This window comes from Aminobacter sp. SR38 (genome assembly GCF_014843375.1).
GTDB lineage: Bacteria > Pseudomonadota > Alphaproteobacteria > Rhizobiales > Rhizobiaceae > Aminobacter > Aminobacter ciceronei.
On record NZ_CP062112.1, the window covers coordinates 2,703,012 to 2,807,500 of the forward strand.

The 104,489-nt window shown below is 64.2% G+C and carries 91 protein-coding genes, 1 tRNA gene, 2 rRNA genes and 4 pseudogenes (2 of these 98 cut by a window edge); 67 read left to right on the top strand and 31 right to left on the bottom strand.

Annotated features, from left to right (window positions below):
* Positions 1 to 745 carry the 5' portion of a DNA alkylation repair protein gene (locus IG197_RS13240; RefSeq protein WP_067955330.1) on the bottom strand. It extends 362 nt beyond the left edge of the window, so 745 of the gene's 1,107 nt are visible here — the first part of the coding sequence; its start codon is at positions 743 to 745; the stop codon falls past the left edge of the window.
* Between the two features lie 238 nt (positions 746 to 983).
* On the opposite strand from IG197_RS13240, the gene IG197_RS13245 reads away from it, so the two are divergent.
* Positions 984 to 1,373: an SRPBCC domain-containing protein gene (locus IG197_RS13245; protein WP_067955332.1), complete on the top strand. Its 390-nt coding sequence runs from the start codon at positions 984 to 986 to the stop codon at positions 1,371 to 1,373.
* 21 nt (positions 1,374 to 1,394) lie between these two features.
* On the opposite strand, the gene IG197_RS13250 is transcribed toward IG197_RS13245, so the two are convergent.
* The 4 genes from IG197_RS13250 to IG197_RS13265 all read right to left on the bottom strand — a co-directional run bounded on the left by IG197_RS13250 (position 1,395) and on the right by IG197_RS13265 (position 3,456).
* Positions 1,395 to 1,751, bottom strand: coding sequence for a DUF1801 domain-containing protein (locus tag IG197_RS13250; RefSeq protein ID WP_192319379.1), 357 nt, complete (start codon positions 1,749 to 1,751; stop codon positions 1,395 to 1,397).
* Entirely contained in the window at positions 1,741 to 2,151 is a 411-nt protein-coding gene (locus IG197_RS13255; RefSeq protein ID WP_192319381.1) for a VOC family protein, read from the bottom strand. Before IG197_RS13255 ends, IG197_RS13250 begins: the two co-directional genes overlap by 11 nt.
* A 289-nt stretch (positions 2,152 to 2,440) precedes the next feature.
* Positions 2,441 to 3,235 (bottom strand): class II glutamine amidotransferase, encoded by a 795-nt coding sequence (locus tag IG197_RS13260; protein WP_067955337.1) that lies wholly within the window; start codon positions 3,233 to 3,235, stop codon positions 2,441 to 2,443.
* Positions 3,236 to 3,240: 5 nt separating this feature from the next.
* Positions 3,241 to 3,456 (bottom strand): DUF6356 family protein, encoded by a 216-nt coding sequence (locus IG197_RS13265; protein WP_067965826.1) that lies wholly within the window; start codon positions 3,454 to 3,456, stop codon positions 3,241 to 3,243.
* A gap of 102 nt (positions 3,457 to 3,558) precedes the next feature.
* On the opposite strand from IG197_RS13265, the gene IG197_RS13270 reads away from it, so the two are divergent.
* The 4 genes from IG197_RS13270 (at position 3,559) to IG197_RS13285 (ending at position 6,085) form a co-directional block, all read left to right on the top strand.
* Positions 3,559 to 4,029: an Lrp/AsnC family transcriptional regulator gene (locus tag IG197_RS13270; protein ID WP_192319383.1), complete on the top strand. Its 471-nt coding sequence runs from the start codon at positions 3,559 to 3,561 to the stop codon at positions 4,027 to 4,029.
* A 55-nt stretch (positions 4,030 to 4,084) separates the two neighbouring features.
* Entirely contained in the window at positions 4,085 to 4,558 is a 474-nt protein-coding gene (dut, locus tag IG197_RS13275) for a dUTP diphosphatase (protein ID WP_192319385.1), read from the top strand.
* Positions 4,555 to 5,211 (top strand): HAD family phosphatase, encoded by a 657-nt coding sequence (locus IG197_RS13280; RefSeq protein ID WP_192319387.1) that lies wholly within the window; start codon positions 4,555 to 4,557, stop codon positions 5,209 to 5,211. Before dut ends, IG197_RS13280 begins: the two co-directional genes overlap by 4 nt.
* 67 nt (positions 5,212 to 5,278) lie before the next feature.
* Entirely contained in the window at positions 5,279 to 6,085 is an 807-nt protein-coding gene (locus IG197_RS13285) for an isocitrate lyase/phosphoenolpyruvate mutase family protein (protein WP_192319389.1), read from the top strand.
* Between the two features lie 16 nt (positions 6,086 to 6,101).
* Here IG197_RS13285 and IG197_RS13290 read toward each other — a convergent pair whose 3' ends face one another.
* Entirely contained in the window at positions 6,102 to 6,824 is a 723-nt protein-coding gene (locus IG197_RS13290; protein WP_192319391.1) for a sulfate transporter family protein, read from the bottom strand.
* Between the two features lie 169 nt (positions 6,825 to 6,993).
* On the opposite strand from IG197_RS13290, the gene IG197_RS13295 reads away from it, so the two are divergent.
* On the top strand, positions 6,994 to 8,001 hold the full coding sequence (locus IG197_RS13295; protein ID WP_192319393.1) for an adenosine kinase: 1,008 nt from the start codon (positions 6,994 to 6,996) through the stop codon (positions 7,999 to 8,001).
* Positions 8,002 to 8,686: 685 nt separating this feature from the next.
* Here the strand turns inward: IG197_RS13295 and IG197_RS13300 are convergent.
* Positions 8,687 to 10,975, bottom strand: coding sequence for an NADP-dependent malic enzyme (locus IG197_RS13300; protein WP_192319395.1), 2,289 nt, complete (start codon positions 10,973 to 10,975; stop codon positions 8,687 to 8,689).
* Positions 10,976 to 11,191: 216 nt separating this feature from the next.
* On the opposite strand from IG197_RS13300, the gene mutS reads away from it, so the two are divergent.
* From mutS to IG197_RS13320, 4 genes are all read left to right on the top strand, one after another.
* Positions 11,192 to 13,840 (top strand): DNA mismatch repair protein MutS, encoded by a 2,649-nt coding sequence (mutS, locus tag IG197_RS13305; protein WP_246765391.1) that lies wholly within the window; start codon positions 11,192 to 11,194, stop codon positions 13,838 to 13,840.
* A gap of 24 nt (positions 13,841 to 13,864) precedes the next feature.
* Complete coding sequence (locus IG197_RS13310) at positions 13,865 to 14,263, top strand: VOC family protein (protein ID WP_192319399.1); 399 nt, start codon at positions 13,865 to 13,867, stop codon at positions 14,261 to 14,263.
* Positions 14,264 to 14,337: 74 nt separating this feature from the next.
* The gene (locus IG197_RS13315; RefSeq protein ID WP_192319401.1) at positions 14,338 to 14,655 is read left to right on the top strand and encodes a hypothetical protein; all 318 of its coding nucleotides are present in this window, start codon (positions 14,338 to 14,340) and stop codon (positions 14,653 to 14,655) included.
* Between the two features lie 89 nt (positions 14,656 to 14,744).
* Positions 14,745 to 14,954, top strand: coding sequence for a hypothetical protein (locus IG197_RS13320; protein WP_192319403.1), 210 nt, complete (start codon positions 14,745 to 14,747; stop codon positions 14,952 to 14,954).
* 65 nt (positions 14,955 to 15,019) lie between these two features.
* Here the strand turns inward: IG197_RS13320 and IG197_RS13325 are convergent, their stop codons facing one another.
* Together IG197_RS13325 and IG197_RS13330 are read right to left on the bottom strand one after the other, a co-directional pair.
* Positions 15,020 to 15,361: a hypothetical protein gene (locus tag IG197_RS13325; RefSeq protein ID WP_192319404.1), complete on the bottom strand. Its 342-nt coding sequence runs from the start codon at positions 15,359 to 15,361 to the stop codon at positions 15,020 to 15,022.
* Between the two features lie 45 nt (positions 15,362 to 15,406).
* Entirely contained in the window at positions 15,407 to 16,198 is a 792-nt protein-coding gene (locus IG197_RS13330) for an MFS transporter (RefSeq protein WP_192319406.1), read from the bottom strand.
* A 395-nt stretch (positions 16,199 to 16,593) separates the two neighbouring features.
* On the opposite strand from IG197_RS13330, the gene IG197_RS13335 reads away from it, so the two are divergent.
* The 3 genes from IG197_RS13335 (at position 16,594) to IG197_RS13345 (ending at position 19,227) form a co-directional block, all read left to right on the top strand.
* Positions 16,594 to 17,259 carry an AraC family transcriptional regulator gene (locus tag IG197_RS13335; protein ID WP_192319408.1) on the top strand — a complete coding sequence of 222 codons (666 nt, stop codon included), beginning with the start codon at positions 16,594 to 16,596 and terminating at the stop codon, positions 17,257 to 17,259.
* Positions 17,260 to 17,393: 134 nt separating this feature from the next.
* Entirely contained in the window at positions 17,394 to 18,518 is a 1,125-nt protein-coding gene (locus IG197_RS13340; RefSeq protein ID WP_192319410.1) for an epoxide hydrolase family protein, read from the top strand.
* 112 nt (positions 18,519 to 18,630) lie between these two features.
* Complete coding sequence (locus IG197_RS13345) at positions 18,631 to 19,227, top strand: dihydrofolate reductase family protein (protein ID WP_192319412.1); 597 nt, start codon at positions 18,631 to 18,633, stop codon at positions 19,225 to 19,227.
* Between the two features lie 13 nt (positions 19,228 to 19,240).
* On the opposite strand, the gene IG197_RS13350 is transcribed toward IG197_RS13345, so the two are convergent.
* The gene (locus IG197_RS13350) at positions 19,241 to 20,263 is read right to left on the bottom strand and encodes an AraC family transcriptional regulator (RefSeq protein ID WP_246765392.1); all 1,023 of its coding nucleotides are present in this window, start codon (positions 20,261 to 20,263) and stop codon (positions 19,241 to 19,243) included.
* Positions 20,264 to 20,413: 150 nt separating this feature from the next.
* Between IG197_RS13350 and IG197_RS13355 the strand changes: the two genes are divergently transcribed.
* Positions 20,414 to 21,472: an alpha/beta fold hydrolase gene (locus IG197_RS13355; RefSeq protein ID WP_246765373.1), complete on the top strand. Its 1,059-nt coding sequence runs from the start codon at positions 20,414 to 20,416 to the stop codon at positions 21,470 to 21,472.
* A 30-nt stretch (positions 21,473 to 21,502) separates the two neighbouring features.
* On the opposite strand, the gene IG197_RS13360 is transcribed toward IG197_RS13355, so the two are convergent.
* Entirely contained in the window at positions 21,503 to 22,144 is a 642-nt protein-coding gene (locus tag IG197_RS13360) for a TetR/AcrR family transcriptional regulator (protein ID WP_192319416.1), read from the bottom strand.
* Between the two features lie 110 nt (positions 22,145 to 22,254).
* Between IG197_RS13360 and IG197_RS13365 the strand changes: the two genes are divergently transcribed.
* On the top strand, positions 22,255 to 22,803 hold the full coding sequence (locus IG197_RS13365; RefSeq protein WP_246765374.1) for a GFA family protein: 549 nt from the start codon (positions 22,255 to 22,257) through the stop codon (positions 22,801 to 22,803).
* Positions 22,787 to 23,089: a hypothetical protein gene (locus tag IG197_RS13370; protein ID WP_192319418.1), complete on the top strand. Its 303-nt coding sequence runs from the start codon at positions 22,787 to 22,789 to the stop codon at positions 23,087 to 23,089. The genes IG197_RS13365 and IG197_RS13370 overlap by 17 nt, the downstream gene beginning before the upstream one ends.
* Positions 23,090 to 23,101: 12 nt before the next feature.
* Here the strand turns inward: IG197_RS13370 and IG197_RS13375 are convergent, their stop codons facing one another.
* Both IG197_RS13375 and IG197_RS13380 read right to left on the bottom strand, forming a co-directional pair.
* Positions 23,102 to 23,617: a Clp protease N-terminal domain-containing protein gene (locus tag IG197_RS13375; RefSeq protein ID WP_192319420.1), complete on the bottom strand. Its 516-nt coding sequence runs from the start codon at positions 23,615 to 23,617 to the stop codon at positions 23,102 to 23,104.
* A gap of 9 nt (positions 23,618 to 23,626) precedes the next feature.
* The gene (locus IG197_RS13380; RefSeq protein WP_192319421.1) at positions 23,627 to 23,845 is read right to left on the bottom strand and encodes a helix-turn-helix domain-containing protein; all 219 of its coding nucleotides are present in this window, start codon (positions 23,843 to 23,845) and stop codon (positions 23,627 to 23,629) included.
* 218 nt (positions 23,846 to 24,063) lie between these two features.
* On the opposite strand from IG197_RS13380, the gene IG197_RS13385 reads away from it, so the two are divergent.
* Positions 24,064 to 26,523: an EAL domain-containing protein gene (locus IG197_RS13385; protein WP_371746541.1), complete on the top strand. Its 2,460-nt coding sequence runs from the start codon at positions 24,064 to 24,066 to the stop codon at positions 26,521 to 26,523.
* 72 nt (positions 26,524 to 26,595) lie between these two features.
* On the top strand, positions 26,596 to 26,901 hold the full coding sequence (locus IG197_RS13390) for a hypothetical protein (protein ID WP_246765375.1): 306 nt from the start codon (positions 26,596 to 26,598) through the stop codon (positions 26,899 to 26,901).
* Between the two features lie 19 nt (positions 26,902 to 26,920).
* Here IG197_RS13390 and IG197_RS13395 read toward each other — a convergent pair whose 3' ends face one another.
* Positions 26,921 to 27,766, bottom strand: coding sequence for an aldo/keto reductase (locus tag IG197_RS13395; RefSeq protein ID WP_192319423.1), 846 nt, complete (start codon positions 27,764 to 27,766; stop codon positions 26,921 to 26,923).
* Between the two features lie 517 nt (positions 27,767 to 28,283).
* Between IG197_RS13395 and IG197_RS13400 the strand changes: the two genes are divergently transcribed.
* On the top strand, positions 28,284 to 30,434 hold the full coding sequence (locus IG197_RS13400; protein ID WP_192319425.1) for a TonB-dependent receptor domain-containing protein: 2,151 nt from the start codon (positions 28,284 to 28,286) through the stop codon (positions 30,432 to 30,434).
* Positions 30,435 to 30,637: 203 nt separating this feature from the next.
* Here the strand turns inward: IG197_RS13400 and IG197_RS13405 are convergent, their stop codons facing one another.
* Complete coding sequence (locus tag IG197_RS13405) at positions 30,638 to 33,130, bottom strand: heavy metal translocating P-type ATPase (protein ID WP_192319427.1); 2,493 nt, start codon at positions 33,128 to 33,130, stop codon at positions 30,638 to 30,640.
* A 137-nt stretch (positions 33,131 to 33,267) separates the two neighbouring features.
* Between IG197_RS13405 and IG197_RS13410 the strand changes: the two genes are divergently transcribed.
* The 9 genes from IG197_RS13410 to IG197_RS13450 all read left to right on the top strand — a co-directional run bounded on the left by IG197_RS13410 (position 33,268) and on the right by IG197_RS13450 (position 43,882).
* The gene (locus IG197_RS13410; RefSeq protein WP_192319429.1) at positions 33,268 to 34,335 is read left to right on the top strand and encodes a glycosyltransferase family 10 domain-containing protein; all 1,068 of its coding nucleotides are present in this window, start codon (positions 33,268 to 33,270) and stop codon (positions 34,333 to 34,335) included.
* An 82-nt stretch (positions 34,336 to 34,417) separates the two neighbouring features.
* Positions 34,418 to 37,213, top strand: coding sequence for a [protein-PII] uridylyltransferase (locus IG197_RS13415; RefSeq protein ID WP_192319431.1), 2,796 nt, complete (start codon positions 34,418 to 34,420; stop codon positions 37,211 to 37,213).
* 46 nt (positions 37,214 to 37,259) lie between these two features.
* Positions 37,260 to 38,858, top strand: a complete 1,599-nt coding sequence (murJ, locus tag IG197_RS13420) for a murein biosynthesis integral membrane protein MurJ (protein WP_192319433.1) — start codon at positions 37,260 to 37,262, stop codon at positions 38,856 to 38,858.
* A gap of 131 nt (positions 38,859 to 38,989) precedes the next feature.
* Positions 38,990 to 39,535, top strand: a complete 546-nt coding sequence (locus IG197_RS13425; RefSeq protein ID WP_192319435.1) for a dTDP-4-dehydrorhamnose 3,5-epimerase family protein — start codon at positions 38,990 to 38,992, stop codon at positions 39,533 to 39,535.
* Positions 39,528 to 40,451, top strand: coding sequence for a Gfo/Idh/MocA family protein (locus tag IG197_RS13430; RefSeq protein ID WP_192319437.1), 924 nt, complete (start codon positions 39,528 to 39,530; stop codon positions 40,449 to 40,451). Before IG197_RS13425 ends, IG197_RS13430 begins: the two co-directional genes overlap by 8 nt.
* Complete coding sequence (locus IG197_RS13435) at positions 40,448 to 41,308, top strand: glycosyltransferase family A protein (protein WP_192319438.1); 861 nt, start codon at positions 40,448 to 40,450, stop codon at positions 41,306 to 41,308. The genes IG197_RS13430 and IG197_RS13435 overlap by 4 nt, the downstream gene beginning before the upstream one ends.
* A gap of 98 nt (positions 41,309 to 41,406) precedes the next feature.
* Positions 41,407 to 42,474: a tryptophan--tRNA ligase gene (trpS, locus tag IG197_RS13440; protein ID WP_192319440.1), complete on the top strand. Its 1,068-nt coding sequence runs from the start codon at positions 41,407 to 41,409 to the stop codon at positions 42,472 to 42,474.
* A gap of 173 nt (positions 42,475 to 42,647) precedes the next feature.
* Positions 42,648 to 43,139 carry a universal stress protein gene (locus IG197_RS13445; protein ID WP_192319442.1) on the top strand — a complete coding sequence of 164 codons (492 nt, stop codon included), beginning with the start codon at positions 42,648 to 42,650 and terminating at the stop codon, positions 43,137 to 43,139.
* A 167-nt stretch (positions 43,140 to 43,306) separates the two neighbouring features.
* Positions 43,307 to 43,882, top strand: coding sequence for a NifU family protein (locus IG197_RS13450; RefSeq protein ID WP_067955404.1), 576 nt, complete (start codon positions 43,307 to 43,309; stop codon positions 43,880 to 43,882).
* A gap of 114 nt (positions 43,883 to 43,996) precedes the next feature.
* On the opposite strand, the gene IG197_RS13455 is transcribed toward IG197_RS13450, so the two are convergent.
* Positions 43,997 to 44,617 carry a L,D-transpeptidase gene (locus IG197_RS13455; RefSeq protein ID WP_192319444.1) on the bottom strand — a complete coding sequence of 207 codons (621 nt, stop codon included), beginning with the start codon at positions 44,615 to 44,617 and terminating at the stop codon, positions 43,997 to 43,999.
* A gap of 296 nt (positions 44,618 to 44,913) precedes the next feature.
* Here IG197_RS13455 and IG197_RS13460 point away from each other — a divergent pair, with 296 nt between their 5' ends.
* Positions 44,914 to 45,414 carry an MmcB family DNA repair protein gene (locus IG197_RS13460; RefSeq protein WP_192319446.1) on the top strand — a complete coding sequence of 167 codons (501 nt, stop codon included), beginning with the start codon at positions 44,914 to 44,916 and terminating at the stop codon, positions 45,412 to 45,414.
* A 79-nt stretch (positions 45,415 to 45,493) separates the two neighbouring features.
* Here the strand turns inward: IG197_RS13460 and IG197_RS13465 are convergent, their stop codons facing one another.
* The 3 genes from IG197_RS13465 to hrpB form a co-directional block, all read right to left on the bottom strand.
* Entirely contained in the window at positions 45,494 to 46,054 is a 561-nt protein-coding gene (locus IG197_RS13465) for an ActR/PrrA/RegA family redox response regulator transcription factor (RefSeq protein WP_067955409.1), read from the bottom strand.
* A 163-nt stretch (positions 46,055 to 46,217) separates the two neighbouring features.
* Complete coding sequence (locus tag IG197_RS13470; protein WP_192319448.1) at positions 46,218 to 47,543, bottom strand: ActS/PrrB/RegB family redox-sensitive histidine kinase; 1,326 nt, start codon at positions 47,541 to 47,543, stop codon at positions 46,218 to 46,220.
* Between the two features lie 178 nt (positions 47,544 to 47,721).
* Positions 47,722 to 50,184 (bottom strand): ATP-dependent helicase HrpB, encoded by a 2,463-nt coding sequence (gene hrpB / locus IG197_RS13475; RefSeq protein ID WP_192319450.1) that lies wholly within the window; start codon positions 50,182 to 50,184, stop codon positions 47,722 to 47,724.
* A 236-nt stretch (positions 50,185 to 50,420) separates the two neighbouring features.
* On the opposite strand from hrpB, the gene IG197_RS13480 reads away from it, so the two are divergent.
* Positions 50,421 to 51,128: a hypothetical protein gene (locus tag IG197_RS13480; RefSeq protein ID WP_192319452.1), complete on the top strand. Its 708-nt coding sequence runs from the start codon at positions 50,421 to 50,423 to the stop codon at positions 51,126 to 51,128.
* Between the two features lie 98 nt (positions 51,129 to 51,226).
* On the opposite strand, the gene IG197_RS13485 is transcribed toward IG197_RS13480, so the two are convergent.
* Positions 51,227 to 52,390, bottom strand: coding sequence for a Gfo/Idh/MocA family protein (locus IG197_RS13485; RefSeq protein ID WP_192319454.1), 1,164 nt, complete (start codon positions 52,388 to 52,390; stop codon positions 51,227 to 51,229).
* A 144-nt stretch (positions 52,391 to 52,534) separates the two neighbouring features.
* Here IG197_RS13485 and IG197_RS13490 point away from each other — a divergent pair, with 144 nt between their 5' ends.
* Positions 52,535 to 53,413 (top strand): MurR/RpiR family transcriptional regulator, encoded by an 879-nt coding sequence (locus IG197_RS13490; protein ID WP_192319456.1) that lies wholly within the window; start codon positions 52,535 to 52,537, stop codon positions 53,411 to 53,413.
* Positions 53,414 to 53,554: 141 nt separating this feature from the next.
* On the top strand, positions 53,555 to 55,396 hold the full coding sequence (gene ilvD / locus IG197_RS13495) for a dihydroxy-acid dehydratase (protein WP_192319457.1): 1,842 nt from the start codon (positions 53,555 to 53,557) through the stop codon (positions 55,394 to 55,396).
* A gap of 86 nt (positions 55,397 to 55,482) precedes the next feature.
* On the opposite strand, the gene IG197_RS13500 is transcribed toward ilvD, so the two are convergent.
* The gene (locus tag IG197_RS13500) at positions 55,483 to 56,406 is read right to left on the bottom strand and encodes a MerR family transcriptional regulator (protein WP_192319459.1); all 924 of its coding nucleotides are present in this window, start codon (positions 56,404 to 56,406) and stop codon (positions 55,483 to 55,485) included.
* Positions 56,407 to 56,677: 271 nt separating this feature from the next.
* Between IG197_RS13500 and IG197_RS13505 the strand changes: the two genes are divergently transcribed.
* Complete coding sequence (locus IG197_RS13505) at positions 56,678 to 58,066, top strand: pyridoxal-phosphate dependent enzyme (RefSeq protein WP_154385859.1); 1,389 nt, start codon at positions 56,678 to 56,680, stop codon at positions 58,064 to 58,066.
* Positions 58,063 to 59,229, top strand: a complete 1,167-nt coding sequence (locus IG197_RS13510; protein ID WP_067955427.1) for a cystathionine gamma-synthase — start codon at positions 58,063 to 58,065, stop codon at positions 59,227 to 59,229. The genes IG197_RS13505 and IG197_RS13510 overlap by 4 nt, the downstream gene beginning before the upstream one ends.
* Before the next feature lie 99 nt (positions 59,230 to 59,328).
* Here the strand turns inward: IG197_RS13510 and IG197_RS13515 are convergent, their stop codons facing one another.
* The gene (locus tag IG197_RS13515; protein ID WP_067955430.1) at positions 59,329 to 59,817 is read right to left on the bottom strand and encodes a MarR family winged helix-turn-helix transcriptional regulator; all 489 of its coding nucleotides are present in this window, start codon (positions 59,815 to 59,817) and stop codon (positions 59,329 to 59,331) included.
* 88 nt (positions 59,818 to 59,905) lie between these two features.
* Between IG197_RS13515 and IG197_RS13520 the strand changes: the two genes are divergently transcribed.
* Positions 59,906 to 60,787 (top strand): EamA family transporter, encoded by an 882-nt coding sequence (locus IG197_RS13520; protein ID WP_210346913.1) that lies wholly within the window; start codon positions 59,906 to 59,908, stop codon positions 60,785 to 60,787.
* 274 nt (positions 60,788 to 61,061) lie between these two features.
* On the opposite strand, the gene IG197_RS13525 is transcribed toward IG197_RS13520, so the two are convergent.
* The gene (locus IG197_RS13525) at positions 61,062 to 61,994 is read right to left on the bottom strand and encodes a LysR family transcriptional regulator (RefSeq protein ID WP_067955433.1); all 933 of its coding nucleotides are present in this window, start codon (positions 61,992 to 61,994) and stop codon (positions 61,062 to 61,064) included.
* A 119-nt stretch (positions 61,995 to 62,113) separates the two neighbouring features.
* Here IG197_RS13525 and IG197_RS13530 point away from each other — a divergent pair, with 119 nt between their 5' ends.
* The 4 genes from IG197_RS13530 to IG197_RS13545 are packed head-to-tail and all read left to right on the top strand — an operon-like array spanning position 62,114 to position 65,808.
* Complete coding sequence (locus IG197_RS13530; protein ID WP_184770175.1) at positions 62,114 to 63,112, top strand: dipeptidase; 999 nt, start codon at positions 62,114 to 62,116, stop codon at positions 63,110 to 63,112.
* Positions 63,113 to 63,142: 30 nt separating this feature from the next.
* Positions 63,143 to 64,105, top strand: a complete 963-nt coding sequence (locus IG197_RS13535; protein WP_246341065.1) for an ABC transporter substrate-binding protein — start codon at positions 63,143 to 63,145, stop codon at positions 64,103 to 64,105.
* 17 nt (positions 64,106 to 64,122) lie between these two features.
* A complete protein-coding gene (locus IG197_RS13540; RefSeq protein ID WP_192319741.1) occupies positions 64,123 to 64,902 on the top strand; it encodes an ABC transporter ATP-binding protein in 780 nt (259 codons plus the stop codon).
* A gap of 3 nt (positions 64,903 to 64,905) precedes the next feature.
* A complete protein-coding gene (locus tag IG197_RS13545) occupies positions 64,906 to 65,808 on the top strand; it encodes an ABC transporter permease (protein WP_192319463.1) in 903 nt (300 codons plus the stop codon).
* A 27-nt stretch (positions 65,809 to 65,835) separates the two neighbouring features.
* On the opposite strand, the pseudogene IG197_RS13550 reads toward IG197_RS13545, so the two are convergent.
* Together IG197_RS13550 and IG197_RS13555 are read right to left on the bottom strand one after the other, a co-directional pair.
* Positions 65,836 to 66,330: pseudogene (locus IG197_RS13550) on the bottom strand (ABC transporter permease subunit); the annotation flags it as partial.
* A gap of 173 nt (positions 66,331 to 66,503) precedes the next feature.
* Positions 66,504 to 66,749: a DUF982 domain-containing protein gene (locus IG197_RS13555; protein ID WP_067955441.1), complete on the bottom strand. Its 246-nt coding sequence runs from the start codon at positions 66,747 to 66,749 to the stop codon at positions 66,504 to 66,506.
* A 179-nt stretch (positions 66,750 to 66,928) separates the two neighbouring features.
* On the opposite strand from IG197_RS13555, the gene IG197_RS13560 reads away from it, so the two are divergent.
* The 3 genes from IG197_RS13560 to IG197_RS13570 are packed head-to-tail and all read left to right on the top strand — an operon-like array spanning position 66,929 to position 72,204.
* The gene (locus tag IG197_RS13560; RefSeq protein ID WP_192319465.1) at positions 66,929 to 68,053 is read left to right on the top strand and encodes an efflux RND transporter periplasmic adaptor subunit; all 1,125 of its coding nucleotides are present in this window, start codon (positions 66,929 to 66,931) and stop codon (positions 68,051 to 68,053) included.
* Positions 68,050 to 69,117 (top strand): efflux RND transporter periplasmic adaptor subunit, encoded by a 1,068-nt coding sequence (locus IG197_RS13565; RefSeq protein ID WP_192319467.1) that lies wholly within the window; start codon positions 68,050 to 68,052, stop codon positions 69,115 to 69,117. Before IG197_RS13560 ends, IG197_RS13565 begins: the two co-directional genes overlap by 4 nt.
* Positions 69,118 to 72,204: an efflux RND transporter permease subunit gene (locus IG197_RS13570; protein WP_192319469.1), complete on the top strand. Its 3,087-nt coding sequence runs from the start codon at positions 69,118 to 69,120 to the stop codon at positions 72,202 to 72,204.
* Positions 72,205 to 72,225: 21 nt separating this feature from the next.
* On the opposite strand, the gene pcaD is transcribed toward IG197_RS13570, so the two are convergent.
* Entirely contained in the window at positions 72,226 to 73,023 is a 798-nt protein-coding gene (pcaD, locus tag IG197_RS13575) for a 3-oxoadipate enol-lactonase (protein ID WP_192319471.1), read from the bottom strand.
* A 166-nt stretch (positions 73,024 to 73,189) separates the two neighbouring features.
* On the opposite strand from pcaD, the gene IG197_RS13580 reads away from it, so the two are divergent.
* Positions 73,190 to 73,942 carry an SDR family NAD(P)-dependent oxidoreductase gene (locus tag IG197_RS13580; RefSeq protein WP_067955447.1) on the top strand — a complete coding sequence of 251 codons (753 nt, stop codon included), beginning with the start codon at positions 73,190 to 73,192 and terminating at the stop codon, positions 73,940 to 73,942.
* 129 nt (positions 73,943 to 74,071) lie between these two features.
* Positions 74,072 to 75,441, top strand: a protein-coding gene (locus IG197_RS13585) for an IS1182 family transposase (protein WP_185910139.1) whose coding sequence is annotated in 2 segments (ribosomal slippage) — positions 74,072 to 74,744 and positions 74,744 to 75,441 — 1,371 coding nt in all. Because the reading frame shifts where the segments join, the coding sequence is not laid out codon by codon here.
* Positions 75,442 to 75,604: 163 nt separating this feature from the next.
* Here IG197_RS13585 and IG197_RS13590 read toward each other — a convergent pair.
* Positions 75,605 to 76,975: an aspartate aminotransferase family protein gene (locus tag IG197_RS13590; protein ID WP_192319473.1), complete on the bottom strand. Its 1,371-nt coding sequence runs from the start codon at positions 76,973 to 76,975 to the stop codon at positions 75,605 to 75,607.
* Between the two features lie 268 nt (positions 76,976 to 77,243).
* Between IG197_RS13590 and IG197_RS13595 the strand changes: the two genes are divergently transcribed.
* From IG197_RS13595 to IG197_RS13605, 3 genes are all read left to right on the top strand, one after another.
* Complete coding sequence (locus tag IG197_RS13595) at positions 77,244 to 77,930, top strand: GntR family transcriptional regulator (protein ID WP_067955451.1); 687 nt, start codon at positions 77,244 to 77,246, stop codon at positions 77,928 to 77,930.
* Positions 77,931 to 77,932: 2 nt separating this feature from the next.
* Positions 77,933 to 79,054: an NAD(P)/FAD-dependent oxidoreductase gene (locus tag IG197_RS13600; protein WP_192319475.1), complete on the top strand. Its 1,122-nt coding sequence runs from the start codon at positions 77,933 to 77,935 to the stop codon at positions 79,052 to 79,054.
* Between the two features lie 83 nt (positions 79,055 to 79,137).
* Positions 79,138 to 80,571: an NAD-dependent succinate-semialdehyde dehydrogenase gene (locus tag IG197_RS13605; protein WP_192319477.1), complete on the top strand. Its 1,434-nt coding sequence runs from the start codon at positions 79,138 to 79,140 to the stop codon at positions 80,569 to 80,571.
* 44 nt (positions 80,572 to 80,615) lie between these two features.
* On the opposite strand, the gene IG197_RS13610 is transcribed toward IG197_RS13605, so the two are convergent.
* On the bottom strand, positions 80,616 to 81,080 hold the full coding sequence (locus IG197_RS13610; RefSeq protein WP_067955455.1) for an Lrp/AsnC family transcriptional regulator: 465 nt from the start codon (positions 81,078 to 81,080) through the stop codon (positions 80,616 to 80,618).
* Between the two features lie 130 nt (positions 81,081 to 81,210).
* Here IG197_RS13610 and alr point away from each other — a divergent pair, with 130 nt between their 5' ends.
* The 20 genes and pseudogenes from alr to IG197_RS13710 all read left to right on the top strand — a co-directional run bounded on the left by alr (position 81,211) and on the right by IG197_RS13710 (position 101,541).
* The gene (alr, locus tag IG197_RS13615; protein WP_192319478.1) at positions 81,211 to 82,344 is read left to right on the top strand and encodes an alanine racemase; all 1,134 of its coding nucleotides are present in this window, start codon (positions 81,211 to 81,213) and stop codon (positions 82,342 to 82,344) included.
* Positions 82,345 to 82,359: 15 nt separating this feature from the next.
* Positions 82,360 to 83,611, top strand: a pseudogene (locus IG197_RS13620) (D-amino acid dehydrogenase).
* A gap of 348 nt (positions 83,612 to 83,959) precedes the next feature.
* On the top strand, positions 83,960 to 84,700 hold the full coding sequence (locus IG197_RS13625) for a FadR/GntR family transcriptional regulator (RefSeq protein WP_192319743.1): 741 nt from the start codon (positions 83,960 to 83,962) through the stop codon (positions 84,698 to 84,700).
* Entirely contained in the window at positions 84,697 to 85,878 is a 1,182-nt protein-coding gene (locus tag IG197_RS13630) for a PLP-dependent transferase (RefSeq protein ID WP_192319480.1), read from the top strand. Before IG197_RS13625 ends, IG197_RS13630 begins: the two co-directional genes overlap by 4 nt.
* A gap of 30 nt (positions 85,879 to 85,908) precedes the next feature.
* Positions 85,909 to 87,186: a sugar ABC transporter substrate-binding protein gene (locus tag IG197_RS13635; protein WP_067955461.1), complete on the top strand. Its 1,278-nt coding sequence runs from the start codon at positions 85,909 to 85,911 to the stop codon at positions 87,184 to 87,186.
* A 205-nt stretch (positions 87,187 to 87,391) separates the two neighbouring features.
* Entirely contained in the window at positions 87,392 to 88,294 is a 903-nt protein-coding gene (locus IG197_RS13640; protein WP_192319745.1) for a carbohydrate ABC transporter permease, read from the top strand.
* Positions 88,294 to 89,142, top strand: a complete 849-nt coding sequence (locus tag IG197_RS13645) for a carbohydrate ABC transporter permease (protein WP_192319747.1) — start codon at positions 88,294 to 88,296, stop codon at positions 89,140 to 89,142. Before IG197_RS13640 ends, IG197_RS13645 begins: the two co-directional genes overlap by 1 nt.
* Before the next feature lie 4 nt (positions 89,143 to 89,146).
* Positions 89,147 to 90,217, top strand: a complete 1,071-nt coding sequence (locus IG197_RS13650) for an ABC transporter ATP-binding protein (RefSeq protein ID WP_154387176.1) — start codon at positions 89,147 to 89,149, stop codon at positions 90,215 to 90,217.
* A 1,163-nt stretch (positions 90,218 to 91,380) separates the two neighbouring features.
* Positions 91,381 to 93,276: a methyl-accepting chemotaxis protein gene (locus IG197_RS13655; protein WP_210346914.1), complete on the top strand. Its 1,896-nt coding sequence runs from the start codon at positions 91,381 to 91,383 to the stop codon at positions 93,274 to 93,276.
* A gap of 7 nt (positions 93,277 to 93,283) precedes the next feature.
* Positions 93,284 to 93,586, top strand: coding sequence for an STAS domain-containing protein (locus IG197_RS13660; protein ID WP_192319482.1), 303 nt, complete (start codon positions 93,284 to 93,286; stop codon positions 93,584 to 93,586).
* Positions 93,583 to 93,948 carry a response regulator gene (locus tag IG197_RS13665; RefSeq protein ID WP_182576065.1) on the top strand — a complete coding sequence of 122 codons (366 nt, stop codon included), beginning with the start codon at positions 93,583 to 93,585 and terminating at the stop codon, positions 93,946 to 93,948. The genes IG197_RS13660 and IG197_RS13665 overlap by 4 nt, the downstream gene beginning before the upstream one ends.
* A 25-nt stretch (positions 93,949 to 93,973) precedes the next feature.
* Positions 93,974 to 96,148, top strand: a pseudogene (locus IG197_RS13670) (chemotaxis protein CheA).
* Between the two features lie 4 nt (positions 96,149 to 96,152).
* Positions 96,153 to 96,617, top strand: a complete 465-nt coding sequence (locus IG197_RS13675) for a chemotaxis protein CheW (protein ID WP_154387179.1) — start codon at positions 96,153 to 96,155, stop codon at positions 96,615 to 96,617.
* A complete protein-coding gene (locus IG197_RS13680; RefSeq protein WP_192319484.1) occupies positions 96,614 to 97,510 on the top strand; it encodes a protein-glutamate O-methyltransferase CheR in 897 nt (298 codons plus the stop codon). The genes IG197_RS13675 and IG197_RS13680 overlap by 4 nt, the downstream gene beginning before the upstream one ends.
* Positions 97,507 to 98,575 (top strand): annotated as a pseudogene (locus IG197_RS13685) (chemotaxis response regulator protein-glutamate methylesterase). Before IG197_RS13680 ends, IG197_RS13685 begins: the two are co-directional and overlap by 4 nt.
* The gene (locus IG197_RS13690; RefSeq protein ID WP_067955473.1) at positions 98,553 to 98,942 is read left to right on the top strand and encodes a response regulator; all 390 of its coding nucleotides are present in this window, start codon (positions 98,553 to 98,555) and stop codon (positions 98,940 to 98,942) included. Before IG197_RS13685 ends, IG197_RS13690 begins: the two are co-directional and overlap by 23 nt.
* Before the next feature lie 26 nt (positions 98,943 to 98,968).
* Positions 98,969 to 99,475 carry a chemotaxis protein CheD gene (locus IG197_RS13695; RefSeq protein ID WP_067965849.1) on the top strand — a complete coding sequence of 169 codons (507 nt, stop codon included), beginning with the start codon at positions 98,969 to 98,971 and terminating at the stop codon, positions 99,473 to 99,475.
* 61 nt (positions 99,476 to 99,536) lie between these two features.
* Positions 99,537 to 99,878 (top strand): hypothetical protein, encoded by a 342-nt coding sequence (locus tag IG197_RS13700; RefSeq protein WP_192319486.1) that lies wholly within the window; start codon positions 99,537 to 99,539, stop codon positions 99,876 to 99,878.
* 108 nt (positions 99,879 to 99,986) lie between these two features.
* Positions 99,987 to 100,802: a glycosyltransferase family 32 protein gene (locus IG197_RS13705; protein ID WP_192319488.1), complete on the top strand. Its 816-nt coding sequence runs from the start codon at positions 99,987 to 99,989 to the stop codon at positions 100,800 to 100,802.
* A 10-nt stretch (positions 100,803 to 100,812) separates the two neighbouring features.
* Positions 100,813 to 101,541: a phytanoyl-CoA dioxygenase family protein gene (locus tag IG197_RS13710; RefSeq protein ID WP_192319490.1), complete on the top strand. Its 729-nt coding sequence runs from the start codon at positions 100,813 to 100,815 to the stop codon at positions 101,539 to 101,541.
* A 419-nt stretch (positions 101,542 to 101,960) separates the two neighbouring features.
* Here IG197_RS13710 and IG197_RS13715 read toward each other — a convergent pair.
* The 3 genes from IG197_RS13715 to IG197_RS13725 all read right to left on the bottom strand — a co-directional run.
* A tRNA-Met gene (locus tag IG197_RS13715) sits at positions 101,961 to 102,036 on the bottom strand.
* A gap of 168 nt (positions 102,037 to 102,204) precedes the next feature.
* A 5S ribosomal RNA gene (gene rrf, locus IG197_RS13720) occupies positions 102,205 to 102,319 on the bottom strand.
* A 98-nt stretch (positions 102,320 to 102,417) separates the two neighbouring features.
* Positions 102,418 to 104,489 (bottom strand): 23S ribosomal RNA (locus tag IG197_RS13725) (it continues 728 nt past the right edge of the window).

The window sequence follows — 104,489 nt, forward strand, 5'->3', positions numbered from 1 at the left end:
GTGCGCGGGGATCGCCCTTCTTGATCATCGTCCGCAGCGCGTGCTTGACGATCCAGGCAGTGTTCCTGTCGTCCATGTCCCATGCCGAGATGCGGTCGATCACCCGGTCGGGATGGTCCTTGGAAATGTCGTTGAGGTGGTTGGCTACGGATTTGCGCACATAGAGGCTGGGATCGCTGCGCAGCGTCTCGAGGATGGGTGCCGTCGGCGACGGATCCTTGATCAGCTGCTTGAGCTGGAACGACCACGGTAGCCGCGGGCGCGATCCCTCGCTGGCCAGGCGGCGCACATGCTCGTTGTCGTCGAGTGCCCAGCGGCGCATCACCTTCAGCGTGCCATCGAAATCCATGGCCAGGAAATGCCGGATGGCGAATTCGGCCGAACCAAAGCGGGTGAAATAGTGCAGTGCCTGCATCGACAGGTCGACATGGCCCTTGCCGTAAAGCGCGACATATTCCGACAGAACGATCGAGGCGAAGCTGTGCTGGATGCGCGGCGCCAGCTCGTAAAGCACATCGACGCCACGCTCGAAGCTGCCCGGCAGGGCGCCGTGCAGGCTGGTCGCGGTCTGTCGCAGCCGCTGCATGATGCCGAGATCGTCGAGATTGGCGGTCGCCAACGCCATGAACTTTTCCGCATCGAAAGCAGCCGAGATGGACGCCGTCTCGGTGGCAATGTGGCGAAGGCGGTCGCGATCGAAGATTTCCTTGAGTGCCGGGGCGGCTAGCGTCTGGTCTTCCGTCATCTGTTTCCGTCCTGCATGGCGCCCCCGCGCCGGCCCTTGGGCGTCCATTCGGACGAAGGGCTCGTTGCGCAGATACGAATCGGACTTCGAAACTACAATCCCTCTCCTGCCAAGGCACTGTCAGGAGACACTCGACGGCGGCACTTTCGTCTTCGCAAACCGCCGTTGACGTTACTGCCGGACGGGCGGAAAATATTCTCAACGCGCGGGACACATCGCGCCTTTGCAGGAGGTCGACATGACCATCCACCAGGAAGTGCATCTCAAGGGCTCACCCAGAAACATCTATGAACTGCTGCTCGATTCCGCCCGCTTTCAGGCGATGACGGGTGGCCGGGCGGCCCATATCTCGCCCCATGAGGGCGGCGAAGTCTCGATGTTCGGCGGCGATATCGAGGCGCGCAATGTCGAACTGGTGCCCAACCGCCGCATCGTCCAGGCTTGGCGCTCCCGCGTCTGGCCCGAAGGCACCTATTCGATCGTGCGCTTCGAACTGCAGGCCGACGGCACCGGCACGAGACTGACCTTCGACCAGGCCGGTTACCCACGCTCGGCGCATGCAGCGCTCGATGAAGGCTGGGCGAAGATGTACTGGGAGCCGATGAACCGCGCCCTGACGCATCATTGACGGCGGCGCGGCTAACGCCTTTCAGGCGTCTGCGGTCTGGCGCGCCAGCACGACATAGTGAGTGACATGCCGGTCGTCGATGTCCGACACCGAGAAGAGCTTGATGTGGCGTCGCAGTTTGCCATGCCCCAGAAGCACGCCGTGCGTGTCCGGCAAAGCCGCACCTTGGCTGAGTTCCAGCGTAACATGACCGGCATATGAGAAGACGCCGCAAAACGGCGTACGCGCCGAAAACAGGATGCCGCCGTATTTGACCTCCTCGGAGATGGACGGACCGGCCTGCAGCACGATCTCGCGCAGCCGCGACACAATAGCGAAGTGATCTGCCCGCTGATCCTGCAGCTCGTCCAGGAAGGCTAGAACGCGATCACAGGTCATGGTCAATCCGTGGCGCATAGAACTGCCTGAACTCGTGGGATGGTTCGCGGTTGGAGTAGATGTAGAGCGTGATGCCGTTGGGGTCCTGGATCGCAAAACCGCGATCGCCCCAGGGATGGTCCTCGATCGGCATGACAGGCACCAGCCCCACGGCCGTCATTGCGCGATGCTCGCCATCGACGTCGTCGACGCAGAGATTGTAAGTCAGGCCCGCCGTGTCGCATGTGGGTTGTTCTCCCTGCGGCTCCATGAATTGCAGCGAAAGCCCTGTCTCAAATTCAAGGCTGACGAACCAGCCGCAATCGAACACCGCTCGCGCGCCAAAATGCCTGATGTAGAAGTCGCGTGTCTCGACGACGCGTTTGGTCGTGATGCAGGGAGATGCAGTTGTCGGGCGCATTGTGCAAGCTCGCTGTGAGTTGACTGGCGAGATCTGCTGTCTTCGAGGCTTCGCCAAACGCGGCGGTAACAAGCCAAGGCTCGCAGCAGAAATCCCTTCGGATGTCCCTGGAAAATACACATCGGCCCGCTTCGATCTTGAACAAATCGGACAGCGGCCGGTCAAACTGAGACGGGGGACAGGCGCGCAGACATAGGGCAAAGCGCAAGTGCCGACGCATTGGTCTGGACACGTCTGCGCGTAGGCGTCGATCGCGTTCAGCCTAAACGTCGCCTGCAGGCCGCCGGTTTCAGCCGGCCAGTGCGAGTTGCGCCAATGCCGGCTGGAACGGGCGGACGGTCATTTCATCAGGCGTCATGGCGACGAAACTCGACGGCGGCACCGCCTGCCAGCTCTGTCCTTCGCGGTCGAAGGGTTCGGAGACGATGCAGCGACCGGTTTCGCCGTCGCGCGTGTAGAGCGTCGGCGCATGTCCGTCGGTGGCAAAGCGCACGGCAAACAGGCTTGTGCCGTCACTGAAAGCGGCAGTCAGCTTCAGCTGCGGATCAATGCCGGCGCCATGTGCGGCAGCAACCACACGGCCGGTGGCACGGGTGACCGCGCCCTGTGGATCAGCGTCGAGCCCCTCTTCCAGCATCAGCATGAAAAACAGCTCGGAATCGGTCGTGCCCTGGCGCTGCTCGTAGAGATCGTCGTTGATGCTGGCCTCGAGCCGGCGCCGGATCTTCTCGAAGCCCGAGATCTGGCCGTTGTGCATGAAGCTCCAGCGTCCCGAAATGAAGGGGTGGCAGTTGGCGCGGCTGGTGGCGCCGCCGGTCGATGCCCGGACATGGGCGAGAAACAGGCCCGACTTGATCTGCCGGCACAGGCTTTTCAGATTGGGGTCCGACCAGGCCGGCAGGATGTCGCGATAGAGGCCCGGCTCCGGCCGCTCACCATACCAGGCAAGCCCGAAACCGTCGCCATTGGTCGGCGACTTGGCCTCCTGCGCGCAATGGCTCTGTGCGATCAGCGAATGGCACGGCGCCGTCACGATGTCTTCGAGGAAGACCTCTTCACCGATATAGGCGGCCCACCGGCACATGCGCTTCAACGTCCCCGATTGTGTGTCCGCTCGTACAGCCGGCGGATGATCGTGCTGGCAGTAGATTCGAACAGGAAGGGTAACAAAGCGTGAATGAGTGCCGCGCCCGCTGCCAGGAACAGCTGACCGGCGAACCAGCCGGCAAAACGCATGTGCTCGAAATAGCTCTCGTCGACCGCCTCGGGGTGAGCCGTGAACAGCTTTGCGATGCGTGCGGACATGAGAACCTCCCTGGCTGACATGAGTATCGTCGCACGGGAGAGAGGTTCATCGGTCCCAATCTGTCCTTGCCATTCACCAAGTTTTGGGACATTTATCCCAAGATGTCTGGAGAACTCGATACGATTGATCGAAGAATACTCGCCGAACTGCAGCGCGACGGCACGCTTTCGGTCGACCACCTGTCCGAGCGCGTGGGTCTCTCGCGCAATGCCTGCTGGCGCCGGGTCAAAAGGCTCGACGATGAGCGCTTCATCACCGGCCGCGTCGCGCTCGTCGATGCCGACAAGCTCGGCCTTGGCCTTTCCGTGTTCATCCTGGTGCGGACGTCGAGCCACGACCCCGAATGGCTGGCCAGGTTCCGCGCCGGCGTGACATCGTTTCCCGAGATCACCGGCGTCTATCGCATGTCGGGTGATCTCGACTATGTCTTGCGTGCCCGCGTCGCCGATGTGAAAGCGTATGACCGTCTCTACCAGCGCCTCATCGCCAAGGTACCGCTGTCGGATGTGTCGGCCTCCTTCGTCATGGAGGAGATCCGCGAAACGACTGTCGTGCCGGTGGAAATTCGCTGAGTGCGACCTCTTGTGAATTGACCTCTTCTGGACGCTGTCCCATAGGATCGCCGCCATGACCGCCGCAACCTCTTCCGCCCCCGTCATCGGGATCGTCCGCTTGCCGCATTCGGGCGAGCTGCCCCTGCCGTCCTACGAAACGTCGGGTGCCGCCGGCATGGACCTGCGCGCCGCGGTGCCGGATGACCGGCCGCTTTTGATCCTGCCCGGCAAGCGCGCCTTGGTGCCGACCGGCCTGATCTTCGAAATACCGGAAGGTTTCGAAGGTCAAATTCGCCCGCGGTCCGGCCTTGCCTTCAAGCACGGCATCACCTGCCTCAACACGCCGGGTACAATCGACAGCGACTATCGCGGCGAGGTCAAGGTGCTGTTGATCAACCATGGCGACGAGGACTTCTATGTCGAGCGCGGCATGCGCATCGCCCAGATCGTCATCGCATCGGTGACCCGCGCCGGGGTCGAGGAGCGCACGCTTGCCGGCGACACGTCGCGCGGCGCCGGCGGCTTCGGCTCCACGGGCACCGCGTGAACAAGCCGAATCTCGTCATCTTCGACTGCGACGGCGTGCTGGTCGACACAGAGCCGCTGGCCAACCAGCGGCTCGCGGCCTGGCTGACAGAGGCGGGTTATCCCGTCAGCTACGAGGACTGCCGCCGCCAGTTCGTCGGCCGCAGCCTGGTGTCGGTGCAGAAGGAGGTCGAGGCGACGGGCATCAGCCTCGGCCCCGATTTCGTCGAGCGCTGGTACCGCGAGCTGCCGGAGCTGTTTGCGTCAGGCGTCCAGGCGATCCCGCACGTCGAGACCTTCGTCACCGCCGTGCAGACGGCCGGAATCGCCTATTGCGTGGCGTCGTCGGCACGGGTCAACAAGATGCATATGACGCTCGGCCAGACCGGGCTGCTGCCCTATTTCCACGACGTGCTGTTCTCGGCCACCATGGTCGAGCGCGGCAAGCCGTTTCCAGACCTGTTCCTGCACGCCGCTGGCACGATGGGCTTTGCCCCAGCCGACTGTATCGTCATCGAGGACAGCGTCGCCGGCGCCCAGGCCGGGCGTGCCGCCGGCATGCGGGTGTTCGGCTATCACCGCGACCCGCACTCCGACTGCGATGGCCTCAAGGCGGCGGGCGCCGTGCTGTTCGACGACATGCGCAAACTGGCAGGACTGATCCCGATCGCCTGAAACAGGGTTTGAGCCCTTCGGCGCGCCGGTCTAATATTGCCCGTCGGTTCGGATCGAGGGCGATGACATGGACAAGGGCGCGGTCTTCCGGAAACTTCACGAGGCGCCGGGCGCCTTCATCATTCCCAATCCGTGGGACATCGGCACATCAAAGCTTCTGGCTTCCTTCGGTTTCGATGCGCTGGCGACGACCAGCGCCGGCTATGCCTTCTCGCGCGGGCGGCCCGACGGTGATGTCGGCTTCGAGGAGATGATCCACCACTGCCGCGATCTGGCGCACGCCACCGGGCTGCCTGTTTCGGCCGACCTTGAGAAGGGCAAGGGCGACAGCCCCGAAAGCTCAGGCGAAACCGTCTTTGCCGCCGAGGCAGCAGGCCTTGCCGGCTGCTCGCTCGAGGACCACACCGGCGAGCCTGACCGGCCGATCTACGATTTTTCGCATGCCGTCGAGCGCGTCACCGCGGCAGCCGAGGCTGCGCGGGCGCTGAAGGGTGACTTCGTCCTGACGGCGCGGTCGGAAAACTTCCTCTGGAACCGCCCCGATCTCGATGACACGATCAAGCGGCTGCAGGCCTTCGAGAAGGCCGGGGCCGACGTGCTTTATGCGCCCGGGATATCCGACATCGAAATGATCCGGACGCTGTGCAGCTCTGTCACGAAACCGGTCAACGTGCTGGCGGTGCCGGGCTTCTCGGTCGCGGTGCTGGCCGAGGCCGGCGCCAAGCGCATCTCGCTCGGCTCCAAGCTGACCGCCTACGCCTTCGGCATGATGGAGCGGGCGTCGCGCGAGATGCTGGGCCAGGGCACGTTCGAATTCGCCCGCGACGGCATCGCCTATGCCAAGCTGCAGGCGATGTTCGGCCGCGAGAGCTGAACGCCCCTTATCATCTTCACGCCCGCGCCATTTCAGGCCGGCGCTCGGCCGCCGACACGCTCTTGTGCAGATGCACCATCATCGCCGCCGCAAAGAGCGGGGTGAGCAGGTTGAGTATCGGCACGGCGAGGAAGGCCGCGATGACCAGACCTGCCATGAACACCGTGCCGGCGTTGCGGCGGCGCAAATCCTTGGCGTCCTGCTCGGAGCGGAAGCGCATGGCGGCGAACTCGAAGAACTCGCGGCCCAGCAGGTAGCCGTTGACCAGGAAGAAGGCGCCGATGTTGACGATGGGGATGAACATCAGAAGCAGCGCCAACAAATTGCCCAATATGACGATGCCGAAGAACTTGATCGCCAGCACCAGCGAACGCAAGGCCGGCACCGGCTGCCCCGGGCGCTCCGCGGGATAGTTGGTCTTCTCGACGACCTCGGCGACATCGTCCAGAAACAGGCCGGCGACGATCGCCGTCACCGGCGCGATCAGCAAAGCGAGCCCCAGCGCCAGGCCTATGCTGGCAATGATCGCGGCGATCAGGCCGAGCCAGCCGGTCCAGGCGGGCAGGCCGGGCAGCATGGCGTCGATCCATGGCCAGGCCAGCCAGTCGAACAGCTCGCGGATGCCGAACCACAGCGCGACGAGCGTAAGCAATGTCAGCCCCAGCGTCTTCAAAAACACCGTGCGGAACTCGGCCGAAAAGAGCTGGCTTGCAGCAATGCGGGCGGCGTCGAGGATCATGTTGGGGTTACGTCTCTCTGTTTCCGCGCTGAGATAAGGTGCCGCGGGGCCGGCCTCAAGCGGCTGCCTCCAATTTGCCGGTAGGCAAACGGGCCGCGAGCCGCTAAACGCAATCCGTTTTGCCGACCCCTCGGCCCCTTTTTACGGCCAAAGCGCCGCGGAGACCCTGATGAGCCAATATGACGTGCTGTGCATCGGCAACGCCATCGTCGACATCATCGCACAATGCGACGAGGCCTTTCTCACCGACAACGGCATCATCAAGGGGGCGATGAACCTGATCGACGCCGAGCGCGCCGAACTGCTCTATTCCCGCATGGGCCCGGCGATCGAGGCCTCGGGCGGCTCGGCCGGCAACACCGCTGCCGGCATCGCCAGCTTCGGCGGCCGCTCGGCCTATTTCGGCAAGGTTTCCCGCGACCATCTCGGCGAGGTCTTCACCCACGACATCCGCGCCCAGGGCGTCGACTTCGACACAACACCGCTTGAAGGAGGGGCCCTCGACGGCACGCCGCCGACGGCGCGCTCGATGATCCTCGTCACCCCAGACGGTGAGCGTTCGATGAACACCTATCTCGGCGCCTGCGTCGAGCTCGGGCCGGACGATGTCGAGGCCGACAAGGCAAGTGGGGCCAAGGTCACCTATTTCGAGGGCTATCTGTGGGATCCGCCGCTGGCCAAGGAAGCGATCCGCATGACCGCAGCCCACGCGCATGCGGCCGGCCGGGAAGTGTCGATGACGCTGTCGGACAGCTTCTGCGTCGACCGCTACCGCGCCGAGTTCCTCGAACTGATGCGTTCGGGCACCGTCGACATCGTTTTTGCCAACAGCCACGAGATCAAGTCGCTCTATGAGACGTCGTCGTTCGACGAGGCACTGTCGCTGATCCGCAAGGACTGCAAGATCGCCGCTGTCACCCGCTCGGAGAAGGGCTCGGTCATCGTGCGCGGCGACGAGACCGTGGTGATCCAGGCGACCAAAATCCGCGAACTGGTCGACACGACAGGCGCCGGCGACCTCTATGCCGCCGGATTTCTGTTCGGCTACACCCAAGGCCGCTCGCTCAAGGACTGCGGCGACCTCGGCTCGCTCGCCGCCGGCCTCGTCATCCAGCAGATCGGCCCACGCCCGCGGCAGAACTTGAAGCACGAGGCCGAGCAGGCCGGGTTGCTGTAGGGCTCCTTTTCCTTCGCCCCGTTTACGGGGAGAAGGTGCCCCGCAGAGGCGGATGAGGGGCGGCGGAAACCTGCCCGCTCTCATTCCCTCCCTCTGTCGTGCCGGATATCTCCATGTCGGGGGACCAGCAGTCACTTGCCCCCACCCCAGTTGTCGCCATCGCAGAACGGGTCGCCCCGCCTGACGCTGCCAATCTCCCCCCTTGCGGGGGAGATGTCCGGCAGGACAGAGGGGGGTGCTGTCCCACGCACCTCTCCGTTGCCACGCCTCGTCTCCGGTCTGGCAGTTGCTCATGAGAAATTCGGGAAGCGGGGCCGTACCCCCAATATCGCATCGTCCCGCGCACCCCGTCCGAAGGTGAACCTTCGGACGGCCCGGGCAACAGGCTACGTCAGCCACCTGTCGGAACCGCCGGCTCCTTCCCGATCGGCACACAAATAAGGCTTGCCTGCGCATATAGCGCCGATGCGGCCCCCGCGATCCTTCGCACCCCCCTCTGCTCTGCCGGGCATTTCCCGCATAAGTAGGGAGATCAGCAGCTTTTGGCGCCTCGTCCAACCGTCTAACGTGGCAAGAAGGCGGCAGCGCTATGCCCTCCGCTATGGCTCCGGGCCTTGAGTCGCTTCAATCGACAAATCGTTGTCGATTGATCGGCCCTTAGCTACCGCTCAGGGCCGACCGCTTCTCAAGTCCCTGCGTTATACGCCGCGATTGCCGCCATGTTGACGATGTCTGAGTCCTTGGCATTCAGCGAGACGATCTGGACCGGCTTGTTGAGGCCGACCAACAACGGGCCGATGACGGTGGAGCCGCCGAGTTCCTGCAGCATCTTGGTCGAGATCGCCGCCGAGTGGAAGGCGGGCATGACCAGCACGTTGGCAGCACCCGACAGGCGGCAGAAGGGGTATTGCTGCTGCATCAGGCGATGGTTGAGGGCGACGTCGGCGGCCATTTCGCCGTCATACTCGAAATCGACGCGGCGCTTGTCGAGGATCTTGACCGCTTCCTGGACACGCTCGGAGCGCTCGCCGGCCGGATGGCCGAAGGTCGAGTAGGCGAGCATCGCCACGCGCGGCTCGTAGCCCATGCGCCGTGCGAAATGGGCGGCTTCCTCGGCGATGTCGGCGATCTGCTCGGCATTGGGCATGTCGTGAACGGCGGTGTCGGCGACGATGACGGTGCGGCCGCGGGCGAGCACGATCGACACGCCGATGACGCGGTGGCCGGGCTTGGCGTCGATGACGCGGCGGACGTCTTCCAGCACCGTCGAGTAGTTGCGGGTGACGCCCGTGACCACGCCGTCGGCGTCACCAAGGGCGACCATGCAGGCGGCGAAATGGTTGCGGTCGTTGTTGATCAGTCGCTGGCAGTCGCGCAAAAGGTAGCCCTTGCGCTGCAAACGCTCGTAGAGGAAGTCGGCATAGATGGCGTTGCGGCGTGACAGCCGCGCATTGATGATCTCGAGGCCGGGCTTGTTGAGGTCGATGCCGGCCTGCCTGGCGTTTTCCTTGATGATGTCGTCGCGGCCGAGAAGGATGGCGGTGCCGAGCTTCTGGTTCACATAAGACACGGCGGCGCGCATGACCTGCTCTTCCTCGCCCTCGGCAAAGACGATGCGCTTGGGCTGGCGCCGGACGCGGTCGTAGATGCGCTGCAAGGTCGAGGCGATCGGGTCGCGGCGGGCGGAGAGCTCGTTGGCGTATTTGTCGAGATCGAGGATCGGCCGTCCGGCGACACCCGATTCCATGGCGGCCTTGGCGACAGCGATCGGGATCGCCGAGATCAGGCGCGGGTCGAACGGCACCGGGATGATGTAGTTGGGGCCGAATTTCGGCCGGTTGCCCTGGTAGGCGGCAGCGACGTCGTCGGGCACGTCCTGGCGGGCAAGTTCCGCCAGTGCGGTCGCGGCCGCGACCTTCATGGCGTCGTTGATGGTTGTCGCCCTGACATCGAGCGCCCCGCGAAAAATGTAGGGGAAGCCGAGCACGTTGTTGACCTGGTTCGGATAATCCGAACGGCCGGTCGCCATGATGGCGTCGGTGCGGATCTCGGCGACCTCTTCGGGCGTGATCTCCGGATCCGGATTGGCCATGGCGAAGATGATCGGGTTCTTGGCCATGGAGGCGACCATGGCGGGTGTCAGCGCGCCCTTGGCCGAGAGGCCGAAGAAGATGTCGGCACCGTCCATGGCGTCGGCCAGCGAACGCGCCTCGGTCTTGACCGCATGCGCCGACTTCCACTGGTTCATGCCTTCGGTGCGGCCCTGGTAAACCACGCCCTTGGTGTCGCACAGGGTGACGTTTTCGGGCGAGAAGCCCATCGACTTGATCAGCTCGATGCAGGCAATGCCGGCGGAACCGGCGCCATTGCAGACCAGCTTGGCCGACTTCATGTCGCGGCCGGTGATTTCGAGCGCGTTGATCAGGCCGGCGGCGGCGATGATGGCGGTGCCGTGCTGGTCGTCATGGAAGACGGGAATGTCCATCAACTCGCGCAGGCGCTGCTCGATGATGAAGCATTCGGGCGCCTTGATGTCCTCGAGGTTGATGCCGCCGAAGGACGGCCCGAGGAAACGCACGCAGTTGATGAATTCGTCGGCGTCCTCGGTGTCGACCTCGAGGTCGATGGAATCGACGTCGGCGAAGCGCTTGAACAGCACCGCCTTGCCCTCCATGACCGGCTTGGAGGCCAGCGCGCCGAGATTGCCCAAGCCGAGGATGGCGGTGCCGTTGGAGATGACGGCGACCATGTTGCCGCGGGTGGTGTAGTCATAGGCGCGTGAGGGATCCTCGGCGATGGCCTTCACCGGCACGGCGACGCCGGGCGAATAGGCGAGGCTGAGGTCGCGCTGCGTCGCCATCGGCTTGGTCGGATTGATCTCGAGCTTGCCCGGGCGGCCCATGGCATGGAAGTCGAGCGCTTCCTGAGCGGAGACGGAGGGACCGGAATTGTCGGGTTTCCTGGTAGTTGCCATGGTGAGAAGCGTTCCTGTCCCTTAAATTTCTTTTTGTGGAGCGTTTTGGATTAAGGCTACACATCGGCGCTGTAAACCGCCAAGCAGACGAGGGAATTTCCTTTTTTCGAAGGTTCAGGCGTGAACGATCGACCGATAATCGCTGCGGAAGCTGACTTTGCGGAAGCCGGAGGGGAAAGCCGGGCCGAAGCCCCGGTGCATGCCGCGCCGACGCCGATGATGGAACAGTATATGGAGATCAAGGCGGCGAACCCGGATTCGCTGCTGTTCTATCGCATGGGCGACTTCTACGAGCTGTTCTTCGACGACGCCGAGAAGGCCTCGCGCGCGCTCGGCATTGTGCTGACCAAGCGCGGCAAGCACCAGGGCCAGGACATCCCGATGTGCGGGGTGCCGATCCATGCCGCCGACGACTATCTGCAGAAGCTGATCGGGCAAGGCTACCGGGTCGCCGTGTGCGAGCAGGTGGAAGACCCGGCGGAAGCCAAGAAGCGCGGCTCGAAGTCGGTGGTCAAGCGCGACGTGGTGCGGCTGGTGACGCCTGGCACCATCACCGAAGACAAGCTTTTGGCGCCGCAGGAATCAAATTTCCTGATGGCGCTGGGGCGGGTCAAGGGCGCGGGCGAAGCCAGCCTGGCGATCGCCTGGATCGAGATCTCGACCGGCATCTTCCGCGTCGCCGAGACGACGCCGGAACGGCTATCGGCCGACATCTTCCGCGTCGACCCGCGCGAGCTGATCGTCGCCGAACCTGCCTTCCATGACGAGGAGCTGCGCCCGAGCTTCGATCTGGTCGGCCGCATCGTCAACCCGCAGCCGCCGAGCCTGTTCGATTCGACCTCGGCGCCCAGCCGCATCGCCCGTTTCTACGACGTGGCGACGCCGGACAGTTTTGGCGCGTTTTCGCGCGCCGAGCTGTCGGCCATCTCCGGCGTCATCGCCTATGTCGAAAAGACCCAAAAGGCCGAGCGGCCGCCTTTGTCGCGGCCCGAGCGCGAGCAGTCGGGCACCACGCTGTTCATCGACCCGGCGACACGCGCCAATCTCGAATTGTTGCGCACCCTGTCGGGCGGCCGCGACGGCTCGCTGTTCCGCGCCATCGACCGTACGGTGACGGGCGGCGGCGCGCGCCTGCTCGCCGACCGGCTGATGTCGCCGCTGACAGATCCCGAAGCCATCGGCGCCAGGCTGGACGCGGTGTCGTTCTTCACCAGCGAAACGCGGCTGACCGATGCGCTCAGGCTCAGCCTGAAGGGCGTCGCCGACATGCCGCGCGCGCTGTCGCGGCTGGCGCTCAACCGCGGCGGGCCGCGCGATCTCGGCGCGCTGCGTTCGGGATTCTCGGCGGCACGCACCATTGCCGGGCTGTTTGCGGGTGCTTCCCTGCCGAAGCAGCTGGCGGCGGCGATCGCGGCGATTTCGGCCCTGCCCACAGGCTTCGCCGACCATCTCGACGTGGCGCTGGGCGAGGAGCTGCCGCTTCTCAAGCGCGACGGCGGTTTTGTCCGCGCCGGCTATCATCCGGAACTCGACGAGATGCGGGCGCTGCGCGACCAGTCGCGCCGGGTGATCGCCGGCATGGAGCGCGACCTGATCGAGGAGACGGGCATCCGCTCGCTCAAGATCCGCCACAACAACGTGCTCGGCTACTACATCGAGGTGACGGCGAACAACCAGACGGCCCTGAACGGCAGCGACGAGGCCAAGGCGCGCTTCATCCACCGCCAGACCATGGCGAATGCGATGCGCTTCACCACCACCGAGCTCGCCGGCCTCGAGACCAAGATCGCCAATGCCGCCGACCGGGCGCTGACCATCGAACTCCAGGCCTTCGACCAGTTGGTCGGCGAGGCAGTGACCCACGCCCAGGCGATCCGGTCAGGCGCCGACGCGCTGTCCGTGCTCGACGTGTCGGCGGCACTCGCCGTGCTCGCCCAGAACGAGGCGTGGTGTCGGCCCGAGGTCGACGCCAGCCTCGCCTTCGACATTTTTGGTGGGCGCCACCCGGTGGTCGAGCAGTCGCTGAGGCGCGAGGCGGCAGCCCCCTTCGTCGCCAATGACTGTACGCTGTCGCCTGACGGCAACGACAGGAACGGCGCCATCTGGCTGCTCACCGGCCCGAACATGGGTGGTAAGTCGACCTTCCTGCGCCAGAACGCGCTGATCGCCATCCTCGCCCAGATGGGGTCGTTCGTACCCGCCGAGCGTGCGCATATCGGCGTGGTCGACCGGCTGTTCTCCCGCGTCGGCGCCTCGGACGATCTGGCGCGCGGGCGCTCGACCTTCATGGTCGAGATGGTCGAGACCGCCGCCATCCTCAACCAGGCGGGCGAGCGCACGCTTGTCATCCTCGACGAGATCGGTCGGGGCACCGCCACCTTCGACGGCCTGTCTATCGCCTGGGCGGCAGTCGAATATCTGCACGAGAAGAACCGCTGCCGCGCCATCTTCGCCACCCATTTCCACGAACTGACGGCACTTTCCGGCAAGCTCGGCCGCCTGCACAATGTGACGATGCGGGTGAAGGAGTGGGAAGGCGAAGTGGTGTTCCTGCACGAGGTCGGCAAGGGGGCCGCCGACCGCTCCTACGGCGTGCAGGTGGCCCGCCTCGCCGGCCTGCCCGATGTCGTGGTGGCGCGCGCCAAGGAGGTGCTGCACCAGCTCGAGGAAGGCGAAACCTCCGGGAAAGCCAACAAGCTTGTCGACGATTTGCCGCTGTTTTCGGTGGCGGTGAAACGCGAGGCGGCCAAACCCGTCGCCAATGACGCACTGACCAAGGCACTGGAGGGGCTGAGCCCCGACGAAATGACCCCGCGCGAGGCACTCGACGCGCTGTACCGACTGAAGGTGCTGGCGGCGAGCTAAGCAGCGGTTAGGAGCGGAGACGGCATGCTTCATCACATTTCGCTCGGTGTCTCCGACATCGACCGCGCAGCAGCATTCTACGACGCGGCCCTTGCCCCGCTCGGTTATGTCAGGGTCTGGGAAGACCTCTCGCCCGGCGCCGACGACCAGGCCGTCGGCTACGGTGTCGCAGGCGGCGGCGACAATCTGGCGCTCAAGCAGCGTAGCATCGGCCAGCGCCCGCCGGGCCCCGGCTTCCACCTTGCCTTTGCCGCGCCCGACCGACAGGCGGTCGCGGCGTTCCACGCAGCAGCTCTCGCCCATGGCGGCACCGACAATGGCGGCCCCGGCCTAAGGGAACATTATGGGCCGAACTATTTTGCCGCCTTCGTGATCGACCCTGATGGGCATCCTATCGAGGCGGTGTTCAACCAGGCCGTCTAGGCGCGCGCCGGACGCGCCTTCAACTCAAGCTCCGGAGTTCTGCCGGGACAGCTTGCCGGCAAAGCCGACCAGGCATGCGCGGTTTGAACGGCCTCATTCGCTGTGGCATGGGCGAATTTGCAACCGATGGCGGCAGGCGGTCCATTTGGGTCATTGACGTTCTCTCTGCCACTGCGCCAATGCTGACATTGTGCGCGCTGGCGATCTTGCCAGCCAACCAACCCGATGGAGGACGCATGCCCAAGGTCAGAGGTCAGAGCGCTCTCGACAAGGAGCGCGCCAAAACGGAGAAGCTTCTCAAAAAGGTCGGCTACGCCGCCCTGAAGGAGGCCGGGGTGAAATCCAGGCGACCCGACCTTCCGAACCTGAAGACCGAAAAGCGAGAGAAATAACGCGGCCCTCTACGCTGCCCGCAGCCTCCCGGTTGAACCCGCTCTGCCGGACTGCTCAAGTCGGCGCTGGATCGCGCAAGGGCCGTGGCATGGTGGATTCTGATCGGATCGACAAGCTGATCGCTGCCTTGGCATTTTCACCCGACTTGGCGGCAGCGCGGCGAGTGCACACAGCCTTGAGGCTGCGCTCAGCATCGCGCCCGATCGTCTGTCGTGACTGCTTTGTCATCTTCAGGAATGCCGACACCACCACCGTGCTGCGCACCGGCCTGACCGCCGCCGCTGTCGCCCACGACTAAGCCGCCGACGACGCGGTTTTGGAGCCGAGCGGCTTCCGACCTCAGGCTTGATTGACGGCTCCAGTTCAGCGCCGGAGGGTCGCGAATGCTACCGTCAGCGTCACCGCGAACATCGTGGCCGCCACAACGACCAGCGCGCTCGACAGGGACGCTGCCGTCAGCACTGCACTGGCAAAAATGATGCCTATGGCACTCGACGTGCGCAGCAAGGCGAACACTTCGGGTCGCCTGCGTGGCGGGGCCAGCCGGTCGAGAACGAGCGAGTAGTAGGTGCCGAGAGGCGCCAGGACCAATCCGATGAGGACGGCGCCGACGACCGTGGTCACAAGCGATGGTCCGAGTGCGGCGAGTGCGGCTCCAAGCGTCAAGACGCACAGCAGCAAAACGACGGCCCTGCTGCTTGCCATGCGGTTGCGCACGCTGACCCAGATACCACCCGCGACCGAGGCCAGTCACAGCGGCACCGTGAACAGGATGGCCAGCGTCGGTGGGTAGCCGAATTTCAGGGCGAGCGCGACGGCTCCGATTTCGATGGCCGCGACCGTGGACGAACCTGCAGCCGCACAGACGAGCCACAGCAGGATGGAGGGGCTGAGCACCGAACCCTCGGCATGAGGCGCGTGCTCGACATGGCTCTTGCCCGCCTGCGGCACCAGCAGGGCCGGAATGGCACCGAGCAGTGTCAGCGCGAGCAGGGCAAAGACGGGCGAGACGGCGCCAAGGGCGGACGCCACCACCGGACCAAGAACAAAGGTCAGCTCATTGAGGGTGGCTGCAATGCCGAGCGTTCGGGGCAGATGCGAAGCAGACGTGAAGTGATTGAGCAACGCGCGCAAATATCCGAATGCCGCGCCGTTGACCAAGCCGGCCACAGCCGCGAAGACGACAAGCAAGGCAAACGGCGCCTGGTAATGCGCGCACAAAACCACAGCAGCCAAGGCGAGCGTGCGGAAGGCCACCAACAGCCTCAGGAAGGTCGCGGCTGAACGGTTCGTACCGAGCCGTGTAATCGGGATGGCGCCGACGACCTGTGCAAGGGTCATGGCCAGGATCATGGCGGCGCCGCCCCGTGCGTCGCCCGTGAGGCCCAAGGCGACGAGCGAGAACGCCACCGGCGCGGAAGCCTGGGGAACGTTCAATGTCGCCGATGAGGCAAACCAGCGGAGCAGCGGCCAGCGGCTCAGAGGCCTGTCGAGAGGCTCAGAAGCGACGTCACTGGAGGGAGGGGCGCCAAGTTCGGTCATCTCGAAGCTGATACCACCGACATCATCGGACGCGGTTCATGCCCGGCAGCACGATACGCGGGCCGGAGTTCCCGAAGCGTCTCAGCCATGAGGCGGCCGTTTTCAGGACAAGGCGCGAGGACTGATGATGACGGCACATGAACAAGCCCTTTGATTGGGCCGGGCCGTTCCCGGACATTCTTTCCCTGGCGGGAGAGGACGTTACCTCGCGGGCAGGAAACTAGCCGCCGTCACCGGCGTGTCAAGTCGCGGCCGCCGTCCAAAACGGCTTGAGCCAACGGCTATTGGCCATAGCCCCAACGGTGTCGACTGGCGCGCCACCTTGCTGCCAGTGCACCCTTGCCTCATCAGGCAACTCCGGCGACACTGCCCCGGCGAGGAGCGCGGCGGCTGACATGCATGAGGTCGTGACACTGGAAGGCTGGTCGTCGCCGTTCGTCGAGTCGGTGACGCGGACAAGCTTTGCGACCGGCGGCTCGATGCAGATCCAGCCGGATGGCTGCTGGGACGTGGTCATTTTCAGGAACGGCGATACGACCACCGTGCTGCGCACTGGTCTGACCACCGCTGCCGTCTGCCATGACTATGCCGCCGGCGACGAAATCCTTTCCATCGCCTTCAAGCCGAGCAGCTTCATGCCGCTGATGCCGGGCGAGGTCATGCGCGACCAAGGGGTGGTGCTGGACTTGATCGGCAAGGACCGCTTCCGGCTCGGCTCCGACGTGCTGGAGATCCCGACCCTCGAAACGGTCGACGGCTTCGTCCGCAAGCTGGTGCGCAACTCCATCGTCGAGGACAACCGGGTGGTCGCCTCAATCGTCTCGGGCCATCCGATGGCGATGTCGGAGCGGACGCTGCAGCGGCATTTCCTGAAGACGACCGGCGTCACCTACAAGACCTTTACGCAGATCGAACGCGCCCAGAAGGCGGTGGTGCTGCTGCAACAGGGCCGGCCGGCGGCGGACGTCGCCTTTGCGCTGGGTTATGCCGACCAGCCGCACATGATCCGTTCGGTCAAGGCGATCATGGGCGTCACCCCCGGGCAGGCCGCACGCAGCTGAAACTGTCGGAAATCTTCAATCCGCAAGACCATGCCGCCGGCTAGAAAGGATGCACTTTCAACCCTGTGAACGGCCCCCTGAGATCGCACGATTTTCGCTGGGGTCATGCACATAGCAAAAAAGGACACGCGGCAATGTCTGACATCACCCCTTTCAAGATCGCCATTTCTGAAGCCGATCTGGCCGACCTCAAGGCGCGGCTCGCCAACACTCGGCTCGCCAACGAGATTCCAGGCACCGGCTGGAGCTACGGCATGGCATCCAGTTTCGTCACCCGTGCGATCAAGCGGCTGAAGAACGGCTTCGACTGGCGCACGCAGGAGGCAGCGATCAACGCCAACCCGCAGTTCGTCACCGAGATCGACGGCCAGACCATCCATTTCCTGCATGTGAAGTCGGGGGTTATCGATGCCGTACCGCTGCTCCTGCTGCATGGCTGGCCGAGCTCGTTCGTCGAGTTCCTCGGCGCGATCGGGCCGCTGACTGCGGCGGGCTACGATCTCGTCATCCCGTCGCTGCCCGGCTTCGGTTTCTCCGGCCCGACACACGAGGCCGGGTGGAATGACGGCCGCATCGCCAGCGCCATGCTCGAGCTGATGTCGCGCCTCGGCTACAAGCGCTTCGGCGTGCAGGGCGGCGATGCCGGTGCGATCATCGCACCTGCCATCGGCCGGGCAGCACCTGACCGGGTCATCGGCGTGCATGTCAACGCGGCGACGATGGGCTTCATTCCGCTTGGGCCCATCGATCCCAGCGAGATCGCCACGTTCAGCGATGCCGAGAAGAGCCGTTTGCAGCGCCTGCAACAGTTCATGGCCGAACGCTTCGGCTTCAATGCGCTGCAGTCGAGCCGGCCCCAGACGCTGGCCTATGGCATTTCAGACTCGCCGGCCGGTCTCATCGCCTGGCTGGGCGACATGTTTGCCGGCTTCGGCGACAGCCCTGATGCCGTCGAGCTCGACCGGTTCCTGACCAATGTGCTGGTCTACTGGTTCACCGGCACCGCAGCCTCGTCGATCCGGCTCTATTATGAAAACGCCCACGATCCCGAAGCCTGGTCGCCGAAGCCGAATTCGGGCGTGCCGACGGGCGTTGCCGTCTTTGCCCGCGACGAGGTCGCCATCCGCCGCTACGGCGAAGAAGGCAACACGATCCTGCGCTGGACGGAGCTTGCCAGCGGCGGCCATTTTGCGGCGATGGAAGTGCCTGAGGTCTGGGCGGAAGAGGTCGCCGCCTTCTTTGCCGGGCTGCAGCGCTAGCTGCCTGAGATTGCGGAATGCGACAGCGCGCGGCCAATGAAATGGCCGCGCGCTGTGGGTATCTGTCGTTCCCGTGCGTCCTCGGGTCAGGACCGCAACGGAGGAGACGGCGATGAGAGAGCTGGTGTTGAAGATGTCGATGTCGGTCGACGGTTTCGTCAGCGACCTGGACGGGCGAAACGGCTGGATGTTCGGCACCGACCAGGAGGCCAAGGCGTGGAGCGTGGAGTTCCTGTGGAACGCCAGCCTGCACATCAAAGGCAGCCGCACCTTCCATGGCATGGCCGCCTGGTGGCCAACGTCTACCGACCAGTTCGCGGCACCGATGAACCAGATCCCCAAGGCGGTGTTCTCGCGGCGGGGGCCGCCAATCCTGGCGAACGCCACAACGGCGACCACGCGGGCTGCGCCGCAAGCCGGCGCGGAGAGCTGGGCGCAGCCCTATGTGGCGAGCGGTGATCTCGCGGAGGAAATCGCCAGGCTGAAGGCGCAGCAGGGCAAGCCGATCGTCGCCCATGGCGGGGTCAGCTTTGCCCGCAGCCTCGTCGCCGGCGGGCTGGTCGACCGCTTCGCGCTGCTGGTCGTCCCTGTGGCGCTTGGCCAGGGCCTGCCGCTGTTTTCCGAACTCGCCGCGCCGGCCCGGTTCGAGCTGGTGAGTTCGAGAGCCTTTCCAGGCGGTGCCGTGGCGCAGATCTACCGCGCGGCGTGACGATGGCGGCCGCTCAAGCGGCGTTCGCGGCCCTGCGCCGGTTCTGCTCGCGCCAGGAGGCGGGGCTCAACGTGGTGACGCGGCGGAACTCGCGGTTGAAGTTGGACTTGGTCTGGAAGCCGGCATCGAGCATGGCCGATGTGACCGACATGTCGGTGTCCCTGAGCAGGCGGCAGGCTTCCGAAATCCTGACGTCGTTGATGTACTGCGAAACATTCTTGCCGGCGAGGCGGTTGATGGCGCCCGAGATCTGCCGCGCCGGCACGCCCGCGCGGCGGGCCAGCCTGGACAGGGTCAAATTGTCGTCGCGATAGAGCTTCTGGTCGATCAGCAGGCGCTGGACCTGATCGAGCACCTCGCGGTCCAGCTCGGACGGCGACGGCTCGGGTGGATTGGGCTGGGTCGACGCGGAAGGATGGGCGCGCGAGGCGACGAAGGCGGTCAGGCCGATGAAGAACAGGCCGAGCAGATTGGCGTTGCTGGCAATGACGGCGGCGTTTGCGCCCTGCCATTTTTCGAAGGCAAGCAGCACGCCAAGGTCGAACAGGGCCGACAGGCAGAGCGCGACGGCGGCGATGACCAGCGCGCGGTGGGCGGCGACCGCGCTGTCGAGGCGCGCCTCGACCAGAGCGTCCGGGCCGCTGCGTCCGAGGTGCAGCACGGCGATTGCATAGCCGACGAACAGCACGACAAGTGCTGCATCGATAAAGGCGGGCGCGAACAGCACAATGGCAGTCATGACCAGAGGCGGCAAGGCGTGCAGCCAGCGTGTGGCACCGCCCTGGGTATCGTCGCGCTGGAGCAAGGTGCGGAAACTGAACAGCACCAAAGGCGGCAGGCAGCTTGCCAGGATCGGCTGGACGTAGCGCGCCGCCTCGACATGATAGCCCCAGCGCAGACCGACGACGACCGACTGCACGGCGCAGAGCGCGACGAGGACGAGGAAGGCGGTGTTGCCGCCTGATGTTTCGCGGGCGCGCAATGCTGCGACGAGCAGGATGACCAGCAACAGGGCGGCGACGAAGGACAAGGGCACGAAGATCAAGGCGAATCCCACCGGAGAGCAGACAGCCGATCATGGCCTCTATCGCGATCGAGCACGACCTGAATCGCGATCGAGGACGCCGATAAAGGTCAATTTCGCCATTGCTCGCTCGTCTTCATCCGCAAACAGAGCGAGGTTCCCGTGCTCCAGTTACTCACCACCATTCCCGCCCTCATCGGCTTCGTCTCCGCCTGCTTCGCTTCGGAAGCGGGCGTCAAAGAGATGTCGGTGCCGCAGTCCGGCCGCGATCTATCCGTGACCGTCTGGTATCCGGCAGCCGTCGGCGGCAAGCCGACAATTGTCGGCGACAACAAGGTGTTCAAGGGCGCGGCAGCCAGCATCGATGCACCCGTGGTGCCGGGCCGCCATCCGCTGGTGCTGCTGTCGCATGGATCGGGCAGCCGCGTGCAGGCGATGAGCTGGCTCGCCACCGAGCTTGCCAAGGCGGGTTTCGTCGTTGCCGGCCCCAACCATCCGGGCACGACCAGCGGTTTTTCCACCCCGGCCGAAACGCCGAAGCTGTGGCAGCGCACGGCCGATCTGTCCGCCGTCATCGACGCACTGGCCAAGGATCCGGCCTGGAGCAGCGTCATCGATGCCGACAGGATCGGCGTCGTCGGCTTCTCGCTCGGCGGAGCCACGGCCATGGAGCTTTCGGGCGCGCGCGCCAATCTCGAGGCCTATGCCCGCTATTGCGACAGCTACAAGAAGTGGGACTGCGCCTGGTTTGTAAGCGGCGTCGGCTACGTCAATGACGAGAAGATTACAGTCGACAAGGTAGACCTGCGCCGCATCGATCAGGCGCGCTTCGAGCAGTCGAACCTCGACCAGCGGATCAAGACGGCGGTGCTGGCCGATCCCGGCCTCGCCCAGGCCTATGACCCCGACAGCCTGAAGGACATCGCGATCCCGATGCACTTCATCAATCTCGGCGAGGGTGAAGGCATTCCGCTGGCTGTCATCTCCGATGGGCTCGCGAAGCTGACGTCCAAGGGGACCTATGCGACCGTGGCGGGTGCGACGCATTTCAGCTTCCTGCCCGAGTGCAAGGACGGTGCGGCCGAACTGCTCAAGTCGTTTGGCGAGTTCGATCCGATCTGTTCGGACGAGGCCGGCCGACCACGCGGCGAACTGCATGCCGAGCTGATCGGGCTGGTGAAGGACGCGCTGGTGCGCGACCTGATGGCATCAGGTCAATGAACCCTGCGGCGCCGGGCCACGAGCCGGCGCCTATGCCCGATGCGTGGCGCGCGGGCCGAAGGCAGCGAGGAAGATGCGCACGCTTTCGGCAGCGTGGCCGCGGCAGGCCGCGGCGGGCAGGATGGCGTCGTCGCCCAGAAGCATGGCGTCATTGACGGGGGCCCCCATCACCAGCCAGTTGAAGAACGACGCCGCGGCCTCGAGGTCGTCGGCCTCGATCTGGCCGAGCCTGCGGTAGCGCTCGAAGGCGCGCGACAGGCGGGTAATCGAGCGCTGCGGGCCGAGCGCATGCAGCGCCCTGCCCAGTTCCGGAAAGCGCTCGACCTCGCCGATGACCAGCCGCCGCAGTTGCATCAGCTTCGGCGTCATGACGATGGTGAGCTGAAGTTCGGCAAATTCCTGGAGGTAATCGGCGATCGGGCTGTCGTCGACGGGGTCGGCGACCTGCTCCTGGTGGACGTCGCCGGCAACGCCGGTCAGCCCCCTGACGACATCGAGGAACAAGGCTTCCTTGCTGTGGAAATGGGCATAGACGGTCTGCTTGGAAACGTCGGCGGCTGCTGCGATCTCGTCCATATTGGCGCCAAGGAAACCGTTGCGGAGAAACAGGCCGGCGGCGGCATCGAGGATGGTGTCGCGTGTCCGTTCCTGGCGCGTTTTGGCGGTCTTCATCAATGCTCGTCCCTGTATCGGCAGCTGCGATTTCGAGCATAAGCTGAAGCCGTTGACAAATCAAACTGGACGGTCCAGTCTAGTTTCAAATCGACGGACGAGGTGATGAGATGGCTGACATGCGACGGATCGCCTGCAGATGCGGACAGGTGGCATTCGAGGCGAGCGGCACGCCGATCGTCGGCGCGATCTGCTATTGCTCCAGCTGCCAGAAGGCAGGCGGGATTTTCGCCGCGCTACCCGGCGGCGCGCCGGTGCTCGAAAGCGACGGCGGCACGAACTACACGCTCTACCGCAAAGACCGGATCCGCTGTGCGCATGGCGCCGAGCTGTTGCGCGAACACCGGCTGAGCCCGACGGCGCCGACCCGGCGCGTGGTGGCTTCCTGTTGCAACTCGCCGATGTTTCTGGAGTTCAAGGGCGGGCATTGGCTGTCGGTCTATCGCGAGCGCATCCACCCCGCCGACCGGCCACCGGCCGAGATGCGCACGATGACCGCCGACCGCAGGTCCGGCGTCGAATTCACAGACAGCCTGCCGAGTTATGCCAAGCATTCCGGCCGCTTCATGTGGCGGCTTTTGTCTGCCTGGGCGGCGATGGGTTTTCGCGCCCCAAAGATCGAATATGTAAAGGGAGAGCTCGATGTCCAAGGCGGCTGAGAAGATCGAGATCCGCAACATCGTCTCGCCCAACCATGTCGTGCGTGTCGACATGGCAAAATACACCGCCATGCGCGACGCGTTGCTTGAGGTGCTGCCGGCAACCACGCCGGGCCTGACCGTGGCGGAAACCAAAGCGGCGGTGCTGCCGATCCTGTCCGAGGAGCTGTTTCCCGGCGGCGACAAGGCCGGCTGGTGGCTGAAGGCAGCCCAGCTCGACCTCGAAGCACAAGGCGTCATCCAGCGCGAGGCGACCAAGCCGCTCCGGCTTCACCGGGCGAAGTGAGCGCGTCCCGGCTCAGGGACGCGCATCGGCCTCGGCGACAGCTTCGGCGGCGGATCTGAGTTGGGCAAGGTCGATGCCCATCGCCCGCAAGGCGCGGGCGGCAACGCCGTGCGGCATGCCGGCAACGATGGCAACGACATGCGCGCCGAGCAGCGGGCCGTGCTGGCTTCGGCTTGCCGCCAGCGCCTGCATGACCTCCTGCCCGGAGGCCGACGCATTGAATGCGCCGGGGCGTGCGGCCAGCCGCTCCGACCCGGCCGACGACGACGACGAAGCGATGTCCAGGCCGATGGCGGCAAGGGCGTCGCCATACTGACGGGCGATGGCTTGGTGCAGCGCCGCGGGATCCGCGCCGACCGCTGCGAAGGCTTGCCGCGCCGTGCCGTCGGGCAGGTCGAGTGCGGCGAGCAGGAAGTGCTCGACGCCCGGCTCGCGCTGATGATCCCGCAACGCATGTTGCTCCGCCCCGGTGCATAGCGTGCCGATCGTGCCGATGTCGTTGAAACGCGCCTTGATGCGGCTGAACATTCTCATCTCCTAGCTCTCCGGCGCATCGCCAATGTCTGACAGCCGCTTGTGAGCGGCCTGCTTGCTGACGCCGAGTGCCTGGGCGATCCGCGCCCATGACCAGCCCTGCCCGAGCGCCGACCTGACCGCGCGCCGCTCGAGCGTGTCGGCCAGCCGTCGCAAGGCAACCACCGCGGCCAGCGCTTCGTCGGGATCATCGGGCAAATGCAGGGCGTTCAGATCAACCATTCGTCAACATTAGTTGACGTAGGCAATTCCGTCAACCCAAGTTGACGGAAAATCGCTGGCAGCAGGCCGGAAATACCTTACCCTACGTCAATGTACTGGATAGTGCTTTGAACCTTACAGGGAAAGGAATTTTAAAGCTTGCTCATATAGGTATTGCAACTATTCGCGCCGCAAACGCGAGGAGAACAAGCTGGGGGGCGAGTTCGTTCGCCATACATGTGACGAGACAACGCGACATCAGATCCAGGTTTCAGCTCATCGGGCTGCTGTGGCCCTTCATCGCCGTTGTCCTGATACAGACCGTCATTGCCGGTGCCAGTCTCTATACCTTGTCTGCCGTGCGCGCCTATGCTGCAGGCGAAAGCGCCTGGTCGAAAGGCCACAAGGACGCGATCTACTATCTGACGCTTTATGCCAATTCCGGCGATGCCAACTATTTCGAACGCTTCCGCCACGCCATTGCGGTGCCGCTGGCCGACCGCGACGCGCGTCTGGCGATGGAAAAACCGCTGCTCGACTATGACGCCGCCTATGACGGCTTCCTTCGCGGCGGCAACCATCCCAACGACAATCCCGGCCTGATTTGGCTGTTCAAGAACTTCCGCCACGTGCCTTACCTGTCCAATGCCGTCGACCGCTGGATCGACGCCGATCCGAAGATCCTGGAGATCGCGGCACTTGGCGAGGCCATGCATGCCGGCATCTCGAGCGGCAGTGCCTCGGCAGAACAGCTCGCGGCGTGGAAGAAGGACATCCATCGTCTGCACGAAGAGACGGCACCGCTGGCTGAGGCCTTCTCCGTCTCGCTCGGGCGCGGCTCGCGCGACATCACCGTGCTGCTGCTCTGCGTCAACGTGGTAACCGCAGGCGCCCTGATCCTTTTGGCGATGCGGCGCACGGGCAATCTGCTGGAGCAGCGCCGGGCGTTTGAAAGCGCTTTGAATGCCGAGCGGGAGCGCGCTCAGATCACGCTGGCCTCGATCGGCCAGGCCGTCGTTGCAACCGACGCCGAGGGCCGGCTCGACTATATGAACGAAGCGGCCGAGGCGATGCTCGACTGGCATGGCGCCAGCGCCAAGGGCAAGCCACTCGACCAGCTGTTCCGGCTGGTCAGCGAAGAGAGCGACGAAGAAGACAACGGCTTCATCGCACGCGTCCTTTCGGGCGAAGCGGTCGGCGGCAGCGGCGTGCCGCAGCAGCTGATGCGGCCGGACCTTTCGAGCGTCGCAGTGTCGCTGGTGGCAGCGCCGCTCTATGTCGACGGCAAGGTGGCGGGCGCGGTGCTGGTGTTCCACGACCGCACCAAGGAACAGGAATTCATGGCGCAGCTGTCGTGGCAGGCGAGCCATGACACGCTGACCTCGCTGGCCAACCGCCGCGAATTCGAGGCGCGGCTGAACGCGTCGCTGGCAGCCCTGGCCAAGCGCCCGGCGGTGCACGCGCTGATGTATCTCGACCTCGACCAGTTCAAGATCGTCAACGACACCTGCGGCCATGCGGCCGGTGACGAACTCCTGCGCAAGGTGTCGGCGGCACTGCACAGCCGGTTGCGCCCGACCGATCTTCTGGCACGGCTGGGTGGCGACGAATTCGGCATCCTGATGGAGAACTGCCCCGAGGAGCTCGCGGCAAGCACCGCCGAGAGCCTGCGCCAGGCCGTCGACGAGCTGAACTTCGTCTGGGCGGGACGCGCTTTCAAGATCAGCGTCAGCATCGGCGTGGTCGGAATGTCGGATGCCAGCATGACGCTGGAAGAGATTCTGCGCAGCGTCGACGTCGCCTGCTACATGGCCAAGGAGCGCGGCCGCAATCGCATCCAGATCCAGCAGATCGGCGACATGGAGGTGGAGCAACGGCTGAGCGAGATGGCCTGGGTGCAGCGCCTGCGCGAAGCGCTGGAGCAGAACCGTTTCCGCATCTTCGCCCAGGAGATCGTGCCGTTGCATGGCGATGGCGCGGCAGGCGCCCATGTCGAGCTGTTGGTCAGGCTGGCCGATGCCGAGGACAAGCTGATTGCACCAGGCGAATTCATCCCTGCGGCCGAGCGCTACGGGCTGATGCCGCTGATCGACCGCTGGATGGTGCGCCAGGCCTTCGGCATCCTGGCCCGGCAGACGGCCGACGCTTCACCGATCACCACCTGCGCCATCAACCTGTCGGGCGCGAGCTTCGGCGACGACAGCTTTGCCGACTACGTATTGGAGCAGTTTGCCCGCAGCGGCATTTCGCCCGCGACCATCTGCTTCGAGATCACCGAGACCAGCGCGATCGCCGACCTCGACCGGGCGGCCCGCTTCATCGCCACGCTGCAGGCGCATGGCTGCCGCTTCTCGCTCGACGATTTCGGTGCGGGCATGTCGTCGTTCAGCTATCTCAAGGCCCTGCCCGTCGACTACCTCAAGATCGACGGCGGCTTCGTCAAGGACATGCTTGTCGACCGCATCGACCGCGCCATGGTCGAGATGATCCAGCATATCGGCGAAGTGACGGGCAAGCGCACCATCGCCGAGTTCGTCGAGAACGACGACATTGCCAGGGCGTTGCGCGACATCGGCGTCGATTATGCGCAAGGCTTTGGCATCGCCAAGCCGCGGCCATTTGGCGAGCACTATGTCGGCATCAAGAGCCGCAGCTTCGAGGCAAGGATCGGTGCGCCCGACGTGGCGCTGGCAAGCTGAGCCCATGTGCGCTTGCGGCACGGTCGCAGCAGCGCAACAATGCCTGATGTCGTCCAGACATGGGGGAATGAATTGAACAAGACTTTGGCTGGTATGTCTGCCCTGGCGGCAGCCCTTGAGCTTGCAACGCCGGCGCATGCGTCGATCCCGCTTCTCAACGCCACCTGCCCCGGCAACATCGAGGTCCATGCCGACCAAGGCGGGCCGGTCTACATCAACGGCAAGGAAGGCGCGCTGAAGAAGTTCAACGACAACTACTTCGAGATCAAGGGCGCCGGCGTGACCATCTCGCTGAGCATCAATCCCGATGGCTCGCCGAGCGTCTCCTACACCGGCAAGGGCGGCGCCAACGGTATCTGTTCCGTCAAGGCGAGCTGACAGGCGCCGGCCAAAACGGTCAGATCATCTCCAGAGGACGCTTGCGCGATGGCGGCGGGAACAGGCGGTCGAGTTCGGCCAGATCCTGCCCGGTCAGCCTGATATCGCGCGCAGCGGCGTTCTGCCTGACATGCTCGAGGCGCGTCGCCTTGGGGATGGCTATGACGCCTGACTGGGCCAGGACCCAGGCGAGCGCGACCTGCGCGGCGGTCGCCTCATGGCGGGCGGCGATGCCTTGGAGACCCTTGTTGCCGGCGAGCGCACCCTGCTCGACGGGCGAATAGGCCATGACAGGCATGCCGAGGCCTCGGCACTGCGGCAACAGATCGAACTCGATGCCGCGGCGGGTGAGGTTGTAGAGCACCTGGTTGGACTGGCAGGCGCCGCCCTTGGACAGACGGCTCATCTCTTCCATGTCATCGGCATCGAAATTGCTGACGCCCCAGTGGCGAATCTTGCCCGACTGACGCAGCTCCTCGAAGACGGCGATGGTTTCCGACAGCGGCACGCCGCCGCGCCAGTGCAGCAGGTACAGATCGATCCGGTCGGTGTGCATGCGCCTGAGGCTCGCCTCGCAGGCGCGGATGACGCCATTGCGCGAAGCGTTGGACGGCAGCACCTTGGAGACGAGGAACACCTCGTCGCGGCGCCCGGCAATGGCCTCGCCCACCACCTTTTCCGCACCGCCGGTGCCATACATTTCGGCGGTGTCGATCAAGGTGACGCCAAGATCGAGCCCAAGCTGAAGTGCGGCGACTTCGTCGGCGACGCGGCTGCGGTCCTCGCCCATCATCCAGGTGCCCTGGCCGAGGGTCGGCACGGCCTCGCCCGAGGGCAGCGTCGTGATTGCGGACGGTGAAGGCATGGCAGTCTCCTCGGCGATTTGTGTCAGCTTACCGCACCGGGCCACGTTGGCTACAGCGTCGACGCGTTGCTCGTCTTTTCAAACCGCTTTGCAGGATGACGACCGATGCCGCGCAGTTACGGCAACAAAGCCTATGGGTTCGTCTTCAGCGGCTGTCTCAGGCAGCTGGAAGGCACTGATATAGCCGTCCGCATGCGCCTGTGGGCGACGCAAAATCGCCTCGCATAAAACTTGACTCCAAATATCAAGTTAATGTAGCTCAGCTTCATGGCCGTCGACCGGCCAACGGGGTGGTCAAACAACATACTGAAATTTCGATGTCTTCTCTCGGATGCCTGGACGAGAGGCCGACCGCCTGTGTTTGGGCGCTCATTGCCAGTGTTTTCAATGGCGCGTTGAGAGCCTGGGCTCATCCCATCAATCAGGCGCCAAGTCGTCTTCCGAGAAGACGCGCATCAGAAGCTAGCAGTTCTTTCTCCAGAGCAAGCCACTGATTCCCAGCATTCCGAGGAACACAGTGAACAATCATCACATCATCCGTTGCAGCACTGTCGCGTTGGCGGCCGTGTGCAGCGCCATTGCCCTCAGCGTGGCGAATGCCCAGTCCCCCAACGGCGCCGAGCAGCCGCCCAAGCCGGTCAAGTCAGACCGGAAGGCGCCGGCAACGAGCCCATTGGTGCTGCCACCCATCACGGTCAGCGCCGGCAGCGATACGAAAGCGCCCTTCCAGACATCAGGTGGCGTCAGCGTCATCGACGGCAAGATCGTCCAGGAGAAATTTGGCGGTGACGCCAATGCCATCGTTCGCAGCATGCCGGGCACGTTCACCCGCATGTCGTCGAGCCAGCCCGGCGTGTCGGTGAACATCCGCGGCTTCGAAGCCGATGGCCGCGTTAACACGATGATCGACGGAGTGCCCCAGACCTTCAGGAACACCGCAGGCCACGCCTCCACCGGTGGCGAGTTGCTCTACATCGACACCAACCTTCTTGCCGGCATCGGCGCGGAACGCGGCGCGGTCAATGGCGCCTATGGCATGGGCTCGCTGGCAGGTGCGGTCAATTTCCGCACCATCGAGTTCGACGACGTCGTGCTCGAAGGCCAGGACAGGGGCGTCAAGACGACCGTCAAGGCAGGCAGCAATGGCTATGGCGCTTCGGGGATGGCCGCGGCAGGTGTCCGGACCGAATTGGCCGGAGGTGGCCAGGCCTCTATCCTGGGCGCGTTCAGCTATGGCGAGCATGGCAACTACCAGCGTGGCGACGGCACCTACAACAGGCCCGACGCCAGCAACAAGCCCGGGTCCGGCCTGGTGAAGCTGCACATCCAGCCCGACGACGTGCACGACCTAAGGCTGGGCGCGCGCTGGTACAAGAACGACTTCCTGATTTCGGGCTACAACTGGGGTGTCGACAACGCAACCTATACGGCCAACTACAAATACCAGCCCGGCGGCGACGGGATCGACCTCAGGATCAACGGCTACTACAACCGCACCGACATGTCCTACGATCCGACGACGGGCGGATCCTACCGCAAGCGCAACACGCGCGACTTCGGCTTCGGCTTCGACATCGCCAATACCAGCCGGTTCGACATTACCGACGAGCTCAGCGCGCGCTGGGACTATGGCGCGGCCTATTCGTCCAACGACTACAAGGTCAACCTGTTCCGCGGCGCCAATCCGCCCGGGCACATGCAGAAGGCGCGCGCCTTCTCCGACCTCACCCTGTCACAGGGTATCTTCGAGCTGAACGCCGGCCTCAACTACGACTACTGGGACCTGAGCGGTCGCCAGAGCCCGTGCAAACCGAATATCGGCTTCTGCCCGCCGACCGGTGGCAATGTCGATGTCTCCAGGCACGAATCCGCGCTGAACCCGAAGATCACGCTGTCGGCAAAGCCGCTCGACTGGCTGCAGCCCTATGTGACCTACTCACACACCTTCAGGCCGCCCTCGGCGCGCGAGGCGCTGTGGGCGCTGGTTCCGATCGGATCTGGCGTCGGCGGTGGCCAGTACTCCAACTTCCACCTCAACCCGGAAACATCAAAGGGCTGGGAGATCGGCGCCAATATCGTCAGGAACGACCTGCTTTATGGCGGCGACGAGCTGCGGCTTAAGGTGAACTACTTCAACAACGCCATCGACAACTACATCGTCAACAATCTGATCAATATCCCGGGCGACCCTTACGAACGGGCGATCTGGGTCAACGTTCCCGGAACGACGCACTCACGGGGCTTCGAGGTCGAGGGCGGTTATGATGCCGGCATCGCCTACGTCAATCTCTCCTACACCCAGGCGAGCAACAACCAGCCGGTTGGCTGGGGCGCCGGCATCGGCAATGGCGATTCGACTTTCCTGCCGGAGAGCAAGGTCTCCGTCGATGTCGGCATCCGCGCCTTCGAGGAAGCGCTGACAATCGGCGCGACGATGAACCATGTCGGCGGCAGCCGCTATGCGGTTGGCTTCGGCGATACTGCAACCAAGGAGGCCTATACGCTGTTCAACGCCTATGCCTCGTACAAGGTCAACAAGAACGCCACGGCGTTCCTGAACATCGAGAACCTGACCAACGTGGCCTACAGCCCGGCGGTGTCGGGCGAGATGGGCGACAAGACCGGCCGAGGGCGCACCATCACGGTGGGGCTGACGACCCAGTTCTGACGGCGCCGCCAACCGGCGAGGAGCGGGGTGCCCCTGCTCCTCAGCTTCGGCGCTGGCCGCCTGCGGATGATGCCGCAGGCACGTCGACACCGGTTGGGTCAGACCGGCGCGGTTTCGAGCAGAACGGCAACCAGCATCCCCGTCGCCATCAGGGCGAGCGCGATCTTTCTGAACACTCACATCTCCTTGTTGGAGGCCGCATCTCAGAGCTTGATCGCCCTCAGCCGCAGCGCGTTGGCAATGACCGACACCGACGACAGGCTCATCGCGGCGGCGGCAATCATCGGCGACAGAAGCGTGCCGAGGACCGGAAATAGGACGCCTGCGGCGACGGGAACACCCAGCACGTTGTAGATGAAGGCGAAGAACAGGTTTTCCTTGATGTTGCGGATGGTGCCCCGGGCGAGCTTGCGCGCCCGGACGATGCCGCCGAGGTCGCCCTTGACCAGGGTGATGCCGGCACTCTCCATGGCGACGTCGGCGCCGGTGCCCATGGCGATGCCGACATCGGCGGCAGCAAGTGCGGGCGCGTCGTTGACGCCGTCGCCGGCCATGGCCACACCCTGCCCCTTGGCGCGCAACTCGTCGACCAGCGCCTTCTTGCTCTCCGGCAGCATGTCGGCACGAACCTCGTCGATGCCGAGCTTTTCGGCGACGGCTTTTGCCGTGCGGGCGTTGTCGCCGGTGGCCATGATGATCCTGAGGCCGAGGTCGTGAAGCTCGCGGATGGCGGCGGCAGCCGATGCCTTGACCGGGTCGGCGACAGCGACGATGCCGGCCGGCCGGCCGTCGATGGCAACGAACATCGCCGTCTTGCCCTCGGCACGCAGGGTGTCGGCGCGGGAAGCGAGGCCAGCGAATTCAAGGCCGAGATCGGCCATCATGGCGGCATTGCCGAGCGCCACCTTGCGGCCGGAGACAGTGCCCGAAACGCCCTTGCCGGTGATCGATTCGAAGTCCTGCGCGTCTGGCACGGTGAAACCACGCTTGGATGCACCGTCGACGATGGCCTCCGCAAGTGGGTGCTCCGATCCCTTTTCGAGCCCGGCGGCGAGCGACAGCAACTCATCGCCCGAGATGCCGTCGGCGGCGACCACGTCGGTCAACTGCGGCCGCCCCTCGGTCAGCGTGCCGGTCTTGTCGACGATCAGCGTGTCGACCTTGGCGAAACGCTCCAGCGCCTCGGCATCCTTGATCAGCACGCCGGCCTGGGCGCCGCGGCCGGTGGCGGTCATGACCGACATCGGCGTGGCGAGGCCGAGCGCGCAGGGGCAGGCGATGATCAACACCGACACCGCCGAGACGATGGCAAAGACCATGCTCGGCTCGGGCCCGATCAGCGCCCAGACGATGAAGGCGATGATCGCGATGACCACCACCGCAGGGACGAAATAGAACGAGACGCGGTCGGCGAGCCCCTGGATTGGCGCGCGGCTGCGCTGGGCCTTGGCGACCATGTCGACGATCTGCGACAGCACCGTGTCGGCACCGACCTTGTCGGCGCGCATGATCAGCGAGCCGTTCTTGTTGAGCGTGCCGCCGGTGACGCGCTCGCCCTCGACCTTTTCGACCGGAACCGGTTCGCCCGTGATCATCGATTCGTCGACCGACGAGCGGCCCTCGAGCACGATGCCGTCGACCGGAACGCCGTCACCGGGGCGGATGCGCAGGCGGTCGCCGCTGACGACCTCCTCAAGTGGGACCTCGGTTTCCGAGCCGTCGGCGGCGATGCGACGCGCCGTCTTGGGCGCCAGGTCGAGAAGCGCGCGGATGGCCGAACCGGTGCGCTCGCGCGCCCTGAGCTCCAGCACCTGGCCAAGGAAGACGAGCGCGACGATGACGCTGGCCGCCTCGAAATAGACCGGCACCGAACCGCCATGGCCGCGGAACTGGTGCGGGAACAGATCGGGGAACAAGGTGGCGACGACCGAATAGAGATAGGCAGCACCAACGCCGAGCGAGATCAGCGTCCACATGTTGGGGCTGCGGTTGCGGAACGAATCCAGGCCGCGGTGGAAGAAGGGAAGTGCTGCCCAAAGCACGACGGGCGTTGCCAGGATGAGCTCGAGCCAGGACGCGAGCGGCTCGCCGATCCAGTCGCGCGTCGGCAGGCCGACCATCGGCCCCATGGTGATGACCAAAAGCGGGATGGACAGGACAGCGCTGACCCAGAAGCGCCTGGTGAAGTCGACAAGCTCGGGATTGGGCCCGTCGTCGGCGGAGGGCATCATCGGTTCGAGCGCCATGCCGCAGATCGGGCAGGAGCCGGGCTTGTCCCTGACGATCTCGGGATGCATCGGGCAGGTGTATTGCGCGCCGCTCGGCGCTGGTGCCGCGCCCGGCTTGCCGGAAAGATATTTTGCCGGCTCGGCGGTGAACTTGCCCTCGCAGGAAGACGAGCAGAAATAATAGCCGGCACCTTCATGCTTGAGGAAGTGTCTGGCCGTGTCGCGGGCGACGTCCATGCCGCAGACCGGGTCCTTGGCGCTCACATATTTGTCGGGCGCCGCCTGGAACTTGCCACGACACGAGGCGCTGCAGAAATGGAACAGGCGGCCGCCATGTTCGAGCGACGGCTTGCCGGCAGCGGGATCGACGGTCATGCCGCAGACGGCGTCGCGAACCACCGTTTCGGGCGCCGCGCCGTGACCGTGGCCATGGTGGGTGTGTCCGGCGTGATCTTCAGTATGTTTCATCTCAAGAAATCCAGTATATGCAGCGGCATGAGCCAGTAAGGTAGATGTTCCACCTGCTGGAAGGTCAAGGCTTCCACGGGATGGAACGTCGGCCGGGCTGCGCGATGCCGGGGCGACCACGCGAGTACAGATGCTGCATGACCGATAGAGCCGTAACCAGCGCGACGTCCCTTTCCGGCCAAGCCGTGGTGAAGGTCCATTGCTGCCATTTCTGGCAGGACATGCCGCCGCGCCGCGCCGTCGAGAGCTATGTCGCGCCGTGGGCACAGGCCTGCGGCGTGGCGATCGAATATTGCGACGAGCTCGATCAGGCCGACCTCGTGCTGATCGGACCGTTCGCGCCCAAGAATCAGAATGTCGGCCGCACCCGCATGCCCGACGTGCCCGCCGCCGACTATGAGCGCGTCTTCCTGACGGGCGAAAACGCAACGCCGCTGATGGACCATTGCGAGTGGGCGCTGGCCTTCGACTACGAAGCCGATATCGGAAACGAGCGCTACATGCGCTACCCGCTTTACGTCTGGAGCAGCGGCGGCGATTCGATCCTGCACTGCCTGGCGGGACTGCCGCCCGAGACACCCGAACAGCGCGCCAACAGGCCACATTTCTGCGCCTTCATCTATGGCAACAAGCGCGCCAAGCTGCGCCGCTGGCTGTTCCGGGCCCTGTCGCTCTACCGCCGGGTCGACGCACCTGGCCGGGTGCAGCGCAACTGCGCGCCGATCGGCAACTCGCGCGACGACAAGCTGGCGTTCCTCAGGGACAGACGCTTCACCATCGCCTTCGAAAACAGCAGCGCTGCCGGCTACACGACCGAGAAGCTCGTCGACGCTATGCTCGCCGGCAGCGTGCCGATCTACTGGGGCAACCCGCGGGTCGCAGAGGATTTCGACGAGCGCTGCTTCATCAACTGGCATGCGCATGAAAAGCGCATCTGCGACGGGCTTGCCTTCGGCTGGCAGCCGCTGGCACGGTCGCCCCTGATGCGCAAGCTGGCCGTGCCGCTGACACTGATTTCGGTGGCGCGGCGGACGGTGAGGGCCGATCGCGACCCGGCGCTCTATGAAGCGTTCTTCGCGCAAAGCCCGCTGACGGCGTATTCGCGAGCGTTCCTGGACGAGACGGCGATCGCCGGGCGCTGGGCAACAATTCTGCGCGCCGCGCTGGGGCGGGCCACAGCCAAGCAGCGCGCGGCCGCCGGTTGAACGGGGCCCCGACGTCGGCCATACACATGGCTGGAAAATCACGCTATAGACGCCGCCACAAGGGCGAGGCCAGCCGAGGCAGATGAACAAAGTCCCGCTCAAACTCGAAGAGCTGATCGACGCGGACGCGCTGCGCCGCGAACTGACGGCGCAGACCAGCGACGGCGACGGTACCGACCCGGCGGTGCGCGCCAAGGCGCTGCAGCTGTTCAAGGACCACATCGCCGCCGGCAAGAAGATCGCCGAGAACATGATGATGGACGATGGCGGCGGCACACTCTGTGCCGTGCGGATCTCGCACCTGATGGACGAGATCATCCGCGTCCTCTACGATTTCGCCGTCACCCACGTCTACCGCGCCAAGAACCCGTCCTCGGCGGAGCGCATGGCTGTCGTCGCCGTTGGCGGCTATGGCCGCGGCACGCTGGCGCCCGGCTCCGACATCGACCTGTTGTTCCTGCTGCCCTACAAGCAGACGCCGTGGGGCGAGCAGATCGTCGAATATATGCTCTACATGCTGTGGGACATGGGGCTGAAGGTCGGCCACGCCACCCGCAACATCGATGATTGCATCCGCCTGTCGCGCAGCGACATCACCATCCGCACGGCGATCCTGGAAGCGCGCTTCATCTGGGGCGAGCAGAAGCTCTGCGACGAACTGATCGACCGCTTCGACAAGGAGCTGGTGAAAGGCACCGGCCCCGAATACGTGCAGGCAAAGCTCGCCGAGCGTGATGGCCGCCACGCCAAGGCGGGCGAGAGCCGCTATCTGGTCGAACCCAACATCAAGGACGGCAAGGGCGGCTTGCGCGACCTGCACACGCTGTTCTGGATCGCCAAATATTACTACCGCGTGCGCACCGGCGCCGAGCTGATCAACAAGGGCGTGTTCACCGAGGGCGAATACGGCCAGTTCGTCGAGGCCGAGGATTTTCTCTGGGCGGTGCGTTGCCACATGCATTTCCTGACCGGCAAGCCCGAGGAAAGGCTGCATTTCGACATCCAGCGGGAGATCGCCCAGCGCCTCGGCTACACCACCCAGCCCGGGCTTTCGGCGGTCGAACGCTTCATGAAGGACTACTTCCTGGTGGCCAAGGAAGTGGGCGACCTGACTCGCATCTTCTGCGCCGCCCTGGAAGAGGAACAGGCCAAAGACGCGCCGGGCTTCCACGGGCTGCTGCAGGGCTTTTCCAGGCGACGGCGCAAGCTCGCCGGCACCAGCGACTTCATCATCGACAACCAGCGCATCAACGTCGCTGACGACAAGGTGTTTTCGCGCGACCCGGTCAACATGCTGCGCTTCTTCTGGTTCGCGGACCGGCACGGGCTGGAGCTGCATCCCAATGCGCTCAAGCTTCTGACCCGCTCGCTCGGTCTCGTCGACAAGGGCCTGCGCCGCAACGAGGAAGCCAACCGCTATTTCCTCGACATCCTGACCTCGGACCGCAGCCCCGAGCTCAACATGCGGCGCATGAACGAGGCCGGACTGCTGGGCCGGCTGATCCCCGACTTCGGCAAGATCGTCGCGATGATGCAGTTCTCGATGTATCACCACTACACCGTCGACGAGCACCTCTTGCGCTGCATCGGCGTGCTCTCCGAGATAGAGCATGGCGACGGCGCCAAGATCCATCCGCTCAGCCATTCGCTGATCGGCGGCCTGAAGAAGCAGCGCGAGGTGCTCTATGTCGCGGTGCTGCTGCACGACATCGCCAAGGGCCGGCCGGAGGACCATTCGGAGGCCGGCGGCAAGATCGCCCGCCGCATCTGCCCGCATATGGGACTGTCGCCGACCGACACGGAGACCGTCGCCTGGCTGGTCGAGAACCACCTGGTGATGTCGATGACGGCGCAGACGCGCGACCTCAACGACCGCAAGACCATCGACGATTTCGCCGACGTCGTGCAGTCGGTCGAGCGGCTGAAGCTGCTCTTGATCCTGACCGTCTGTGACATCCGCGGCGTCGGCCCGGGCGTGTGGAACGGCTGGAAGGGCCAGTTGCTGCGCACGCTGTATTACGAGACCGAGCTCCTCCTGACCGGTGGCTTTTCCGAGCTGTCGCGGGCCGAGCGCACGGCGGCGGCACGCGAGACTTTGGCCGCGGCACTTTCCGACTGGCCGGAGGCGGCGCGGCGGAAATACGTCAAGCTGCATTATGACAACTACCTGCTGACCGTCGACCTGGAAGACCAGAAGCGTCATGCCGAGTTCATCCGCGGCGCCGATGCGGCCGGCAAGCAGTTGTCGACAATGGTGCGGACCCACGAATTCGAGGCCGTCACCGAGATCACCATCCTGGCGCAGGATCATCCGCGCCTGCTGTCGGTGATCGCAGGCGCCTGTGCGGCTGCCGGCGGCAACATCGTCGACGCGCAGATCTTCACCACCGCCGATGGGCGGGCGCTCGACATCATCCTGATCAGCCGCGAATTCGACCGCGACGAGGACGAGCGTCGGCGCGCCGAACGTGTCGGCCAGCTGATCGAGGACGTGCTGTCGGGCCGGGCCTGGCTGCCGGAGATGATCGCCAAGCGGGCCAAGCCGAAGCGCGGCCAGAAGACCTTCCGCATCCAGCCGCGTGCGGAAATCCGCAATGCGCTGTCGAACCGTTTCTCGGTGATCGAGGTCGAAGGCCTCGACCGCCCCGGCTTCCTGTCGGAGATCACGGGCGCGCTGTCCGACCTGTCGCTCGACATCGCCTCGGCACACATCACCACCTTCGGCGAGAAGGTGATCGACACCTTCTACGTCACCGACCTGACCGGCCAGAAGATCGACAACCCGACACGGCTCGAGAATATCCGTACCCGCCTGATCGCCACCCTCGAGGGCGCAAGCGCCGAGCGGACCAAGGCCAAGGCGGCGGCGGCCGAATGACGCCAGCCATGATCCCGCCCAAATCCGCAAGGCATCGTCGCGCCCCATGTCACTGATCAAGAAATTCGCGACCGTTGCCTCGGGCACGCTGATGAGCCGGGTGCTGGGCTTTGCGCGCGAGATGCTGATGGCGGCGGCCCTCGGCACCGGGCCGGTGGCCGACGCCTTCTATGCCGCATTCCAGTTCCCCAACACCTTCCGCCGGCTGTTTGCCGAGGGCGCTTTCAACGCCGCCTTCGTGCCGCTGTTTGCCAAGGAGATCGAGGCCAACGGCACGGAGGGCGCCAAGCGCTTTTCGGAGGAAGTGTTCGGCGTATTGTTTTCGGCGCTTTTGGTACTGACCATCGCCATGGAACTGGCGATGCCGCTGATCGTGCGTTTCGTCGTGGCTCCCGGCTTCGCCGACAATCCCGAGAAGTACGGCCTGACGGTGGCGCTCGCCACCATCATGTTCCCCTATCTGATCTGCATGTCGCTGGCGGCGATGATGAGCGGCATGCTGAACTCGCTGCGCCGCTATTTCGCCGCGGCGATCGCGCCGGTGTTTCTCAACATCATCCTCGTCGGCGTCCTGGCCAATGCCTGGTATCGCGGCCATGACGGGCTGACCGTCGGCTACGCGCTCGCCTGGGGCGTCCTGGCCGCCGGTCTGGTGCAGCTGATCATCGTCTGGATCGCGGTGCGCCATGCCGGCATATCGATCGGCTTCCGCCGGCCCAGGCTGACGCCCAACGTCAATCGCCTGCTGTGGCTGGCGCTGCCGGCGGCGATCACTGGCGGCATCACCCAGATCAACACGCTGATCGGGACGGCCATCGCCTCGGGCCAGGATAGTGCCGTGTCGTCACTGAACCTTGCCGACCGCGTCTACCAGTTGCCGCTCGGCGTCGTCGGCGTCGCCGTTGCCATCGTGCTGTTGCCGGAGCTGTCGCGGGCGCTGAAGGCAGGCAACAAGGTCGAGGCAGCCAACCTGCAGAACCGCTCGGTCGAGTTCACGCTGTTCCTGACGCTCCCCGCTGCCGCGGCCCTGCTGGTCATGTCGGAGCCGATCGTGCGTGTGCTCTATGAGCGCGGCGCCTTCGCCGCCTCGAACAGCACGCCGGTGGTGGCATCGATCCTCGCCATCTTCGGCCTTGGCCTGCCGGCATTCGTGTTGATCAAGGCGTTCACGCCCGGCTTCTTCGCACGCGAGGACACACGCACGCCGATGTATTTCGCCGCCATTTCGGTGGCGGTGAACATTTCGGTCGCGCTGACCTTGTTTCCGTCCTGGGGTGCGCCCGGCATTGCTGCGGCATCGGCAATCGCCGGCTGGGTCAACGCGGCGATGCTGCTCGGCACGCTGGTCTGGCGCGGCCAGTGGGATCGCGACGCAGCACTGATGAAACGGATACCGCGCCTTGTCGTCGCCTCCGCGATCATGGCCGGCGGACTGTGGTTCGCCACGGGCGAGGCCGATCAATGGCTGGGGTCGGCGGCCCCCGTCTATACCCAGGCAGCGGCGCTCGGCGTGCTGGTGGCTGGTGCGATGATCATCTATTTCAGCGTCGCCTTCGGCATCGGCGGCGCGGATGCCGGCATGATCCGGCGCAACATCAAACGCAATCGCGCCAAGCCTGCGCCAACGCCGGCCGAATCTGAGTGATTGCCGTGCCTACGTAAGCCGACGGGCCGATTGAGCATTGCTTTCTGCATCGACCGGACAGATACAGACGCTGGGAGTCACGACGCGCGGCATGGCAAGAGCTGCGCCAGGGGCAGTGGGGAAGCATAGCGATGATCAAACTTCCGCTGGGATGCGTTGTTCGCGACCTGAAGACCCATGACGACGACCGCGGGAACCTGACGGAAATCTTCCGCCAGGAATGGGATGCCGGCATCGAGCCCGTGCAGTGGAATTTCGTACGTAGCCAGGCCAACGTTCTGCGCGGCGTACATGTGCACGTGATCCACTCCGACTATCTCGTCTGCCTAGAAGGCACGCTGGTGCTCGCGCTCTCGGACATTCGCCCGGAATCGCCGACTCATGGCATGGCAACGACGGTGACGCTCAAGGGTTCGAAAATGCAGGCAGCACTAGTCCCGCCCGGCGTCGCCCATGGCTTCCATTTTCCTGAAGTTTCCAGCCTTTGCTATTCGGTTTCGCACTACTGGAACACTGTGGACGAAATCGGCTGCCGCTGGGACGATCCGGCGCTCGGCCTTGACTGGGACATCCGCGATCCTGCCCTGTCGCCGCGTGATACGACTGCGGGTTCCGCCGCCGAGATGACGCAACAGTACCTGGCTGTGCGCGCGCAAATGAGCGCCGGCCGTGCGTGAGGCCCCGCATCTCGGTCTGATCGGCTGCGGCGGTTGGGGCAAGCTGATCCTGCGCGACCTGAAAGCGCTGGGTGCCAAGGTCACATGCGTGGCACCTGGCGAAAGATCGCGCGCCAATGCCGTAGCCAACGGTGCAGACCACATTGTCCCGACGCTGGATGAACTGCCCGAGGTCGAGGGCGCCGTTGTTGCTACGCCGAGTGACAGCCATGGCGCGGTGCTGCTCAGCCTCCTGCCGCGCAACATTCCGCTGTTTGTCGAAAAGCCGCTGACCTCGGACCGGGCGACGGCCCGATTGCTGGCTGAGAAGGCTGCCGACCGCCTCTTCGTCATGGACAAATGGCGCTATCACGCCGGAATCGAACGCATCGCCCGATTTGCGAAAAGCGGCGAGATCGGCGACGTCCTGGGACTCAGGCTGTACCGGCTCGGCTGGTCGATGACCCACAACGAGGTCGACCCGGTCTGGAACCTGCTGCCGCATGACTTGTCGATATGCCTGCATGTCCTTGGCGAGGTCCCACCTGTAGCAACGGCGTTCGCGGACGGACTTGGACCGGCGTCCAGCGGTCTCGTCGCCGTGCTCGGCCGCGACGGCGGGCCGCGCGTGGTGATCGAGACCTCGGCGCACCACCCGGTCAACCGGAGGTCGGTGATCCTGTCCTGTACCAATGGCACGGTGACGCTGAACGGCAGCTTCGACGACCATCTGATCCTGCGCCAGGGAAGCCCTAACGATCTGAATGCGCCGGAGGTCAAGGTTGCGATCCAGAACAATATGCCGCTCGCGGCGGAACTCGCCGCCTTCCTCCGCCACCTCAATGGTGGACCGGCGCCGATGAGTTCGGCCGCCGAAGGCGCCGCGATCGTCGAGCACGTCTGCGATATCAGGCGCATGGCCGGGCTGCCCGAGTGAACCGCAAGCCCTTTGCCACCGTGCTGGTGCCGACGCACAACCATGCGCATCTGATTGGCTACGCAATCCGCAGCATCCAGGACCAGAGCTTTTCCGATTTCGAGCTCTTCGTGGTCGGCGACGGCGCATCCGCAGAGACACGCGACGTCGTCGGCGACCTTGCCCGGAGCGACCCGCGCATCCGCTACTTCGACTTTCCCAAAGGCCAGCGCCACGGGGAGGCGCACCGGCACGTGGCTCTGCAGGAGGCGCGCGGCGAGATAGTCGCCTATTGTGGCGACGATGACCTGTGGCTGCGCAGCCACCTCGCCAGCCTGGCCAAGCTGCTGAAGCGGCATGATTTCGGCCACATGGTGCAGATCAACGTGCACGGCCGAAACGAGTTCGTGGTCTATGGCGGCAGTTTCGCCGAGCCCGGCTGCTGGCAAAAGGTGCGCGATGGCGAGAAGGCCTTTTTTGGCCTGACCGTAGGCGGCCATCGCATGAGCGCCTATCGTGTCCTGCCCGTCGGCTGGAGCCCGGCACCAGACGGGACCTACACGGACCAGTTCATGTGGCGGAAGTTTCTGCGCCAGCCCGGCCTGCGCTTCGCATCTGGACTGGAAGCGACCTCGATACATATCGCCTCGCCGGCACGAACCGACTGGACAGCACAGGAGCGCGTTGCCGAGCTCAAGGATCTGTTCGAGCGTCGCGACAGCGCCGAATTGCGAGTTGCGCTCGAACAGGCGATCCGCACTGCGCACCACGGATGGACCCCGCCTGACGATCCGCTGCTTGTGCGCCTCGCCGGCCAGGCGAAGCTACTCGGCGTGCATGTCGAGAACCTCGTTCGCAGGTGGCGCCAACCCTCTTGATAGCCCCGCCCTCTTGATAGCAAGAGCGCCATCGTTCATAAGCGCCACTCGAATTTCGCCGCGCGCGAAACGGCCCTCCACAAGCCACGGGATCCATCATGACCGCCTTCAAACCGCTCATCTTCTCCGGCGTCCAGCCGACCGGCAATCTCCATCTCGGCAACTATCTCGGCGCCATTCGCAAGTTTGTCGCCCTGCAGGATACCAACGAATGCATCTACTGCGTCGTCGACCTGCACTCGCTGACCGCCCAGCTCGTCCATAACGACCTGCAGAGCCAGACACGCTCGATCACCGCAGCGTTCCTGGCCTCAGGCATCGATCCCAAGAAGCACATCGTCTTCAACCAGGCGCGCGTGCTGCAGCATGCCGAGCTGGCATGGATCTTCAATTGCGTGGCGCGCATCGGCTGGATGAACCGGATGACGCAGTTCAAGGACAAGGCCGGCAAGGACCGCGAGAACGCCTCGCTGGGCCTGCTCGCCTATCCGAGCCTGATGGCTGCCGACATCCTGCTCTACCGCGCCACACACGTGCCCGTCGGCGAGGACCAGAAACAGCATCTGGAGCTGACCCGCGACATCGCCCAGAAGTTCAACAACGATTTCTCGACCCGCATCGCCGATCTCGGCATCGGCGTCGAGATGCAGGTGGGCGAAGAGACGGTCAACGGCTACTTCCCGATCACCGAGCCGATCATCGGCGGGCCGGCGGCGCGTATCATGAGCCTGCGCGACGGCTCGAAGAAGATGTCGAAGTCGGACCCGTCGGATCTTTCGCGCATCAACCTGACCGACGATGCCGACACCATCTCGAAGAAGATCCGCAAGGCCAAGACCGACCCGGCGCCGCTGCCGAGCGAGCTCGACGAACTGAAGGATCGCCCCGAGGCGGAAAACCTGGTCGGCATCTATGCCGGCCTGGCCGAAATGACCAAGGAAGAGGTGCTCAGCCAGTTTGCCGGCCAGCAGTTCTCGGTGTTCAAGCCCGCCCTTGCCGACCTCGCTGTCGAGAAGCTGTCGCCGATCGCCAGCGAGATGCGCCGCCTGATGGCCGACCCCGGCCATATCGACGCCGTGCTGCGTGACGGCGGCGACCGCGCCCGCGCCATCGCCGAAACGACGATGAAGGACGTGCGCAACATCATCGGCCTGCTCGGCGACTGACAGCATCATCGGCGCTGGCTGCTTGCGGGCAGCCGGCGCCGGTGGCAGATTGGAGCCGGTTCCATTCCGAAAAGTTCGAAATGGGGCTTATTTGTCTGAGCATGATCTAGTCCGAAAATGGGCTTCCACTTTTCGGGGGCGTGCTCTGGGACGCGGCGCAACACGGGTAGAACATGGTCTCCAAACGCCTCAGCAAGGAAGCCGGCCACCGGCGCAAATTCCTGGCGATCATCGACGACACGCCGGAATGCGAGCGCGCCGTGGCCTACGCCTCCAAGCGCGCCAGAAGCACCAGCGGCGTGCTGGTCTTGCTCTACGTCATTGAGCCCGATGACTTCCAGCACTGGCTGGGCGTTGAGAAGATCATGCGCGAGGAGGCAACCGCTGCCGCCAACGCGGCCCTCGACAGCCACGCCGCGAAGGTGCGCGAGACACTCGGCATCGAGCCGGAGCTCGTCGTGCGTGAAGGCCGGCCGGCGGAAGAGATCCACAAGCTGATTGAAGACGACCAGGATATCGCTATCCTGGTCCTGGCGGCAGGTGCCGGCAAGGAAGGCCCCGGCCCGCTTGTCGCCTCGATCGCCGGCAAGGGTGCTGCCTTCCCCATCCCGGTGACGGTGGTGCCGCAGAACCTGTCGGACGAGGATATCGACAGCCTGGCCTAGGCGTCTGGCCCGATAGCTGCCTGGCCTCATAGACTTGTGGCCCAATAGTCTGGGCGCAACATATTGGCGCGGAGGCGCGCCAGCGGCTTGAATGTCGGCCGTGCAAAGCCTAATTAGAACTATTCCAAACTGAGACATCCCGCGCGCGCGGGCACGGAGACACGTCCATGTTCATCCAGACCGAAGCGACCCCCAATCCGGCGACGCTGAAGTTCCTGCCGGGCAAGGAAGTTTTGCTCGAAGGCACGGCCGATTTCCGCGACGCCGACAGCGCGCGTGCGGCGTCGCCGCTGGCCGGCCGGCTGTTCGAAATCCCCGGCGTCACCGGCGTGTTCTTCGGCTACGACTTCATTACCGTTACCAAGGACGGCCCCGACTGGCAGCACCTCAAGCCGGCGATCCTCGGCTCGATCATGGAACATTTCATGTCGGGCGTGCCTGTCATGGCCGGTCAGGCAGCCGGCGGCGGCGGCCATCATGACGACGAGAACGAGTTCTTCGACCAGGCCGACGCCGAGATCGTTGTGACGATCAAGGAACTGCTCGATACGCGCGTGCGCCCGGCTGTTGCCCAGGACGGCGGCGACATCACCTTCCGCGGCTACGAGAACGGCACCGTATTCCTGCACATGAAGGGCGCCTGCGCTGGCTGCCCGTCGTCGACGGCGACGCTGAAGCACGGGATCCAGAACCTGCTTCGCCATTTCGTACCCGAAGTGCAGCAGGTCGAGCAGGTTTCCTGATCGAGGCCAATCAGCCCGGCCGGTTGACGCAACCGGTACTCAAGACAACAAAAAACCGGGCCAAAGTGCCCGGTTTTTCGTTTGCGTCGTCCGTGTTGCCTGGACGGCCCGCAGTTATTTCACGATGACCTTGGCGCCGACTTCGACGCGGTTGTAGAGGTCGATGATGTCCTGGTTTATCAGGCGGATGCAGCCCGACGACATAGCCTTGCCGATGGAGCTCCATTCCGGCGTGCCGTGCAGGCGGTAACCGGAGTCGCCCCCCTTGTTGAACAGGTAGAGGGCGCGGGCGCCGAGCGCGTTCTTGGGGCCGCCGGGCATGCCGCCCGACCACTTGGCGAGCTCGGGCTGGCGCTTGATCATCGCCGGCGGCGGGGTCCACACCGGCCATTCGCGTTTGACCGCAATGCGGGCCGTGCCCTGCCACTCGAAACCCTCACGGCCGACGCCGATGCCATAACGCACGGCCTTGCCTTCGGGCTGGACGAGGTAGAGGAACTTCTGCGCGGTATCGACAACGATGGTGCCGGGCTGCTCGTCGGTCTCGTAGCGCACGATCTGGCGATGGAACTGGCGCGGGACCTTGCTGATCGGAATCGTCGGCAGCTGGTAGCCGGCATCGACGCGACCGCCATAGTCGTTGGAGAACATGCGCGACACGCCGTCTGTCGAACAGCCGGCTAGTGCGGTGGTCAGCGCCAGGGCGGCGACAATGGCAAGAGACTTCAATCGCATCTAGGGGTTCCCAAGCAAGAGCGGATCCGGACCGATTCGGCCTCATTTTTGCCACCATTCTTAGCGGTCAGGCATTTTGCTTGCCAAGCCTTGCGTGCACCCAAAGCCCCGCGGAACCCAACGTAAGGCACAGGTTATGGCATTTCGGCAACACGCATCGCGGGAAAATCCAACAGATTCAACGACAGGCCGCAATGATGCAACCTGAAGCTACGTATGGCTGCGCGGCATCAGCCTGCCTGGAATAATCCAGCAAGTGGGTTCAAAACGTGAACAAATGATGCGATGATCGGTCCATGCCGATCATTTCGCCTCTTGCTTCCAACCCTCTCGTCGATGGTCGCCAGTCCGAGCGAGCCATGCTGGTGCGCCGCGGCGTGCAGCGTCTTCTGATGCAGATGGGTGCACATGTGCTGCCGGAACTGTCGCTGGCGACGGGCAGGCGCGCCGACCTCGTGGCGCTGACGCGCCAGGGCGACATCTGGATCATCGAGATCAAGTCGTCGATCGAGGATTTTCGCGTCGACCGCAAATGGCCCGACTACCGGTTGCATTCCGACCGATTCTTCTTCGCCACCCATCCCGAGGTACCGGCCGAGATCTTCCCCGAGGAGTGCGGCTTCATTCTCTCCGACGGTTATGGCGCCGAAATCATGCGCGACGCACCCGAGCACCGTATGGTGGCGGCGACACGCAAGGCGCTGATGCTGCGCATCGCCCGTGCCGGCGCTGCCCGCCTGCTGGCGGCGGAACTGGCCGGCGTTTTGGTGCCGGCGCTGGAGGGGGAAAGCGAGTGATAGGTGAGTAGGGAGATCGGTTTCGGGCCTTACTATTCCTTACTCCCTTACTCCCTTACTCCCCTATTCCCTTATCTGCTTACCGCGGCGCCCGCTTGGCGAGGATTCGCTGGAGCGTGCGACGGTGCATGTTGAGACGGCGCGCGGTTTCCGAGACGTTGCGCTCGCACATCTCGTAGACGCGCTGGATGTGTTCCCAGCGGACGCGATCCGCCGACATCGGATTTTCCGGCGGTGCTGCGCGCTCTCCCGACGAGTTGGTCAGCGCGGCATAGACGTCGTCGGCATCGGCCGGCTTGGAGAGATAGTCGATGGCGCCGAGCTTCACGGCGGTGACGGCGGTGGCGATGTTGCCGTAGCCGGTGAGAATGACGGTGCGGGTGTCTTCGCGGCGCTCCTGGATGGCCGAGACGACGTCGAGGCCATTGCCATCACCCAGCCGCATGTCGACCACCGCATAGGCCGGCGGGTTGCTGCGCACCTTGGCGACGGCTTCCTCGACGCTTTCGGCGGTGTCGACGGCAAAGCCGCGGCTTTCCATGGCGCGGGCCAGGCGGGTCAGGAATGGCTTGTCGTCATCGACGAGCAGCAGGGAATGGTCTTCGCCTGGCAACCCGGATGCAATGTCCTGGGTGGTCATCGCCTTTGATCCTTTTTGTCGTTGATCCCAGTCGTTCTTATGGTTTTTCCATGCAGATATAGGTGCAAAGCGCCGATGTCCAATGCCGGCGCCATTCCCGTGACGATCAAAACCAGCTGCCGCAAGGTTTCCGGCTGTCCGGAGCACCCTTGGCAGTCCCCGTTCAGGCAGTGTCGAACATTGTCGTGCCGACCGGCAGCCGGCTCAGGAAGGCGGCGCGCGGCCAGGAGATCTCGACAACAGCGCCCTCGCCCGGGCCGCTCGAATTGGTGAAGCTGATCTCGGCGCCGGAGCGCTCAAGCAGCGTCTTGGCGATGAACAGCCCGAGCCCCAGGCCGCCGCCCGGCTCGGCGCCCTGGCGGGTCGACATGTAGGGTTCGCCGATGCGGTCGATGATATCAGGCGGGAAGCCGGGACCGTCATCCATGATAACGAAGCTGACGTCCTCGTCGTCCCAGCTCCAGCGGATGGTGACGCGGCTGCGGGCGAAATCGACGGCGTTCTCGACCAGATTGCCGAGGCCGTAGATGACGCCCGGATTGCGGTGGCCGACCGGCTCGGGACCGATGCGATCACCGGGGTCGAGCTTGATCGAAATGCCGAAATCGCGATGCGGGGCAATGACCTCCTCGACCAGCGAGGTCAAAGGCAGCCGGGCAAGATGCTCCTCGCCCTCCGACGACAGGCTGGTGAGGCGTTTCAGGATTTCGCGGCAGCGCTCGCTCTGGCTGCGCAGCAGCGTGACGTCCTCGCCGAATTTCGGATCGTTGCCGAGGGCACGCTCCATCTCCTTGGCGACGAGCGTGATCGTGGCAAGCGGCGTGCCGAGCTCATGGGCGGCGGCGGCGGCGAGGCCGTCGAGCGCCGACAGATGCTGCTCGCGCTGCAGCACCAGCTCGGTGGCGGCAAGGGCATTGGCGAGCAGTCGCGCCTCGTCGGCGACGCGGAAGGCATACATGGCGGTGAAGGCGATCGAGCAGACGACGGCGATCCAGATGCCTGCTGTGTAGATGAAGGGCATGGCCAGCACGATGCCGTCATACCAGGGCAGCGGCAGGTGGAAGAAGGCGAGCAGGCTGACCATGACGATGACCACGACCGCCAGCATGGCGGTCAACCGCAGCGGCAGCGACGTCGCCGAAATGACGACCGGCACCGTCATCAACAGCGAGAAGGGATTGGTCAGTCCGCCGGTCATGAACAGCAGCCCGGCCAGTTGCAGGCTGTCGAAGGTGAGGATGCCGAAAGCGGCGAAGGGGTTGAGCCGGTGCGCCGCCGGATAGCGGAAGGCGAGGAACAGATTGAGCCAGGCGGAGCTGGCGATGAGCGCGAAACACAGGCTGACCGGCAGCGGAAATTCGAGCCAGTAGGCGACGACGACGACGGTAAAGCTCTGGCCGACGATGGCGAGCCAACGCAGGCGGATCAGCGTGTTGAGCCGGAGCCGGTGGCTCTGCTGGAGGTCGGGGGCGCGCATCAGTGAGTTCATGCCAGCTATATGCGCTGCAAGGCGCGCCCGCGCCAAGCCCTGGCTTGTCGTTTGAGCATGATCTTGTCCGAAAACCGGTATCCACTTTTCGGGATCATGCTCAGTTGTTTGAGCCTGATCCTGGCCGAAAACCGGCATCCGCTTTTCGCTACGCCGACCTTCGGTTCGGGATCATGTTTCAGGTACCGCGCGGCTTGGCGCGAGCGGTCGCCTGCGCCTCCAGCGGGTTGTCGGGCCAGACATGCCGGGGGTAGCGGCCGCGCATGTCGGAGCGCACATCGGCCCAGGAGCCGCGCCAGAACCCGGGCAGGTCGCGCGTGGTCTGGATCGGCCGGTGCGCCGGCGACAGCAGTTCGAGCGTCAGCGGCACCGTGCCACCGGCGATCGAGGGGTGCTTGTCCATGCCGAACAGCTCCTGCACGCGCACCGCAAGCACCGGCCATTCGCCATCGTAACGGATCGGCACATGGCTGCCGGACGGAGCGCTGAAATGCGTTGGCGCGAGCGTTCCGATCTTGCGCTGGAGGTCGTGCGGGACGAACGACAACAGGGCATCGTGGAGCACGCCGGCGCCGATGCGGGCAAAGGACGCCTCGCCGCGCAGGAAAGGCAGCAACCAATCCTCGAGGCGATCGAGCAGCGCCTCGTCGGACATGTCGGGCCAGGGCTCGCCGAGACCGCGATGCAGCCAGGTCAGACGCTGGCGCAGCGTCTCCGCCTCCTTGCCCCAGTCGAGCAGCCCAAGCCCATGGGTGCGCAGGGCCTGCAGAATGGCGCCGTCGGCTTCCTCGCCCTTGGGTGCCGGCAGCATGCGTTCGGACAAGGTGACTGCGCCGATGCGGACGGTTTCGCGGACACGGACGGAACGCTTTTCCCTATCGAAACTGGCCTCTGTCTTCCGCTCCAGATGCGCGGCAAGGACGGTGCGGATGTCGACCTCGGAGACGGCAGCGGCGGACGAGATGCGGGCGTTCTGGGCCTTGCCCTGCAGGTCGGCGACGACGAGATATTGCTCGCCGGCGAGCGGATCGGCGGCGTCGACGGCTGCACCGCTGCCATTGGCCAGCACGAAGCGCCCACGCTCGCCGCGCGCTTTGGCGACACGGTCGGGCCAGGCAAGCAGCAGGAGAGCGCCAGGGGTGGGCGCATCACCTGACGGCTGCCCAGCAGCGCCTGCCTGCCGCGCCAGCCGCTCCGCCAGTTGCCGCGCCGCATTGGCGCGGGGCGAGCGCTCGTTGCGGAAGCGCTGCAGGCGGCGTTCGAGGTCTGCGCTGTCGCCGCCGAGACCGCGCTCGGTCATCAGCACGGCAAGCTGCGCCGCCTCAAGCGCCGCCCCTTGACGCGCCGCTTCGGCGACCATGTGGGCGAGACGGACCGGCAGCGCCAGCTTGCGCATCGCCTGGCCGGACCCCGTCAGCCGGCCGTCGGCGTCGATGGCTTCGAGCTCGACGAGAAGCGCCTTCGCCTCGGCCAAAGCAGGCGCCGGCGGCGGGTCGAGAAAGGCGAGCGTCGTCGGGTCGGCAACGCCGAAGGCGGCGCAATCGAGCAGGAAGCCGGAGAGGTCGGCCTCGAGAATCTCGGGCGGCGAGAAGGCAGGCAATGCTGCGGTCTGCTCGGCGCGCCACAGGCGCATGGCGACACCCGGGCTGGTGCGGCCGGCACGGCCGGCGCGCTGGTCGGCGGCGGCGCGCGAGGCGCGCACCGTCTCAAGCCGGGTCAGGCCGCTCGCCGGCTCGTATTTCGGCAGCCGCGACAGGCCGGAATCGATGACGACACGGACGCCGTCGATGGTGATCGAGGTCTCGGCGATTGCGGTCGCCAGCACCACCTTGCGGCGGCCTGCCGGCGCTGGCTTGATCGCCGCGTCCTGGGCCTTGCCGTCGAGCATGCCATAGAGCGGCACGATGTCGACATCCGCGCCGACACGGCCATCGAGGCGCTCGGCGGTGCGCTCGATCTCGCGCTGGCCAGGCAGGAAGGCAAGCACGCTGCCCGGTTCGTCGGCGAGCGCGTCACGGATCGCCTTGGCCATGGCGTCCTCGATGGCAACGCCCGCCGGGCGCTCGTCATAACGGATGTCGACAGGGAAACTGCGGCCCTGGCTTTCGATCACCTCGGCGCCGTCGAGCAGCTTCGAGACGCGGGCGCCGTCGAGCGTCGCCGACATAACGATCAGCCGGAGATCGGGTCGCAGCGCGCCCTGCACGTCGAGCGCCAGCGCGAGGCCGAAATCGCCGTCGAGCGAACGCTCGTGGAACTCGTCGAACAAGACGGCGGCGACACCCGGCAGCTCGGGATCGTCGAGGATCATGCGGGCGAGCACCCCCTCGGTGACGACGAGGATTCTCGTCTTCGCGCTGACTTTGTTTTCCATGCGCATGGCGTAGCCGACTGTGCCACCCGGCTCCTCACCGAGCAGCGAAGCCATGCGGCGTGCGGCGGCGCGGGCAGCTAGCCGCCGCGGCTCGAGCAGCACGACCTTACCATCACCACGCCAGGGCGCAGCGAGCAGCGCCAGCGGCACCAGCGTGGTCTTGCCGGCGCCGGGAGGTGCTACCAGCACGGCGCTATTGCCGGCCGCAAGTGCCTCGGCAAGTTGCGGTAGGACCGCCGCCACCGGCAGGTCGGGGAGCTTGATCATCAGTTACGTTCCGGCCTTTTACGCCGCATGGACGGCAAGCCGGGCAATATCAGGCACGAGCGGGGCGAGGCAACATCGCAACACCCCGACAAGGTGGCGCAAGCCCTGGCCGACACTTGCGCGAAATGAAGCCGGCTCGTCACAGACGGTCGCCAAGAGTGATCGGCCCCGCCCTTGCTTCGCCGGAATGAAGCGTAGCGTGACGCTTTGGTGACAGTCTTACAACAGGGGGGCCGGTGGCAGAATTTGCGCATCCGATACTTGCCGGCGCAACGCCGGATCCGCGGCGGAGCGACCAGATCCGGTTTCTCATGGTGGCGCTGGCGCTCGTCGGCGCCGTCACCACCGCTGCGGCACTTGCGGCGATCGTTGCGCCCGGTATCCGTCACCTGTTGCTCAAGGAAGACGGTATCGTCGAGACGGGGACGGTGCTCTTCCTGGCTGCCGCCGTGTTTGGCGCCGCGGCTTCGACGCTGCGACGTGGTCCCAGGGTTACGGTCGTGCTTGCCGGCCTGATCGGGTTTGCCGAGCTGCTCGACGAGACCAGCTTCGGCGCCCGCCTGTTCGGCTTCCAGCCACCGGGGCTTTATGGCGGCGGACAACTCGACGGTTTCCACGACCTCGTGATCCTTGCTTACCGCATGTTGCGCGATGTCAGCCACGGCCTCGCCTGGCTTCTGGTCGCGCTGATACCCGCGCTGTCAGCAGGGCTGGTGTTGCTCGCCTTGCGCCACATCAGGCAAGGCATGGCGGGGACAACGACATGGCTGTCGGGCCATGCGCTGCTCCTTCTGCATGGCGGCTTCATCGGGCTGGCGCAGGCGATCGACATCGCAGCCTCATCACGCGCGCTCGCCGCCGTCGAGGAAGTGCTGGAGATGAACGCCGCGATGTTGCTGGCGGCTTATGTCGTGCAGGTGGGATGGCCGAACGCCGCTCGGTGAAGTGGCGTGCGCTGAAAAAGGCCCCTCTCCGTCACGGCTTTGCCGTGACACCTCTTCCACGGTGTGGGGGCGAGGAACCCAAGTCTTGAGAGACTTGCCTACCTTACCTTCACCCACTTCTGCTCGGCAAAGGACTGCGCCATGGCGTGCACCGTGCGCTCGATCTCAAGGCCCTCGTCGAAGTCGATGACACGCGCCGGCTGACCGGCGATGCGGGCGAGCAGTTCGCGGCATTCGATGGTCTTGAGGTCGTTGAAACCGAGGCCATGGCCGGGGGCTGGGATGAACTTGCCGTAGGGCTCATGGACGGGGGCGGCGAGGATGGTGCGGTAACCTTGCTCGGTCGGGCGGTCCGAGGTGACATAAAGCTGGATTTCGTTGAAGCGCTCCTGATCGAAGACGATGGAACCCTTGGAACCGAAGATCTGGACCTGGATGCGGCCCTTGCGCCCCCAGGCGGAACGGTTGACCAGCAGCGTGCCGGGAACGCCGTTTTCGAGATGGATCAGGCTGGAGGCGATGTCATAGGTCTCGACCGCTCGGCGGCCGCCGCCGGCGACCTGGCGATCTGCATAGGGCTTGGCCATGTCGCACATGACGCGGCCGACGCGGCCGAACAGGGCTGATATCAGCGACAGCGGGTGGACGGCGAAATCGTCGAGCGCGCCGTAGCCTGACTTGGCCTCGTGTTTCCAGAAGAACGGCGCTTCGGGATCGGCCATGAAGTCCTCGTCCATCTCGACGCGGAGATGGTTGACGTCACCGATGATCTTTTCGTCGAGCAGCTGCCTGATGTGGCGGATGGCCGGGCTCTGGACGTAGTTGTAGCCGAGCACGGCCACCTTGCCCGATTTGCGGGCAGCCGCGGCCATGGCTTCAGCCTCTGCCAATGTCGGCGCCATCGGCTTTTCGCACCACAGATGCTTGCCGGCTTCGAGGATGGCGATGGCCATCTCCGGATGGAACTGGTTGGGCGTGGTCAGCGAGACGATGTCGACCTCCGGATCGGCGACGACGGCGCGCCAGTCGCCCGACGACTTTTCGAAACCGAGTTCGGAAGCGCGCTGGGCGGCGAGGTCGGCATTGGCCTCGCCGAGATGGACGAGCCTGACCTTGTCGACGTCGCCGAACACCGTGCGCACCGAATTCCACGCCAGCGCATGGCACTTGCCCATGAAGCCGGTTCCGATAAGACCTACGCCTGTCACTTCACGCTCTCCCGGTTTATAGAGCTCGCATCCCGCCGGAATGGCGCTCAGCATCTTGACGGAGCATGATCCCCTCCCCCTTTGGGATCATGCTCACAACGGACTGAATAGTCGAATTCTGGCGAAAATGGAACATACAGTTCATTTTATTTGGACAGCCCGCGGCGGCAGCGTTATGGTGGAATAGGCGGAGGCGGAATGGACGACATGGCGGACACGATTTCGGAGGCACTGCCGCGCGATTTCGAGGCGCTGAGGGCATTGATCCTCGATCGCCGCGAGAGCCTGCCCAAGCGCATCGCCCAGGTGGCGGCCTATGCCCTCGACAATCCCGACGAGATCGCCTTCGGCACCGCCGCCAGCATCGCCAGTTCGGCCGGCGTGCAGCCCTCGACCTTGATCCGCTTTGCCCAGCATCTCGGCTATGACGGCTTCACCAGCCTGCAGCAGGTTTTCCGCGAGCGGCTGAGGGAGCGTACGACGTCCTATGAGGAGCGGCTGACCGTGGTGCGCGGCGATGCCGACGACGGCACCAGCAATCGTCGCATCGTCGACGGCTTCCTGGCGGCGGCCAGCAAGTCGATCGACGTGATGTCGCGCAACATCGACGACGAGACGTTGGACCGCGCCGTTGACCTGCTCAACGGCGCCGAGACGATCTACATCCTGGCCCGCCGCCGTTCCTATCCTGTCGCCAGCTACATCGCTTATGCGCTGGGCAAGCTCGGCGTGCGCAGCCAGTTGATCGAATCCGCCTCGGGGTTGAGCCCGGAGATCATTTCCTTCGCCACGCCAAGGGACGCCGTCATCGCCATCAGCTTCTCGCCCTATGCCTCGGCAACCGTCGACGAGGCGCGGGTGCTGTCGGCCAACGGCGTGCCTGTCGTTGCCATCACCGACAGCGCGTTCTCGCCGCTGGCGCAGTTCGCCAGGGTGTGGTTCGAGGTGGCCGAGGCCGACTTCGGCGGCTTCCGCTCGCTTGCCGCCACCATGGCGCTGGCGATGGGCCTGACCGTCGGCGTGGCCGAGCTGCGGCGCGGCCGCAAGGGCCGGAAATCGGCCAACTCCAAGGCTTGAAACCGCGCCTGCACTGCACGAAATGCATGGCAGCTGCCCGCTGTCGTCATGCCAGAGGCCTGCTCAGGCGAAAAATGGTTGACGCAAGGGCGATAGTGGCTCAATCCCACTGTTAGCCATCTATTGTATGAGAGAGCCCCCATGCCTGCTTATCGTTCGCGCACCACCACCCACGGCCGCAACATGGCGGGTGCCCGTGGCCTTTGGCGCGCCACCGGCATGAAGGACACCGATTTCGGCAAGCCGATCATTGCTGTCGTAAACTCCTTCACTCAGTTCGTGCCGGGTCACGTGCACCTGAAGGACCTCGGCCAGTTGGTCGCCCGCGAGATCGAGGCCGCCGGCGGCGTGGCCAAGGAGTTCAACACCATCGCCGTCGACGACGGCATCGCCATGGGCCACGACGGCATGCTCTATTCGCTGCCGAGCCGCGAGATCATCGCCGACAGCGTCGAATATATGGTCAACGCGCATTGTGCCGACGCCATGGTCTGCATCTCGAACTGCGACAAGATCACGCCCGGCATGCTGATGGCCGCGATGCGCCTCAACATCCCGGCGGTGTTCGTCTCGGGCGGCCCGATGGAAGCCGGCAAGGTGGTGCTCGGCGGCAAGAACGTCGCGCTCGACCTGGTCGACGCCATGGTCGCCGCCGCCGACGACAAGGTTTCGGACGAAGACGTCAAGATCATCGAACGTTCGGCCTGCCCGACCTGCGGCTCCTGCTCTGGCATGTTCACCGCCAATTCGATGAACTGCCTGACCGAAGCGCTTGGCCTGTCGTTGCCCGGCAACGGCTCGACGCTGGCAACGCATGCCGACCGCAAGCGGCTGTTCGTCGAGGCCGGTCACCTGATCGTCGACCTCGCCCAGCGCTATTACGAGCAGGACGACGAGAGCGTGCTGCCGCGCTCCATCGCCTCGAAGGGGGCATTCGAAAACGCCATGGCGCTCGACATCGCCATGGGCGGGTCGACCAACACAGTGCTGCATATCCTGGCCACGGCCCATGAAGGCGACATCGACTTCGACCAGGACGACATCGACGCGCTGTCGCGCAAGGTTCCGGTGCTGTGCAAGGTGGCGCCCGCCAAGGCCGATGTGCACATGGAAGACGTGCATCGCGCCGGCGGCATTTTTGCCATCCTCGGCCAGCTCGACAAAGCCGGCCTGCTCAACCGCGACCTGCCGACCGTGCACACGGCGACGATCGGCGAAGCCATCGATCATTGGGACACCTCGCGGACCAAGAGCCAGGCGGTGCGCGACTTCTACCTCGCCGCCCCGGGCGGCGTACCAACGCAGACAGCCTTCAGCCAGGACCGGCGCTGGGACGATCTCGACCTCGACCGCGAAAAAGGCGTCATCCGCTCGGCCGAACATGCCTTCTCCAAGGACGGCGGCCTCGCCATACTCAAGGGCAACATCGCGCGCGACGGCTGCGTGGTGAAGACAGCCGGCGTCGACGAGTCGATCCTGAAATTCTCGGGACCCGCTCGCGTGTTCGAGAGCCAGGACGCCTCGGTCAAGGCGATCCTCGCCAATGAGGTTGTGGCCGGCGACGTGGTGGTGATCCGCTACGAGGGCCCGAAGGGCGGCCCCGGCATGCAGGAAATGCTCTACCCGACCAGCTACCTCAAGTCGAAGGGCCTCGGCAAAGCCTGCGCGCTCCTGACCGACGGTCGCTTCTCGGGCGGCACGTCAGGCCTGTCGATCGGCCACGTCTCGCCTGAAGCGGCAAATGGCGGCACGATCGGGCTGGTGCGCGAGGGCGACATGATCGACATCGACATCCCCAACCGCACGATCAGCCTGCGCGTCGACGAAGCGACGCTCGCCGCCCGCCGCGCCGAACAGGACGCCAAGGGCTGGAAGCCGGTGGAAGTGCGCAAGCGCAAGGTGACCAAGGCGCTGAAGGCCTATGCCGCCTTTGCCACCTCGGCCGACCGCGGTGCCGTCCGCGACCTCGGCGAGTTTGAATAAGTCCTGAAAGAAAGATCAATGCAAAGGGCCCGCATCGCGGGCCCTTTGTTGTTTGGCAGCTCCCGCAAACCAGCATGGCCGCCAGGCTACAGCGCCCCGGCCATGGCGGCGTTGATCCAGCTCCATTCCTCGCTGATCGTGTCGGGCTGGCGGTCGCCCCTGAGGATGCGCAGCAGTTCGTAATAGCGCGCCGACCGCGAATGGTACTTGCGGTACTGGTTGTCGTGCCAGTCGAGGAAGGCCTTGTCGGGTGTCCTGTTCATCGCCTTGGCGGAACTGGCCAGCCAGTCTCGGGCGATCGCCTTGCCGGTTTCGGACCCCGGTGTCTCGCCCTTGTCGATGGCTCGGCGGACGCGGGCGAAGATGGCGTTGGAGGCCTCGGCATAGGCGGTGGGATCGAACGCGCCGTCCCACATCGACGACATGCTGTTGCGCAGCTCCATGGCGTATTCCTTGTCCGAAACGAAGGCCATGATCTCGGTCCAGGCGTCGACCTGCTCGGGCGTGGGGTCGTCGGGCAGGTCGGGTGTCGAAGCGTCGATCATCTGCCTCTTCCATTCCGGCGAGACATTGGCTTCAGAGGCCACGTCTTCGAAGAAGCGCTCGATGGCGGCGCGGAATTCAGTCTGGGAGAGCTTTGTCACGGTCCATATTCTCCTGAGGTCGTCTGTTGTCGGGTCGGGAACCCGGATGGCCGCCTTGAGGGCGGCGGCGACACGGCGCTTGGACTTGATTTCCGCCTCGAGCGCCTTGAGCCTGAGCTCCAGCACGGCCGAGATGGCGAGGCGGTTGGACAGGATCTTGCCGATGTCGGCAAGACTTACGCCGGCATCGCGCAGGGCAAGGATGAGCCCGAGCCGTTCGAGATCGACGCCCGAATACATGCGGTAGCCGCTCTCCGCCCTGACCGTCGGGGGCAAAAGCCCCCTGTCCGAGTAGAAACGGAGCTTGCGAACGGTGATGCCGCTCAGCCTGGAAAGCTCACCGATGGTGTAGATCCTGTCGTCCATGACAGCCCTTCTAGGTGCTCCACCAAGTGGAGAGTCAACAACAGCCGGAAAGAGAAATGTATTGCCCGCAAACGGAACCAAAGCTGGCGCGTGAGAATTTCCTTCTCAAGCTTTCGCACGAAACGAAAAGCCCTGCCTTTGTTCGTTTGGGGCAGCACCGGTAAATGCGGCCAGGATGGCCAAACGGCCGCAACACGCTTCCGGGCGGCTGGTGTCCGCCCGCCCGACATGGGATATTCCGATGAACCTGCCTGCCGAGGGAGACGCCGCCATGAGCCGCTTGAACCCGCCCTTCAGGTCCGTGCTCGATTTGATCGGCGAAACGCCCGTCGTCGAATTGACGCGTTTCGACACCGGCCTGTGCCGGCTGTTCATCAAGCTCGAAAGCCAGAACCCCGGCGGTTCGATCAAGGACCGCATCGCACTTTCGATGATTGCCGCGGCCGAGCGCGAGGGCAAGCTCAAGCGCGGTGGCACCATTGTCGAGGCGACCGCTGGCAATACCGGGCTCGGACTGGCGCAAGTGGGTATTCCCAAGGGCTACCGCATCATCCTCGTCGTGCCCGACAAGATGAGCCGCGAGAAGATCCAGCACCTGCGCGCGCTCGGCGCCGAGGTCAGGCTGACGCGCTCCGACGTCGGCAAGGGCCATCCCGAATATTACCAGGACATGGCGGAAAAGATCGCCGCCGAGATCCCTGGTTCGTTCTATGTCAACCAGTTCGCCAATCCGGCCAACCCGCTTGCACATGAGACGACGACCGGCCCCGAGATCTGGGAACAGCTGGAAGGCGATGTCGATGCGGTGGTGGTGGGTGTCGGCTCGGGCGGCACTCTGACCGGGCTCGGGCGGTTCTTCGCCAAAGTGTCGCCCAAGACCGAGATGGTGCTGGCCGATCCGCTGGGCTCGGTGCTGGCGCCGCTGGTCAAGACCGGCAAGATGGAAGAGGCAGGCAGCTGGACCGTCGAAGGCATCGGCGAGGACTTCGTACCGCCGAACTGCGACCTGTCGCTGGTCAGACGCGCCTACACGGTCAACGACAAGGCAAGCATGCTGGCGGTGCGCGACCTGCTTGCCAAGGAAGGCATCCTGGCCGGCTCGTCGTCGGGCACGCTGCTTTCGGCGGCCCTGCGCTACTGCCGCGAGCAGAAGACGCCAAAGCGCGTGGTGACCTTCGTCTGCGACAGCGGCAACAAGTATCTATCCAAGGTGTTCGACGACTTCTGGCTGGCCGAACAGGGGCTGGACGAGCGCGAACATCATGGCGATCTCAGCGACCTGGTGGCGCGCTCGCATCGCGAGGGCGGCACGGTGTTCGTCGGACCTGGCGACAGCCTGCTGACGGCCTATGGCCGGATGCGGCGTGGGGACGTGTCGCAGCTACCGGTGCTGGAAGACGGCAAGCTCGTCGGTATCGTCGACGAGAGCGACATACTGGCTGTTGTCGAAGGACCCTATGACAGCCGCTGGAACCGCTTCAACGCACCCGTCTCGACGGCGATGGCAAAGGACCTGCACACGCTGCAGGCGAACCAGACGCTCGATGCGCTGCTGCCGATCTTCGACCGCAACGAAGTGGCGATCATCTTCGACGGCGAGGAATTTGTCGGGCTGATCACTCGGGTCGACCTCATCAACCATCTCAGGCGAGCAAAATGACGACGCAGAAGAACCGGCTGGCATTTTCGACGCGCACAATCCACGGCGGCCAGAGCCACGACCCGACGACGGGCGCCGTCATGGTGCCGATCTACGCCACCTCGACCTATGGCCAGCAGAGCCCGGGCGTGCACAAGGGTTTTGAGTACGCCCGCAGCCAGAACCCGACACGCTTTGCCTTCGAGCGGGCGATTGCCGACCTCGAAAGCGGCTCCGCCGGCTTCGCCTTCGCCTCCGGGCTGGCGGCGATCGGCACTGTGCTCGAGCTGCTCGACGCAGGCGCGCATATCGTTGCCACCGACGACATCTATGGCGGCACGTTCCGGCTGCTCGAGCGGGTGCGCAAGCGTACCGCCGGGCTGCAGGTGAGCTTCGTCGACTTCACCGACCTCGCCGCCGTCGAGGCGGCGATCCGGCCGGAGACCAGGATGCTGTGGGTCGAGACCCCGACCAACCCGCTGCTGCGTGTCGTCGATCTCGAAGGGGTCGCCGCAATCGCCAAGCGCAAGGGCGTGCTTTCGGTCGCCGACAACACCTTTTGCAGCCCTTACCTCCAACGCCCTCTGGAGCTCGGCATCGACATCGTCGTGCATTCGACGACAAAGTATCTCAACGGCCATTCCGACATGGTCGGCGGCTGCGTGGTGGTGGGCGACAACAAGGAACTGCGCGACCAGCTGAAGTTCCTGCAGAACGCCATCGGCGCGATCTCCGGACCATTCGACAGCTTCCTAGCGCTGCGCGGCATCAAGACCCTGGCATTGCGCATGGAGCGGCATTCGCAGAACGGCGCCCAGATCGCGCGCTGGCTGGAAGCGCGCAAGGATGTGCGCAGGGTGATTTATCCCGGCCTCGACAGCCATCCGCAGCATGCCATCGCCAAGGCGCAGATGCATCATTTCGGCGGCATGATTTCGGTCGACCTCGACCGTGACCTCGCCGGCACCAAGCGCTTCCTCGAACGCACGCAGCTGTTCACGCTGGCAGAAAGCCTCGGTGGCGTCGAAAGCCTGATCGAGCACCCGGCGCTGATGACGCACGGCTCGATCCCGGCCGAGAAGCGCGCCGCGATCGGCATCTCGGATTCGCTGGTGCGGCTGTCGGCGGGCATCGAGGATGGCGATGACCTGATCGCCGACCTGGAGCAGGCGCTGGCGGGGTGAACCGCCAAATCCTGCCCGAGACGGCGAGATGCGTGGCGGCACGCTGGTCTCCCACCCCCTTGTGAGGAGGGGGTAATTCGCAGCTGGCCGTAGCCAAAGTCACACGCTCTCGAATCCGACCAAAAACTTGCTGAGGAGCGCGTCGAGCGCCACCCGCTCCTCCTTGGTCAGCATCGAAACGATGCGCGTCTGCGTCGCGACATGGTCGGTGACGGCGGCGTCGATAGTGGCGAAGCCCTTGTCGGTCAGGGAGACGATGAAACTGCGGCGGTCGTCGGGGTTGAGCCGACGCTCGACGAGGCCTGCCTTTTCCAGCTGGTCGACGCGGTTGGTCATGGTGCCCGAGGTGATCATCATCGTCGCCGAGAGATCGCCAGGTGACAGCGCATAAGGCGGCCCCGAACGACGCAGCGTCGCCAGCACGTCGAAGCTGGCGAAGTTCAGCCCATGCGCTGCAAAGGTCTTCTCCATCTCGCGGCCGAGATGCTGCGACACCCTGTTGGCGCGGCCGATAAGCCCCATCGGCGCGACGTCGAGGTCGGGCCGTTCGCGGTTCCACTGGGCAAGAATGTCGTCAACCTGATCCATGGCCCACCATTCCGATTATTTCTCTTGACGTCAAGAGAATATGGATTATCTTGAGATCAAGATACTCGATGTAAAGAGAGATGCAGCCATGACGACGCGCAACACCGACCTGCTGCTGACTGCAATCGCCCCCGCGATCTGGGGCAGCACCTATATCGTGACGACTGAGTTCCTGCCCGCCGGCTACCCGCTGACGGTTGCCATGCTGAGGGCGCTTCCAGCCGGCCTGCTGCTACTGCTGCTCGTCCGGCAGTTCCCGCAGGGCATCTGGTGGGCCCGCGTGCTGGTGCTCGGCGCGCTCAACTTCTCGGTCTTCTGGTGGCTGCTGTTCGTTGCCGCTTACCGGCTGCCGGGCGGCGTCGCGGCAACCGTCGGCGCGATCCAGCCGCTGATCGTCATCCTGCTCGCACGCGCCTTGCTCGGCTCGCCGATCCGCCCGCTGTCGATCGTGGCTGCCCTTGCCGGCATGGCCGGCGTGGCGCTGCTGATCCTGACGCCGCACGCGGCACTCGGCCCCATCGGCATCGCTGCCGGCCTCGCCGGTGCCGTGTCGATGGCCGCCGGCACGGTGCTCAGCCGGCGCTGGCAGCCGACAGTCACACCGCTGACCTTCACTGCATGGCAACTGACGGCTGGCGGTCTGCTGCTCCTCCCGGTGGCGCTGCTGCAGGAGCCGTCGCTGACGTCGCTGACGATGCCCAACCTGCTCGGCCTCGCCTGGCTTGGCCTGATCGGCGCGGCACTGACCTACATCCTGTGGTTCCGTGGCATCGCCAGGCTGGAACCATCAGTCGTCTCACCGCTCGGCTTTCTCAGCCCGATGACCGCCGTGATCCTCGGCTGGTCGGTGCTCGGCCAGTCGCTCAGCGCAGCGCAGATCCTCGGCATGGTCGTGGTGCTCGGCAGCGTCTGGCTCAGCCAGCGCGCCCAGCAGGCAAAGCCGGCTCCAGCCAGGCTCGCCACTGCCTGAACAAATGCGCCGCCTTCGGGCGGCGTCTCCCTCGAGACAATCAGCAACCTTTTCACTTCCGGCGGCGGCCGGCAGAAGGAGATCCCCACGTCCAAGATCCTGGTGCTGCCGCGTTCCCTAGCTGATGGACGAAGCAACGATGCTGCTCAAGGCGGGCATCCGGCACGACGACACGCCCCTGGCCATACCAAGCGAACTTGCCGACTATGACGCCATCGTCTTCGGCACGCAGACGGCTTGTTGCGACGCCGCCGACACTGCCGGCGATCGCCGACTAGGCCGGCAGTGGCTGCGCCGTCCTCAGCGGACGCGGCTTGAGATGGCCCAAAAGCGCATCGAGGAAGACCCGCGTCTTGCGCGGCATCAGTTGCCTGCTCGGAAAGACGGCGCGCACCATGGCCGGGGCAAGACTCCATGCCGGCAGGATGCGGACGAGTTCGCCGCTTGCCAGGTAAGGCCGCGCGAAAAGATCGGGCATCGCCGTAATGCCGGCGCCGGAACGCGCCATGCGGAACAGCAGCTCGTAAGAATTCGCGCAGACCCGCCGCCCCGACATGTCGGCGGCAACCGACTGGGCATCCTTGTTCAGCACCCAGTTGACCGGAACGCCATCGGCGAGCAGCACCAGCACGTCATGATGTGCGAGGGCCTCGGGCGCATCGGGCTGGCCGGCGCGATCCCTGTACTGCGGCGAGGCATAAAGACCGATGCCGAGGTCGACCAGATGCCGGGTGGTCAACCTCAGGTCCTGCGCTTCGCCACCGATCCGTATGGCGAGATCGAAACCGTCGGCAATGACGTCGACATAACGAGGCGACAGATCCAGTTCGAGCTGGATTTCGCCATATGCCTTGCTGAATTCAGCCAGCATCGGTGCGAGCGAGATTGCGGCAAGGTCGCCGGGGACGGAGACACGCAGCCGTCCCGACGGGGTCACCTGCCGGTGTTCGGCGACGGCCATGACGGCATCCACCTCGTGGATGATCTGTTCGGCGGGAATGAGAATGCGCTGGCCCATCTCGGTCAGGAAATTGCGCCGCGTGCTGCGCTGGAGCAGGCGCTCGCCCAACTGCGCTTCGAGGACGGTGATGCGCCGCGACACCGTCGACTTCGGCAGACCAAGCCGTTCGGCCGCGGCGCTGAAGCTGCCCGTTTCCGCAACGCGCGCAAAGATCATCAGGTCGAACGGATCGGGCGTTGTCGGCATGACGGAGCCTTGATTGGTTCAAGTATGAAACAATCAAACCCATTCCGGGCAATAGCGCAACGACGAGATTGCCGATTAGCTGACCGCTTGGATTTCATTGCTCAGCGGGTGCAGACGACGTGACTGTTTCAGCCAACAACCTCATCGCCAAGGCTGTCGTCTGGGAAAGTGCCGTGGGCTGGACTCCCGAATGTCTCGATGAAGGACCCGACATGCTGGTCCGCTATCGCGACGCGGGGTTCTCCTTCCTCTCGCTCACAATCGGCGCCGACTGGGACCGACCGGAGCCGACGTTCCGGCATCTCTCCCAACAAAGGCGCTGGTTCGAGCAACGCGCTCACGATTACCAGCTCATCGAAACCGTGGCCGACATCCGCGCGGCCAAGCAGTCAGGCAAGATGGCGATCGGCCTGCATCTGCAAGGGGCCGGCCCGGCCGCGCACGAGCCCGCGATGATCGACAGCTGGTACCGGCTTGGAATCCGCTGGATGATCGTCGCCTACAACACCCGCAACCCGCTTGGCGACGGCTGCCACGAGCCCTCGGATGCCGGGCTTTCCATGCTGGGCCGTGCCTTCGTGACCGAGGCCAACCGCGTCGGCATGATGCTCGACGCAAGCCATGCCGGCATCAACACATCGCTCGACATCATCGAGCTATCGGAAAAGCCGGTGGTGTTCTCGCATTCGAGCGTACGTGCGCTGAAGAACCACGAGCGCAACATCGACGACGTCCAGATCAAGGCGCTCGCCCGCCGAGGCGGCGTGGTCGGCATCAACTCCATCGGCGCCTTCCTGACCGACGACAACCGTTCCGACGTTCCGGCGCTGATGCGCCATATCGATTACGTCGCCCAGCTCGTCGGGCCCGAACATGTCGGCCTCGGCCTCGACACCGTTTTCTACCAGCCCTTCATGACCAAGCTCTACGACTCCGGTCCGATGATGGCGTTGCGCGGCTATCCGCGCCCGCCGTGGGCCGATGTCAAACCCGAAGTCCTGCCCGAACTGGTCGAAGCGCTGGAACGCCATGGTTATTCGGAGACGGCCATACTTGGCGTGCTGGGCGAGAATTTCCTGCGGGTCGCCGAACAGAACTGGCGCCCCTCCATCGTGTAATCCCAACCTTAGGAGCGTGTCGTGAAATTGATGAAGTGGCTGCTCGCTGCAGCCTTGCTCACCGCCGCGAATGGCGCAGCCCTGGCTGACCCGAAACTGGTCGAGATCGCCAGCTTCGGCGAGCACCCGGCGCTCAACCAGGTCGCCGAAGGCTTCAAGGCCCGGATGAGCGAATTGGGCTACGTCGAAGGCAAGGACGTCACCTACGGCTTCCAGCACGCCAATTTCGACCGCAGCCTCGTTCCCCAGATCCTGCAGCAGGTGGAAGCCAAGCATCCGGCACTGATCCTCGCCATCACCACCGGCCTCAACCAGGCGGCGGTGCGCGGCATTACCGACAAGTCGATCCCGGTCGTGTTCGGCGCGGTCGTCGACCCGGTCGTGGCGGGCATCGTGCCGGATTGGCAGCACGGCTCGGGCTGGAGCACCGGCGCGTCGATGCTGCCCGACTTCGATGCTTCCTTCGACTACCTCAAGAAGGTGTTGCCCGAGGTCAAGAAGGTCGGGACCCTGTTCAATCCGGGCGAAGACAACGACACCTCCAATATGGAGCTGATCCACAAGGCGGCCGCAAAGGCCGGGATCGAAATCGTCGGCGTGCCGGTCGACAATCCCAACGACCTGCCCCAGCGTGTCCAGACCTTCGCCGGACAGGTGGACGCCATCTTCCTCATCCAGTCCAATGTGGTGCAGACCTCGGTACCGGTCGTTGCCCAGGTGGCGCAGAGGATCAAGCTGCCGCTGTTCAACTCGGTCTACGCCCCTGACCTCAAGGATCAGCTCGCCGGTTTCCACGCCATCTCCTATCGCAAGAATGGCGAGCATGCCGCCGACATCGCCGACCGGATCCTCAAGGGCGAGAAGCCGGCCGACATCGCGCCCTATGTTCCCAAGGGCGAAGACTTCGACGCTTATGTCAGCCCCAAGGGCCTCGCAGCCGTTGGCCTGACGGTTCCGGAAGCACTCAAGGACAGTCCATGGCTGCTCAAGTGACAGCGGTGAGCATGCCCCTGCTCGTCTGCGCGGACCTGCGCAAGACCTTCAACGCCGGCCTTGCCGGAGCGCGACCGGCGTTGAACGGGGTGGATCTGGCGCTTGACCGCGGCGACTTCGTCGTGATCATCGGTTCCAACGGCGCCGGCAAATCGACGCTGCTCAACATGATCGCCGGCGCAATCGAGCCGGATGGCGGCTCGATTGCCCTGGACGGCCAGGACATCACCCGCCTTGCAGCACATCGCCGGGCCGGCATGATCGCGCGGGTGTTCCAGGACCCGATGATCGGTACAGCTGCGGCCATGACCATCGAGGAAAACCTGGCGCTCGCCGAACAGCGCGGGCAACGCAGAGGCTTCGCGCGCCATCTCGACGGCGCCAAGCGCGACCGCTACCGGATGCTGCTCTCCAGCCTGGCGCTCGGCATGGAAGACCGGTTGTCGACGCCGGTGGCCCAGCTCTCCGGCGGGCAACGCCAGGCCTTGTCCCTGATCATGGCATCGTTGTCGCGCCCCTCGCTGCTGTTGCTCGACGAGCATACGGCGGCATTGGACCCGCGCACTGCCGACCTGATCATGGCGACGACCTTGCGGATCGTCGCGGAGCAGTCGCTGACCACGCTGATGGTCACCCACAACATGCGCCAGGCGATCGAGACCGGTAACCGGCTCGTCATGATGGATGCCGGCCGCATCCGCGACGACATCGGCGGCACCGAGAAGGCAAGACTCACGCCTGCCGATCTCGTCGAGAAGTTCAGAATCGAAAACGATCGCATGCTGCTCGGAACCTGACCAATGGACGTGATCCACGCCTATCTCAATCTCGTGCCGGTGACGCTCTCGCAAAGCCTCATCTATTCGTTCCTGGTGCTCGGCATCATGATCCCGTTCCGTTTGCTGAGCTTTCCTGATCTGACCAGCGAAGGTGCGTTTCCGCTTGGCGGCTGCGTCTGCGCCACACTTTTGCTGGCCGGATATCCGCCGCTCTTGGCAACCGTTGTCGCGATGCTCGCTGGTGTCGGAGCCGGCGCGGCGACCGCGCTGGTGCATCTGCGCTTTCGCATCAATTCGCTGCTGGCCGGCATCCTGGTCTTCACGGCACTCTACAGCGCGAACATGCGCGTTCTCGGCCGCTCGAACATCGCCTTGTTCAACACCGACAACATCTTTACCCAGATCAACCCGGCCATCCTGACCGACGTTCGGCTGCAAGTCGCCACATTCGCCGTGCTGATCGTCGTGGCCCTGGTCGCATTGCGCTGGTACCTGGCCACGCAGGCAGGAGCGGCGTTACGCGTCATCGGCATCAATCCGGAGCTGGCGCCATCGCTCGGCATCAGCATCTGGACATACACGATCGTCGGCCTGGGTGTCGCCTCTGGCCTGACCGCGCTTGGCGGCGCGCTCATCGTGCAGTTGCAGGGCTATGCCGACGTTGGCATGGGCACCGGCATCCTGATCAACGGTCTCGCCTCGCTGGTCATCGGCGAAACGATCACCGGACGGCAGACCGTCACCCGGCAATTGCTGGCGCCTGTCGTCGGTGCAATGGTCTATTATCAGCTCGTGTCGCTGGCATTGTCGATCGGGCTGCAGCCAAGCGACCTCAAGGTCGTGACAGCCGGCTTCGTGCTGGTGACGCTGGGACTACCCATGCTGCGCGGACGCAGCGCCATGCGCGAAACCATGCGGGCATAAGTGCCGGGCCGCAGCCTCGGCCGACCGCTACTCGCGGCCGGCCCAGGGCACAAGCCTGCGTTCGACAAAACGCAGGCCGAATTCGAGCACGAAGGTGACCGCGGCGATGACCAGAATTCCCATCACGACGACGTCGGTGACGAGGAACTGAGCCGCCGACTGGATCATGAAACCGAGGCCGCGCGTCGCAGCCACCAGTTCTGCGGCGACCAAAGTGGTCCAGCCGGCGCCCAGCGCGATGCGCAGGCCGGTGAGGATCGACGGCAGCGCGCTGGGCAAGACGACGAAACGGATGACCTGCCGGCGCGTGGCGCCAAGCGAGCGCGCGGCGTTGAGGCGATCCTGCTGCACACCGCGCACGCCGGAGGCCGTCGACAGCGCGATCGGCGCCACCATGGCAATTGCGATGACCAGCACCTTGGCCTGTTCGCCGATGCCGAACCAGATGATCACTGGCGGCAGATAGGCGAGCAGCGGGATCGGTCGCAGAAATTCCAGTACGGGATTGAAGATGCCGCGGCCGGGGTTGAATGACGATGCCCATTCAGAATGTTAATTCTATAACTTCTGTAGAGTTAATTTATTCCGGCAAACCGTGCGTGACTGAGATGTCCTGCCCATTTTCGCCGGCAATAGAGTCTTGCGCCGTTCGCCGCCCGGCGAACGGCCGCCCCTCCGCCCGATGGCCGACAAGCTCAGATCCTGATGCCGATTTCGTCGGCAGCGGCGATAAAGGCCCGTTTGGCAGCCTCGCGCGTGCGGGTGCCGGCAAGGGCTGCGGATACGGTTTCGACCGCCTCGCGGTAGAGCGGACCGCTGCGCTTGGCATGCGGCCAGTCGACGAGCGCTTCGTAGGCGCCCTTGACGGTCGTCACCTCGCGCTGGGTGCTTTCCGTCCCGATGCGGATCTGTACAGGGCTGTCGAAGAGCATACGATCCATGGCGATCCTCCGAGTTGATTGCGTCCAACAACGCTCCGGAATAGCTCGGGTTCCGTGGCAACGTGTGCTGTGCGCCACGTACTCGCCCTGTCGCATCACGATACCGGCAGGTTTGCTGGGCGTTGCCCGATTGCCAGTTGCATCGTAGCTTGTTGACGAAGCGATTTGGGGGGGGGCAGATGCGATCCACGAACCCGATCACCGCAGGTATGCCGGGCAAGATATCGGCATGCGCGCCACCCAGACGACACCTCACCGCCCTCGCGCTTTGCCTTCTGTTGCCGCTTCCGGCCTGCCAGAAACAGGAAACGGCGGAACGGCAGCCGATCGTGGTGCGCTCCGTCGAGGTCAAACTGACCGACTATGCACCATCGACATCGCTGACCGGCGTCATTGCCGCGCGGACGCTGAACAACCTGTCATTCCAGGTCGGCGGCCGGGTCGCCGAGCGCAGTGTCGACATCGGCCAGCGCGTGACCAAGGGCCAGGTGCTGGCGAAGCTCGACCCGCAGGAGCAGCAGTCGGACGTGCGGGCGGCGCAGGCCAGCCTCTATGCCGCGCAGGCGCAGCTCAAGCAGGCCGCCGCCGCATTCGAACGGCAGAAGACGCTGCTTGCCCAGGGCTTCACGACGCGGCGCGATTACGACCAAGCAGACCAGGCGCAACGCGTCGCTCAAAGCGGTGTGGAATCGGCACAGAGCCAGATGAGCAATGCCGAAGACCGGCTGACCTATACCGAACTGAAGGCCAGCGCCGACGGCGTGGTGACGGCACGGACGATCGAGGTTGGCCAGGTCGTGCAGGCGGCGCAGACGGTGTTCACCGTTGCCGAGGACGGAGACCGCGACGCCGTGTTCAATGTCGACGAGGCGCTGGTGGCGCGCAACCCGGTGGCACCCGACGTGATGATCGCGCTGATTTCTGACCCGCGCATCAAAGCCCCGGGACAGGTGCGCGAGGTGTCGCCGGCGGTCGATCCGGCATCGGGTTCGATCAGGGTCAAGGTGATGGTGCCAAACACGCCCACCGAGATGCCGTTGGGTGCCGCGATAACAGGCACAATCGTGTCGAAGCCCCAGCCGGCAATCGTGCTGCCATGGCAGGCGCTGATGTCGGATGCGGGAAGGCCCGCGGTCTGGACCATCGACCCCGCGACCAAGGCTGTGGCGCTGGCGGCGATCGAAGTGCAGTCCTTTGCCTCGGGTGTCGTCGTCGTGGCCAATGGACTGGAGGTCGGACAATCGGTTGTCGCCCAGGGCGGACAATTGCTCAGTCCCGGCCAGGTGGTGGAGGTGGCGCCATGATCTCCAGGACAAGCTTGCTTGCTTTCGTGCTGTTGATCGCGCTTGCGGCCTGCAGCGAGGAAAAAGCGCCCCCTCCCGAAGTCATCCGCCCGGTGCTGTCGACTGTCGTCGAGCCGCACGGCCCGACCGCGCAGGGCTTTGCCGGAACGATACAGCCTGAATTCTCCGCCGACCTCGCCTTCCGCCTGCTCGGGCGGCTTGTGACGCGCGATGTCGGCGTCGGTGACATGGTGACCAAGGGCGAGACGCTTGCCGCGATCGACCCGCTGGCGCTGGAGCTCGCTTCGCAGGCGGCGCGCGCCGACCTGACGACGGCGGAGGCGCAGTTCGCCAATGCCGCCGCCAGCGAGGAGCGCCAGCGCAGCCTGCTGGCCGAATCCAACACCTCGCAGGCAGTCTATGATTCCGCGAAACAGGCGCTGGATTCCGCTGCGGCCAATGTCGAGCGGACGCGCGCGGCACTGGCCAAGTCGGAGGAGCAACTCGGTTACGCCCGACTGTTTTCCGATTTCGACGGCATCGTCACCGCGGTCGGCGCCGAGGTCGGCCAGACAGTCTCTCCGGGACAGATGGTGGTGACGGTGGCACGCTCGGATGCGCGCGAGGCCGTCGTCGACGTTCCCGACCAGATGGCGATCAGCCTGCGCGACGGTGACGAGTTCGAGGTGGCGTTGCAGATGCTGCCGTCGCTGCGGGCCAAGGCGCATGTCCGCGAAATCGCGCCGCAGGCCGACGCTGCGACACGAACGCGACGGGTGCGGTTGGCGTTGAGCGATCCACCAACGGCCTTTCGGCTCGGCTCGACGGTGACTGCGACACAGCCGTCGAAGGCAGACGCTGCGATCGACCTGCCGCTGACAGCCTTGCTGGAAAAGGACGGCAAGAGCTTCGTCTGGGTCGTCGACCCCAATGCTTCGACCGTCAGCCTGCAGCCTGTCGAGGTCAAGGCAAAGGACGGTGCGAGCTTTACCGCCGGCGGTATCGGCGCCGGCACGCGCGTGGTGACTGCCGGCGTGCGCAGCCTTGCCGAGGGCCAGAAGGTCAGAATTCCAGAGGGGGCGTAGGTGAAGGGTTTCAATCTTTCCGACTGGGCGCTGAACCACCGCTCCCTGGTCTGGTACTTCATGCTGATCTTCACCGTGGCGGGCGTCTTCGCCTATCTCAATCTCGGCCGCGAGGAAGACCCGAGCTTCACCATCAAGACGATGCTGATCCAGGCCAACTGGCCGGGAGCCTCGGTCGACGAAACGACGCGGCAGGTGACCGACAGGATCGAAAAGAAGCTCGAGGAACTGGAGAGCCTCGATTTCAGCCGCAGCGTGACGACCGCCGGCCAGACGATCATCTTCGTCAATCTCAAGCCGACCACCAAGGCGCGCGACGTGGCCCCGACCTGGGTGCAGGTCCGCAACATGGTCAACGACCTCCGGCCCAATTTCCCGCAAGGGGTGCAAGGACCGTTCTTCAACGACCGCTTCGGCGACGTGTTCGGCAACATCTATGCCTTCACCTCGGACGGGCTGTCGATGCGCCAGCTGCGCGACTATGTCGAGATGGTGCGCACGCGCATCCTGACCATTCCCAATGCCGGCAAGGTCGAGCTGATCGGTGCGCAGGACGAGGTCATCTATCTCGAATTCTCGACGCGCCAGATCGCGGCTCTGGGCCTCAACCAGCAGGCCGTCGTCGCCAGCCTGCAGGCGCAGAACGCGGTGTCGCCGTCGGGTGTCATCCAGGCCGGACCGGAGCGCATCGCGGTGCGCGTCGGCGGCCAGTTCACCTCGGAGGAAAGCCTCAGGGCGATCAACCTCAGGGTCAATGATCGCTTCTTCCGGCTGAGCGACGTCGCCACCATCAGCCGCGGCTATGTCGATCCGCCGACGGCCCTGTTCCGCGTCAATGGCGAACCGGCGATCGGTCTCGCCATCGGCATGAAGCCGAACGCCAACCTGCTTGAGTTCGGCGACGCGTTGAAGGCGCTGATGGGGCAGGTCACCGGTGAGTTGCCGGTCGGCGTCGGCGTGCACCAGGTCGCCGACCAGCCGGTCATCGTCGAGCATGCCGTGTCGGGCTTCACCCGCGCTCTGTTCGAGGCGGTGGCCATCGTGCTCGCCGTGTCCTTCATCAGCCTGGGCATGCGTGCCGGCTTCGTGGTGGCGCTGTCGATCCCGCTGGTGCTGGCCATCACCTTCCTGGTCATGGCCTATATGGGCATCTCGCTGCAGCGCATTTCGCTCGGAGCGCTGATCATCGCGCTCGGCCTGCTCGTCGACGACGCGATGATTGCCGTCGAGATGATGGTGGCCCGGCTGGAGGTCGGCGACTCGCTCCGCAAAGCCGCGACCTATGTCTACACGTCAACTGCGTTTCCGATGCTGACCGGCACGCTGGTGACGGTCGCCGGCTTCATCCCCATCGGCCTCAACAGCAGCCAGGCCGGCGAATACACCTACACGCTGTTCGTCGTCATCGCCGTTTCGCTGCTGCTGTCTTGGATCGTGGCGGTGCTGTTTGCGCCCCTGCTCGGCGTCACGCTCTTGCCGGCGACGATGAAAAAACACGACGAGCGGCCGGGCCGCTTTGCGGCGGGCTTCTCGCGTCTGTTGCGGCTTGCCGTGCGCCGCCACTGGCTGACCATCATCGCCACCGTCGTCGCCTTCGTGCTGTCGGTGGTGGGGCTGACTTTCGTGCAGCAACAGTTCTTCCCGCCGTCGGACCGGCCCGAACTGATCGTCGACTGGAACCTGCCGCAGAACAGCTCGATTGCCGAGACACGTGCCCAGATCGAGCGCTTCGAGGAGATCGCGCTGAAGGGCAATGCCGACATCGACCACTGGAGCTCCTATATCGGACAGGGCGCGGTGCGCTTCGTGCTGGCCTATGACGTGCAGCCGGCCAATCCCTATTTCGGCCAGACGGTGATCGTGACCAAGGACCTCGAAGCACGGCACCGGGTGCAGCCGGCGATCGAAAAGACCCTGCGCGAGCAGTTCGTCGGAACCGACACCTACGTCAAGACGCTGGAGCTCGGCCCGCCTGTGGGCCGGCCGGTGCAGTATCGCATCAGCGGCCCGGAGGTGCAGACGGTGCGGGCGCTGTCACAGCAGCTGGCGGGCGTCATTTCGCCCAATCCCAAGCTGCAGGCGCCAAGCTTCGACTGGAACGAGCCGGAGCGCGTGCTGAAGGTCGAAGTGCTACAGGACAAGGCACGGCAGCTCGGCATCACCTCCGAGGACATCGCCAGCGCCATGAACAGCGTTGTCGGCGGTGTGGCAATCACCCAGGTGCGCGACGCCACATATCTGATCAATGTCGTGGTGCGGGCGCAGGATGCCGAACGCGGCTCGATCGAAACGCTGCGCAACCTGCAGATACCCACCGGAGGCGGCGAATCCATCCCGCTCGCGACGGTGGCCGACTTCCGCTACGAGATCGAGCAGCCGACGGTCTGGCGCCGCAGCCGCCTGCCCACCATCACCGTCAAGGCGGGCATGGTCGGCAGCGCCCTGCCCGACACCGTCGTCGCCGAACTCAAGCCAGCGATCGACGACTTCGCTGCCAAGTTGCCCGACGGCTACACTGTCGTAACCGGCGGTTCGGTCGAGGAAAGCGCCAACAGCCAAGGGCCGATCATCGCCGTGGTGCCGCTTATGCTGTTCATCATGGCAACCGTGCTGATGCTGCAGCTGCAAAGCTTCCAGCGGCTGTTCCTGGTGGTGGCTGTCGCGCCGCTCGGCTTGATCGGCGTGGTCGCGGCACTCGTGCCGACGGGCCAGCCGCTCGGCTTCGTCGCCATCCTCGGCGTGCTGGCGCTGGTCGGCATCCTGATCCGCAATTCGGTGATCCTGATCGTCCAGATCGAGGAGCTGATCGCCACGGGTACCGACCGGTGGCATGCGGTGATCGAGGCCTCCGAGCACCGCATGCGGCCGATTGCGTTGACGGCGGCGGCAGCATCGCTGGCGCTGATCCCGATCGCCCGCGAGGTGTTCTGGGCGCCCATGGCCTATGCGATGATGGGCGGCATTCTGGCCGGCACGGCAATTACCCTGCTGTTTTTGCCGGCACTCTATGTCGCCTGGTTCAGGCTCAAGGAGCCGGACGAGGCCGGCAGCGGCACGACCGAAGCGATGGAACCACCGGCGGCGTAGGCGCCACCGGTGGCAGCCAGCCTATTGCGGCGGCAGCTGGGCGACGAAGTTCTTGATGAGAGCGGTCAGTTCTTCCGGCTTCTCGACGCAAGGGATGTGGCCGGCGCCGTCGATGATCTTGAAGCGAGAGCCGGGGATGAGATCGGCCAGCGCGCGCACCAGCGCCGGCGGCGTCGAGCCGTCATGATCGCCGACGACGCAGAGCGTCGGCACAGCAATCGCCTTGGCCGCCTCGGTGTAGTCGGCATCGCGCAGGGCAACACAGGTGCCGGCATAGCCGACGACAGGCTGGCGCGTCAGCATGTTGCGGTATCCGGTGAGGTCGGCTTTGCGCTGCGCATGGAAGTCGGGCGTGAACCAGCGCTGCAGAATGTCGCCCGTGATCGCCGCGATGCCATCCTTTTCGACGGCGGCGATGCGGCTGTTCCACAGCTCTGCCGTGCCGATCTTGTGGGCGGTGTCGCAGAGCACGAGCGCCCGCACCAGGTCGGGCCGCCTGGCGTAAAGGCCTTGCGCGATCATGCCGCCGACCGACAACCCGCAGATGATGGCGTCCTTGACGTTGAGATGATCGAGCAGGCCTTCGAGGTCGCCGATGTGATCGTCCATCCGATATGGCGACGTACCGACATCGGAGAGGCCGTGGCCGCGCTTGTCGTAGGTGACGATCGGGAAGTCGCCGGCAAAGCGGATGATGACGTCACGCCAGATGCGGAAGTCGGTGCCGAGCGAATTGACGAAGACGAAGACCGGCTTGTTGGCAGGCCCGCCGATCAGCTGGTGATGCAGCGTGATGCCGCCGATTTCAGTAAATTGCACGGATAGTCTCCTCGTCGCGAGGTCATGGACATGGGGCCTAGAAGTCGCCCGTCAGGCCGGCGCGGTCAAGCCGCGAGGCCTCTGCCGAGCGCGGCCGAGAGCCGCGCCCCCTCGCAATGGCAAGGTGCATCCGCTACATAAGCTGTAAGCTTGAAATGAGGATGTGATGGCCGAGAAGACCGAAGGGCGAAAGACGATCGTTTTGACCGGAGCCAGCCGCGGCATCGGCCATGCGACGGTGAAGCGCTTTTCGCGCGAGGGCTGGCGCGTCATCACCTGTTCGCGCCAGGCATTTTCAGACGATTGCCCGTGGCCGGCCGGTCCGGATGATCACATCAAGGTCGACCTCGCCGACCAGGGTGATGTCGGCAGCGCCGTTTCCGAAATCCGCCAGCGGCTGGAGAAGGAAGGCGGACTGCTGCATGCGCTCGTCAACAACGCCGGCATCTCGCCCAAGCACAAGGGCGGCGGTCGGATGAACTCGATCGACACGCCGATGCATGTCTGGCGCGACGTGTTCCAGGTCAATTTCCTGGCGCCGATCATGCTGGCGCGCGGCCTGTTCAAGGAACTGGCGGCGGCCAAGGGCTCGGTGGTCAACGTGACCTCAATCGCCGGCACCCGCGTCCATCCCTTTGCCGGCACGGCCTATGCCACGTCCAAGGCAGCACTTGGCGCGCTGACCCGCGAGATGGCCGCCGATTTCGGCCCGCACGGCATCCGTGTCAACGCCATTGCGCCCGGCGAGATCGACACTGCCATCCTGTCGCCGGGGACCGACAAGATCGTCGAGACGATCCCGATGCGCCGGCTCGGCCTGACGTCGGAAGTCGCCGACATCATCTATTTCCTGTGCTCGGGCCAGGCCTCCTATGTCACGGGCTCTGAAATCCATATCAACGGCGGTCAGCACGTTTGAGAGCTTTTGCCTGCTCTCCGTGTGCGGGAGAATACCTGCCGCGCGCCCAAACAAAAAAGCCCGCCTCCGGCGGGCTCAGACTGCTGACAACCCCCTGGCGAGAGTTGGGGGTTTGTGATTCAGTGGGTGATGTTGAAGCGAGCCGGCCCTGAACAAACCGCACTTGAGATCGTCACGCTCGATCAACTGGTTCCAGTTGATCACCTTCTGCGCAAGATCGATGGTGTTATCGATTTCTCGTTCATCCACGATCTGACAGCGCCGCTTTACTGCGCCGACAATGGTCGCCCGCCACTTGATCCGACCTTGATGTTCAAGGCGCTGTTCATCGGCTACCTGTTCGGGGTGCGCTCGGAGCGGCAATTGGTGCGAGAGATCGAGGTCAATGTCGCCTACCGGTGGTTCCTGCGGCTGAAGCTGACGGACAAGGTGTTCGACGCCTCGACATTGTCGCAGAACCGACGCCGGCGCTACCAGGACGAGACGATCGCGCAGGCGATCTTCGACCGCATTGTCGAGCAGGCGATCGGGGCAGGCTTGGTCGACGGCACGGTGCTCTACACCGACAGCACGCACCTGAAGGCCAATGCCAACAAGGGCAAGTACGACCTTGCCATGGTCGCCAAGTCGCGTGCCGACTACTGGGGCGAGCTCGACCGGGCGATCGATGCCGAACGGGCGTTGCACGGCCAGAAGGCGCTGAAGGAGCAGGAGCGGCAGCCTGCGGTGAAAGAGACGAAGGTCTCGCGCACCGATCCTGAGGCTGGCTATATGGTGCGCGAGGGCAAGCCGAAGGGCTTCTTTATCTCGATCACCGCACGGTGGATGGCGGCTTCGGCATCATCACCGACACGTTTGCCACGCCGGCCAACGTGCATGACTCGATCGTCTATCTCGACCGGCTCGACCGCCAGGTGGAGCGTTTCGGCTTCGACGTCACGGCGGCGGGGCTGGATGCCGGCTATGCCACGCCAGGCATCGCCAAGGGCCTGGAGGACAGGAACATCCACGGTGTCGTCGGCTATCGCAACCCGCCCCGGCCAAAGCCTGGCAAGATGAGGAAGGGCGCTTTCGTCCATGAGCCGGACCTTGACGGCTATCGTTGCCCGCAGGGCCAGTTGCTCACTTACGCCACCACCGATCGCGGCGGTTATCGCCACTACAGGAGCGACCCGACGATCTGCCGCAACTGTCCGCTGCTGGCGTCTTGCACATCAAACGCCAAGGCCGAGCGCACCATCACGCGCCATGTCTGGCAGGATGTCCGCGAGCGGGTCGATGCCAACCGCTTAACCGCATGGGGCAAGGCGATCTATCGACGCCGCAAGGAGACGGTCGAGCGATCCTTCGCCGATGCCAAGCAGCTCTTCGGCCATCGCTATGCCCGCTTCCGAGGGCGAACACGCGTCGCCTGCCAGTGCCTGATCGCAGCCGCCGCCCAGAACATGAAAAAGATCGCAATCAGCCTCTGGCCAAAGCCAAAACCAAGCCTCGCATGAGGCCAAAGCCGGCTCGCAACGGCCTTGGCATCTGCTCCCCGAAATCAATCCAAAAGCTCAATCAACCCACAAAACAAAACCCCGCCGAAATTCGACGGGGTTCGTCAGCAGTCTGAGCCCGCCGGATGGCGGGCTTTTTGCTGTTGCCTGGTTGAATCGGCGATCAGGCCTTGACCTGCTTCGCTGCCTCGTCGAGCGACCTCTCGACGGCGTCGAAGATGTCGTCGACCTGCTTGTCGTTGATGATCAGCGGCGGGCAGAAGGCAAGCGCGTCACCCATGTTGCGGGAGATGATGCCATTCTGCTGCAGCAGGCCGTTGACCAGGCCGCCAAGTGCGCCGGCGGAGCCCCATGGCGCCTTGGTTGCCTTGTCGGTGACCAACTCCATGGCGCCGATGAGGGCGACACCGCGGACCTCGCCGACGAGATCGTGCGCGGCGATTTTCGCCAGGCGCTTCTGCATGTGGGCGCCGACCTCGCGGGCGTTGGCGACCAAATTGCGTTCCTCGATGATCTTGAGATTTTCGAGCGCAACGGCGGCGGCGACCGGATGACCGCCGGCGGTGAAGCCGTGACCGAAGGTGCCGATGCGGTTGCTTTCGTCGGCGATCGGCTCGAACACCTTGTCGTTGATCATCAGCGCCGAGATCGGCAGATAGGACGACGAGATCTGCTTCGACATGACCATGATGTCGGGCTGCATGGCGTAGGTCTCCGAGCCAAACATGTTGCCAGTGCGGCCGAAGCCGCAGATGACTTCGTCGGCGACGAGCAGGATGTCGTACTTCTTGAGAACGGCCTGGATCTTCTCCCAATAGCCGGCCGGCGGGACGACGACGCCGCCGGCACCCATGACCGGCTCGCCGAACATCGCGGCGATGGTTTCGGGCCCCTCGGCAAGGATCAGCTTTTCCAGATCGTCGGCGAGACGGGTCGAGAACTGCTGCTCGGTCTCGCCAGGCAGCGCCTCACGCCAGTGGTGTGGCGACGATGTGTGCAGCACATTGGCGATCGGCAGGTCGAAGGACAGATGGTTGTTGGGCAGGCCGGTGAGGCTGGCGGAAGCGATGGTGACGCCGTGATATGCACGCTTGCGCGAGATTATCTTCTTGCGCTCGGGCTGGCCGAGCGCATTGGAGCGAAACCAGATCATCTTCATGGCCGTGTCATTGGCCTCGGATCCGGAATTGGTGAAGAACGCCTTGCTCATCGGCACCGGCGCCATCGTCACCAGCTTCTCGGCGAGGTCGATCAGCGGCGAGTGCCCTTTATGGGTGAAGCTGTGGTAGTAGGGCAGCTTGGCCATCTGCTTCGTTGCGGCATCGACGAGGCGCTTCTCGGAGAAGCCGACGCCGACGCTCCACAGTCCCGACATCGCCTCGATGTAGCGCTTGCCCGAGATGTCCTCGACATAGATGCCGTCGCCCTTTTCGATGATCAGCGGCCCGACCTCCTGGTGGCGGCGGGCATTGGTGTAGGCGTGCATGTGGAATTTCTTGTCGCGCGCCTCGGGCGAATTCGGCTGGCTGTCCATTGTCGTTCCTCACTGGATGAAGCGTCGCCGGCAGGGCGACGATGTCGATGATCTTGCGTTCGCGGTCAGCGACCGCTTGCAAAATCCGTAAATTGTTGTTTGATGCATCATGTTTTTCGTGTGGACCAATGTCAAGGGCCAGAGAAGCGGCACGGGCAGGCCAGATAAGGCCAGGGTGCCGCAGCTGCCCAGTACCGACAAAGGGGCACGCGACCTGAACCCGGCGCCATGCGAGGCCGGACAATGAGCAGATGAGCGAAGGAAACCGATGACCGAAGGCTTCGCCTTGCAGATGGTTGAGCACGACAATCTCGGCGAGATTGTCTACGGCCAGCTGTCCGACGCGCTGATCAAGGGACGCTTCGCGCCCGACGCGCGCCTGACCATCCGCGACCTGGCGCAGTCGCTGGGTACGTCGGTGACACCGGTGCGCGATGCCATACTGCGCCTGATCCAGGACGAGGCGCTGGTGCAGAAGTCGGCGCGCGAAGTACGCGTGCCTGTCATGACGCTGGAGCGTTATCTCGAAATCCGTCAGATCAGGATGAAGCTGGAGGGGCTTGCCGCGCGCGAGACAGCGCTGAAGGCCGAGGCCAGGGACATCGAGCGGCTGCGCGAACTCGTCACGCGCAACGAGCAGGCCATTGCCGCTGCGGACTGGCCGGCGGCGCTGGAACTGAACCAGACCTTCCATTTTGCGCTGGCCGAGATCGCCGGCATGACCGTGCTGCGCGGCATCCTCAACCGGCTGTGGCTGCAGATGGGGCCGATGATCGCGGCGTCCTACCAGCATGGCGGGCGGGCGATGATCGACTATCACCACATGATCCTGTTAGCCATCGAGGCCCGCGACGCCGACCGGGCCGAGCGCGCCATCGTCGACGACATCCGCGGCGCAAGCTCGGCCATCATCGAGCAGCTCGCGGCGCTGAAGCCGACCGGGAGTGCCGGCTGACCATGGAGACGGTCGACTGCATCATCGCCGGCGCCGGCGTCATTGGTCTCGCCGTGGCGCGGGAACTCAGCCGGCGCGGCATGGAGACGATCGTCGTCGAAGCGGCTGATGCCATCGGCACCGAAACCAGTTCGCGCAACTCGGAAGTGATCCACGCCGGCATCTACTATCCCGAGGGCAGCCTGAAGGCCGAGCTGTGCGTCAAAGGCCGCGACATGCTCTACGCCTATGCCACAGAGCGCGGCGTTCCGCACAAGCGCTGCGGCAAGCTGATCGTGGCAACGCTGCCGGAGCAGGTGCCGACGTTGAAAGGCATCATCAACAAGGCTCGGGCCAACGGCGTCGATGACCTCGTGCTGCTCGACGCCACCGAAGCGCAAGCGATGGAGCCGTCTCTTGCCTGCCACGCCGCCGTGCTGTCGCCATCGACCGGCATCGTCGACAGCCATGCACTGATGCTGTCACTGCTCGGTGAGTCCGAGGAGCATGGCGCCTTTCTCAGCCTCAACACCGAGATCGTTTCCGGCCGGATCGAAGCGGGCCGTTTCGTGCTGCAGACACTGGACAGCTCGAGCGGCGCAGGTTTCGAGATCGCAGCACGGCATGTCGTCAACGCCGCCGGCCTTGGCGCGAACAGGCTCGCCGCATCGCTGGCGGGGCTCGCCCCGAAATTCGTGCCCGCGCTGCTTTATGCCCGGGGCAATTATTTCTCGGTGTCAGGCAAGCCGGCGTTTTCACGGCTGATCTATCCGGTGCCTGAACCGGGCGGGCTCGGCGTGCATCTGACGCTCGACCTCAATGGCGGCATGCGCTTCGGCCCCGATGTCGAGTGGATCGAGACCAAGGACTACGCGGTCGATCCGCGACGGGCCGACCACTTCTATGGCGAGATCCGGAAATATTGGCCCGGCCTCGCCGACGACAGCCTGGGTGCGACCTACAGCGGCATCCGCCCCAAACTTGTCGGGCCCGGCGAGCCGGCTGCCGATTTCGTCATCCAAGGCCCGGAGGTCCACGGCCTCAGTGGACTGGTCAATCTGTTCGGCATCGAAAGCCCGGGGCTGACCTCGTCGCTGGCAATCGCCGAACTGGTGGCACGGAAGCTGAAGCGAACCTATGTCTAGCGCATCATTCGAGGCGTGACCCGCCGCCCGGCGACGCCAGCCCCCTCTTCACCCGCTCACGAACGACCCAGCAAGGACACAGCATGTACCCCGAAGTGAAATTGTTCATCGATGGCAAATGGACGGCGGCCGAAGGCGGCAGGACCATCGACGTCTACAACCCCGCCACCAACGAGGTGATCGGCAAGGTCGCCTCGGCCGGCAAGGGCGACCTCGACCGGGCACTCGCCGCCGCCGAGCGCGGCTTCAAGATCTGGCGTAAGGTGTCGCCCTACGACCGCTCCAAGGTGCTGCGCCGCGCCGCCGACATCTTACGCGAACGCGCCGATGCGATCGCGACACTGCTGACGCAGGAACAGGGCAAGCCGGTCGGCGAAGCCAGGATGGAAGTGCTCTCCTCAGCCGACCTGTTCGACTGGTTCGCCGAGGAAGGCCGCCGCACCTATGGCCGCGTCATTCCGGCCCGTGCGCCCGGCATCCAGCAGATCGTCGTCAAGGAGCCGGTCGGTCCGGTGGCAGCGTTCACGCCTTGGAACTTCCCGATTTCGCAGGCGGCACGCAAGATCGGCGCAGCCCTTGCCACCGGCTGCTCGATCATCGTCAAGCCACCGGAAGAGACGCCGGCGTCGCCCGCCTGCCTCGCCGATGTGTTCAGGGATGCCGGCCTGCCCGACGGCGTGCTCAACCTCGTCTATGGCAACCCGCCCGAAATCTCCGGCTACCTCGTGCCGCATCCGGTCATCCGCAAGGTGTCGTTCACCGGCTCTGTACCGGTCGGCAAGCATCTGGCGGCGCTGGCCGGCACCCACATGAAGCGCGCGACGATGGAGCTTGGCGGCCATGCACCGGTGATGGTGTTCGACGATGCCGATGTCGACGCAGCCGCAGCGACGCTCGCCGCGTCGAAGTTCCGCAACGGCGGCCAGGTCTGCGTGTCGCCGACGCGCTTCCTGATCCAGGAAGGCGCCTACGACCGCTTCCTCGGCAAGTTCGTCGAGCATGCCAAGGGCGTGAAGGTCGGCGACGGCCTGGAGGCCAGCAGCCGCATGGGCCCGCTGGTCAATGAACGCCGGCTGGAAGCGGTCGAAAAGCTGATCACCGAGGCGGTAGCCGACGGCGCCAGACTCGAGACTGGCGGCAAGCGCATCGGCAACAAGGGCTCCTATTTCGAGCCGACGGTGCTGTCGGGCGTGCGCACCGACATGCGCATCATGAACGAGGAGCCCTTCGGCCCGGTGGCGCTGGTGATGCCGTTCAGGACCTTCGAGGACGTCGTCACCGAGGCCAACCGCCTGCCCTACGGCCTCGCGGCCTATGCCTTCACCAAGTCGAACAAGACGGTCACCGACCTCGGCGCCGAGATCGAAACCGGCATGCTGACGATCAACCATCTCGGCCTGGCATTGCCCGAAACGCCGTTCGGCGGCGTCAAGGACAGCGGTTACGGTTCAGAAGGCGGCACGGAAGCGCTCGAAGCCTATCTGGTCACCAAATTCGTGACCCAGTCAGCCGTCTGACACTGACAACAAAGCCGGCGTACCACCAGGGCGCCGGCTTTTCTTCAAGACGTCTTCGGCCGTTTCGACTGCAGGATGTTGCGGATCGAGAAGCTCGAATGGATCCGGGCGAGGCCCGGCAGCGCTGACAAGATCTCCTTGTGCACGCGCTCGAAATCGCCGGCACTGGCCACTTCGACACGCAGGAAATAGTCGGAATCGCCGGTCATCAGGTAGCACTCCTTGATCTCGGGGTAGCGCCGCACCGCGAGCTCGAAGCGGTTGAAATACTCCTCGGTCTGCCGCTCCAGCGTAATCTGGACGATGACGGCGATGCCCTCGTCGGCCGCGGCATTGCCGATGATCGCGGTGTAGCCCCTGATGACCCCTTCCTGCTCCAGCAACTGCACCCGTCTGAGACAGGCTGATGGCGACAGGCCAACCTCGGCCGCGAGGCTGGCATTGCTGACGCGCGCATTGGCGCGCAATGCCCGGATGATGCCGCGGTCGATGGCGTCCAGAGAGGGCATCGCTGTTCCTTTCAACAACGCTTCGAAAATTGCACAGATTACGCACAGTTCGCATGATCGTCATCACATTGGCAAGATTTTCGCCGATCATTGCGATATTCTTTGGCGAAGGTGAGGACAATTTCCTGATATGACAATGGGCGTGCAAAGCGACATTGAGAGCCGTGCGGCATGCGGCGTGCTGACCATCGATCTCGACGCTCTGGTCGAGAACTATCGGCAGCTGAGCCAGCGCAACGCGCCTGAAAGGACCGCGGCGGTGGTCAAGGCCGATGCCTATGGGCTCGGCGTGGCCGAGGTTGCCCCGGTTCTATACGCCGCCGGGTGCCGCGACTTCTTCGTCGCCCATTTCATCGAAGCGGTCAGGCTGAAGCCGCATCTCACTGCTGACGCACGCATCCTGGTGCTCAACGGTCTGATGCCGGGCAGCGAGGCCGATTGCGCCGACCTCGGCGTGGTGCCGGTGCTGAACTCGCTCGAACAGGTCGCCAACTGGTCGGCCACATCAAGGGCGCGCAACGTGACGTTGCCGGCAGCACTCCAGGCCGACACCGGCATGTCGCGGCTCGGGCTCGAGCCGCAGGAGCTGGAAACGCTGATCGCCGAACCACACCGGCTCGACGGCATCCATATCGACATCGTGATGAGCCATCTCGCCTGCGGCGACGAGCCGGCGCATGATGCCAACGCCCGCCAGCTCGGACGCATGCGGGACGTGCGCGCACGCTTCCCCGATGCCAAGCTGTCCTTTGCCAATTCCGCCGGCATCTTCCTGGGCGACGATTTTCATGGCGATCTCGCCCGCCCGGGCATAGCGCTCTATGGCGGCGCGCCGCTCGGCGAGGGCGTCAATCCGATGCAGCAGGTGGTCCGCCTCGACGTCGGCGTCGTCCAGACCCGCACCGTGACGGCGGGTGCCGAGGTGGGCTATGGGGCAAGCTTCGTCGCCAGGTCCGAAATGCGGCTCGCCACCATCGCCGCAGGTTATGCCGACGGCCTGCCGCGCCATCTCAGCAATTCAGGCGCTGCCTGGTTCGGTGACGTGCGCCTGCCGATCGTCGGGCGCGTGTCGATGGACAGCATCATTCTCGACGTCACCGGCTTGCCGACCGGAACATTGAAGCTTGGCGACATGGTCGAACTGATCGGCCCGCACCAGACGCTCGAAATGATCGCGTCGGATGCCGGCACCATTTCCTACGAAATCCTGACCAGCCTGGGCCGGCGCTGCAGACGCCGCTACCTCAGCCCGGCAGCGCGCTAAACCACAGGGGCAATCATGCGCATAGTCATTCTCGGTGCCGGTGTCATCGGCGTCACCTCTGCCTACTACCTGGCCAAGCAGGGTCACAAGGTGACCGTGCTCGACCGCCAGGCCGGTCCGGCGCTGGAAACCAGCTTTGCCAATGCCGGCGAAATCTCGCCCGGCTATGCCTCGCCCTGGGCCGCTCCCGGCATTCCGCAAAGGCGATGAAGTGGCTGTTCATGAAGCACGCGCCGCTGATCATCCAGCCGATGCTCGACGTCTCGACCTGGCGCTGGGTGACGGCAATGCTGCGCAACTGCACCTCGGCCCGCTACGCGCTCAACAAGAGCCGCATGGTCCGCCTCGCCGAATACAGCCGCGACCAGCTGATTGCGCTGCGCGACGATACCGGCATCCAGTATGACCACCGCACGCAGGGCACGCTGCAGCTGTTCCGCTACCAGAAGCAGCTCGACGGCATGGCCAAGGACATCGAGGTGCTGCAGAGCGACGGCGTGCCTTACGAAGTGCTCGATCCCGCCGGCTGCGTCGGTGCCGAACCGGGCCTGGCGCCGGTGCGCGAGAAGATCGCCGGCGGCCTGCGCCTGCCGAATGACGAGACCGGCGACTGCTTCAAGTTCACCAACGAGCTGGCCAAACTCGCGGAACAGCTCGGCGTCGAGTTCCGCTACAATGTGAAGCTGGAAAGCCTGCGCCAGGAAGGCAAGCGCATCGTCGCCGTCCGCACCTCGGAAGGCGATGTCGAGGCCGACATGTTCGTCGGCGCACTCGGCAGCTTCACGCCGTCCTTCGTCAAGCCGCTGGGCCTCCGGGTCCCGGTCTATCCGGTCAAGGGCTATTCGATCACCGTGCCTATCGTCGACGAGAGCAAGGCGCCGGTGTCGACGATCATGGACGACACCTACAAGATCGCCATTACCCGCCTCGGCGACCGTATCCGCGTCGGCGGCATGGCCGAGATCGCCGGCTTCAACACCGACCTGTCGCCGTCGCGCAAGGCAACGCTGCAGTTCTCGGTCGAGGACCTGTTCGGCGGCGCCGCCGACCAGAGCCGCGCCACCTTCTGGAGCGGGCTGAGGCCGATGACGCCGGATGGCACGCCGGTCATCGGACGCACCAGTTCGACAACTTCTACCTCAACACCGGCCACGGCACGCTGGGCTGGACCATGGCCTGCGGTTCGGGCCGGGTGCTGGCCGACATGATCGGCGGCGTCCGTCCCGAGATCGACGTCTCCGACCTCGCTCTGTCGCGCTACGCCTGAAAACATCAGCTGTCGCGCGGGCGCCAGGCCGTGCCTGCGTTTTCCGATGCTACGACCCTCGTCGCCCAGCTGACTGTCTTGTCGCAATAGGCCGCCCTCCGACCTCGGAGGCGGCCTATTGTGCATCGCATTGTCCGCAAGGCTTTGAAAACATTGCAAAGATGACCCTGCCGACCAGTTGACCACGACCGTCAACAACACTCATCTCGACGCGGCATCCAGCATCGCCAGACGCCTCGTATCAGTTGCCCACGACCGGTGTCCGGTCAGTCGCTCCTGAACTTTCCTGACATTCGCGATTGACAGCCGCAACTTGCCATGCAGAAATTGGTCTGACCATTGTACCATTTGAAGGCCGCGACGTGCTCGACCTGCCTCCCTCAAGCCACTGCGCGCGATGATGCAGTCCTCAACGTGCTGGCAGACTTCGTCATCCACGAAGAGCTCAAGCCCGGCGACCGGTTGCCGACCGAGCGCGTCCTGTCGGAGCGGCTGAAGGTCAGCCGCACTACCGTGCGCGAGGCGCTGACGCGCTGGGAAGGACTTGGCTTGGTGGAACGCCGCCAGGGCAGCGGCACCTATCTCAAGGCGGCGGTATCGCGCGACATGCTGCATCTGCCGCTGACATTTGCCTCGGGCAACGACTTCGAAAGCCTGATGCACACGCTGGAAATCCGCCGTGGCCTCGAGGCCGAAGCCGCCGCCCTGTGCGCCCTGCGCGCCGGTCCGGCCGAAGTCGAGATCATCCGCCAGAAGCTCGAGGTCATGGAAGAAGCCTTCCACAGCCGCGCCGGCATGTCCTCGGACGAAGACTGGGATTTCCACCAGGCGATCTACCGCGTGTCGGGCAATCCGCTGTTCGAACAGATCATCTCGGCAATGCATGAGCTGTTCCACCGTTTCTGGGAGCATCCGCTGGGCGTCCGCGATTTCGGCCACGCCAGCTTTCCCTATCACCGCACGGTCTACGAGCGGATTGCGGCTGGCGACGCCGAAGGAGCGCGCGGCGAAGCGCTGAAACTGATCGCCACCGTCGAGGCCGACCTTCGCCGCGGCGACGCCAATCTCAAACGTGCGGGATACAAATGAACAGCGAGTGCGAGCGCGATTTCATAGCCGAGGCGGCGACCTTGCTGGCCCATGACGAGCCGTTCCCCGGCGGCGCTGTGGTTCCGCCGATCTACCAGACATCGCTGTTCACTTTCGACAGCTATGCCGAGATGGCGGACGTGTTTGCCGGGCGCAGCACCAAGCCGATCTATTCGCGCGGCAACAACCCGACGGTCATGGAATTCGAGAGCAAGATCGCCGCCCTTGAAGGGGCCGACGCGGCGCGCGGATTTTCCAGCGGCATGGCGGCAATCAGCTCGACCGTGCTCGCCTTTGTCGGCGCGGGTCAGCGCATCGTCGCCATCCGCAACTGCTACGGCGACGCCTACCGCCTGTTCGAGCGGCTGTTGCCGCATCTCGGCATCAAGGTCGATTATGTCGACGGCTCCGACCCGGACGCGGTGAAGGCAGCACTGCCGGGCGCGGCGATGCTCTATCTCGAAAGCCCGACCTCGATGATGTTCGAGCTGCAGGACCTCGAGGTGTTGGCGGCACTCGCCAAGGCGCAAGGCATCGTCACCGTCATCGACAATTCGTGGGCGACGCCGCTGTTCCAGAAGCCGATCCTGCACGGCGTCGACGTGGTCATGCATTCGGCATCGAAATATCTCGGCGGCCACAGCGACACGGTTGCCGGCGTCGTCGCCGGCTCGGCCGAGCACATTCGCCGCATCAACGAGCGCACCTATCCCTATCTCGGCGCCAAGCTGTCGCCTTTCGAGGCGTGGCTCTTGCTGCGCGGACTGCGCACGCTGCCTTTGCGCCTGCCGCACCACATGAAGAGCGCGCTGACGATTGCCGAACGGCTGAAGGGCCACGGCCATGTCGAGCGCGTCAACCACCCCGCCTTCTCCAACCATCCGGGCAAGAAGACGCTCACTGGCTATTCCGGCCTGTTCTCCTTCGAGGTGACCGACGACATCGACGTGCCTGCCTTCACCGACGCGCTGAAACTGTTCCGCATCGGCGTCAGCTGGGGCGGTCACGAAAGCCTCGTGGTGCCGGCGCTCGCCTCGCTGCAGCAGACGCCGGATGCCAATTCGATCGGCCGGTTCGGGGTCAGCCCGCGAACCATCAGGCTGAATATCGGGCTGGAAAACGTGGAGGATCTCTGGGCCGACGTCAGTCGGGCCTTCGAGAGTGCAACAAGAAAATAACTTCAAGATCCAAGAATGGGAGTGACTGGAATGAAGAAGTACGGAGTGTTGTTCGCGGCGGCCATGGGCCTCGCATTGTCGGCGGGGTCGGCGCTCGCCGACTCGACAATCAAGATGGTGGAGGTCATCACCAGCCCGCCGCGCACCGAATTCCTGAAAAAGCAGATCGCCGAATTCGAGACCGCCAATCCGGGCATCAAGGTCGAGCTCGTCTCGCTGCCCTGGGGTCAGGCCTTCGAAAAATTCCTGACCATGGTCCAGGCCGGCGACACGCCCGACATCGTCGAGATGCCCGAGCGCTGGCTCGGCCTCTACGGCACCAACGGCCAGCTCGAGGATCTCACGCCCTACATGGCCAAGTGGGGTGACGCCGCAACGCTCGGCGACCGCGCCAAGCAGTTCGGTTCCGTCGTCGACGGCAAGCAGTACATGCTTCCCTACGGCTACTACCTGCGCGCCATGTTCTGGAACAAGAAGCTGTTCAAGGAAGCCGGCCTCGACCATGCGCCGACGACGCTCGACGAGTTCATGGACGCCAACAAGAAGATCTCAGCCATTCCAGGCAAGTATGGCTACTGCATGCGCGGCGGCCCTGGCGGCTTCAACGGTGTGCAGATGTTCATGAACATCGCCAACGGCAAGGGCGGCTACTTCAACGAGGACGGCACCTCGACCATCAACGAGGAAGGCTCGGTCAAGGGCCTGCAGATGCTGGCCGACATCTACAAGGAAGGCTACGCGCCCAAGGACAGCGTCAGCTGGGGCTTCAACGAGATCGTCACCGGCTTCTACTCCGGCACATGCGCCATGCTCGACCAGGATCCGGACGCGCTGATCGGCATCGCCGAAAAGATGAAGGCGGAAGACTTCGCCGTGGCCCCGATGCCGGCCGGTCCGTCTGGAAAATCCTATCCGACGCTCGGCTATGCCGGGTGGTCGATGTTCGCCAGTTCCAAGGTCAAGGACGACGCCTGGAAGCTGATGTCGACGCTGCTTTCGCCGGCAAACAATATCGGCTGGGCCAAGGAAGTCGGCGTGCTGCCGATCCACAACAGCGCCGCCGACGATCCGCACTTCAAGACCGAGCAGTTCAAGGGCTGGTTCGAGGAGCTGAACAATCCCGACAAGTTCGAGTTCGTGACGCCGCCGGTGCATCTCGAAAACCTCGGCAACTTCTATGACCAGGTCTCGGTCAAGAATGTCCAGGAGGTGCTCCTCGGCCAGCGCACGGCGAAGGACATCGCCGACGAGTGGGCTGCGTTCCTGACCAAGGAACAGCAGGACTGGATGGCCAAAAACAAGAAGTAACGGCCATGGCGGGGCAGCGATGTCCCGCCAACCCTGCCCTGTCGCCAGGGCTCCTTTGCTGCCCCTCGCGACCGCGTTTCGCGGTCATGCCGGCATCGCCGCCAAGCCCTTTCTCCCGCGGAGACGAGGTCGCGCGCGAGGGGCGATCTTTCGCCATGCCGAAAGCATCGCCCGAAAGCGTCGCCCATGATCACTGCAGTCGCCGATCGAATTCGCCCCGCAAGGCGGGGCGCAGGGTTCCGTCCTGCCCGGCTTCGAGCCGTGGCTTTATCTCAGCCCAGCCCTGATCCTGCTGGTCACGGTGCTGCTCGTGCCGCTGATCATCGGCATCAGCTATTCGTTTCGTAAATTCTCGGCCTTCAAGTCCGAATATGTGGGCCTCGGCCAGTACCAGGCACTGTTTTCCGATCCGCTGCTTGCCCAAGCGCTGGTCAACACGCTGTGGTGGACCGTCGGCAGCCTGTTCTTCCAGTTCTTCCTTGGACTCGGCCTGGCGCTCCTGCTCGACCGGCCGTTCTGGGGCCGCAAGATGGTGCAGGCGGTGGTGTTCCTGCCCTGGGCGGTACCATCCTTCCTGTCCGGCCTCACCTGGGCCTGGCTGTTCAACCCGATCGTCGGGCCGCTGCCGCATTGGCTCTACGCCATGGGCATCATGGCCGAGCCGAGCAATATCCTGGCCGATCCCAAGATCGCCATGTGGGGGCCGATCATCGCCAATGTCTGGTTCGGCATCCCGTTCTTCGCCATCACGCTTCTGGCGGCACTGAAGTCGATCCCGTCCGAGCTGCACGAGGCCGCGGCCATCGACGGCGCCTCGCCATGGCAGCGCTTTTCCAAAGTGACGCTGCCGTTCCTGGCGCCGACAATCGCCATCACCGTCATGCTGCGCACGATCTGGATCGCGACCTTCGCCGACCTGATCTTCGTCATGACCTCGGGCGGACCGGCCGGCTCGACCAACACGGTCGCCACCTACATCTATGTCAGCGCCTTCAAGTCGCTCGACAAGGGTTACGCCTCGGCGGTGGCAGTGCTGCTGCTGATCCTTCTCATCGTCTATGCGGTGGTGCTGATCGGCATCCGCCGCTCGCTCGCGAGGTACTCGTGATGATTGCCGGACGCTCCAATTCCGCGCGCCTGCTCGGCGGTATCGGGCTCTACGGCGCCATTGCTGCCTACGTCATCTTCGCGCTGTTTCCGATCTACTGGACGCTGAAGATCTCGGTGACGCCGCAGTCGCTGCTCTATTCCGAAGGCATAACGCTGTGGCCGTCGGCGACGACCTTCGAGAACTATGCCACGGTGCTGAAGGCCAGCGATTTTCCACTCTACTTCTTCAACAGCGTGCTGGTCTCCGTGACCACGGCCATCCTGGTGACCGTCATCGCCTCGGGCGCCGGCTACGCCATGTCGCGCTTCTCCTTCCGTGGCAAGACGACGGTGGCGATAGCCCTTTTGCTGACGCAGACCTTCCCGCTGGTGATGGTCATCCCGCCGATCTACCGCATCATGGGTGAGATCGGCCTGACCAACAGCCTGACCGGGCTGATCATCATCTACACCGCCTTCAACACCGCCTTCGCGGCCTTCCTGATGCAATCCTTCTTCGACGGCATACCGAAAGACCTGGAGGAAGCGGCGATGATCGACGGCTGCACCCGCTTCGAGGCTTTGCGCCGCATCATCATCCCGCTGACGCTGCCCGGCATGGGGGCGACGCTCGGCTTCGTCTTCACCGCGGCGTGGAGCGAACTTCTGTTCGCGCTGATGCTGATCTCCAGCGAGGGCCAGAAGACCTTCGCCGTTGGACTGCTCACCTTCATCGGCAAATTCGCCGTCGACTGGGGACAGATGATGGCGGCGTCGATCCTGGCGCTCATCCCGGTCTGCATCTTCTTCGCATTCCTGCAACGCTATCTTGTGACCGGCCTGACCGCCGGCGCCGTCAAAGGGTAGGACCATGGCTTCGGTTACACTCAACAAGGTCCAGAAGGATTACGGTTCGCTCAACGTGCTCCAGGCCGTTGACCTCGAGATTTCAGACGGCGAGTTCGTGGTGCTCGTCGGCCCCTCCGGTTGCGGCAAGTCGACCTTGCTGAGGATGATCGCCGGTCTGGAAGAGGTTTCGGCGGGCGAGATCCGTATTGGCGAGCGCGTCGTCAACGACGTCGCGCCCAAGGACCGCGACATCGCCATGGTGTTCCAGTCCTATGCGCTCTATCCGCACATGAACGTCGCTTCGAACATGGGCTTCAGCCTGGCGCTTCGGAAGGCCGAGAAGGGCGCGATCGACACCAGGGTCAATGGCGCGGCGAACCGGCTCGGGCTCGACAAGCTGTTGGCGCGTCTGCCGCGCCAGCTCTCCGGCGGCCAGCGCCAGCGCGTCGCCATGGGCCGCGCCATCGTGCGCGACCCTAAGGTGTTCCTGTTCGACGAGCCGCTCAGCAACCTGGATGCCAAGCTGCGCGTGCATATGCGCACCGAGATCAAGGCACTGCACCAGCAGCTCAAGACGACATCGGTCTATGTCACCCACGACCAGGTCGAGGCAATGACGATGGCCGACCGTATCGTCGTCATGCATGATGGCGTCGTCCAGCAGGTCGGCGCGCCGCTCGACCTCTACGACCGGCCCGCCAACGCTTTCGTTGCCGGCTTCATCGGCTCGCCGGGCATGAACTTCCTGCCGGCGACTGTCAGGCGGACGGGCGATGATGCAGCGGCCGTCCTGAGCGACGGCCAGCGCCTGCCCGTACTGGCCAGCCTGCCGGTTGCCGACGGTGACGAGGTGACGATAGGGTTGCGGCCCGAGCATATGCGCGTCGCCGGCGATGGCGGCATCGCCGTGCGGGTCGAGGTGGTCGAGCCTCTCGGCCTGTCGACGCAATTTTATGCCAGGCTTGCCGGCCAGCAGGCGTGTGTCTTTGCCATGGGGCGGGTCGCGGTGAAGCCTGACGACACCGTCCGGCTGTCGGTAAGTGCTGCCGACTTGCATGTATTCAATCCGAAGAGCGGCCAGCGCATCGGATAAGCTAGCCGCGAGCTGGTACCACCAGCATCCATCTTGTGAAGGCGTCGGCCAAAGTCGGCGCCTTTTTCGTTTGTGTACAAACTTTCAACGACGCCATTCATTCGTGTGGGAATGGTCCAGGCGGCATTTTCATTTGTGCACAAAGCGTCCTCGGCGGCCAGCGACGATGCGTTCTGCAACTAGACAGGAAGTAAAACGCGCGCGGATTCAACTAAGGGAAGCAGCCCGCGCGCGACCGAAGTCAAGTGCAGCAAGCGATGATTCCCCTTGTTCGGCGAATTGCAAAACTGGCTCACAACCGGCGCGCGCAGACACCAACGCCGATCGCGTGACTCAAGGTCAACTTCGGCGTCAAACCGCAAAAAAATTTGCACGACTCAGCGGAATTTCGCAGCGCATCGACCTCTGAACTCCAACAAGTCGACCGCCACCTGTGGCAAGAATGAGGCAGATCGATAGCCGCCTTTCCCCTGAGTCACCGGGCAGCAACCGTGCGAAAAAGCCGAAAATGCAGCGGATTCGACTGTCAGCGGCGGCTTACATGGATCGGTGCCGACTAGGATCGAGCCGGATTCAACTGACCAGTGATCTTGCAAGAGTACTAGTTTATCTTAAGCGCATCATTCTCAATACCGACGGCTTATCTTTCACACATTGCTTGCGCGGCGCGAATGACTCTTGCCGTACAAGTACTGATGACTCGGATCCTTGGCAGTGTTGCCGGCATTTACACTTGGGTAATTTCTTCTGAATACGTCGAGTCAACGAGATTGCTAAATTTTTAAGTACAGGGAGGGGTTCCTGTCGGCGCTCTCGGGGAATGAAGTAGCAGGCAAGACATGAGCATTTTCTAATAAGCGACGTTTGAGAAACCTCTCTTAGATCTCCTCCTTTTCGAAGCAAAACACGCGCTGGCGACGCCGCCGGCGCCATCCCCTACTCACATTCCTGCATGTCTTCAGGCGGTGCGAAGCGAAACGCTTCCCAGCGATCGGCCTTACTTTGCCGGCGAAGAAGACCTGTCGGGGCCAGGCAACCACGTTCTACCTCTACGGCAAGGAAACGCCCAATGAGTTCCACCTTCGATCCAACAGCCACCCATTACGGCGCTCCGCCGCAGAGAGGGCTTCTCCACAACCAATCTCAGCATCACGCGCAAGCTGGTGCTTGCCTTCTCGGCGATCGTCATCGTCAGCCTCGTCGTCGGCGGGATGATGATGCGCGCCCTCAGCCAGCTTGAAGCTGCCAGTGCGGAACTCGAGGTGGCCAGCCGCGTGCTTTCCACCGTCGGCAAGGCGGAAGCGCTCCACCTCGATCGATCCAACATTGCTCGAACCTACTTGCTCAATCTCAGGGAAGACGTAGCCAAGCGCTATCACGAGACCTCGAAGAACGTCGACAAGACGATCACCGAAGCTGTGAACCTGCCAATCGACGACAAGGCTGTCATCGCCGCCGTCGAGAACTTTAGGGCAATGACCGAGAATTGGCGCAATGAGGTCGGCGACCCGATGGTCCAGCTGGCCGGCAATCAAGCTACCTACGCAGAGGGCCGCGAGCGCGGGTCCTCGGTTCGGGCATCTGAGGTGCAGGCCACCGTTCGCAAGGCGGTTGCAGAGATGCAGGCCGAGATCACCCGGTGGGAGACCGAAACCGCCGTTCTCAAGAACGACGCGATCGCCACTGCACAGTATCTGCAGCTCGGCAGCGCCGGCCTGACTATCGCCATCCTCGTCGTGATCGCGCTGTGGCTCTCCAGCCAGATCGCAACGCCGGTCAACAACATGACGCAGGCGATGCGCAGCCTGGCTTCCGGTGACCTCAAGGTCGTCGTTCCGGCCATCGGCCGCCGCGACGAAGTCGGCCAGATGGCGTCCGCCGTGCAGACTTTCAAGGAAGCCGCGATCGAGAAGGTTCGTCTCGAGGCAGAAGCCGCCGAGACGCGCCGCCGCGCCGAGGACGACGCCGCACTGCGCGCCGCGCAGAAGGCCGAGGAAGACCGCCAGGACATGGTTGCGATCTCGGCACTGGGCCACGGCCTCGACGCGCTGTCGAAGGGCGACCTGATGCACCGCATCGACGCGCCGTTCCCCGACAAGCTGGTCAAGCTGCGCCAGGACTTCAACGAATCCGTTGAGAAGCTGCAGCAGACGATGCTCAGCATCACCTCCTCGGTGAAGGCGATCCACGCCGGCACCGGCGAGATCTACACCGCCGCCGACGACCTGTCGCGCCGCACCGAACAGCAGGCCGCAAGCCTCGAAGAGACCGCAGCTGCGCTCGACGAGATCACCGCGACCGTCAAGAAGACGGCCGAAGGTGCAGTGCATGCTCGTGATGTCGTCTCGACGGCCAAGACCGATGCCGAGACCAGCGGCGTGGTGGTGCGCAAGGCCATCGATGCCATGGGCACGATCGAGAAGTCGTCCGAGCAGATCAGCCGCATCATCGGCGTGATCGACGAGATCGCCTTCCAGACCAACCTCCTGGCGCTCAACGCCGGTGTCGAAGCGGCTCGCGCCGGCGACGCTGGACGCGGCTTCGCCGTGGTTGCCTCGGAGGTGCGCGCACTGGCCCAGCGTTCGGCGGAAGCCGCCCGCGAGATCAAGAGCCTGATCTCCGCTTCGACGACCCAGGTCGGCGAAGGCGTCAAGCTGGTCGCCGAGACCGGCAAGGCACTGGAGCGCATCGTTCTCCAGGTGGCCGAGATCAATGCCGTCGTCACCAACATCGCCGCCAGCGCGCATGAGCAGTCGACCGGTCTCGACCAGGTCAACTCGGCGGTCAACCAGATGGACCAGGTCACACAGCAGAACGCCGCGATGGTCGAGGAATCGACCGCGGCAAGCCACTCGCTGTCGCAGGAAACCGAAGAGCTGTCGCGCCAGATCAGCACGTTCCGGCTGGGCAAACTCTCGGTCGTCGAAGGCAGCCGCCCGGCGAGCCCCAAGGCTCCGGCGCGCGCGCCACGGCCGGAACTGAAGGTCGCATCGTCAAGCTTCGGTTCTTCCGCAGCCCGTGCGGTCGCCCCGGCGGCCGACGACTGGCAGGAGTTCTGATCGAGCCATGACCACCGTGTCCGATCCTTCACAACGGATACTCGAGCTTGCGACAGCGCTGGACTTCAGGGCGGCAGCGCCTCTGACCGAAAGCCTGCTCGCAATGCGCGGAACCGCGCTGACCATCGATGCCTCGCGCGTGGAGCGGATCGGCGGTCAATGCCTTCAGGTTCTCCTGTCGGCACAACAAACCTGGAGCGCGGATGACACCGCGCTCTCCTTCACCAACCTGACGCCCGGCTTCGTCGAAGGCCTGCGGCTCCTGGGCTTCTCGGAAGCGGATTTCACCAGGGAGGAGATGCCGGAATGAGCGCGACCATTTTGACCGTCGACGATTCTCGCACCATGCGCGAGATGCTGAAACTGGCGCTGACGCAAGCCGGCTACAGGGTCATTCAAGCCGAGGACGGCGTCCATGGCCTCGAGGTGCTGAAGACAGAGACCCCGCGGGTCATCGTCACCGACATCAACATGCCCCGCATGGATGGCTTCGGCTTCATCGAGCATGTGCGTGCAGACGACTCCTATCGCGGCATTCCGATCCTGGTGCTGACCACCGAGAGCGATGCCGAGAAGAAGGATCGCGCCCGCCGTGCAGGTGCGACCGGCTGGATCATCAAGCCATTCGATCCTGCCAAGCTGATCGACGCCATCCGCCGCGTGTCGGCCTGAACCGGGAGACATGTCCGTGGACGCAATGGCAGCGGTCAAGCAGACCTTCTTCCAGGAGTGCGAGGAACAACTCGCCGAACTGGAAACCGGCCTTCTCGCGATGGAACGCGGGGAAGCCGAACCCGACACCGTGAACGCGGTTTTCCGCGCGGTGCATTCGATCAAGGGCGGCGCTGGCGCCTTCAGCCTAGAAGACCTGGTGCAATTCGCCCATGTCTTCGAAACCACGCTCGACCACGTCCGCAACGGCGCGCTGGAACCGACGGCCGACGTCATGGCAGTCATGCTGCGCGCCGCCGACCTTCTGGCAGATCTCGTGGCGGCGGCACGCGATGGCCACACGGTCGACAGCGGCCGCAGCGAAGTGCTCGTCGGCGAGCTCACCGCACTGAGCCCCGGCGGGTGGAGGCGGAAGCCGAAGAAGAAGACGACATGAGCGACTTCTCCTTCACGCCCGTCACCGTGGCGTTCGATTTCTCGGACGCACCTGTCGATATCGGGCGCAGCTACACGATCACTTTCAAGCCCAGGCCCGAACTCTATTCCAAGGGCAACGAGACGGTGCTGGTGCTGCGCGAACTGGAACGGCTCGGCGAGCTGGAAATCAACTGCGACGCAAGCGGCTTGCCGTCTCTCGCCGAACTCGATCCGGAAGGCGCCTATCTTGAATGGACCATCAGGCTCACCACCGAAAGGGTGAGGACGCGATCCGCGAAGTCTTCGAATTCGTGGAATGGGATTCCAGCCTGACCATCCAGGCAGCCGATGCCGGTTCCTCCGATGCCGAACCCGGCGCCGACTCGACCGAAGACGCATTCGCTGCCCTGCTCCGCTCCATCCAGGGCGACGAGGCGGCTCAGCCGGCAACGACGGCGGAGATCATCCCGCTGCCATCAGCCGAGGAACGCGAGGCTGTTGCCGAAGTCGAGGCCCAGCCGACCAAGGCTGCCGCGGCGCGCAACAGCGAAGGCGGCGCCAATGCCAATGCGGGTGCCCGCAGACCATCCGCGCCGATCTCGAGCGTGTCGACCGACTTATCGACCTCGTCGGCGAGCTCGTCATCAACCAGGCGATGCTGTCGCAGCGCGTCATGGAAGCCGGACACGTACCTGGATCCGCCGTGGCCCTTGGCCTCGACGAGCTCGAGCACCTGACGCGCGAGATCCAGGACTGCGTCATGGCGATCCGCGCCCAGGCGGTGAAGTCGGTGTTCCAGCGCATTCCGCGCCTGGTGCGCGAAGTCGCCAGCATGACCGGCAAGCAGGTCCGCCTGATCACTGACGGCGAAGGCACCGAAGTCGACAAGACGGTGATCGACCGCCTGAACGACCCATTGACGCACATGATCCGCAACGCCATCGACCATGGGCTGGAAAAGCCCGAGGTGCGTATCGCCGCCGGCAAGCCGGCCGAAGGCGTTGTGCGTCTTTCGGCGATGCACCGCTCGGGCCGGATCGTCATTGAGGTTGCCGACGACGGCGCCGGCATCAACCGCTCGCGGGTCAAGGCGATCGCTGTGGAGAAGGGCCTGATCGCAGCCGACGCCGTGCTGTCCGACGACGAGATCGACAATCTGATCTTCCTGCCTGGCTTCTCCACGGCATCGGAAGTGTCGAACATCTCCGGCCGCGGCGTCGGCATGGACGTGGTCAAGCGCTCGATCCAGGGTCTTGGCGGTCGGTTGTCGATCACCTCGCGCCCCGGCAAGGGCTCGACCTTCACCATGAGCCTGCCACTCACGCTCGCCGTGCTCGACGGCATGGTGGTGACGGTGGCCGACCAGACACTGGTCGTGCCGCTGACGGCGATCATCGAGACCTTGCAGCCCAAGGCAGCCGACGTGCACGGCCTCGGCGGCGGCTCCAGGGTCATAGCGATCCGCGATGCGTTTACGCCGCTGATCGACGTCGGCCGCGAGCTCGGCTTCCGCAACACCGCCACCGATCCGCTGGCAGGCGTGGCAATCCTCGTCGAGACCGAAGGCGGCCGCCGCAGCGCCCTGCTCGTCGATACGATCCAGGGCCAGCGCCAGGTCGTCATCAAGAGCCTGGAGTCCAACTACAGGCATGTGCCGGGCATCGCCGCCGCAACCATCCTCGGCGATGGCCGCGTCGCCCTCATCATCGATGTCGACACCGTGATCGCCAATTCGCAGTCCGACGCGACCATTCTTGAACCCGTTCTTGCAGCAGCAGGGTGATGCCATGATCGAGACCACCAAACACGACAACAGCAGCCGCGAACTCATCGCGTTCCGTATCGGCGAGCAGGAATTCTGCGTCGACATCATGTCGGTGCGCGAGATCAGAGGCTGGGCACCGGCGACTGTACTGCCGAAGTCACCGCCCTACGTCCGCGGTGTCATCAACCTGCGCGGCGCGATCCTGCCGATCGTCGATCTCGCTGCCCGCCTCGGCTTCCAGCCGCCGGAGCCTACCGTTCGCCATGTCATCATGGTGGCTCAGGTCGGCACCCAGGTGGTGGGCCTACTGGTCGACGCCGTGTCAGACATATTGTCGGTCACCGACGACGCCATCAAGCCGACGCCCGACGTCGCCTCGGACATGGCCAAGACCTTCGTACGCGGCGTGCTGGCCATCGAAGGCCGCATGATCAGCCTGATCGCACTGGACAACGTCCTGCCGGCGCTTGAGCCGATCGCGGCATGACCACTCTGCAAAACATCGACAAGCCGCGCAATCAGCGCCAGAGCCTGGTCGCCGGTGAGTTCGTGCTCACCGGCGAGGACATGCGGCAGATCGCGGCGATGCTCCATGCCGACGCCGGCATCCATCTGACCGAGGCGAAGGCAGCACTCGTCTACTCCCGGCTGTCCAAGCGCCTGCGGGCGCTCGGACTGGAAAGCTTCCGCGACTACTGCGCGCTCATCGCCTCGCGCGAGGGTCTCGACGAGCGCCAGAGGATGCTGGCGGCGTTGACCACAAACGTCACCAATTTCTACCGTGAGCCGCATCACTTCGAACATCTGGCCAAGCAGGTCCTGCCGCCGCTGCTCGAAGCGGCGAGGCGCGGCGGCCGCGTCAGGATCTGGTCTGCGGCATGCTCCAATGGCGCCGAACCCTATTCGATCGCCCTGACGATCCTGTCGCTGATGCCGGAAGCCGCCAACCACGACATCCGGGTTCTGGCGACCGACATCGACCCCAACATGGTCGCGTTCGGTCGCGAGGGAATCTACAGCGAGGCAGCCCTTCGCCCGGTGCCGCCTGATTTGCGCCGGCGCTGGTTCACGCCAGTCCGCTCAGGCGACGGCAACTCGTTCAGTGCTGCCGACGAAATGCGTACGATCGTGGCTTTCCGCGAGCTCAACCTGATCGGCGCATGGCCGATGAAGGGTCAGTTCCAGGCGATCTACTGCCGCAACGTCGTCATCTATTTCGAGGAAGCGACGCAGTCGCGGATCTGGAGCCGCTTCGTTCCGCTGCTGACGGCGGGCGGCACACTCTATATCGGCCATTCCGAGCGCGTCTCAGGGCCTGCGACGGCGGATTTCCAGCCCGAAGGGATCACCACCTACAAGCTGCGCGAGGGCGCCGCATGAAGCCGGTTCGCGTTCTCATCGTCGACGATTCCGCCACCATGCGCACACTGCTTTCCGCAGTGCTGCGCCTCGACCAACCATCGAGGTCGTCGGCCATGCCGCCGACCCGCTGGAGGCCCGCGCCAAGATCAAGGAACTCAATCCCGACGTCATCACGCTCGACGTCGAGATGCCGAACATGAACGGGCTCGAATTCCTCGAGAAGATCATGCGGCTGAGGCCGATGCCCGTCATCATGGTGTCGAGCCTGACATCAAGGGATGCTACGGCCACGATCACGGCCCTTGAGATCGGCGCCTTCGACTGCATTTCCAAGGCGTCGTTCAGCGACGACCGCGCCTTCGGCACGCTGCAAGCGACGGTGAAGGCAGCAGCACGTGCCCAGATCCGCCCGTTGGCGACGAACCAGCCGAGCGACGCGCGCGAGCAGCCTGCTGCCAACGCTGACTATGTGCCCAACGGCAAGGTCGTGGCGATCGGCTCGTCGACGGGCGGCGTCGAGGCGCTGATCACCGTGCTGTCGCAGTTTCCGGAGAACTGCCCGCCCACCGTGATCACCCAGCATATGCCGGCAGCCTTTACCAAGAGCTTCGCCGAGCGCCTCAACCGCATGTCGCGGCCACATATCAGCGAGGCCGTCGATGGCGCGCCGCTGACGACCGGTCACATCTATCTCGCCCCGGTGGTGCCACGCATCTCGAGATTTCGGGGCCCGGCCAGTTGCGCTGCCGGCTGCGCAGCACCGATCCGGTCAATGGCCATCGGCCGTCGGTCGACGTGCTGTTTGCCTCGGTCGCCAAGGCGACAGGCTCGAAATCAGTCGGCGCGATCCTGACCGGCATGGGTCGCGACGGTGCTGCCGGACTGCTGCACATGCGCCAGGCAGGCGCCGGCACGATTGGTCAGGACGAGGCCACCAGCCTTGTCTACGGCATGCCCAGGGTCGCTTTCGAAGTCGGCGCGGTCGAGCGGCAGGCGCCGCTGGACAAGATCGCCTCCCATATCCTCGCGCTGACGCGCTCGAATTCCAACGGAGCTAAAAATGTCCTTCCTCGAACACTTTAAGGTCCTCGTGGTCGACGATACGACGACCAGCCGCATGCTCATCACCGATGCGCTGCAGGAGATGGGCATCCGCAAGATCGCCATCGCCAAGGACGGCGAGCAGGCGCTGCGCATGATGATGGAGCAGCCCTCGCACATGGTCATCTCCGACTTCAACATGCCGAAACTCGACGGGCTGCAGCTGCTGAAGGCGATCCGCTCCTACGGCCCGACCCGGGCGACGCCGTTCATCCTCCTGACCGGCAAGGGCGACCGCCAGCTCCTGGAAGCCGCCGTGGCACTTGGCGTCAACAACTTCCTGACCAAGCCGTTCACCACGCCGGCGCTCAAGAAGGCTATCGAAGCAATCGTCGGGATCCTTAAGTGACCCTTGTAAACCAGCGCATCACCGTCATGCGCGGCGAATACCACGTGGTCGACCGGGAGGACGTCGTGCTGACGACCATTCTCGGCTCCTGTGTCGCCGCCTGCATTCGCGATCCCTTTGCCCGGACCGGCGGCATGAACCACTTCCTGCTGCCCGGCAACAATGGCCGCTCGTCGCTCGATGCCCAGAGTTACGGCGTCCACCTGATGGAGTTGCTCGTCAACGGCCTGCTGCAGCGTGGCGCCCATCGCCACCGGCTGGAAGCCAAGCTGTTCGGGGGGGCCCGGACCATCGAGGGTCTTTCGGATATCGGCGCGATGAACGGCGAGTTTGCCGAGACGTTCCTGCGCAATGAAGGCATCAGCATCGTCGGCGGCGACCTGGGCGGCGATCGCGGCCGCCGGGTCGAATACTGGCCATTGTCGGGGCGCGCCCGGCAGGTCATGCTCTCCGGCGACAAGGGTTTTGTTGCGCCTGTTCCGCCCAAACAGCCGTTGGTCGCGCCTTCGGGCGGTTCCGTCGAGTTCTTCTGATCTTCTGAAAGGCCGTTCCGACATGCCATCGCGTGCCACTGCACTTTGCCATGAGACGCTTGTGCCCGTTTCCGAACTGCTCGGACGGGTGAGCAGCGAGTTGAATGACATCGCCGCGCAAGTGGAAAGGCTGCATCCGCTGGTTTCCGCCCAGAGCAGCCAGCTCGCCGGCAGCGACCCGCATTATGCGCAGGCGCTGCAGAACTTCGACCACATCGAGCAGAAACTTCGATGCTTAGCCGGCTATCTCGACGAAATCGGCACGGGCATGAGCCCAGTCTGGCAGCTCGATCCGCAAGCGGCCCTCGCAGCGATCACCCTTTCAGACCTCGCAGCACGCCTGGCCGGCCAGACCTCCGCGCAGCCGAACGCCGCGCCATCGGGCGATTTTGAGCTGTTCTAGCCGCGATTTTGAGCTGTATAGCCGCAACGTCCCCCCTGCCAGACCAGACAGCCCCTTCTCACGCCCACGCTCGGGCTGATAACAAGGTCGCAATCGGGGACGAATGGAATGACAAAACCGCCGCTGCGGCTTTTCCAGATCATGATCACCGACGGCGCGCAGCCGTCGCCAGCGACAACGGCCAGCTTCGCGCGCAACGTCGAGTCGTTCAGGTCGACCTATCCCGACGCTGAGTACCGGCGCTACGACAACGAAGAACTGACCGCGTTTCTCGCCGCCAGCTATCCCGAACCGGTACTGCAGGCTTATCAAGCGTTGACGCCTTACGCTTTCAAGGCGGATCTGGCGCGCTACTGCCTGCTGCATAGCTATGGCGGGCTCTATTCCGACCTGTCCTATCTCCACCTGCGCCCGATCGCGATCGGGAGCCGCTGCAAGATGGTGGTTTTCCGCGACATATCAGGCCACCCCTCCTGGGCGACGAGCAATGCGCTCATCTATGCTGAAGCCGGCAATCCGGTTCTGGCGCGGGCGATCGACCGCATCGTCACGCATTTCAACGCCCGCTTCTATGGCCACTCGTCGCTGGAACCGACCGGACCCTATCTGTTCGGGCGCGTTCTGGCCGAGACGTCCGACTGGCGCTCGATCACCTTCGGCGACTCGCCGCGGCTGAACACCGACCGAACCGGCAGGGTCAACATCGTCAAGATGATGCCGTCCGGAGAAATCGTGGCCATCCGCAACAAGACAGCGGAAGGCGAGTTCAGCGATCTGGTGCCATCAGGCGGAAACAACTACAACCGATTGTGGAGCGAACGGCGCATCTGGGGCGAGCCGGACACGCGTGGCCTGATCGAGCGACTGCGCTTCGATCTCAAGGCGAAGCGGGTGCGCAAGCGCCGATCGCTGAAGCAGGGCTGAGCTGGGGTGCATGGATCCGAAACTGACCAACCTGAGCCTGAGAGACGGTTATTGCGTTCTGCCGCAAGTCTTCGACAAAGCCGAAATCGAGGCATTTCGCCAAGCTGCCGTCGACAATCTCGGCAGCATGGGACAGACACGTAACGTCGCCCACTCCTACCATCTCGCCGGCTTTCATCGCTTTCCAGCCTTGGCGGCAGTCCACGCCAGGATCGCTGCCGACGAGACGATCAACCGGTTCCTGCAGGCCTATTACCAGGACATCCGGTATTTCGCCCTTGGCTTGAGCGACATTACGGTCAATCGTTCCCAACACTGGCACACCGATCTGCTGCGTGGGCGCTACAGGGGTTTCCTCAAGGATTGCGATCCCTGGGCGGAGACGGCCGGATGCCTCAAGGCACTGGTCTATCTGCAGGACGGCGCCAGCCTTCGGATCCTGCCAGGCTCGCATCTTACGCCCACACCGCTCGATGACACACGGCTCGAAGCCCTTGCGGAAGCGTCGGCCGCGGACGTCGTTCGCATCGACGTTAGGGCCGGCGACGTGGTTATCATGGACATCCGCGGGCTGCATCGCGGGTCGACTGATGCAGATATGGCAAGCGCGGAGCTCGCCGCGCGGCCGAAGATCCTGGTGTCGACGGTGTTCGGTGGTGTCCGCTCGGCCTTTTCGCAGGCGATGCAGATCGGCAATGCGCATAGGATGGCCGACTGGGACAGGCGCTATTTGGCTTAGGCCTTCAGGAGCATGAGGCGGACGGGCGGAGCAGGTTTGGTCGAGGCCTGCCAGCTCGAGCTCCGGCGACCTTTGCCGGCGCGGACCGTGCAGCACTTTCAGCTGTCGCGTCACCAGCGTCCAGCCACGACAGAGCCGTCGGTGGTTTTGACCTTTGGGGGCTTTTGATTGTTGGGTCTGCGGCTTTGGAGGCCGCCTCACGCTTCAAGCTCGGGCTGTCACGTGGTTCGAGACAGCAAAAAGCCCGCCGTGGTTTTCACCTTGGCGGGCTTTTATTGTTGGTTGCGGGGACAGGATTTGGCTTTTTGTCCCGCGTCGTCGGCTTTGGCTCCTAGCGGGCCCCTGATGCAGGTTCAACTCGACCGTCACCTGCGTCCAAATACCAAAACAGCCCAGGCAAGCTGGGCTGTTTTGGTATTTGGTTGCGGGGACAGGATTTGAACCTGTGACCTTCAGGTTATGAGCCTGACGAGCTACCGGGCTGCTCCACCCGCGCCACCGGACATTTTGCGACAGGCAAAACGTCCTTTTCAACGCTTTCCGACTTTTGCCACGGGCAAAATGTCTTTGTCTGGCTTTTGCCAAAGGAAAGGGCCGCTTACGCGGCCCGTCTACCCGTTGGCGGGCCTTTTGTATCGAGAAGATTTAACATGCGCTTGGCAGACCTGGCAGCGACTTACTCTCCCGCGTCTTGAGACGAAGTACCATCAGCGCTGGAGCGTTTCACGGCCGAGTTCGGAATGGGATCGGGTGCAGCCGCTCCGCCATAACCACCAGGTCGGCAAAGCGCATGTTAATCGAGAAGCTGTTTTGTGCTTTTGTCGTTTTCGTGACGATCCCTTTGGGATCGCACTGCGATGAACATAAGGAATGAGAACGATCAAGCCTATCGAACTATTAGTACCGGTAAGCTTCATGCGTTGCCGCACTTCCACACCCGGCCTATCAACGTGGTCGTCTTCCACGGTTCTCAGGGAATACTCGTTTTAAGGTGGGTTTCCCGCTTAGATGCCTTCAGCGGTTATCCCGTCCGGATATAGCTACCCTGCTATGCGGCTGGCGCCACAACAGGTCCACCAGAGATCCGTCCATCCCGGTCCTCTCGTACTAGGGACAGATCCTTTCAATATTCCTACACCCACGGCAGATAGGGACCGAACTGTCTCACGACGTTCTGAACCCAACTCACGTACCGCTTTAAATGGCGAACAGCCATACCCTTGGGACCTGCTCCAGCCCCAGGATGCGATGAGTCGACATCGAGGTGCCAAACAACCCCGTCGATATGGACTCTTGGGGTCATCAGCCTGTTATCCCCGGCGTACCTTTTATCCGTTGAGCGATGGCCCTTCCACACGGGACCACCGGATCACTATGACCGACTTTCGTCTCTGCTCGACTTGTCAGTCTCGCAGTCAGGCGGGCTTATGCCATTGCACTCGACGACCGATTTCCGACCGGTCTGAGCCCACCATCGCGCGCCTCCGTTACTCTTTAGGAGGCGACCGCCCCAGTCAAACTACCCACCATACATTGTCCCGGACCCGGATAACGGGCCGCGGTTAGACATCCATAGAGATAAGGGTGGTATTTCAAGGGTGGCTCCACCAAGGCTGGCGCCCTGGCTTCAAAGCCTACCACCTATCCTACACATGCCACTACGAATGCCAATGTAAAGCTATAGTAAAGGTGCACGGGGTCTTTCCGTCTAACCGCAGGAACCCCGCATCTTCACGGGGAATTCAATTTCACTGAGTCTATGCTGGAGACAGCGGGGAAGTCGTTACGCCATTCGTGCAGGTCGGAACTTACCCGACAAGGAATTTCGCTACCTTAGGACCGTTATAGTTACGGCCGCCGTTTACTGGGGCTTCGATTCAAAGCTTGCACCTCTCCTCTTAACCTTCCAGCACCGGGCAGGCGTCAGACCCTATACGTCGTCTTGCGACTTCGCAGAGCCCTGTGTTTTGATAAACAGTCGCTACCCCTGGTCTGTGCCACCCTCACCCTGCTTGCGCAGGAAAGGGTCACGCTTCTTCCGAAGTTACGCGTGCAATTTGCCGAGTTCCTTCAGCATAGTTCTCTCAAGCGCCTTGGTATACTCTACCAGTCCACCAGTGTCGGTTTCGGGTACGGTCTATAAGGAGGAGCTATTTCCTGGAACCACTCCGCTGCAGGGATCAATCCAATAAGACCCCACAACATACGTGATCCGTCACTTCCTCCAGGCCCACGAATATTAACGTGGTTCCCATCGTCTACGCATTTCTGCCTCGACTTAGGGGCCGGCTAACCCTGCTCAGATTAGCTTTAAGCAGGAACCCTTGGACTTTCGGCGGGGTGTCTCTCACACCTTACGTTACTCATGTCAGCATTCGCACTTCTGATACCTCCACCGCCCCTCACAGGTACGGCTTCGTCAGCTTACAGAACGCTCCGCTACCGCTTGCAGCAAGCTGCAAACCCTAAGCTTCGGTGTATGGCTTTAGCCCCGGTACATTTTCGGCGCAAAGACCCTTATTTAGACCAGTGAGCTGTTACGCTTTCTTTAAATGATGGCTGCTTCTAAGCCAACATCCTGGTTGTTTTGGGATCCTCACATCCTTTCCCACTTAGCCATAACTTGGGGACCTTAGCTGTAGGTCAGGGTTGTTTCCCTTTCACGACGGACGTTAGCACCCGCCGTGTGTCTGCCGACTAGTACTCCCAGGTATTCGGAGTTTGGTTAGGTTTGGTAAATCGGTGAGATCCCCTAGCCCATCCAGTGCTCTACCCCTGGGGTATTCGGTCGACGCTCTACCTAAATAGATTTCGCGGAGAACCAGCTATTTCCGAGTTTGATTGGCCTTTCACCCTAGCCACAAGTCATCCCGAACTATTGCAACAGTTATGGGTTCGGACCTCCAGTAAGTGTTACCTTACCTTCATCCTGCTCATGGCTAGATCAC

Bases quoted from the DNA above. Each gene is read 5' to 3' on its own strand.
- IG197_RS13245 (WP_067955332.1), top strand. From the start codon at position 984: ATGACCATCCACCAGGAAGTGCATCTCAAGGGCTCACCCAGAAACATC.
- IG197_RS13250 (WP_192319379.1), bottom strand. From the start codon at position 1,751: ATGACCTGTGATCGCGTTCTAGCCTTCCTGGACGAGCTGCAGGATCAG.
- IG197_RS13255 (WP_192319381.1), bottom strand. From the start codon at position 2,151: ATGCGCCCGACAACTGCATCTCCCTGCATCACGACCAAACGCGTCGTC.
- IG197_RS13260 (WP_067955337.1), bottom strand. From the start codon at position 3,235: ATGTGCCGGTGGGCCGCCTATATCGGTGAAGAGGTCTTCCTCGAAGAC.
- IG197_RS13265 (WP_067965826.1), bottom strand. From the start codon at position 3,456: ATGTCCGCACGCATCGCAAAGCTGTTCACGGCTCACCCCGAGGCGGTC.
- IG197_RS13270 (WP_192319383.1), top strand. From the start codon at position 3,559: ATGTCTGGAGAACTCGATACGATTGATCGAAGAATACTCGCCGAACTG.
- dut (WP_192319385.1), top strand. From the start codon at position 4,085: ATGACCGCCGCAACCTCTTCCGCCCCCGTCATCGGGATCGTCCGCTTG.
- IG197_RS13285 (WP_192319389.1), top strand. From the start codon at position 5,279: ATGGACAAGGGCGCGGTCTTCCGGAAACTTCACGAGGCGCCGGGCGCC.
- IG197_RS13290 (WP_192319391.1), bottom strand. From the start codon at position 6,824: ATGATCCTCGACGCCGCCCGCATTGCTGCAAGCCAGCTCTTTTCGGCC.
- IG197_RS13295 (WP_192319393.1), top strand. From the start codon at position 6,994: ATGAGCCAATATGACGTGCTGTGCATCGGCAACGCCATCGTCGACATC.
- IG197_RS13300 (WP_192319395.1), bottom strand. From the start codon at position 10,975: ATGGCAACTACCAGGAAACCCGACAATTCCGGTCCCTCCGTCTCCGCT.
- mutS (WP_246765391.1), top strand. From the start codon at position 11,192: ATGATGGAACAGTATATGGAGATCAAGGCGGCGAACCCGGATTCGCTG.
- IG197_RS13310 (WP_192319399.1), top strand. From the start codon at position 13,865: ATGCTTCATCACATTTCGCTCGGTGTCTCCGACATCGACCGCGCAGCA.
- IG197_RS13315 (WP_192319401.1), top strand. From the start codon at position 14,338: ATGCGCGGTTTGAACGGCCTCATTCGCTGTGGCATGGGCGAATTTGCA.
- IG197_RS13320 (WP_192319403.1), top strand. From the start codon at position 14,745: ATGGTGGATTCTGATCGGATCGACAAGCTGATCGCTGCCTTGGCATTT.
- IG197_RS13325 (WP_192319404.1), bottom strand. From the start codon at position 15,361: ATGGCAAGCAGCAGGGCCGTCGTTTTGCTGCTGTGCGTCTTGACGCTT.
- IG197_RS13330 (WP_192319406.1), bottom strand. From the start codon at position 16,198: ATGACCGAACTTGGCGCCCCTCCCTCCAGTGACGTCGCTTCTGAGCCT.
- IG197_RS13335 (WP_192319408.1), top strand. From the start codon at position 16,594: ATGCATGAGGTCGTGACACTGGAAGGCTGGTCGTCGCCGTTCGTCGAG.
- IG197_RS13340 (WP_192319410.1), top strand. From the start codon at position 17,394: ATGTCTGACATCACCCCTTTCAAGATCGCCATTTCTGAAGCCGATCTG.
- IG197_RS13345 (WP_192319412.1), top strand. From the start codon at position 18,631: ATGAGAGAGCTGGTGTTGAAGATGTCGATGTCGGTCGACGGTTTCGTC.
- IG197_RS13360 (WP_192319416.1), bottom strand. From the start codon at position 22,144: ATGAAGACCGCCAAAACGCGCCAGGAACGGACACGCGACACCATCCTC.
- IG197_RS13365 (WP_246765374.1), top strand. From the start codon at position 22,255: ATGGCTGACATGCGACGGATCGCCTGCAGATGCGGACAGGTGGCATTC.
- IG197_RS13370 (WP_192319418.1), top strand. From the start codon at position 22,787: ATGTCCAAGGCGGCTGAGAAGATCGAGATCCGCAACATCGTCTCGCCC.
- IG197_RS13375 (WP_192319420.1), bottom strand. From the start codon at position 23,617: ATGTTCAGCCGCATCAAGGCGCGTTTCAACGACATCGGCACGATCGGC.
- IG197_RS13380 (WP_192319421.1), bottom strand. From the start codon at position 23,845: ATGGTTGATCTGAACGCCCTGCATTTGCCCGATGATCCCGACGAAGCG.
- IG197_RS13395 (WP_192319423.1), bottom strand. From the start codon at position 27,766: ATGCCTTCACCGTCCGCAATCACGACGCTGCCCTCGGGCGAGGCCGTG.
- IG197_RS13405 (WP_192319427.1), bottom strand. From the start codon at position 33,130: ATGAAACATACTGAAGATCACGCCGGACACACCCACCATGGCCACGGT.
- IG197_RS13410 (WP_192319429.1), top strand. From the start codon at position 33,268: ATGACCGATAGAGCCGTAACCAGCGCGACGTCCCTTTCCGGCCAAGCC.
- IG197_RS13415 (WP_192319431.1), top strand. From the start codon at position 34,418: ATGAACAAAGTCCCGCTCAAACTCGAAGAGCTGATCGACGCGGACGCG.
- murJ (WP_192319433.1), top strand. From the start codon at position 37,260: ATGTCACTGATCAAGAAATTCGCGACCGTTGCCTCGGGCACGCTGATG.
- IG197_RS13425 (WP_192319435.1), top strand. From the start codon at position 38,990: ATGATCAAACTTCCGCTGGGATGCGTTGTTCGCGACCTGAAGACCCAT.
- trpS (WP_192319440.1), top strand. From the start codon at position 41,407: ATGACCGCCTTCAAACCGCTCATCTTCTCCGGCGTCCAGCCGACCGGC.
- IG197_RS13445 (WP_192319442.1), top strand. From the start codon at position 42,648: ATGGTCTCCAAACGCCTCAGCAAGGAAGCCGGCCACCGGCGCAAATTC.
- IG197_RS13450 (WP_067955404.1), top strand. From the start codon at position 43,307: ATGTTCATCCAGACCGAAGCGACCCCCAATCCGGCGACGCTGAAGTTC.
- IG197_RS13455 (WP_192319444.1), bottom strand. From the start codon at position 44,617: ATGCGATTGAAGTCTCTTGCCATTGTCGCCGCCCTGGCGCTGACCACC.
- IG197_RS13460 (WP_192319446.1), top strand. From the start codon at position 44,914: ATGCCGATCATTTCGCCTCTTGCTTCCAACCCTCTCGTCGATGGTCGC.
- IG197_RS13465 (WP_067955409.1), bottom strand. From the start codon at position 46,054: ATGACCACCCAGGACATTGCATCCGGGTTGCCAGGCGAAGACCATTCC.
- IG197_RS13470 (WP_192319448.1), bottom strand. From the start codon at position 47,543: ATGAACTCACTGATGCGCGCCCCCGACCTCCAGCAGAGCCACCGGCTC.
- hrpB (WP_192319450.1), bottom strand. From the start codon at position 50,184: ATGATCAAGCTCCCCGACCTGCCGGTGGCGGCGGTCCTACCGCAACTT.
- IG197_RS13485 (WP_192319454.1), bottom strand. From the start codon at position 52,390: ATGCTGAGCGCCATTCCGGCGGGATGCGAGCTCTATAAACCGGGAGAG.
- IG197_RS13490 (WP_192319456.1), top strand. From the start codon at position 52,535: ATGGACGACATGGCGGACACGATTTCGGAGGCACTGCCGCGCGATTTC.
- ilvD (WP_192319457.1), top strand. From the start codon at position 53,555: ATGCCTGCTTATCGTTCGCGCACCACCACCCACGGCCGCAACATGGCG.
- IG197_RS13500 (WP_192319459.1), bottom strand. From the start codon at position 56,406: ATGGACGACAGGATCTACACCATCGGTGAGCTTTCCAGGCTGAGCGGC.
- IG197_RS13505 (WP_154385859.1), top strand. From the start codon at position 56,678: ATGAGCCGCTTGAACCCGCCCTTCAGGTCCGTGCTCGATTTGATCGGC.
- IG197_RS13510 (WP_067955427.1), top strand. From the start codon at position 58,063: ATGACGACGCAGAAGAACCGGCTGGCATTTTCGACGCGCACAATCCAC.
- IG197_RS13515 (WP_067955430.1), bottom strand. From the start codon at position 59,817: ATGGATCAGGTTGACGACATTCTTGCCCAGTGGAACCGCGAACGGCCC.
- IG197_RS13520 (WP_210346913.1), top strand. From the start codon at position 59,906: ATGACGACGCGCAACACCGACCTGCTGCTGACTGCAATCGCCCCCGCG.
- IG197_RS13525 (WP_067955433.1), bottom strand. From the start codon at position 61,994: ATGCCGACAACGCCCGATCCGTTCGACCTGATGATCTTTGCGCGCGTT.
- IG197_RS13535 (WP_246341065.1), top strand. From the start codon at position 63,143: ATGAAGTGGCTGCTCGCTGCAGCCTTGCTCACCGCCGCGAATGGCGCA.
- IG197_RS13545 (WP_192319463.1), top strand. From the start codon at position 64,906: ATGGACGTGATCCACGCCTATCTCAATCTCGTGCCGGTGACGCTCTCG.
- IG197_RS13555 (WP_067955441.1), bottom strand. From the start codon at position 66,749: ATGGATCGTATGCTCTTCGACAGCCCTGTACAGATCCGCATCGGGACG.
- IG197_RS13560 (WP_192319465.1), top strand. From the start codon at position 66,929: ATGCGATCCACGAACCCGATCACCGCAGGTATGCCGGGCAAGATATCG.
- IG197_RS13565 (WP_192319467.1), top strand. From the start codon at position 68,050: ATGATCTCCAGGACAAGCTTGCTTGCTTTCGTGCTGTTGATCGCGCTT.
- IG197_RS13580 (WP_067955447.1), top strand. From the start codon at position 73,190: ATGGCCGAGAAGACCGAAGGGCGAAAGACGATCGTTTTGACCGGAGCC.
- IG197_RS13590 (WP_192319473.1), bottom strand. From the start codon at position 76,975: ATGGACAGCCAGCCGAATTCGCCCGAGGCGCGCGACAAGAAATTCCAC.
- IG197_RS13595 (WP_067955451.1), top strand. From the start codon at position 77,244: ATGACCGAAGGCTTCGCCTTGCAGATGGTTGAGCACGACAATCTCGGC.
- IG197_RS13600 (WP_192319475.1), top strand. From the start codon at position 77,933: ATGGAGACGGTCGACTGCATCATCGCCGGCGCCGGCGTCATTGGTCTC.
- IG197_RS13605 (WP_192319477.1), top strand. From the start codon at position 79,138: ATGTACCCCGAAGTGAAATTGTTCATCGATGGCAAATGGACGGCGGCC.
- IG197_RS13610 (WP_067955455.1), bottom strand. From the start codon at position 81,080: ATGCCCTCTCTGGACGCCATCGACCGCGGCATCATCCGGGCATTGCGC.
- alr (WP_192319478.1), top strand. From the start codon at position 81,211: ATGACAATGGGCGTGCAAAGCGACATTGAGAGCCGTGCGGCATGCGGC.
- IG197_RS13630 (WP_192319480.1), top strand. From the start codon at position 84,697: ATGAACAGCGAGTGCGAGCGCGATTTCATAGCCGAGGCGGCGACCTTG.
- IG197_RS13635 (WP_067955461.1), top strand. From the start codon at position 85,909: ATGAAGAAGTACGGAGTGTTGTTCGCGGCGGCCATGGGCCTCGCATTG.
- IG197_RS13645 (WP_192319747.1), top strand. From the start codon at position 88,294: ATGATTGCCGGACGCTCCAATTCCGCGCGCCTGCTCGGCGGTATCGGG.
- IG197_RS13650 (WP_154387176.1), top strand. From the start codon at position 89,147: ATGGCTTCGGTTACACTCAACAAGGTCCAGAAGGATTACGGTTCGCTC.
- IG197_RS13660 (WP_192319482.1), top strand. From the start codon at position 93,284: ATGACCACCGTGTCCGATCCTTCACAACGGATACTCGAGCTTGCGACA.
- IG197_RS13665 (WP_182576065.1), top strand. From the start codon at position 93,583: ATGAGCGCGACCATTTTGACCGTCGACGATTCTCGCACCATGCGCGAG.
- IG197_RS13675 (WP_154387179.1), top strand. From the start codon at position 96,153: ATGATCGAGACCACCAAACACGACAACAGCAGCCGCGAACTCATCGCG.
- IG197_RS13680 (WP_192319484.1), top strand. From the start codon at position 96,614: ATGACCACTCTGCAAAACATCGACAAGCCGCGCAATCAGCGCCAGAGC.
- IG197_RS13690 (WP_067955473.1), top strand. From the start codon at position 98,553: ATGTCCTTCCTCGAACACTTTAAGGTCCTCGTGGTCGACGATACGACG.
- IG197_RS13695 (WP_067965849.1), top strand. From the start codon at position 98,969: ATGCGCGGCGAATACCACGTGGTCGACCGGGAGGACGTCGTGCTGACG.
- IG197_RS13705 (WP_192319488.1), top strand. From the start codon at position 99,987: ATGACAAAACCGCCGCTGCGGCTTTTCCAGATCATGATCACCGACGGC.
- IG197_RS13710 (WP_192319490.1), top strand. From the start codon at position 100,813: ATGGATCCGAAACTGACCAACCTGAGCCTGAGAGACGGTTATTGCGTT.